We start from the raw sequence: 112164 nt of genomic DNA on the forward strand, positions 1-112164 counted from the left end.
GCAGCATTCCGGCGAGGTGGGGACGGATCTCGTCGACGGCGTCGGGCGCGATGCGGTCGAGGACGATGGCGACGGCGGTCCCCCGCTCGGCGGCAGTGCGCAGCAGGTCCCACGGCACGGCATCGGCATAGCGGGCTGCGGTCGTGACGAACAGCCACAGGTCGGCGGCGGACAGCAGCTGGCCCGCGAGCTCGCGGTTGGCAGCGACCACCGAGTCGATGTCCGGTGCGTCGAGCAGGGCCATGCCGGACGGCAGCGTCGCGGAGGCGACGAGGCGAACCGTCCCCGGCGCGGACTCCTCGCCGGGGCCACCGGTGACGCGAGCCAGGCTGGGGAGGATGCGCTGGTCCGAGAACCACTTGCGGTCCTCGGGGTGGTGCACGAGCACGGGGCTCGTCGTCGTGGGGCGGAGCACGCCGGAGCGGCTGACCGGGGCTCCCACGATGGAATTCACGAGGGTTGACTTGCCGGCACCGGTCGATCCGCCGACGACCGCGAGCAGCGGAGCGTCGATGGAGCGAAGGCGCGGGAGGACGTAGTCGTCGAGCTGTTGGATGAGTTCGCGGCGCACGGTGATGCCATGTGCCTGGCCAGGAGTACTCAGCGGAAGGACGGAGGACTCGACGGCGTCGCGCAGTCCGGTCACGGCCTCGACAAGGACACTCGCCTCGGTCGTTTCGGATGTGGTCACGTGCTCAGCCTAACGAAATGGCGAGATGCCGCGAGCCGACGTGCCGACGCCCCCACCTGCGTTGTTGTCCTTTGTTGGTCCACACGAGCCATGCGGAGGCGGGACATTAGACTGCTGAGTCACTGGCCCCCGTGGCGCAACGGATAGCGCAGCGGCCTTCTAATCCGCAGGCTGCAGGTTCGAGTCCTGCCGGGGGCACCAAACGTCTTCGATGCGCGGAGCGCATCGTGACGGTTGGTGCCACGGCAGAAGCAACAGGCGCTCGAACGCAGTGAGAGCGCCGACGGGGGCACCTCGTTTCGGCAACAATCACTCGAAACCTCTGGGCTCGAGGCTGTCGGCACGGCGGGCATCGGCGTGGACAGCGAGGGCGGACTCATCGGCTACCTCGCCGTGTGTGATCAACGCATCGACGGCGCGACGCTCTACTACGACGATGGCAGCGCGAAGACGCCAGAGGCCCGGGAGGTCAAAGTTGGAGAGTGGGCATCGGCCAGTTTGAAGCCCGGCGAGGTGTACTTCTTCGATCACCCTGATGTTGACCGCAACCAAGACGTATACGTCACGGGATCACCCGACGAGTTCCGAAAAGCAGCTTGCCGACCCTGAGCGACTCAGTCACCTGGCGACAGGCCGAACCAGCGTGCGAGGTGTTGGTCCAGGTCCTGCTGACCGTCGCCGACCCAGGCGACGTGGCCGTCGGGACGGAGCAGGATGCACGGCGCCTCCAGCCCGACAGTGCGATCACCGAGATAGTCGACTCGATCTGACCAGCCACCCACAACCAAGTGGCCAGTGCGATCCAGCAAGAGACCTCGCCCGCCATGCAGCAGGTCATAGAGCCGACCCCCTCCGACATCAACGTCGGGCAGGCGCCGACCGAGCAGGTCGGGCCCTTCACCGAAGTCGTAGCGGATGTCGATCGCGGTGATCTTCCCGATGAGATGACGGTTCACGTCGTTGAAGCCCATCAGCTCGGTGAGCAGCCGACGCACCGCCTGGGGACCGGGCTCGCTGGACTGCAGTTCCATCTGCGCACGGGTGTTGTCCAGGACGTCCTCGGCAACGGGACGGCGTTCGGCTTCATAGGTGTCGAGGAGAGCCCCGGGTGCCCATCCTCGAACCTGCGCCGCCAGCTTCCAGCCAAGGTTGAACGCGTCCTGGATGCCCAGGTTGAGCCCCTGTCCCCCAGTGGGCGGATGGATGTGGGCCGCGTCCCCGGCCAAGAGCACGCGCCCGACCCGATAGGTCTCGGCCAGCCGCGTGGCATCACCGAAGCGGGACATCCAGCGCGGCGAGTGCACGCCGAAATCGGTACCGGCGAAGGCCCGCAACTGTTGCTGGAAGTCCCCGAGAGTGGGCGGCTCCTCACGATCCTCACTCACCCCGGCAGCGGGCACGACGACCTGATGAATCCCCTCGCCAAGGGGCTTGAGCCAGAACTGCTTGGTGGACCGACCGACCTCCGCCATCTTCGCCGCAATCTCCTCGGGCGGCGCTCCCACCTCCATCTCGCCCATCAATGTCTCGGTCCGCGCGGGCTCGCCGGGGAAGCCGACGCCGAGCAGTTTCCGCACCGTGCTTCGGCCACCATCACACCCGACGAGAAAAGACGCGCGCACCCGTTCGCCATCGGACAGGTCGACGGTCACCCCCTCGCTGTCCTGCTCCAGCCCAACCACGGCGCTCCCCCGTCGCACCTCCGCCCCCACCTCGATGGCACGTTCCGAGAGCAGACGAACAAGGACGGAGTGCTGCATACCCAGCAGGTAGGCGTGCGCGGAGTCCAGCCCCTCGGGCGGAGGGTGGGCGATGGCTGCGAAGAAGCCGCCGGCCGGACGCTGCCGTCCGTGTGGGAGCAGGCGCTCAAGAAGTCCGCGCATCGCCATGAGCTCGAGGCTGCGAATGTGCAGTCCGACGATGCGGACGAACGACGCGGGCTCGATCTCCCTCTCCAGAACGAGAACCCGCACATCGTGGAGCCGCAGCTCGGCGGCCAGCATCGCCCCGGTCGGTCCACACCCGGCGATGACCACGTCAAACATGGGCGAATCCATGGCTCTCACCTCCTCAGCACGGCACGGTCACCCGCAAGGTACAAGGTCGAGCCAGCTCTGGCGCGTCAGTTTCCCTGGCCATCGGACACGACGGTCGTCCACCGGACTCGGGTGACATGATCGGGTCATGTCCGTCGTGATCCGCGCCACACAGGTGATCGACGACCCGCGACTGCTCGACCTCCTCGACGCGGGCGAGCGCGAGCGCGCTGATCGCCGCACCGACCCACACCCCTTCATCACGGCTCACGCCCTCCTCCGGCGTCTGGTCGCCGATGAGACCGGCGCGGACCCGAGGTCGATTGACTTCCAGAAGCGGTGCGCCACGTGCGGCACCGACCGCCATGGCAAGCCCCACATCGTCGGAATGCGCGACATCCACGTGTCCGTGTCCTACGGCGAGCGCATGGCCGTGGCCGCCGTGACCAACATGGGCGAGGTCGGCGTCGACGTCGAGGACCTCGAGTCCGCCGACTTCGACGGGTTCAGCTCCGTGACGCTCGACCCCAGCGAGGCCGCCCTCATCGAGAACCTGCGAGGCGACGAACTCCTCGGAGCACGCGCTCAGCTGTGGTCCCGCAAGGAAGCCATTCTCAAGGCGACAGGTCACGGTCTCGTCGTCGACCCGAGCCAGGTCCTCGTCTCGGCCTACGACGCGCCGGCCGAGCTGCTCGAGTGGAAGGCCGCCCAACACCTGCCCGGCCCGATGCGGGTCGCCGATCTCGACGTCGACCACACCGAGCACCGAGCCGCCGTGGCGGTCCTCACGACCCAACCGCTCACGGTCCGGCTTCAGCGGGGCTGAGTGCCTGACGCAGTGCGTCGCAGGGCCAGCTCGGCGAGCAGTGCCGCCATGTCCGGAATGACGGAGTCGGCGTATGCCGCCCGCGGAGAATGGTTGTCGTCGGCGCTCGTGTGGTCGTCCGTGACACAGGCCCCGATGTTGAGGTAGGCGCCGGGCACCTCCTCGAGGACGAACGACATGTCCTCCGCCCCCGCCTCGGGCGTGATCATGTCGGCCCAGCGGTCGGCACCGAAGAGGTCCACGACCGTGGCCTGGGCAAACCGGAACTCGTCGGGGTCGTTGACCGTGACGGGATACCCGCCACCGATGTCGACGGTCACCGAGAGGCGATGCGCCGCAGCGACGTGTTCGGCAACGTTGCGGATCTCCTCGTGCGCCTTCGCGCGGTGCTCGGGCGAGAACGTCCGCAGAGTCGCCTCGATGACGGCGTCGTCAGGGATGACGTTGTTGACCGTCCCCGAGCTGATCCGACCGACCGTCACGACCACCGGGTCGAAGGCGTCGAAGCGTCGCGTCACCATCGTCTGCAGGGCGAGCACGATCTCGCACGCGACGGGCACGGGGTCGAGCGCGTGCTGTGGCTGCGAACCGTGACCGCCCTTGCCCTGCACCGTGATCACGACTTCGTCGGCCGCGGCCATCTGTGGCCCCGGCCGACCGAACCACACACCTCGCGGATGCTCTGCGGCATACACATGAATGGCGAATGCCGCGTCGACCCGTCGGCCGGCAACGTCCAGGAGTCCTTCGCGCAGCATGGGTTCGGCCCCTCCGGGGCCTTCTTCGCCCGGCTGGAACATGAACACCACATCGCCAGCGAGCTCGTCTCGGAGCTCGTGGAGGATGCGGGCCGCGCCGACCAGTCCAGCGACGTGCAGGTCGTGCCCGCACGCGTGCATCAGCCCGTCGCGCTCGGACGAGAACTCGACGCCTGTGGCCTCGGTGACGGGCAGGCCGTCCATGTCGCCGCGGAGCAACACGACCGGGCGCTCCGCCCCGTCGCCTGCCCCACCGCGGCCACGCAGCACCCCCACGACACTGCTCAGGCTCTGGCCCAGCGTGATTTCGAGGTCGAGCCCGTCGAGCGCGTCAAGAACCGCCTGCTGGGTGCGCGGCAGGTCGTTGCCGAGCTCGGGGTTGCGGTGCAGGTCATGACGCAGCTCGATGAGGCCGGGCGCGAAGGTCTGCGAGAGGTCGAGGACTGCGGGGCGCTCTCCCATCACAGGACCTGGCCGGCGAACTCGCGCCGACGGCTGACGAGGTCGGCGAGGAGCTTGCGCTCGTCCTCGAGGGCCTGGGCGTCAGCGGCCGAGTGGTACATGCGTCGGCGCAGGAGCGCCAGCTCGCTCGCCGTGTCCTGGAAGTCCTCCATCGATCGCAGGGCAGGTCGGCCACCGTTGGCGCGGGCCCACTGCCGTGCCTCACGACGGCGCGGCATGGACGCGAGCATGGAGACCTCTGCCGGTGAGAGCCACCCGGCGTCGGAGTAAGCGTGGAGGAACTGCCCGATGAGGCGCCCCTCCCGACGACGGACCCAGACGACGAAGCCGAGGAAGGCCAGGAAGAGCGGAACCTCGACGACGAGATAGACCGCGAACAGGCCGTTGCCGCCGCTCACGGCGGCAAGGTTCCAGACCGCGTGCGCGATGACCGCAATGGCGTAGCCCGTCAGCGGAGCGAGCCACCGCACCCACCCCTTGCGCGACGTCGCCGCGATCCCGATGCCGATCCCGGTGCAGATCGTGAACATGGGGTGAGCGAACGGCGAGAGCAGGCAGCGACCGATGAAGGTAGCCGTCAGCCCGTCCTGGCCATGCTCGGCCCAGGCGATCGCGAGGTACTGAATGTTCTCGGTGAACGCGAAACCGGCAGCCGTGACACCGGCATACACCATGCCGTCCGTGACCCCGTCGAACTCGCGACGGGCAAAGCGCCAGACCAGCAGGATGAGCAGGCCCTTGGCTGCCTCCTCCACGACGGGGGCGACGAACACGGCTGTGAGAGCGAGGGATTCGTCGTCGGGGATCGACCCCCAGAGGACGAGTTGGCCAGCCGTGTTCAGCGTCATCGCGATGAGGACGGCGATGAGGGCACCCCAGAGGAAGGCCATGACGAGGTAGCGCGTGGGCTCGGCCTCGAAGCGGTCGAGCCACATGAAGGTCGGGACGACGATGCCGAGTGGGATGGCCGCGACGACGAGACCGAGCAGTGTGGCGCTCACTCCGGCGGCAGCGCCGATGGCCACGGCGACGGCCAGGGCGGCGAGTCCGAAGCCGAGGATCGCGATCCCGAGGAGCACCCATCGACGCAGCAGCGAACGGCCGCGATGCGCTCCCGCGCGCTGGCCCCCCGGCTGCGGCAGCTCGGGTGATTGGACGGCGATGGCCTGCTCCCCACTCATGCTGTTGACCCTAGTCCAGCGCAATAGGGTGGAGGCCATGTCCACATCGCCCGACCGAGCCCACACCGACCGCATCGTCTGGATCGACTGCGAGATGACAGGGCTCTCACTCGAGAACGACGCCCTCGTCGAGGTGGCCGCGCTCGTGACCGACTTCGAGCTCAACATCCTGGGCGACGGCGTTGATGTCGTCATCAAGCCCACCGACGAGGCGCTTGAGCAGATGGGTGACTTCGTCCGCGAGATGCACACGTCCTCGGGGCTCATCAACGAGTTCGCCGACGGTGTGACGATCGAGGAGGCCCAGCAGAGGGTCCTCGACTACGTCCGCGAGTGGGTCCCCGAGCCGCGCAAGGCTCCCCTGGGTGGCAACACGGTGGCGACCGACCGTGGCTTCCTCGCGCGCGACATGCCCGCGCTCGAGGAGCACCTGCACTACCGGATCATCGACGTCTCCTCGATCAAGGAGCTGTCCCGTCGTTGGTACCCGCGCGCCTACTTCGCGGCACCCGACAAGAACGGCGGGCACCGTGCCCTGGCCGACATCCGTGAGTCCATCGCGGAGCTGCGCTACTACCGCGCCGCGGTCTTCGTCGACCCTCCCGGGCGACCGACCGACGAGCTGCGAACCATCGCGGCGAGCCACGTCGTCGACCACTCCGTGCCGGTGTCGGGCGCACCCCTCGGGTCCGGTCCAAAGCACTCCTGAGGAACAGGTACGATGGTTCGCGCTGCCTCGGCACCACGAGTTTGTATGCCGTGCAGTTCCTGGTGGGTATAGCTCAGCTGGTAGAGCGCCGCCTTGTGGTGGCGGATGTCGCGGGTTCAAGTCCCGTTACTCACCCCGTTCGAAAGCCCCTGCACCGCAGGGGCTTTCGTCATGTTCAGGCGCGGTGTGCAAGATGGGTGTCATGCGAACGACGACTCGTGGACTCCTGCTCCTGCTCCTCACCGGCTTCTTGGCGGTGGGTGCCGGAGTGATGCCGGCGAGCGCCCACTCGCGCCTGATCTCGATCACGCCGGCCGACGGAGCGTCGCTCCCCGCCTCCCCCACAGAGGTCGTCCTCACCTTCAACGAGCCGATCGACCCGCAGTTCGTCACGGTGCGCATCACGGACAGTGAGGGCGGCAACGTCGTCGGGCAGGACGCCACGGCCAAGGGCACCAAGGTGACTCTCGCGGTCAGCGATCCCATCGCCGCAGGGACCTACAGCGTGCTCTATCGGGTCGTCAGCGCGGACTCCCACCCGATCTCGGGCTCGACGAAGTTCACGGTCGCGGGCGACCCCCAGGCCCCGCCGGCCACAACCGGCACGACGTCCGGCACGGCGTCCGGCGCGGCCACCCCCACCCCCACTGCCAGCTCGTCGGTCGCCAGCCCGCCGGCGGCCTCCGCGGCCACCGGCGACAACGCAGCAGCGCCCGCGGACGAGGAGTCCGGCGGCACGCCGATCTGGGTCTGGTTCATCGTCTTCGCGGCGCTGGTCGCGGCCATCGGAGCCACCTTCTACGCCGTCAGGCGCGACGAGTCCCAGTCCTGAGCACCGGTGGCACGAGGCGCTGCCCACCGGCTTGCACACCTTTTCGACAGCCCGATTTCGCGAGTGGGCCAGCGTCCTGCTAATGTCTTTCCTCGCGCGCCAATAGCTCAATTGGCAGAGCAGCTGACTCTTAATCAGCGGGTTCGGGGTTCAAGTCCCTGTTGGCGCACAAAACAGCAGGCCAGGACCTTACGGTCCTGGCCTGCTGGCGTAGAGCCCCCGTTTTATCCCCTGTTTTTGGGCTCTTCCTTGTTCCCCATGGCCTGCTCGAGGGCCGCCGCCGCACCCGGATTCTTCGTCCCACGACTCATGTAGACGTCCTGGGTCATCGAGGGTCGAGCGTGGCCGAGTTGATCAGCGATCGCCCGTGCCGACTGACCCGCCTCGTCGAGGATCGTCGCCGTCGTTTTGCGGAAGTTGTGGGACGTGATCCACGACAGCGCGTCACCCTCGACCGGCTCGGCTGCCACCTCGGCGAGGTCGAGAATCGGCTGACGCTGTCGATGGGGGACGGCGTAGGCGTCCAAGACCGTCAACACGTTGGCCCGAGGGAGACGAATGCGTCCGTGCTCGGCAAGGCCCACACGGGTGCGGGGCCAGTTCAGTTGAGCGGCCGCCTCGCGCTGGGTGAGGCCGGCTGAACTGCGCGCAGCCGCGAGCTGCTTGCCGAGGTCGACCCGTGCCTGACTGCCCACCGGTGAGCGCGCGTTCCGGAGGTCGCGGCGCACGTTGCTGGGGTCCCGGTGACCACCCAGGGCGTCGCAGAAGACAGGCTCGCTGTCGCGAATCCCTTGGGCTGCACGTGCCATGAGCATCGCGAGGCAAGACTCGGGCAGATGGAGCACGCGCTCCCGACACGCTGCACTAGGGGCCCCGCGGTGGAATCCTGAGAGCCGTCTCCAAGGATCTCGGGAAATCCTATTGAGGAGCCAATACGATTCATCTCATGCAACTGCGCCGCTTGCCCATCGTTCTCATTCTCGCCACGACCGCTCTTGCAGCCTGCTCGGCAAGCCCTACCCCGACTGCGTCAGGCGCAGCCTCCGGTTCAAAGTCGGCCGCGGCGCCGACCGAAGTTCGGGCAGCACCAACAGAATCAACGCCGGCTGCGACCGCCGCGAAGATCCCCGCCCCGCCGGACAACACCGCGTTTGTCGATCCTGCTGACGGCGCAGCCGTCGCCTCTATCAACGGTCACGTCATCCAAGGCTTCAAGACGACCACGTGCATGTACGGCCGAAAATCCCAAACAATCGCTGTCCGCGCAGAGGCGCCCGACCATTACGAGATCGACTTTGCCGCCTACGCTTCCGGCGAACTCCTGCTGTTTCACGTCGGCCAGCAGGGGCCAGACCTTGGAGACCGCGCTTGGTACGTGGGCCGCGGCGATGGAGTCCCCCTCACCGCGAAGCTCGACGGCAAGTTGGTGCGAGTGACCGGGTCGTCGACGGGTTCCGCTGGAGATGTCCCCACATGGGCAACCGCGAGGCCGATTCGGGTGGAGGTGGCGGTCGCGTGCCCTGGGGCGGACCTGAACAAATGGCCTGCGCTTCCTCCTCCGAACGACTAGCCGAGAAGGCCCGCCCCTGCTGGCCTCGTCTGATGCTCCGTCCGCGCTACTCCCGCCCGGGGCGCTGGTGAGGCCGCTCGAGTCCTCAGGGCTCAAAGGCGTGCGGCCCGGAAGCGCGGTCGTCTGACTTTGCGGTCACCGGTTAATGACCCGGTTTTGGACGAGAAGGGGCGCGCGAGGAGGCGTCACGACGAGAGGTGCGCGGACGGCATACACGCAGTTCAGCGGGTATTTTCGGGCACTGACGGACAAGGGCGCGAAACGTACGTTGAGACTCAGCGGGTTCGGGGTTCAAGTCCCTGTTGGCGCACCAGAGAACGACGAAGGCCCCGGAGGATGACTCCGGGCCTTCGTCGTTCGTGGCTCTGGCTGGATCTCACTCAGAGGTCGATCGACGCCATGCTGGTCTCGTCGTGCCGCTCCCCCGCTGCGGGCCGAAGTGAGTTCAGTCGGTCCACCTGGTCGCGAGAGAGTTCTATGCCGTCGGCAGCAATGTTCTCCTCGACGCGGGAGACTCTGCGCGTGCCCGGGATCGGGGCGATGTCGTCGCCCCGCGTCAGGAGCCACGCGAGAGCGGTCTGTGCCGGAGTCGCCCCGACTTCTGCTCCGATCGCTTTCACTTCGTCGACGATGCCGAGGTTGCGTTCGAAGTTTTCGCCCGTGAATCGCGGGTTCGTCTTGCGCCAGTCGTCCTCAGCGAAGTCCTCGACCGAGCGGATCTGACCGGTCAACAGTCCGTGTCCAAGCGGCGAGTACGGCACGAAGCCGATGCCGAGTTCGCGAAGCAACGGGAGGATCTCGGCCTCCACGTCGCGCGTCCACAACGAGTACTCGGTCTGCAGCGCCGTGACGGGCTGCACGGCGTGCGCCCGGCGAATGGTCGCCGGGGAGGCCTCGGACAGGCCGAAGTGCAGCACCTTGCCGTCGGCGATGAGTTCCGCCACGGCTCCTGCGGTCTCCTCGATCGGGGTGTTCCGATCGACGCGGTGTTGGTAGTAGAGGTCGATGTGATCCGTGCCGAGCCGCTTGAGAGAGCCCTCGACGGCCGCCTTCACGTTGACGGCGCTGCTATCGACCACACCCGGACCGCCACCGGAATGAGACACGAGGCCGAACTTGGTGGCGATCTTCACCTGGTCCCTTCGGCCCTTGAGTGCCTGACCGACCAGCTCCTCGCTGAGGAATGGTCCATAGATCTCGGCGGTGTCGAGGTGGGTGACACCGAGGTCGAGCGCCCGGTGGATCGTCCGAACGGACTCGGCGTTGTCGAGCGCTCCCTCACTCGTGTACATCCCTGCCATGGTCATCGTGCCGAGTCCGATCCGAGAGACTTCCAGGCCCCCGAGAAGCGCGGTCTTCATGTCGTTGTGCCTTCCAGTGGTGCGAGCGCCATCCCTTTCTGGGTTGGCCACTCGTCCAGAGAAGCAGTCCTGCTCGAGCTGCGGGAGGCCCTGACGTAGGGGTCACTGTCAGGCACTCCTACGGGTTCCATTCCGCTCCTACAGTGGACGGATGACCTCCACCGAGCCGAGACCGCGCGACGCCGTGAGGGCGGAGATCCGCGAGTTTCTGAGTTCCCGTCGCGCGAAGATCACTCCGGAGCAGGCGGGGCTACCGACGTACGGCGCGAATCGGCGACGCGTCCCTGGCCTGCGCCGCGAGGAGGCCGCCCTCCTTGTCGGCGTTTCCCCTCAGTACTACATCCGGCTCGAGCGTGGCGACGCGATCGGCATCTCGCCGAGCGTCATCGACGGCATCGCCCATGCCCTCAGGCTCGATGAAGCCGAGCGCACACATCTACTCGACCTCCTTCGCACCGCTGGCGGATCCGCCTCCCCCGGCCCCTCTCGGGGGCGTCGACCCGGAGCCACCCGACCCCTACGTCCGACCCTTCACCGGCTCCTCGACTCGATGCCCGACGTGCCGGCCGTCGTCCTGTCAGCCCGACTGGACGTCGTGTCGATGAACCCACTCGGAAGGGCGCTGTTCTCGCCCGTCCAGGACGATGGGAGCCAGGTCAACAACGCGCGCATGGTGTTCCTCGACCCCAGAGCGACTGCGTTCTTCCGCGAGTGGGACATGGTCGCCAACGACACCGTTGCCCTGCTCCGCGCCGAGGTGGGGCGCAATCCCTACGACCGTGATCTCTCGGACCTCGTCGGGGAGCTCAGCACGCGCAGCGAGGACTTCCGCGTGCGCTGGGCAGCCCACGACGTGCGGATCCACAACACCGGGGTGAAGAAGATCCACCACGAGCTCGTCGGCGATCTCGATCTCCCCTTCGAGTCCCTTCCGATCGACGCCGAGTCGAACCTCAGCCTGGTCGCTTATCTGCCCGAGCCCGGTTCGGCGACCGCAGGGGCCCTGGCCCTGCTCGCCAGCTGGGCGGCCAGCAGCCATCAGACCGCATCGGACCAGACCTGACGATGAGGGCCTCCGACCGGCGAACGCCGGCCAGAGGCCCTCGACCACTCGTGCCATCGGCACTTGGGCCTAGGTCGTCGGTCCCGGCGTCCCGAGGGCGAACGGGATCGTCGTGGCGTTCCCGAGGGTGTCGAACACGACGAGGGTGTTCTCACCCGCGACAGCACCGAACGCACCCGCAGTGACGAAGTTCAGGTCCGACCACGCGTTGTCGGTCAGATCCTTCGCCACGCCATTGAGAGTGAGCCGATCCACCTTGCTGCCATCGGACAGCTTGAACGACACCTTCACGTAGGTGCCAGCACTACCAACGGTGAAGCCCTCGCCATCCTTGACGGTCACGGTCGGCCCCGTCGTGTCGAGCACGAACCGGACCGTGGTCGGGTTCCCGGCGACGTCGAACAGCACGAGGGTGTTCGCACCCTCCACGGCACCGAATGCACCCGGCTTGACGAAGTTCAGGTCCGACCAGACGTTGTCGGTCAGGTCCTTCGCCTTGCCATTGAGGGTGAGCCGGTCGACCTTGCCTGTGTCATGCAGCTTGAAGGACACCTTGGCGTACCGACCGTCACGCCCAGTCGTGAACTCGTCACCGTCCTTGACCGTCACGGTCGGCGCTGTGGTGTCTGCCGGTGACGTCGTCACGGTGAGGTCCCGCAGGCGGCCGAAGTTGTCGAACGACCCGAAGCCCACCCGACCCGCAGCGAAGGTGGTGTCCTTCGCCGTGAGCAGCGGCGCCGCGTGCCCGTCCATGTAGACGGCGACGTCACCACTGTCGGCGCAACGCACCAGCCGGACGCCGTGCCACTCCTCGTCCGTCACTGCGGGTGGGGCGCCCACCTTGCCGTCCCACTGGTCGTCGATGCGCTCACGGTCCTTCCCGTTGACCTTGAAGATGCCGTTGTGCGCATAGATCGTGTTGTCCTGCGACAGGTGCGCGTAGTAGTACTCCGTGTCCGACTTCCAGCCGAACACGAGGATGACGTCACGGTTGTTCACCGTCGCCGGCTCATCGAGACGCACCTGGGCGCTGAGATCGAAAGAGCCGAGCTCGGCACCCTGGGTCAGAACGGCATACTCAAAGGGACGGCGAATGCCGTCTGCCGGGTCTGTCCCGGCAGACGTCTGGATGATCTGGTCTCCGGGGAAGTCCCACTTCGCGGGCGTCTTCGGAGCCCAGTTGTCACCGGCCATGAGGTCGGTGACGGTCGTCCCGGACGGAGCGCACGACGGCGGCGTCGGAGGCTTCGTCGGGGTGGCGTGGAAGTGCGCGTACTGGGCACTGACCTGCTCCGGCGTCGCCACCGTGTCGAGGAACATGAGGTCGTCCATCCGACCGTTGAACGGGTTCGCCTCACGCGTGTCCTGCGGGAAGCTGCCACCGATCTTGTAGCCCCGCGGATTCGTCGCCGACGTCGAGCCGGAGCCCCACGGGTTGGTTGCCGTGTAGCGGCCCGCGAGAGGCTTGCCGTTGCGATAGAGCTTCATCTCGCCTGCCGCGAAGTCGAAGCTCGCCGTGAGGTGCACCCACTCGTCACTCGCCAGGATCTCGTCCCACGGCATGTCGGCAGCGAAGGTCCATGACCCGGCCCCGTCGACGCGCCGACCGAGGGCGACGAGCTTGAGCTCGTTGCCGACGGTGATGATTTCGAGGAGGGCCCGGACCGCGTGTCCGTCGGAATCGCCGGTGAGTATGCCGGCCAGCCCGATCGCGTTGTATCGGTCGTCCGGGTTGGTCGTACCGGAGTTGAGCGCAGCCACGCTGTCACCCGTGCGCTTGAACCAACCCATGACGGTGGCCTTGTCGGTCCCGGCAAAGGCGTCGAGCGTGTCGACACCCTTGGCGTTGTAGACGCCCGCCTTCCAGTCGTCGTTGGATGCCGTGGTCGGACTCATCTGCTGCGTCTGGAGGGCCTCTCCTGCACCCGAGTAGGCCCGGTCGGCGACGCGCATCTCCACTCCGCCGTTGACCAACTGGATCTGCGTGCCCGACGTGCCCTGGTCCGCCTCGAACGTCGGCGCACCCGGGGCTGGGTGGTCAAAGTCGTAGTGCGACACCAGGTTTGGTGCGAGCTCGGGCAGGACGACCGGCGACTTGGGCGGCACGCGGTGGGCACCGGTGACCTTCCAGATCTTCCCGTTCGCCTTGGCGATGAGATACAGCTCGCCGGCGGCGTCCGAGCCGAAGCGCAGGTCGACTCGCGTGTCGCCGACCAGGTCCTGGAAGGTCGTCTCCTTGCCGTCCTTGAACACGCGCAACTGCTCGATGGCAGCGAGGTCGTCGATGCTGCCGGTGTTGCGCACCATCTCGTCGGCCTTGGTGGACAACACCCAGCCACGGACCAGGTCGGTGAAGAGGTACTGACCCTTGAGTGTCGGGATGCTGCCGCGATAGACGAAGCCACCGTTGTTGGCCACTCCCGCGTCACCGGTCTGCCCGGGGTCGCGGTTGTGGTCGTAGGCCGCGACGGGATAGGTGAAGCCGTTCTTGGCATCGTCGGCCGGCAACGGATAGATCTGACGGTTCTCGGCGACGAACGGGCCCTCACGGAAGGACCAGCCGAAGTTGTCCCCCGGCTCGACCGCGTAGATGGACTCGACCTGCCACTCACCGATGTGCCCGAGATACATCGTGTGGTCCCCGGCTGGATCCCAGCTGATGCGGTGCGGGTCACGCATGCCAATGGCATACAGCTCGGGCAGGGCGCCCGCGGTGCTCAGGAAGGGGTTGTCCGCGGGGATGCCGTACTTCCCGTTGGCGCTGTTGGTGCCGAGCGGGTTGATCCGCATGATCGTGCCCTGCGGAGTGGCCACGTTCTGCGGATTGCCGTTGCCCACACCGTTTCCACCGTCTCCGGCGAGGATGTAGAGGTTGCCGTAGTCGGCGTCACCGGGCTTCACAGTGGGGTTGAACGAGATCTGCTGCACGGTGTGCACGCGACCGTTGAAGGGCACGCGCATGACCTCGCGGCTGGTCCCCGCAAAGACGGGCGCCGACGGATCGGTGGCCTTCCACTCCGTGACGACACTGTGGAAGCCCGTGCTGCCGTAGGCCGGGAAGTCCGGCGTGTCCTCGGTCAGAGCAGTGCCCGCCTCCGTGTGGACGGTGTAGAACAAGCCGTTGCGGGCGAAGTCCGGGTGGAACTCTGCAGCACCCAGGCCCGTCCCCAGACCGGCGCTGTTGTGGAAGTTGTCGATGAAGGCCTGGCGCACATCGAGGTAGGGCACATAGGCCCCCGTCCCCTTGTTGACGGTGTAGAGCATGCCGTTGTTGTCAGGCACCATGAGCCGACCCGACCCGTCCGGGATCTCGTCGAGGTGCGTAATCCGGTTGTGCCGCACCAATCTCTGGTCCTGCGTCGCCGGAGTCGTGTGCGATTCCGGCAGCTGGGCGAGTTCCTTGACGTCGATCCCCAGAGTCGAGAGCTTGGGGTCCGGGAGCGGGTTGAGCAGGGGCTCCTGGACATCGTCGGCTGCCGCGCAGTCGCCGGGGTTCCCGGTCGCGATGGCGAGGTTCTCACCCGCGGTGTCGATGGCGACGTCGTCGAGCATGAGCTGGGCGTCGCTCTTGGCCCCGTTGATCCAGAAGAACCGGTCGAGCGCCGTGGTCACGCCCTGGCGGAAGCCGAACTGCTGCTCCGTCCCTGCAGGCAGCCGTGTCCGCTCCTTGTAGGGGCCTCCCTGGCTGTAGACCGCGACCTTGTCGGTGGCGTTGTCGGCCACGATCCAGACGCACTGCCACGAGTTCGCGGACCACGTTCCGGCAGGACTGAACTTGCCGCCGTCACGTGCGAGAAGGGTGTCGTTGCTCTGGTTGTTCACATAGGCGCGGCTCTGCGCGTAGTCCGTCGGCTGGTCGACATCCGTGACGCCGAAGGACGTGTCGACGGTGCCCATGCGCAACATGCGGAAGAAGAGCGTTCCGGTGGTGCCCTCGGCGATCCCCGGCACGGCGCGCGAGGCGCGCTGGGCTCCTCCCACCATCTCGAGCACCTGGTTGTTGCCATTGAGCGGATCAGCGATCACGCGGGCAGCAGAGGACGCCGACCAACCGTCCTGACCGTTGAGTGCGGTGCGTTCGTACTGCTCGAAATCGAGCTTCTGCGTGAACTCCTGTGCGGCCTGGGTCTCCGCGGCCACCGGGCTCGCGAAGAGGAAGGTGGTGCCCACGACTGCGGTTGTCGCGACCACGGCCAGCCATCGCGATGGTCGCGGACGGGCGGCTTTGCGTTGCCGCACAGGGGTTCTGGGCGAATGGGGATTGGGCGCGCGCATCTGGATACCTCTCAACGTCGTTGTCGATCAGGTTCTGCCACATATTTGAGCCAGCACTTTGGGAAGCGCTTTCCGCATAGTAGGGGTGCTTCTCTGATGTGGCAAGGGATGGCCCGGACACCCCGCAGGACAAGTTCGATCGCCCTGCGCACAGTCGCCGCCGGAGAGGCGGTCCGACGAGGCGAGAACTCAGAGGTGGTTCATCGCGATGACGCGACCGAGCCCTTCGAGGAGGGCGTCGGCATCCGTCATGCAACGCTGCACGTCGCTCTCGACGTCCAGGAGGGCATAGCTCGCAGCGATGCCCATCGCAGTCAACTGGGCGTCATCGAGCTCGCGCCGTCCACAGACGGCGACGACCTCACATCCCGCCGACGACGACGCGGCAGCGATGCCGGCCGGCGCCTTGCCCGACATCGTCTGCTCGTCGAGCGACCCCTCCCCCGTGATCACCAGGCGGGCCGTCCGCAACTGATCCGCGAAGCCGACGAGCTCGAGAACGAGGTCGATGCCCGGTCGGAGCCGTGCCCCCAGAGCCATGAGCGCATAGCCCACGCCACCCGCGGCGCCGGCGCCCGGCGCCAGGCGGACGTCGGTCCCCGTGGCCGAATCCAGACGATCTGCCCAGCAATGGAGGTTGGCCTCGACGACTGGCAGCTCATCCGGGGCAAGCCCCTTCTGCGGGCCGTAGACCGCAGACGCTCCCCGCGGTCCCAGCAAGGGGTTGTCGACGTCACACGCGAGCAGCAGCTCCGCCTCGCCCAGAGCGGGGTGCATCGTCGTGAGGTCGATGTCGGCGATCTGGTCGAGGTGCGCCCCGGGGTCACTGATCTCGTCCCCGACTCGGTCCAACAGCCGAGCCCCCAGCCCGACGAGCAGTCCGGCGCCACCATCCGTGCTGGCGCTTCCACCGATGCCGAGGACGATCCGTCGACAGCCGGCATCGAGCGCTGCGGCGATCACTTCGCCCGTGCCACGCGTGGTGGCCCTCCATGGTGCGAGCTCGCGTCCCGGGAGCAGCGCCAGGCCCGAGACGTGCGCCAGCTCGATGACGGCCTGATCGGCCTTTCGTGCGTATGCCGTGTGCACCGGTTCCCCGGTGGGTCCCGTCGCGCTGAGCGGCACCCGCTCGAACCCGGCGGCTTCTGCGGCCGCCAAGGTTCCGTCGCCGCCGTCGGCGACGGGGACGACTCTGACGTCGAGCTCACCGTCGGCGGTCAGGAGTCCGCGCCGGACGGCAGCCCCCACGCCGGACGAGGTGAGCGACCCCTTGAACTTGTCCGAGGCGATGAGGACCGAGCCGACCCGCGGCGACCTGTCAGGCATCGATCGCGGTGCTGGCCCGCAACCGGACCTGGGCGGGGATGTGGATGTTCTGCGAACCCGTGGCGGTTCCCAGGGCGAGCTCCGCCGCCGCGACTCCGATCCCGCGCATGTCCAGACCCACGGTGGTCAGGGTCGGCGTGACGTCGAGCAGGGTGGGGATGTCGTCGAATCCGGCGATGGACACGTCGCCGGGCACCGAGAGGCCGAGCTCTCGACAGGCAGCGAGGGCGCCGAGCGCCATGACGTCGGAGACGGCAAAGAGGCAGATGGGCGAGGGACCGCCCCGCTGCAGAGCCGCAAGGCCAGCCTCGTACCCGCCGGATCGCGAGAAGTCGCCCGTGGCCGACCACACGACACGTTCGGCTCCGACCTCGCGCCGGAACGCGTCGGCTCGGTCGACAGAGGTGCGCAACCAGCGCGGCCCCTCAAGGACGGCGAAGCGCTCGTGACCGGCCTCCATGAGGGCCTGGGCGAGACGCCGAGCACCACCCCTGTTGTCGGGAACGACCGCCGAGAAGTCCTCGAAGGGCTGACCGATGAACGCCAGCCGGCCGCCGTTGCGCTCGTACATCCGACACGCAGCGACGAGGTCTCGCTGGGCGCTGTCCGAACTGCGACGACGGGATCCGGCCAGAATGATCGCCTGCGTGCGATGCGCTGCGAGGCTGCGGACGGCGGCGGTCTCCAGTTCGGGATCCCGCCCAGTGCTCGCGAGGAGCGTCTGCTTGCCGAGCGGTTGAGCCACGGACTGCACTCCGCCGGCAATCATCGAGAAATACGGGTCCGAGATGTCGTGCACGACGAGGCCGACGAGATCACTCGACGAGCGGGCGAGCGCCTGGGCCTGGGCGTGAGGCACGTAGCCCAAGAGCTCCGCAGCGGCCCGCACCTTGGCGACGACGTCCGGTCGCGGGTGCCGGTCGGACCCGTTGAGGACCCGCGAAGCGGTCGCCAGGGAGACGCCAGCACTGCCGGCAACCTCTTGCAGAGTCGTCGCCATCGCCGGCGCCCCTTCCTTCGTCGAATGTTCAGGCCCAGTGTGCGGTGTCGACCACGCCTCGCCGGTGATTTCCCGGCTTCGCAGGTGGTTGACACGTCTTCGGGCAGACCCTACCGTAGCGGAAAGCGCTCTCCGCAACGATGCGGAGTGACCCCGAGGCACCGCAGGAGTTCCGCCCATGTCGACGACTTCCACCGTTGGACGCCCCGTGCGATCCACGCCGAGGAAGAGCCCCTCACCCGGAGAGTCCCTGGTCGGGGCCTATGGCCGACCGGCCGCCTTTGTCGCGGCGATTCTCGTCCTGTGGTGGCTCCTGACGTCTGTCACATCGAGCCTTCCCACCTACCTCGTTCCCTCGCCGGGTGACACGTGGTCGGCATTCGCGGACAACGCGGGCTACTTCGCCACCCACACCTGGGTGACCCTGGTGGAGACGGTCATCGGCTTCGTCGTTGCGGTCATCGTGGGCCTGCTGGTGGCCATCGCGATGATCTATTCCACCTCCTTCGAGCGCACGCTCTACCCCCTGGTTCTCTTTGCCCAGGTCGTCCCCAAGATCGCGATCGCCCCCCTCTTCGTGGTCTGGCTCGGCTTCGGGATGACTCCCAAGATCGTCGTCGCCGTCCTGATGGCGTTCTTCCCGATCGTGATCTCAGGGCTGGCCGGCCTGAAGTCCGTCGACCCGGAGATCCTCGAGCTGACCTCCACCATGGGAGCCAATCCCCTCAAGGTGTTCGCGAAGATCCGTTTCCCGGCCTCACTCCCCCAGTTGTTCTCCGGGCTCAAGGTGGCCGCCACCCTCGCCGTCACGGGGGCAGTCGTCGGCGAGTTCGTCGGATCGAACTCCGGCTTGGGCTACGTGATCCTCCAGGCCAACGGCAACGTCGACACCGCCTCGCTCTTCGTCGCGCTCATCATCATGTCCCTGCTCGGCGTCGCTCTGTTCGGTCTCCTCCAGATCGCCGAGCGATTCGTCATCCCCTGGCACTCCTCACGCCGATCCCACGGTGGCTCCACCGTTCAGCTCTGACGTCCCTGACCCTCACCCCTTGGAAGGACCCCACATGATCTCTCGAAACCGACTGGCCCTCACCGCAGCCGTGGCAGGCATGGCACTCGCGCTCTCGGCCTGCGGCAACAGCGGCGCCGACGACTCCGCCAGCTCAGGTGGTGCCGACGGCGAGAAGTCCGTGAGCCTGATGCTCAACTGGTATCCCTATGGCGAACACGCCCCCTTCTACTACGGCGTCGAACAGGGCATCTTCAAGAAGCACGGGATCAACCTGACCATCAAGGCCGGCCAGGGTTCGACCAAGACGGTGCAGGCCGTCGGCAGCGGCCAGGTCGACTTCGGCTGGGCCGACACCCCTGCCGTCCTCGCCAACATCGACAAGGGCGTCAAGGTCAAGAGCGTCGGTGTCTTCCTGCAGACGACTCCGTCCTCGGTCCAGGTCTACAAGGACTCGGGTGTCACGACCCCCGCGGACCTCAAGGGCAAGACGATCGCTGTCTCGGCCGGTGACGCCCCGACCACGATGTTCCCGACCTATCTCAAGATGGCAGGCGTCAACGAGTCGGACGTCAAGACGCAGAACCTCGACCCGGCCGGGAAGATCGCAGCGGTCCTGACCAACAAGGTCGACGGCCTCATCGGGTTCGCCCACGACCAGGGTCCGACGATCGCCTCGAAGAGCGGCAAGGAGATGACCTACCTCCGCTACTCGGACGTCGGCCTCAACTACTTCAGCACCGGACTCATCGCGCCCGACGGGACCATCGAGAAGGACCCCGAGCTCGTCAAGAAGCTTGTGGCGGCCACCAGCGAGGCGTTCGCCGCAGCCGAGAAGGACCCCGAGGCTGCGGTCAAGACGATGTCGGGCAAGGACCCGCAGATGCCCAAGGACGACGTCCTCCTCGAGCAGTGGAAGCAGACGACCGAACTCCTCCACACGGACGCGACGACGGGCAAGGCACCCGGTCTCAACGCCACCTCCGACTGGGACTCGACCATCAAGCTTCTCGCCGGGGCCGGCCTCATCAAGGAAGCCAAGCCCGCGGACACCTACTTCAACAGTGCTGCTCAGCCGCAAGGGTGAGGGAGGAACACGTGACCGCCGTGACAGAACATCCCACCTCCGTGAAGTCGACCACGGATCCCACCGTCCATGTCCAGGACCTCCACGTCCGCTTCGCCTCCTCCAGGGGTGAAGTCACCGCAGTCGAACACATCGACCTCACGGTCGCCCCAGGTGAGTTCGTCACCATCGCGGGCCCATCCGGCTGCGGCAAGTCCACCCTGCTCAAGGTCATCAGCGGCCTGACCAAGCCGTCGCGCGGGGTCGTCGAGCTCAACGGCGCGCCGGTCACCGGGCCACGACAGGACATCGGCTACGTCTTCCAGCGTGCCGCGCTCCTGGAGTGGCGTGACGTCGAGGGCAACATCCTCATCCAGGCCGAGATGCGAGGCATGCCGCGCGCCAAGGCACGTGAGCGAGCCGCCGAACTCATCGAGATGACGGGCCTCTCGGGCTTCGAGAAGGCGCTCCCCCACGAGCTCTCCGGCGGCATGCAGCAACGCGTGTCCCTGTGTCGGGCGCTGCTGCACGAACCCCAGGTCCTGCTCATGGACGAACCGTTCGGGGCACTCGACGCGCTCACCCGCGAGCGCATGAACGTCGAGCTCCGACGCATCTGGGAGAGCACCGGCACCACGGTCATGCTCGTGACCCACTCCGTCCCCGAGGCCGTCTACCTCGCCGACCGGGTCGTCGTCATGAGTCCCCGTCCGGGCCGCGTGCTGGAGGTGCTCGACGTCGACCTGCCGCGGCACCGGGTCTATGGCGACACCATGGCCAGCCCCGTCTTCCAGGAGCTGACCACCCACGTGCGCTCCCTGCTTCGCACCACCGGTGAAGCCGACTGACCCACGCCACCTGAGCAGGTCGACGGCCGCACGGCCCACCGGCCCACACCACCGACCGCCACTCATGTCTTGCCACTCACGAACAGGAACCCCGATGCCCGACACCCCGAAGACCCTGCGCATCGCCATGAACGGCGTCACCGGACGCATGGGCTATCGACAGCACCTCGTCCGCTCGATCCTCGCCCTGCGTGACGAAGGGCTGACCCTGGCCGATGGCAGCATCGTCCAGATCGAACCCGTCCTCCTGGGCCGCAATGCCGAGAAGCTGTCCCAGCTCGCCGCACGTCACAACGTCCCCGACTGGAGCACCGACATCGATGCCGTCCTCGCCGACGACACGGTCGACGTCTACTTCGACGCCCAGGTGACCTCCCGCCGCGCCCCGGCAGTCCGGGCCGCGATCGCTGCGGGCAAGCACGTCTACATGGAGAAGCCCACGGCCGAGACCTTGGAGGAGGCCATCGCTCTCGCTCATCTCGGAGCGAAGTCGGACCTCACGATCGGGGTGGTTCACGACAAGCTCTACCTCCCCGGTCTCGTCAAGCTCCGTCGGCTCGTGGACGAGGGCTTCTTCGGACGGATCCTCTCTCTGCGTGGCGAATTCGGCTACTGGGTGTTCGACGGCGAGCACCAGACCGCTCAGCGCCCCAGCTGGAACTACCGCTCCGAGGACGGTGGCGGTATCACGGTCGACATGTTCTGCCACTGGAACTACGTACTCGAGGGCATCCTCGGTCGGGTCGAGTCCGTCACCGCCAGGACGACCACCCACCTTCCCGAAAGGTGGGACGAGACCGGCGCGAGGTACGACGCAACGGCGGACGACGCGGCATACGGAATCTTTGACATCGAGGGCGGCATCATCGCCCAGATCAACTCCTCGTGGACCGTCCGGGTGCACCGCGACGAGCTCGTCGAGTTCCAGGTCGACGGCACCCACGGATCGGCCGTGGCCGGACTGCGCAACTGCGTCATCCAGCCCGCGAGCGCGAGCCCCAAGCCGGTCTGGAACCCCGACCTCCCGAGCGGTGAGCCGTTCCGCGAGCAATGGATTCCGGTGCCGGACAACGACGACCTCGAGAACGGGTTCAAGTTGCAGTGGGTCGAGTTCCTGCGGGACGTCGTGGCCGGGCGTCCGCACCGGTTCGATCTGCTCAGCGCCGCCCGGGGTGTGCAGCTGGCCGAGCTGGGGCTGCGGTCCTCGGACGAGGGTCGGCGTCTCCCCGTTCCGGAGATCAGCCTGTGAGCCCGGCCCTCCACCTCCCGGACGGTGCCGCGCACGAACTCGCGCCTCCGCGCGAGTGGGTGAAGCCGAGCCGTCCGTTCACCTCACGCATTGCGTATGCCGCGGCGCACGTCGTCCCGCGCGTCGAGGGGGAGAACGTCGCGGGTGCTCCGGCTGACCTCGACTGGGAGTCCACGCTCGCCATCCGTCGCGAGCTGTGGTCGTGGGGTCTGGGGGTGGCCGAAGCCATGGACACGGCCCAACGCGGGATGGGTCTCGACTGGCCCGCCGCGCAGGAGCTGATCCGCCGCTCGGCTGCGGTCGCCGCGGAGGTGGGCGGACTCATCGCGGCCGGCGCGGGAACAGACCAGCTCGACATCGCCGCGCTCGTCGCCAGCCCCGAGACGGGCCTCGACACGGTCATCGGCGCCTATCGGGAGCAGGTCACCGTCGTCGAGGACGCCGGAGCAAAGGTCATCGTCATGGCCTCGCGCGCCCTGGCCGCCGTCGCGACCACGCCGCAGGACTATCTCGACGTCTATGGCGCGGTGCTCGAGGAGGTGCAGCAGCCGGTCATCCTGCACTGGCTCGGCGAGATGTTCGACCCGGCTCTGGCCGGCTACTGGGGCTCGACCGACGTGAACACGGCGACGGGAACCTTCCTTGAGCTCGTGGCCAAGTACGCCGACCGGATCGACGGGGTGAAGGTCTCACTCCTCGACGCCGACCACGAGCGCGACCTCAGGAGCCGCCTGCCCGAGGGAGTCCGTCTCTACACCGGCGACGACTTCAACTACCCCGAGCTCATCTGCCCGGACGCTGACCGACACCACTCCGACGCCCTCCTCGGTGTCTTCGCCGCGATTGCCCCTGCGGCCTCTGCGGCACTGCAGTTGCTGGATGAAGGCGACGTCGACGAGGCGCGCCGGGTCCTCGACTCGACGCGGGCACTCGGGCGCCACATCTTCGCGACCCCGACCTACAACTACAAGGTCGGCATCGCCTTCCTCGCGTGGCTCAACGGGCTGCAGCCCGGCTTCCAGATGGTGGGTGGTCTGGCGAGCAACAGATCCGTCAGCCACCTGACCCAGCTCGTCGTCCTCGCCGACCGGGCAGGCGTGTTGACCGATCCCGACCTCGCCGCCGAGCGCTTCAACGCCTGGAGCCACGTCACGGGGGTGGGCCGAGATGTCTGACGCCGGGTGCCGGCTCTCGCTCAACATCGAGACGACGCACTCCCTGACCCTGGAGCAGGCGGTCGAGGTCGCCGCCGCAGCAGGGCTCGAGGCCATCGGGGTGTGGCGCGATCGCGTCCAGGCCGTGGGCGTCGCGAAGGCGGCGCGTCTGGTGTCCGACGCCGGGCTGCGCGTGTCCTCGTTGTGCCGCGGCGGGTTCCTCACGGCGTCAACGTCCGAGGGAATTCGCGCCGCCCTCGACGACAATCTCAGGGCTCTCGATGAGGCCGCCGCCCTGGGCGCGCCTGAGCTCGTCATGGTGGTCGGCGGACTGCCCGAAGGTGACCGCGACCTCGTGGGGGCGCGGCACCGAGTTGCCGAGCGGATCGCGGAACTTGCGCCCGAGGCGGTGGCGCGCGGCGTTCGGCTCGCGCTCGAACCGCTTCACCCCATGTATGCCGCCGACCGCGCCGTGCTCTCGACGCTCGATCAGGCGCTCGACATGGCGGCGCCGCATCCTGCGGAGGCTGTCGGGGTCGTCGTCGACACCTTCCACATCTACTGGGATCCGAGGGCCGCGTCCGCCATCGCACGAGCCGGGCTGGAGGGCCGCATCTCGTCCTACCAGGTGTGCGACTTCAACCTCCCCATTGCGTCCGACGCCCTCCTCTCTCGCGGGATGATGGGCGACGGTGTCATCGACTTCACCCACTGGACCACTGCTGTCGCAGCGGCCGGCTACACGGGCGACGTGGAGGTCGAGATCTTCAACGCCGACATCTGGGCCCGCCCACCACGGGACGTCGTCGGTCAGATGGTCGAGCGGTACACGACGTTGGTCGCGCCGTTCCTCTGAGGAACGGGCAGGGACGCTTTTCAGACGTCGGGTATGCCGTCGTGTCAGCGCGCGCTGGACCTCACGACCTGCGTCTTCCGAGCGCTCGCGAGCAGGTCGGCCGCGCGCTCGCCGATGACGATGCACGGCGCCTGCGTGTGGCCGCGGATGATCTTCGGCATGATCGAGGCGTCGGCGACGCGCAGCCCCTGGACGCCGCGGACACGCAGCTCCGGGTCGACGACCGAGCCCTCGTCAGAACCCATCCGGGCCGTGCTCGTCGGGTGATAGAGCGTGTGCGAGTGGTTGGCCAGGGACAGCGCGGACCGCTCCTCGCGAGTGACTCCGTCGCCACCCTCGGGCACGAAGTAGTGCGAGCCCGTCACGGCTGAGAGGGCTGGTGTCGCGATGAGGTCGGCACACACACCGAGGCCGGCCATGAGGGCAGCGCGGTCCTTGCCGTCGGGGTCGGTGAGATAAGCCGGCTCGATCTTCGGCTTGGCCAGCGGGTCGGCCGAGACGAGCGTGATCCGGCCGGTGCTCTCGGGCTGGAGCAGGATGGCCCCGACCGTGATCCCGTGACCCGTCGGGGGCACGAGGCCCTCACTCACGAACGGCACCGGCGCAAAGATGATCTCGATGTCGGGCAGGTCAAGGTCGGGCTGCGTGCGCACGAACCCGTAGGCCTCCCCCACGTTCGAGGTGAGCATGCCCTTGCCGCGCGCCAGGAAGTTGACGACCTGCGCCGGCTTCTCGGCGGCGAAGAGCGTGTCCTCGTCGGACTCGATGATGAGGGCTGCGATGAGGTGGTCCTGGAGGTTGGCACCGACCTCGGGTGCGTCGACGACGACCTCGATGCCGAGTGCCGTCAGGTCCGCGGCAGGGCCCACCCCCGAGAGCAGGAGCAGCTGCGGCGTGTTGATGGCCCCGCCCGAGAGCACGATCTCGTGAGTGACGAAGACCTTCTTCGTGGCACCGCCGGAGACGTACTCGACACCGGTCGCCTGAGTTCCCTCGAAGATCACTCGGGTCGCCTGGGCGTCGGTGCGCACCGTGAGGTTGGTCCGCCCCTTGGCCGGCTTGAGGTACGCGTCCGCGGTGCTGAATCGCTTGCCGCGCTTCTGGTTCACCATCGTCTCGCTGAAGCCCTCGGGACGTGCGCTGTTCGGTGACTCCACGGCATACCCGGCTTGTTCGACGGCCTTGAGGAAGGTCGCCGTGTGCGAGCGCGGACTGCGCTGGTGGATGATGCTCACCGCTCCGCCGGAGCCCTGGTCGGGGTCGGTGTTGCCCTCGATGTGCTCGACGCGGCGGAAGTACGGCAGCAGCGCCTGGTAGGACCACTCCGCACCGGCCGCCTCGGCCCACCCGTCGTAGTCGGCGGCATAGCCACGCACCCACATCATCGCGTTGAGCGAGGTCGACCCACCGAGCATCTTGCCGCGGGGCCAGTAGATGCTGCGGTCGCCGAGGTTCTCCTGCGGTTCGGTGTTGTAGTCCCAGTCGAGCGGCGTCCTGAAGAGCTTCGAGAAGGCCGCAGGGATGTGCACTTCCTGCTTCTTGTCGGGCCCTCCGGCCTCGAGGAGGAGCACGCTGATCGCGGGGTCCTCACTGAGGCGGGCGGCGAGCGTGGCGCCGGATGCGCCGGCTCCCACGACGACATAGTCGAACGTCTCGTTGCTGCTCATGACTGTCCTTCAGGGAGTGGGGTCAGAAAAGACAAAGCCGCGCGTATGCCGGAAGGCGGGCTTCCGGCATACGCCGAAAGTCACGCTCGGAAGGCGGAGACGAAGATCCCGGGGAGCTTGGCCCAGGAGGGCTTGGCGGCGAACCGGGTGAGCAGCTGGCCGGTCCGGCGCGCGCTGCGGGCCGAGACGAACCACGGCGGCTTCGGCGAGAGCGAGAGCTCGCCGCCGACGAACGACCGCGGGAAGGGACGGAAGGGGCCGCGCACGATGGTGCGTTCGGTGTCCTGCAGCAGGAACGCGTTGTGGACGATCCCGATCCCGCTCTGGACGTCGTCGATGGTGTGACCGGGGAAGGCGCCCCAGGGTGCACCGGCGGTGAGGAACCCGACGGCGGTCCAGGCGTTGACGGCGATCGTGCCGTACTCCAGTCGGGCCAGCGCCTCGTCGAAGCCGGAGCCGAGCTCCTTGAGCGTTGCCGGTGAGACGAGGACGTTGGCGCCGAGGGTTCCGACGAGCGCGGTGTTCGCGTGGTCGACGGCGGCGTCGACGAAGGCCTGCCCAGTGCCGGGCACGTCGACGATGCCGAGGACCGGCGAGAAGTACTCCGTGGTCTGGATCGCTGCCGCGTCCACGCCGTTGCGGGCGTCGATGAGCAGGCGGCCACCACCCTTGCCGAGGTGGTCTGCCTTTGCGTATGCCGTGCCCGCCGCAGCGACGCGGTCGCCGCTGCCGGGGTACCACGGGACGCGCTCGGGAGCCGCCTCGAGGGCCTTGCGCAGCTCGGAGACGAACGCCTCGCGCTGCGGCCACTCGCTGCTGAGGATGACGACCTGTCCGGCGACGCAGTTGTAGCCACCGTTGTGAAGCCGCTGTGTCGCAACGTGTTGCGCCTGGAACTTCAGGTCGGCGGTGGACCACTCCCCCGGAACGACGATGATCGGCGAGACGCCGCCGAGCTCGCTCGTGATCGGCTTGTCGAGCACCGGCGTGCCGGCCGCGCGTCGAGCAGCGCCGTCCGGTCCGGGTCCCCACACGATGACGTCGTGCGTCACGGCGCTGCCGGTGATGTGGACGTGGGAGATGCCGGGGTGGTTGGCGAGATAGCTGCCCACGTCGCCCGCGCCGGCGACGATGGCGAGGACGCCGAGCTCGATGAGTGGGGCGAACGCGGCCTCGTAGACGGGCAGCAGCTCGTTCATCGTCGGGTTGAGCTTGAGGATGACGACGCGGTTGTGTGCCACGAGTTCGTAGAGCACGTCGAGGGGCGCGATGGAGCTGATGTTGCCGGCACCGAGGACGAGACCCACGCCAGCCGTGTCCTTGGGCGTGAGGGCTCCGAGACCGGCCCGCGCACGGACCTCGGTCCCGGTGATGCCGGGCTTCATCCACACGTCGGCCGTGAAGCCGTTGAGGAGCAGGAACTCGTAGGCACTCGTCGGCAGGACCGGGACCACCACCCGGCCGCCCGGGCCGGTGCCGAACTTGATGCTCTGGACCGGGCTCTTGCCCGCGGCGACTGCCGCCAAGGAGTGCTGGAGGGTCAGGAGGCCCGACATGGTGCAGTACGGACCCGACAGGTACTCCTCGCCGACCAGCGGCGATTCAGGGTCGAGGTTCTTGGCGCGGGCGGCCGCTGCCACCCACTGCTCGGACTGCGACGCAACGGCTGCGTGCACCCGGCCCAGGAGGGCGCCCCGCTCGGCGATACCGAGTCCGGCCCAACGCTGCTCGCCGGCCTGGACGGTGGCAATGGCCGAGTCCAGGGCGGCGCGGACGTCGTCCCCGGGAAGAGGCGGTGCGCTGCTTGCGGGCGTGGCCTGCTCAGTCGTCGTCATTGACACTCCCAGGGGATCTCACCGGTCGATGGCCCTGTGCCGCGACGAGGTGCGGCAACGTTGCCGTGAGACCAGTATCGATTGGTGTCATGCCCTGCGTCCATGGGCCAACGCCCGCAGTTCTGCCCAACCCGTTGTGCCCGGGCACAACGAGCCCTAGCCTTCTCGCATGTCGACGCCAGGAGTTCTCACCAGCCCAGCCGCGCTCAGGACGTCCCGCACCGCTGACGCGACCGGCCTGTTCTCCGAGTTGCGTCGCAGCGTCGACTCCCTCACCGAGGGAGTCCTCGAGCAGATCCTCGGCGCGGAGGACGACTACGCCGAGAGCGCGCTCCCCCGCGAGGTCCTGCATTCCATCGTCGAGGAGAACATCATCGCCATGCTCGATGCGCTGTCGGGGGCAGAGGTCGTGCTCGACGCACCACGGCGGGCGGGTCGCGTGAAGGCCGAGAACGGCATACCCATGGCCAGCCTGCTCCACGCCTATCGGCTGGCCGGCCTCCAGCTGTGGGAGGAGATGCAGGCTCGGGCCGTCGGGCCCGAGAGGGCGGACGAGCTGCTGCGGCACTCGTCGCGCCTCTGGGGACTCGTCGACGCGTTCTCCGGGGAGGCGGCCGGGGCCTACCGCGGGATCATCGAGGAACGGGAGCGCCGCGACGAACAGGCCCGCAGCGTCATGCTCCTGCGGATCCTCGACGGCACCGCGGGCTCGGGCGAGGTGGCCGGACTCCTGCGCGCGCTGGGTCTGCCCGATCGCGCCACCCATGTCGTGGCAGCGGCCGAGCGGCGCAGCACGGGCGAGGACCCGCTGCCGGCTCTGGCCGAACGCTTGCTCAGTGCCGGGATCCCGTCGGCCTGGACGACGTGGCAGGGCGAGGTCGTCGGGTTGCTGGCCTGCCGCGACGCTGCTGGGGTCGAGCGGGCGCAGGACCTGGTCGCGGCGACGGCTCGCTCGCGGGTGGGGTTGAGCAAGCCCTTCACCAGCGTCGCTGCCGCCGCAGCCGCGGTCGAACAGGCCCGGATCGCCATCGCCTGCCTCGACGGGTCGAGCGAAGGGACCCACCGCTACGGCTCGGCACCCCTCGACGTCCTCGTCGTCGCTCAACCGGCGCTGGCGGCCGAGCTGCGCGACGGAGTCCTGGCTGGGCTGCTCGCCCCCGAGGTGCGCGACGGGGACGTCCTCGTCGACACCCTGGAGGCGTGGTTCGCGACGTCCGGATCGTCATCGGCCACGGCCAAGCGGCTCCACTGCCACCGCAACACCGTGCTGCATCGGCTGGGTCGCGTCCACGCCCTGACCGGTCGCTCGACGACAAACCCGGCCGAGGCAGCGGAGCTCTATGTCGCCATTCGAGCTGCGCGCCTGGCCGGGTCCGACCGGGTCTGACCTCTTGTCAGACTGAGAGTGTTCAGCGGCGTCGACGTCCGCGCAGCACCTTGAGGGCGACGATGACGGCGACGACGGCCACCGCTGCGGCCACGCGCTCGACGCGCAGGTCACCCTCGGGCGTCGTGGTCGCGTCGGCGAAGCGGGCCTTGGCCTGCTCGACCTGACGCTTGGCGATCGCGGACGGGGTCGCCTTGGCGGTGAGTTCGTTCAGGGTGCGTGCGAGGCGCGTGCGGCGCTCGGCGATGTCGGCCTCGAGGGCGGAGATGTTGCTCATCGAATCAGTCCTCACTGAGTCCGAGGTCGCGCCGGATCTTGGCGACGTGACCTGTGGCTTTGACGTTGTAGAAGGCGTGCTCGACCTTGCCTGCCTCGTCGATGACGAGGGTGGAGCGGATCACGCCTTGGACGATCTTGCCGTAGAGCTTCTTCTCGCCGAACGCGCCCCATGTCGTCATGACCGATTTGTCGGGGTCCGAGAGCAGGGTGAGCGAGAGGTGCTCCTTGTCGCGGAACTTCGCGAGCTTCTCGGGCTTGTCCGGCGAGATGCCGAGGACGGTGTAGCCGTCGGTCTTGAGCGACTCGAGGGACTCGCTGAAGTCGCAGGCCTGCTTGGTGCACCCGGGCGTCATGGCTGCCGGGTAGAAGTAGACGATGACCTTGCCCCCGCGCAGGTCGGAGAGCGTGACGCTCTCACCGGTGTCGGTGGTCAGGGTGAAGTCCGGGGCAACATCGCCCGGACTGAGTCGCTCAGTCACGCAAATCTCCTCGATGGTCGGCTCTCGCCAAACTATCAGCGAGCCACCGACAACCAGTGCGCGAGGCGGGACTCGAACCCGCACACCCGAAGGCACCAGAACCTAAATCTGACGCGTCTACCTGTTCCGCCACTCGCGCGCGAAGACAGGGTATGCCGTCCGCTCCCCTCCCACAGACAGGCTCACCCCCGCGCCCGTCCCGTTGGGGCAAAGTCAGCGACTTGTTGCGCTTGGGTCAGGAGAGCTTGTCGCGAAGGACGGGGATCATCGCGCGGAAGGCGCGGCCGCGGTGGGAGATCTCGTTCTTCTCGACATCGGTGTACTCGGCCATCGCCCGGGTGTCGCCGTCGGGAACGAAGATCGGGTCATAGCCAAACCCGTTCTCCCCCACCGGTTCCCGGTTGATCGTGCCGGGGACCCGGCCCTCGACGGACTCGATCGTGCCGTCGGGCATCGCGAGCACGGCGGCGCACACGAACGACGCGCTGCGGTGCTCATCGGGCACGTCACCGATCTGCTCGAGCAGGAGCGAGACGTTCGCGCCGTCGCGGGCGGCACGCGGGGCGTCAGCGCCCGCGTGAGAGCCGGACCAGCGAGCCGAGAAGACACCGGGCGAGCCACCGAGGACGTCCACCGCCAGGCCGGAGTCGTCGGCGACACTCGGCAGACCCGTGGCCTTCGCGACGGCGACCGCCTTGAGTCGGGCATTGCCGACGAAGGTCACCTCGCTCTCGACAACATCCGGAGCATCCGGGAAGTCCGAGGCCCCGACGATCTCGAGACCGAGCTCGTCGACCAGTTCCGCAAGGATCTGACGGAGCTCGTGGACCTTGTGCTCGTTCTGGGTCGCGAGGACCAGCTTGGTCATCGCGAGCGCTCCCGCGGAGCCTCATCGAGAGACTTCTTCTGCTCGAGGGTGAGGGTGGCGCAGCCTGCAGCGGCCAGGTCGAGCAGCTCGTTGAGGCGGTCACGGTCGAAGGCCGCATCGGCACCCTCGGCCGTCCCCTGCACCTCGACATAGCGACCGGAGCCGGTCATGACGACGTTCATGTCGGTGTCGGCCGTCGAGTCCTCGGGGTAGTCGAGGTCGAGAACCGGCAGACCACCGACGACGCCGACACTCACGGCGGCGATGGAGTCCAACAAGGGCTGGGCGTTCTTGGCGATGAGGCCCTTGGCACGGGCGTCCTCGATGGCGTCGACGAGGGCCACGTAGGCACCCGTGATCGACGCCGTGCGCGTGCCACCGTCGGCCTGGAGGACGTCACAGTCGACGACGATCGTGTTCTCGCCCAACGCCTTCGTGTCGATGACCGCACGGAGTGCACGACCGATGAGGCGGGAGATCTCGTGGGTGCGGCCGCCGACCTTGCCCTTGCGGGACTCGCGGTCGGAGCGGGTGTTGGTCGAGCGCGGGAGCATCTCGTACTCGGAGGTGACCCAGCCGGTGCCCTTGCCCTTGAGCCAGCGCGGCACGCCTTCGGTGAAGGACGCGGCGCAGAGCACGCGGGTGCGGCCGAACTCGATGAGGACACTGCCCTCGGCATGGTCGAGCCAGTTGCGGGTGATCCGAATCTCGCGGAGGTCCTCGGGGGCGCGTCCGTCATGTCTGGTCTGCTGTGAAGTCACACGAGCAGGCTAGACGTCCGGCCGGCCAGGCGTTCAGCCGAGGTCGTAGACGTCGTCGGGCCGAGCCACCTCGACACCGGGCCAGAACGGCTCGGCCTGCGCACGGCATACCTCTGCGTCGTTCCAGGCGGGCAGGTGCGTCAGCACCAACCGCTTCACTCCCCCGGCCGCCACGGCGGCCTGGGCTGCCCGGCTGGCCGTGAGGTGGACGCCCCGAACCTCGTCGCGACCGTCGACGAACGCCGAGTCCGCGAGGACGAGGTCGGCGCCGGTCATGAGTGGCGTGAGGTTGTCGCAGGAGTCGGTGTCGCCCGTATAGCTGAGGACGACCCCGTCGGCCTCGACCCGGAAGCCGAACGCCTCGACCGGGTGGTTCACGGCATACGGAGTGATGGTCACCGGACCGATGGAGACGGCCACGCTGTCGGACAGCCGGCCGAAGTCGAAGACCTTGTCCATGCCTCCGTCCTCGAGGCCGTGATACATGAGGGCGACCCGTGCCGCTGTCTCGCTCGGTCCCCACACGGGAAGCCGATCCGCCGGGGCGCCTGCCGGCGCGTAGTGGTGCGCGACATAGAGGCCGCAGATGTCTGCGCAGTGGTCCGGGTGAAGGTGGCTGATGAAGACGGCGTCGAGATCGCGCAGGTCGACGTGTCGCTGCAACGGCCCCAGGGCGCCGTTGCCCAGGTCGAACAGGACGTTCCAGGTGCGCTCCCCGTCGTCCACGGACACGAGGTAGCTCGACGCGGCCGAGTTGGGGCCAGCGAACGACCCGCTGCACCCGATGACGGTGACTCTCATGCGACCACCACCGGGAAGCCGACGGTCGAGGTGAAGATGTGGCCGAAGTTCGGCCCGAGGCCGAGGAACCGCAGCGCCAGGCGGCGGAACTCCTCGGGGTCGCCCGTCGTCGTGAAGCCGTGCTCGGGCGCGGGCAGGTGGTCGGGCCGCAGCAGATCTGCGTCGGCGAGCACGCGATAGAGCTCCTTGGCGGTCTCCTCCGCAGACGACACGAGCGTGACGTCGGGCCCCATCACGTACGAGATGACGCCGGCGAGCAGCGGGTAGTGGGTGCAGCCGAGGATGAGCGTGTCGACGTCCTGCTCCTGAAGGGGTGCGAGGTACTCGCGGGCCACGGTCCGCAGCTCCTCGCCCCCGGTGACACCCGACTCGACGAAGTCGACGAAGCGCGGGCACGGTTCGCTCGTCACCGTGAGGTGCGGAGCGGCCGCGAAGGCGTCGAGGTAGGCCCGCGACTGGTGGGTGCCGAGCGTGGAGATGACGCCTATCCGACCCGTGCGGGTGGCCCCGACGGCGCGACGCACCGCTGGCCGGATGACCTCGACGACCGGCACGTCGTAGCGCTCCCGGGCGTCATGAAGCACAGCGGCGCTGGCGGTGTTGCACGCGATGACGAGCGCCTTCACCCCGTGGTTGACGAGGCGGTCGAGGCATTCCAGCGCAAAGGCACGGGTCTCCGCGATGGGCCGCGGACCGTAGGGCGTGCGGGCAGTGTCACCGAGATAGGCCACCGACTCGTGGGGCAGCTGGTCCAGGACGGCTCGCGCCACCGTGAGGCCGCCATAGCCGGAATCGAAGATTCCGATGGGAGAGTCAGGCACCGCCCAAGGTTAAGCGCTCGGGTGGGCGTCCGGCAGCATCGCCGTGGCGAGCGTCTCCTGCAGCCAGGTGAGGAAGTCGTAGACCGACATGGCGTGCCCGCGGGGATCGTCGTCGTCCACATCGGCGAGTTCTTCCTCGAGACGGTCGACGTCAGCGTCCTCGCGCAGGCCGAGTCGTTCTCCGAGGACGAGCCGCACGTCGGTGAGGGCGATGACCATGTCGATGGCGGCGCGCTCGTCGAGCTCGACCCCCGAGCCGGGCGCCCGCAGTGACGTGATGGCCGACTCGAGGTGGCCGGCCTTGCGCTGGCGCAGGCCGTGCTCGGTGAGGCGCCGGAACTCGGCCGAGACCTGGTCATCGGCCCGGTTGCCAGCGGGGAGCAGTCGTTCCAGGGCCGGGTCACGGTCACCGAACGAGCGCGCGTCGGCCGGAACGGGCCGGTCGTCGGCCACCTGGTCCTCGGCCGAGATCGACACGCCCATGCCGAGCCCGCCCAGCCCCGACACGATCGCGGCGAAGTCGTCGTCGTGGTCCGACGCTCCACTGGGGCCTGTTGCGACAGCCTCTTCCGGCTCCGGCGCCACGAGGTCGTGGACCTGCTCCATGAGCCCAGCGACAACCGCACGTTCGACGGCATCGAGCTTCGCGGCATACCGAAGATTTTTGCCCTTGCCCTTGCGGGCGAACGCGCGCGCCATCAGTCGTCCTTCTGCCTGGTTCTCTGGCCCTTACTTGTGAGGGCTTCCGCAAGCCTCATCAGTCATCTTTCTGGAATGTGGCCCACAAGCCATAGCCCTGGAGCGCCTCGGTGTCGATCTCCATCTTTTCGCGCGGTCCGTGCGAGACGACGGCTCGACCCTTGACGTGGACGTCCATCATCAGCTTCTCGGCCTTGGCCCGGTCGTAGCCGAAGTAGCTCTGGAAGACATAGGTCACGTAGGACATGAGGTTGACCGGGTCGTTCCAGACCAGCGTGATCCACGGGAGGTCGGGCGCGACATCGGTCGAGGAGGAGGTGATCTCCTCCTGCACGGGCGCGATGGACACGGACCCACAATAGGGTGCTTCGGGTGAGCCTCTCCTCCCCTGCTCCTGCGCCGTCATCTGCACCTTCGACCGCGCTGCTGACCGACCACTACGAGCTGACGATGGTCCAGGCAGCCCTGCGCTCGGGTGCGGCGTCGCGGCGCTGCGTCTTCGAGACCTTCGCCCGCCGACTGCCGGACGGGCGTCGCTACGGCATCGTCGCTGGAACCGGTCGGCTGCTTGACGCCATCGAACGGTTCCGCTTCGGCGACGCCGAGATCGCAGCCCTGCGGGCCGGCAAGGTCGTCGACGACGAGACTCTCGACTTCCTCGCCGGCTACCGCTTCGAAGGGGACATCTGGGGGTATGCCGAGGGCGACGCCTACTTCCCCGGCTCACCGGTGCTCGTGGTCGAGTCCGACTTCGCTCACGGAGTCGTCCTCGAGACCCTCGTGTTGTCAATCCTCAACCACGACACCGCAATTGCGTCGGCTGCTTCGCGCATGACCGGCGCCGCTGGCACCCGTCCGTGCATCGAGATGGGGTCTCGACGCACCCACGAGGAAGCCGCAGTGGCAGCTGCGCGGGCGGCATACATCGCCGGGTTTGCGACGACCTCGAATCTCGAGGCGGGACGCCGCTGGGGGGTGCCCACAGCGGGAACGGCTGCGCACGCGTTCACGCTGCTGCACGACGACGAGCGTGAGGCGTTCGCCGCGCAGGTGGAGGTGCTCGGCGTGGGAACGACGCTGCTCGTCGACACCTATGACGTGGAGAAGGCCGTCGAGATCGCCATCGAGGTGGCCGGTCCCGAGCTGGGGGCCGTGCGGCTCGACAGTGGGGACCTGCTCGTCCAGGCGCGTGAGGTCCGTGAGCAGCTCGACTCGCTGGGTGCCACGACGACGCGCATCGTCGTGACGTCGGATCTCGACGAGTTCGCGATTGCCGGGCTCGCGGCCGGCCCGGTCGATGCCTATGGGGTGGGGACGCAGCTCGTCACCGGGTCGGGAGCGCCGACGGCCGGCATGGTCTACAAGCTCGTGGCGCGCTCCGACGACTCCGGCGAGATGGTCGGTGTGGCCAAGGCGAGCAAGGACAAGACGTCGGTGGGTGGACGCAAGTACGCGCTGCGGCGACGCAACACCCGTGGCATCGCCGAGGCCGAGATCATTGGCATCGGCGAGCCACCGGTTGACGACGGAGACGACCGGGTGCTGCTGGTCGAATATCTCCGCGGCGGCGAGGTCGTGGGCGGCGAGCACGTGGCGCTGGCGGCGGCTCGTGAGCGTCATGAGGCGTCCGTTGCCGAGCTCCCCCGGTCCGCCCACCAGCTGAGCCGCGGCGAACCCGCGATCCCCACGACCTACCTCTGACGTTCACCCCCTCCGACTTCGTTCTCACAGTGGTCGGGGGCGCCCTGTGCGGTCATGGTTACGGATGATTTACGTGGGCCGCAGGGACCTGAAACACCCCATGGGCAGTGTCTGGCCCCATGGAGACCACCCTCACCGCGGCCCCGGCCGTCACCGCCCCTGACACGCGTCCCGGTCGCTGGATCGAGCACTGGGACCCCGAGGACGCCAGCTTCTGGCAGTCCACCGGCCGCAGCATCGCGCGCCGCAACCTGGCCTTCTCCGTCTTCGCCGAGTTCCTCGGCTTCTGCGTCTGGGCCCTTTGGTCCGTCGTCGTGCCGCTGCTCCCTGCAGCCGGATTCCCCCTGACGCTCAACCAGCAGTTCTGGCTCATTGCCGTCCCGAGCCTCGTCGGCGCGACCATCCGGATCCCCTACACGTTCGCTGTGCCGGCCTTCGGTGGACGCAACTGGACGATCATCTCGTCCTTGTTGTTGTTGCTTCCGGCGTCGGCCCTCGCGTTCATCGTGACGCGGCCGGAGACGCCGTTCGGGGTACTCCTCCTCTGTGCCGCGTTGGCCGGTTTCGGTGGTGGCAACTTCGCGTCGTCGATGACCAACATCTCGTTCTTCTTCCCGGAGGCCGAGAAGGGGAAAGCGCTGGGGCTCAATGCTGCTGGCGGCAACCTCGGCACGGGAATCGTCCAGATGGTCGTCCCCGCGGTGATCGCGATCGGCGCCGGCGTGCACCTCGAACGCGCCGGACTGATCTTCATCCCGTTGGCGATCCTGTCGGCCATCGGCGCCTGGCGCTGGATGGACAACCTCGGCGGCGTCAAGGCCGACTACAAGTCGTTCGCCCTCGCGACGAAGAACCCGCACACGTGGGTCATCTCCTTCCTCTACATCGGAACCTTCGGTTCCTTCATCGGGTATGCCGGTGCCTTCCCGACCCTGCTCAAGACCCAGTTCCCGACGGCACCACTGGGGCTCGCCTTCGTCGGTGCGCTCGTCGGCGCCCTCACCCGCCCACTCGGTGGCATGGTCGCGGACCGCTTGGGTGGCGCCCGCGTGACGATCGCGTCGTTCGTCATCCTCACGGGCGGTGCTCTGGCCGCCATCGAAGGGCTGCAGGCGAAGAGCTTCCCGCTCTTCTTCGGCGCGTTCCTCGTGCTGTTCATCGGCGCGGGCATCGGCAACGGTGCGACGTATCGGATGATCCCCGCGGTGTTCCGGGCTGGCGTATCGGCGGAAGGACTTCCCGCTGCTCGCAAGGCGGCGGCCGGCTGCATCGGCATCGCCGGAGCTGTCGGTGCCTACGGCGGGTTCTTCATCCCGCGCGGTTTCGCGATGGCCAAGGAGACCTACGGGTCGCTCGTCCCAGCGCTCTACGTCTTCGTCGCGGCCTACGTCCTCATGGCCCTGACCGTGTATGCCGTGTACCAGCGTCGCGGTTCCGCGCTCGCCTCGGAGACGATCTGAGTTCTCATGCTCCCTGTCGCCACGCACTGCCCCTACTGCGCTCTGCAGTGCGCCCAGACGCTCACGCCGGACACCACCGGCGTGAGCGTCGCCGGGCGCGACTTCCCCACCAATCGGGGAGGTCTCTGCCAGAAGGGCTGGACCAGCGCGTCGGTGCTGCGTGCGCCGGATCGCCTCACCACTCCCCTGATGCGTGGCGCTTCTGGGGAGCTGGAGCCAACGACGTGGGAGTTTGCGCTCGACCTCATTGCGTTGCGGCTCAGGGTAATTCGCGCCGAGCACGGGGCGGATGCGGTGGCCGTCTTCGGTGGCGGTGGGTTGACCAACGAGAAGGCTTACCAGCTCGGCAAGTTCGCCCGCATCGCCCTGGGGACGGCGAACATCGACTACAACGGACGCTTCTGCATGAGCAGTGCTGCAGCGGCGGCCAACCGTTCGTTGGGGATCGACCGCGGGCTCCCCTTCCCGCTCACCGACCTCGGCGGCGCGCAGGCTGTCCTCCTGCTGGGGAGCAACCTCGCCGAGACGATGCCTCCTGCCGTGGCGCACCTGGCGGGCGCCCGGGCCGCCGGTGGGCTCGTCGTCGTCGACCCGCGCATCAGCGCGACGGCGACTCTCGCCGACAAGGGACAGGGGGTACACCTCCAACCCGTGCCCGGCACGGACCTTGTCGTGCTTCTGGGCCTCCTCCACGTGACGTTCGCCGAGGGACTGGCCGACACGGCATACATCGCTTCTCGCACAGCCGGAGTCGACGACGTCCGCCGGCTCGCCGCGGCCTGGTGGCCCGAGCGGGTCGAGCAGGTCGCCGGGGTGCCGGTGACCCTCCTGCGCGAGACGGCACGCCTGCTGGCTGCGGCCAGCCCGTCACGTGGCGGGTCCGGGGCGTACATCCTCACGGGCCGTGGCGTCGAGCAGTCGTCCCAAGGGACAGCGACCGTCAACGCCGCGATCAACCTCGCGCTGGCGCTGGGTCTGCCCGGTCGGGTCGGCTCGGGCTACGGCGCGATCACCGGGCAGGGCAACGGACAGGGTGGGCGCGAGCACGGGCAGAAGTCGGACCAGCTCCCCGGCTACCGGATGATCGACGACCCGGCAGCACGAGCGCACGTGGCCTCGGTGTGGGGTGTCGACCCGGCGATCATCCCGGGCAAGGGCAAGCCTGCCGTCGAGCTGCTCGACTCGCTCGGTCGGGAGGACGGTCCGCGCGCATTGCTCGTCCACGGGGCCAACGTCCGTGTGTCCGCGCCCAACTCCACCCATGTCGGCGACCGCCTCGATGCCCTCGAGTTGCTGGTCGTCTGCGACGTCGTCCCCTCGGAGACGGCGCAACGTGCTGACGTCGTCCTCCCCGTGCTCCAGTGGGCCGAAGAGGAGGGCACGATGACCTCCCTCGAAGGGCGAATCCTGCGTCGCCGCAGGGCTGTTGACGCGCCGAGCGGGGCGCGGTCCGAACTCTGGCTGTGGCGTGAACTGGCCGACCGGCTCGACGCTCCGGGCACCTGGGACACGGACCCCTCGCTGGTCTTCGACGAGCTGGCACGGGCGAGCGCTGGCGGCCGGGCCGACTACAGCGGCCTCAGCCACGAACGCCTCGACGCCGAGCCTGATCTCTACTGGCCCTGCCCAGCCACCGACGGCGAGCCGCACCCGGGCACCCCACGTCTCTTCCTCGACAACTTCCCCACCCCGGATGGCCGTGCTCGGTTCATCGCCGTCGACGACCACGGCCCGGCCGAGGACGTGCGCTCCGACGCGCCGATCCACCTGGTGACCGGGCGTGTCCTTCAGCACTACCAGTCGGGTGCGCAGACCCGACGCGTCGACGCTCTCGTCGCCGCCTCCCCCGCGGCCTTCGTCGAGATCCACCCGATCCTCGCCGACCTGCACGGCATCGCCGCGGGCGACCTCGTCAGCCTGACGAGTTCGCGCGGCATCGTCATGGCACCGGCTCGCATCACCGACTCGGTGCGACCGGACACGGTCTTCATGCCGTTCCACTGGGCCGGCACCGAGAGCGTCAACCGCGTCACGAACGACGCCACGGACCCCATCTCGGGCATGCCCGAGTTCAAGGTCTGCGCCGTCACCGTGGCCCGCGCAGACCTCTCCCCTACCCCCACGCGCAGCCGACAACTTTCGTCCAATAGGACGCGTTTGGCGCAGTCGGCAACGCCAGCATTCACCACGGAGGTCCTGACATGAGACTGGTCGTCATCGGCAACGGCATGGTCGGATCACGGTTCGTCGAGGACCTGCTGCGGCGCGACACCGGCGGAAAGTACGACGTCACGGTGCTCGGCGCCGAGGGGTGCGAGCCCTACAACCGTGTCCTCCTCAGTGAGGTCGTCGCCGGCCGCTACGACCTCACGTCGCTCACCTTGCCCACGCCTGACCACCCTCGGCTGACTGTGCTCCGCGGCACGACGGCGGCGGCCATCGACCGCCACGACCGAGTCGTCACGACGACCGACGGCAGCCGACACCGCTACGACCAGCTCGTCCTCGCCACCGGCGCCGAGGCGCGCATCCCCCCGCTCGCCGGGCTCGACAACGGCACCGGCACCCTCCCGCTCGGAGTGCACGCACTGCGCAGTACCGACGACGCCCGGGAAATCATTGCGGCCACGCTCAATTCACGTCGCGCGGTCGTTCTCGGGGCCGGCGTCCTCGGGATCGAGGCCGCGAGCGGGCTGGCTCAGCGCGGGTGCGCGGTGACGATCGTCCACCCGGCCGCCGCCCTCATGGAGCGCCAGCTCGACACCTCCGCGAGCAGCGTGCTCGCCAGCGCGATGCCCGAACTGGGGATCCACCCACGGATCGGTGTGGGAGCGGAAGCCGCAGTGGTCGCGAACGGGCGACTCACCGGCATACGCCTCACTGACGGCGACGTCGTCGAGTCCGACCTCCTCCTCGTCGCCACCGGAACGATCACCAACACGGCGATCGCCGCCGAGGCCGGGATCCCCTGCGAGAGAGGGATTCTCGTCGACGACACCGCGAGCACGGCGGATGCCCGGATCTTCGCCATCGGCGACTGTGCCCAACCACCGAGCGGGGCGATGGGTCTCGTCGCCCAGGGCTGGGACCAGGCCCGCGCACTCGCCGACCGACTCACCGGAACCACTGTCCGACGGCGAGGAGCCGACACCACGAGCAGTGACGTCGTGCGGGTCAAGGCTTACGGGCTCGACGTCGTCACCATGGGCGTGTGCGGTGGTTCACGCGCGGACGACCCCGCCCAGCGCACGCTCAGCCTCTCGGATCCTGACGCGGGTCGGCACGTCGAGGTCGTCGTCTCGGGCGACCGGCTCGTCGGCGCCACCTGCGTCGGTGCCGGTCAGGTCGCGGCCGATCTCGTCGCGGCATACACCCGGCGCACACCGGTCCCGAGCGACCCGGCCCGGCTGCTCCTCACGGCCCTGTCTGCCGCGCCGGTGGTGGCAACGACTCCCGATGCACTTCCCGAGGACGCTGCGGTGTGCCGGTGCAACAGCGTCACGAAGGCCGACATTCGCGAAGCCCACGCCTGCGGTGCACGGTCGGTCGACGAGATCGCCACGGCGACCCGAGCGACCACGGGGTGCGGCGGCTGCAAGGACGAGGTCTGCGGTCTGCTCGGCTGGCTGACCGAGCAGACCCCTGCCACCGCCGTCCGCTGAACCCCTCACCGCACTCCGTCCGGGCGTGGAGACACCGTGCGGCCGCCATCATCGCCAACAAGCCGATCGAGCTGCGCACCCGAAGCGAACAAGAGTTCGCCGGCTACCGCGCTGCACTCGACGACCTGTTCGCCGGGGACTGGCGCCCCCTGAACGTCGGCCTGATTCTTCACCTGCACCGGCTGCTGTTCGCAGAAACAATGACCACCGGTGGGAGTTTCAAGGCGAGCGACAGTCTTGTCGTCGATCGGTCTCCCGACGGAGTCCAGGCCGTCCGCTTCAAGCCCGTCCCTGCCGCTCGCACCGAGTATTGCGCCGCCGACCTCATCGACCGCTATGCCGATGCCGTCAAGACGAACCAACACCACCCAGTGCTCCTCGTCGGCCTTTCGTCCTGGATCTGCTCATCATCCACCCGTTCGAAGACGGCAACGGTCGCGTGGCACGCGCCCTGACGAACGCCCTTCTCGCCGAAGCCGGCTATGGAGTGGGCCGCTACGTGTCGCTCGAACAGCTCATCGCCGAAACTGCGGACGACTACTACCGGGCGTTGCTCGACTCAACCCATGACTGGGACGACCACGCCAACGACCCGTGGCCCTGGCTGAAGTACTTCAGCCAGCTCCTCGCTCAGGGCTACGCCCGTTTCGCTGAGGGTGTTGCCGCCGATAGGTCTGGAGGCACGAAAGCGGAACGCGTCCGCGAGCACGTCTTGCGGCATGGTGCGACTGTCTTTGCGATCTCCGATGTCAGAGCCGCGCTACCCGGGATCAGTGATCCGACCATCCGACTCGTCCTCAATGAGCTGAAGGACGAAGGGCTCGTCAGGCCGCAGGGCACAGGGCGCTCCGCCGTGTGGCTGCGTGTGGCCACGTAGGCCGCTCCCGCTCGCCGTGGCCGAATTGGCGTGCGGTTGTGGGTAACGTCCCCTCATGACTGAAGCGTGGAGCGTCCTTGACGACGAACGAAGGGTCAGTGGAGCCGCAGCAGCGGCCCTCGTGACCGCGAACGTCGACGACAGCCAGCTGACGACCTGCTTTCGCAGCGACCTCGGCCGGCTTCTGGTGGTCGTGTCGAACGGCACCCGTTCGATGGTCGTGCTGATGAAGGGTGAGGGCGACCCCGGGGAGCACGCCGTGTCGCCCGACGCGGCCGGCTCCAGCGACGGGTACGTGCTCGAGAACGGACAAGAGGACTCGTACGAGAACGCAGACACTGTTCCTGTGGCTGACGCGCTCGAAGCAGTGCGTTCCATCATCGATTCCGGCCGACCGCCGGGCGGATCATCGTGGAGCGTCGATCGCTGAGGGCTCAGCAGTCTTCCACGATCATGACCATCACTCGATGGGCCTCGTCGCGAAACTCCCCGAGGTCGAACGTGGCCACTCCCTGCCGGCCAGCGGTTGCGGCACCTCGAACGCCTCTCCACCCAGAAATTCCGGGTGTGCGTCATCGCAGGGCTGGCGATGCGACGGCTGGGGCATGCCCCAAGTATTCAGGGCGCGGCCGTCGCATCGGGGATGGTCAGCACGTGCTTCCACCGAAGCGACCGTGGCAGTAGCGTTGGTGCACGGCGTTCGGCCGGTTTGCATCCAAGGAGGTTGCGATGGCTGTTCCTTCACCCGTGGCTCCGCCGCGGCTTCGCATGATGAGTCCTCTGGACCTTGACGAGCACCCCACGCGTGCTGTGCGTGACCACGTGGTCGCGCTCGCAGGGTTGGTCCTCTTCTGCGCGGTGGTGTTGCTCATGGGCCGTTGACCGCTGACTGAGGAACTCCGCGAGAACTGGCCCTGTCAGCCCGCTTGAGCGGGCCCTTCGAGGCGCTCGACGCGCTCGCGGGCGACGTCATAGGCCTCGTCGAGCGCGTGGTGCAGAAAGGTGATGAGGTCGGGCACTTCATCGGCTGAAAGCCGGAAGGTGCTGATGCACACGTTGTTTCGCCACAGCGAGAGGACGACGACCTGCTGCTCCTGGTGCCAAGTCGCGCGAAGCGAGCGGCCATCACCGCGCACGTCGGGCAGGACCATCCCAGTTCGAGTCGTGCGCTCCAGGGCCATGTGTCATTGTGACCCCGCCCATCACAATCCACCAGACCCATTCCCGCCCCTCGGCTGGGGCGACACGTGCGCCCGTTCCCACCGTCGCCCCCCGGAGGGTGGCGGCATACTCGCTGCATGACCCAGCCAGTGCTGCTCGGCGCCTCACGGTCCATCATCGACGGTTCGGCCGAGTGGCCGATCCACGGCCTGCGTCATCGTGCCGAGGGCCAGACCAGCGGTTGGTACGTGTGGTCCGGCGAACTCTCGGACGCAGACGACTTCTTCCAGCCGTGGCACCACGAACACTTCCTCGAGCAATGGCCCGAGCTTGCCCACCTGCTCGACCTCCCGCCCGGATCTCGGTTCCTCGTCGCCCCGGGGCACGAAGACCACTGGGAGGACCCCGCACTGCTCGACGTCTGACCTGTTCACCGGCAGGAGCCTGCTGGGTGAGGGACGGATCAGACCGCTGGGGCCCGAGCAACGTCGTAGGGGTCCCAGTCGAGCCTCCAGAAGGCCTCCAACCCGTTCTCCGAGATGAACTCCCGCTCGACCGCGTACGTCGGGTACATGCCCACGACCACGATCGGGAGATCGTCGCCGACGTCGACTGTTGCGTCGTCCGGTCCGAAGGCCAGAGGATCAAACACGACGAAGCCATCGAGGGAAGAGCCAGTAGCCACGGGCTCCCCGAAGTTGATCGTGTCGCCGTAGCCGAACGGACAGTCGTGCCGCAGCTGCTCGGCGAGGTAGGCGATGGCGAGAACCCATGCTGGATCATCCGACCGCACGCTGATCGACAGCTCCGGACGGCCCAGACGCCACGACTCCTGACGCGTCAGGGACAACCCGTAGGTCACCCCCAGGAGCAGCCCGTCTTCCGGCATGTCCCGATAGCCGATTGCCGTCAGGCCCTTGTGCCCCGACGCCGTCGCCTCGATCGGCCAGAACTGCGGCTCAACACCCCCGCTCAGTCCGTCGAGGTGCGCGAGGAACCTCTCCACCCGTGTGCTCACGCCTTCATCCTGCCGCCTCCGAAGGGCACGGCGTTCCAAAAACCCTCCCGAGCAGGGACCAACTTCACCGCAGCCACGGCGTCCGTGTGAGGACCGTTTTACGCAGGGGAAACAGTTGAACCACCGTCCCGAAACGGCGCGTCCATAACGTCGGCGACATGCTTCAGGCACCGGACACCAAACAGCTCGTCGTCGTCGGCGGCGGCATGGTCGCGCGTCGACTCATTGACGCCCTCCGCTCCCGCGATGAGTCCGGGCAGTGGGCGGTGACCCTGCTCTGTGAGGAGCCGCGTGCCCCCTACGACCGCGTCGCCCTGACGTCCTACTTCACCGGACGCCACCCGGAGGAGCTCGCCCTCGGTGGCCAGGAGATCTGGGACGACCCGCTCGTCACCCTCAAGCGCGGCGTCAAGGCCGACAGCATCGACCGCGAGGGACGGACGGTCACCACCAACGGTGGCGCCGTCCTCCCCTACGACGCTCTCGTCCTGGCCACCGGTTCGTATGCCGCGGTGCCGCCCGTGCCGGGCAAGGACCTTCGCGGTGCGTTCGTCTATCGCACCATCGACGACGTCGCCGACCTACGCGCCTATGTGGAGAAGCGCCGCGAGGAGCTCGACCGCCCAGTGCGCGGCGCCGTCGTCGGTGGCGGACTGCTGGGGCTCGAGGCCGCGGGAGCCCTCCAGGCACTCGAGGTCGAGTCCACCGTCGTCGAGTTCGCACCTCGCCTCATGCCGCTGCAGGTCGACGAGGGCGGAGGCGAAGGACTCAAGCGCCTCATCGAGGGCCTTGGCGTCAGCGTGCGCACGTCCACCGCCACCTCCAAGATCGTCGGCGACCGCGGGACCGTCTCCCGCATGGAGTTCGCCGATGGGCCGGCCCTCGACGTCGACGTCGTCATCTTCGCCGTGGGCGTCCGACCCCGTGACGAACTGGCTCGTGAATCCGGTCTCGAGGTCGGTGAGCGCGGTGGCGTCATCGTCGACGACGCCTGTGCCACAGCCGATCCCGCGATCTGGGCCATCGGCGAGGTCGCCAACATCGGCGGTCGCTGTCTCGGCCTGGTCGCCCCCGGCTACACGATGGCCGAGATCGTCGCCGACCGCCTCCTCGGCGGCGAGGGCACCTTCCCTGGCGCCGACCTGTCGACCAAGCTCAAGCTGCTCGGCGTGGACGTGGCCAGCTTTGGTGACGCCTTCGCGCAGGAGCCGGGCAACCTCGAGGTCGTCATCTCCGACCCCGTCGGCGGCGTCTACAAGAAGCTCGTCATGTCCGATGACGCCCGCACCTTGCGTGGCGGCATCCTCGTCGGCGACGCCAGTGCATATGCCGCGCTCCGCCCGATGGTGGGCCGTGAGCTGGGAGGTGATCCTGCGGCATACCTTCTCCCCGAAGGAGCGTCAGCGGCACCGATGGGAGAACTTCCCGAGGACGCGACGGTCTGTTCGTGCAACAACGTCACCGCGGGCGCGATCCGGTGCTCGGTGACCGAGGGCGACTGCACCGACCTCGCCGGCGTCAAGGCGTGCACCCTGGCTGGCACGAGCTGCGGCTCCTGCCTCCCCCTCGTGAAGAAGATCGTCACCACCGAGCTGGAGAAGTCCGGCATCGAGGTGAGCAAGGCGCTGTGCGAGCACTTCGACCTCTCGCGTGCCCAGCTCTTCGATGTCGTCCGCATCCAGGAGCTCGCGACCTTCAGCGACATCATCGCCACCCATGGACGCGGCCGCGGCTGCGACATTTGCAAGCCCGTCATCGGCTCGATCCTCGCCTCACTCGGCACCGGCCACATCCTCGAGGGCGAGCGAGCAACGTTGCAGGACACCAACGATCACGTCATGGCCAACCTCCAGAAGGACGGTTCCTACTCGGTCGTGCCACGCATTCCCGGCGGCGAGATCACCCCAGAGGGGCTCATCGTCATCGGCGAGGTGGCCAAGGACTTCGGCCTCTACACGAAGATCACCGGTGGCCAGCGCATTGACCTCTTCGGGGCCCGCATCGACCAGCTCCCCAAGATCTGGACGCGCCTCGTCGATGCCGGTTTCGAGTCGGGTCACGCCTACGGCAAGTCGCTGCGCACCGTGAAGTCCTGCGTCGGCTCGACCTGGTGCCGCTACGGCGTGCAGGACTCCGTTGGCCTCGCGATCGCCCTCGAACTGCGCTACCGCGGGCTGCGTTCGCCGCACAAGATCAAGCTCGGCGTCTCGGGCTGTGCGCGCGAGTGCGCCGAGGCGCGCGGCAAGGACGTCGGCATCATCGCCACCGACAACGGGTGGAACCTCTACGTCGGCGGCAACGGCGGCTTCACGCCCAAGCACGCGCAGCTCCTTGCCGAGGACCTCGACACCGAGACCCTCGTCCAGGCCATCGACCGCTTCCTCATGTTCTATGTCCGCACGGCCGACCGACTCCAGCGCACGGCCGCCTGGGTCGACGACTACGAGGGTGGCCTCGACGCCATTCGCGCGGTCGTCCTCGACGACTCATTGGGCATCGCCGCCGACCTCGACGCCGCGATGGTGACGCACGTCGACGGCTACGAGGACGAGTGGGCCGCCGCCCTCGCCGACCCCGAGAAGCTGCGCCGCTTCGGCTCCTTCGTCAACGCGCCCGACCACGCCGACGACTCGCTCGCCTACGTCGCCGAGCGCGGCCAGGCCCGACCCGCCACCCCGGATGAGCGCACCAGCGGCGTACTCATCGCCGGGACGACCCTGGAGGTCCGCCGATGACCATCGACGCCGCAACGCACGAGATCACCCTCGCGATCCCCGCGTGGATTGCCGTGTGCCGCCTCGACGACCTCGCGCCGGAACGGGGGTCGGCCGCCCTCGTGGGCGGTGAGCAGGTTGCGCTCTTCCGCACCCATTCAGATGACGTGTATGCCGTCCAGCAGCTCGATCCGTTCTCCGGCGCCTTTGTGATGTCTCGCGGAATCGTGGGGACGCGAGGTGACGCACCGACGGTCGCGTCGCCGATGTACAAGCAGGTCTTCGACCTGCGCACCGGCGAGTGCCTCGATGCCGTGGGCAAGGAGCCGCAGTCGCTGCGGTCCTGGCCGGCGGAGGTGCGCGACGGTGTCGTCCACGTGGCCCGTCCGCAGTCCGACGAGGAGCTGTCGACATGACCACCCTCATCGGTGTCGACCTGGTGGGCCGCTCAGTTCTTGTTGCGGGCGGAGGGCCTGTCGCCGCGACGAAGGCGGCTGCACTGGTTGCTGACGGAGCCCTGGTCCACGTCGTCACGCCGATCGTCTGCGAGGCCATGCTCGACGTCGTGGACGATTCCGCGGTGACGTGGAGCCAGCGCGAGGTGGCGCTCGCTGACGTGGACGGCACGTGGTTCGTCGTTGCGGCCACCGCTGACTCGTCCGTGGACCGCGGTCTGTGTGAGCGGGCCACCGCTGCACGGGTTTTCAGTGTCTGCGCGGGCGCGTCCGAACACGGCACGGCGCGCAATCCTGCGGTCACCGACCACGCCGGGGTTCGGGTGGGCGTCGTGTCGACCGGCCGACCGGACCCCGCTCGAGTCGTCGCCGTCCGCAACGCCTTGGCCGTCCACCTCGAGACAGCCGACCTTGACCTGCGCGCCCGCCGTCGTCAGTCGGCGACGAAGGGGCGGGTCGTGCTCGTCGGAGGCGGCCCCGGCGCCATGGACCTCATCACCGTTCGAGGGCGTCGGGCTCTCGCCGAGGCGGACGTCGTCGTCACGGACCGGCTGGGCCCGATCGAACTGCTGCGGAACCTCCCGGTGAGCGTCGAGATCATCGATGTCGGCAAGACCGCTGGCCACCACCCCGTCACCCAGTCCGAGATCAACCGCATCCTCGTGGAGCAGGCCCAGCTCGGGCGCACCGTCGTGCGCCTCAAGGGAGGGGACCCGTTCCTCTACGGCCGCGGCGGCGAAGAAGTCCTGGCCTGCCGCGAAGCCGGGGTGGCCGTCGAAGTCGTCCCCGGCGTGAGTTCAGCGCTGAGCGCTCCCGGTGCGGCCGGCATACCCCTCACGCACCGTGGAACGGTCGGAGCCGTGCACATCGTGCACGGCCACGAACGGATCGACACCCACGCGCTGTCTTCGGCTGCCACGGAGGCGGCCACGCTCGTCGTCCTCATGGGAGTCCGGCTGCTCGCCGACCACGTGCGCGACCTCGTTGCCCACGGCGCACCGGCAGACCTGCCCGTCGCGGTCATCGAGGATGCGACGACTGCGCGTCAGCGGGTCACGACGGCTGCCCTGAGCGAGATCGTCCGGGTCGCTGCCGACGCCGAGGTGCGCGCTCCGGCCGTCATCGTCGTGGGCCGGGTCGCGGACCCCGCGCTCCTCGCCCCCCTCGGTCGGGCAGGCTGACCGCGTGACCGCTGCCAGAACTCCCCCGACCCTGAGTCAGGTCATGACCGGGTGCGTCGTCCTCGTGACGGCGGATCGGCGCTCGGGCGAACTCTCCTCGGCGCTCGTCCGTCGCGGTGCGACAGTTCGTCACGCTCCCGCCCTGACCATCGTTCCGCACGAGCACGACGACGAGCTGCTCGTCGCCACCAAGGAACTCATCGCCCTCCCGCCGGACGTCGTCGTCGTCACCACGGGCATCGGGCTGCGCGGCTGGATCGAGGCTGCTGATGCGGCTGGTCTCGCCGACGACCTGCTCGTGGTGCTCGCTCGTGCCCGGATCATCGCCCGTGGTCCCAAGGCACGCGGTGCCATCCAGGCCGCCGGACTCACCGCCGACTGGGTTGCCGAGTCCGAGACGTCGGCCGAGATCCTCGAGCTGCTGCTCGATGAGGGCGTCACGGGTTTGCGCATCGCGGTGCAACACCACGGAGCGGGTGCCGACGGACTCGACACCGAGCTCGCCGCCGCCGGAGCCGATGTCGCCAGCCTCGTCGTCTATCGGTGGGGGCCGACGCCCGACCCTGCGGCGCTGGCGCAGTCGGTGCGCGATGCGGCTGCGGGTGAGATCGACGCCGTGGTCTTCACCTCGGCGCCGGGGGCTCACGCCTGGCTGGCGGCAGCCGACGCCGAGGGCGTCACCGACGGGATCGCGGCCCGCTGCGCCTCCGGCTGCCTCGTTGCAGCCGCTGTCGGACCCGTGACCGCAATTCCACTGCAGGACAGAGGGATTGAGCCGATCGTTCCGGACCGCGGACGCCTCGGCGCCTTGGTGCGTCGACTCGTCCACCACTACGAGGTGGCGCAGTCCTCGGCGGTCCTCACGACCGCGGGTCACCTGCAGGTCCGTCGCACCGTGGCCCTGCTCGACGGGCACGTCCTGCCGTTGTCACCCAGCGGCCTCGAGGTGTTGCGACTCCTCGCCGACGCCAAGGGTGACGTCGTCTCGCGGGCGGACGTGCTGGCCGTGCTGCCGGGCGACTCCACCGATCCGCATGCCGCCGAGGTCGCGATCGGCCGACTGCGCGACGCCGGCGGACGCACCCTTGTCCAGACCGTCGTCAAGCGCGGCTACCGCCTCGGCCTTGGGTAGGCCGCGCCGACCCTCAGGTGATCTGGAGTTTGGGGCCTTAAGCACTGGTCACGGCGACAACCGTCTTGCCGTCCGCGAGAAGGGAGTCGAGGAGCCCGTCGACGACGTATCCCACGCGCTCTCCAAGTGAGCCGCCGGCCGACGCTCGCCGAAGCGCCGGACCGTGCAGGCGAGGATCTCGCCGCGTCATTCGTTGGGCTCAAGTCGGCCCGCTCCTGAGCTCCCGGAGGCTCGTCGCTCCTGCCACGGCAGGAACTCTGGCAGGTCCCTGCTCACCTTCCCCGTGAACTGGGGCGTGCGCCGCTCGAGGAAGGACATCACGCCCTCGATCGCATCGGGGTTGGCCGAGCAGCTGGCGATGAGGTGGGAGTCGAGGTCGAAGGCGGCCTCGGGAGAGGCGAGCGGGCTCATCCGGTAGAGCGCCTGACGGATGACGGCCGTCGACACCGGCGCCGTCATCGAGACGAGTTCGGCGGCCAGCTCGTGTGCGCGGGCAAGGACCTGATCGGGCTCGACGACCTCGGTGACGAGGCCGGACGCGAGGGCCTCGTCAGCCTTGATGAGACGGCCCGAGATCATCCAGTCGAGGGCCTTGCCCATGCCGACGAGGCGGGGCAGGAACCACGTGGACCCGCCCTCCGGATAGATGCCACGACGCGAGAAGACGAAGCCGAACCGGCTGTCGGTGGAGGCGATCCGGAAATCGGCGGGCAGGGTCATCGTCGAACCCACTCCCACTGCAGCGCCGCGCAGGGCCGCGATGACCGGCTTCTCGAGATAGAAGAGGGGACGCGTGACGCGGGTCGCCGGCTCGATCCAGGCGTTGGACCCCTCGTCGATCCCGTCGGCCTCCGTCACGTTGAGGCTCCCGCTGGTGAGGTCGGCCCCGACACAGAAGTTCTCCCCTACCCCGGTGAGGATGACGACGCGGACGTCGTCGTCTGCTCCCGCGCGCTTCACGGCATCGGCCAACTCGTCCGCCATGGTGAGGGTGTAGCCGTTGCGCGCCTCCAGACGGTTGAGAGTCACCGTGGCCACGTGATCGCGCACGTCGTAGGCGATCTGGGTGTACATCTGGGTGTCGGTCATGGGTCCTCTTCATCGAGACGGGTGTCAGAGCACCACCTTCTCTTGGGACGCGACAACCATCAATAGCCCCCAACTAGGGTGGGAACGTGCGGCCACGGATCGTCGGCGAGACCGACTTGCTCGAACAGCTCCTCGAAGCGTTTGCCGACCTCGGGTTCGATGGCACGTCGGTGCGCGCCCTTTGTCGGCACCTCGGAGTGAGCCACAACCTCGTCCACCAGCGCTACCAGTCCAAGGACGCCGCGTGGTTCGCGGCCGTGGACCATGGCTTCGGGCGCCTCACCTCCAGTCTTGACGAACCGATCGACTCCGCGGAGCCGTTCCAGACCATGCGCACGATCATGTTGCGCTTCATGGACGCGACGATCGAGCAGCCGGCCCTGGCTCGGATCATCCAGCAGGAGGCCGCGCACCCGGGCCCGCGCTTTGACTACATGTTCGACAAGTACATCAGCGGCGTGCAGCTGCGGGTCAACGAAGCTGTCGGCACGGTCCAGGAGGCAGGCCTCATCCGCCCTGGGCCGGTGACCACTGTGTGGTTCTTCGCCGTCATCTGGGGACTTGGCGGACTTGCCGCCAACCAGAAATTGGCCGGCGAGGTCGGCAGGGAGGGCGAAGACCCCTTCGAGGCGACTCGCCTCGCGGTCGAGATCTTCCTCGACGGTCTCCGCCCTCCGCGCCCCTCTGCCTGACGTCAGCCGGTCGTCGACGGGCCTCGCAGGAAGACCTGCATGCTGCCACCGACTTGGAGGTCGACCGTCGTGCACTTGGCCTTCGCATCCACGACGGCGCTGGTCGGCCAGTGGTGCAGGGCTCCGAGCGCCTGCTTGGTGATGGCTTCGGCCTCGGGCAATGACAGGCACTTCTCGGAGATGCCGACGCGAAGGGCATCGGCCACGTCATGCATGCCGCCGTCACCCGCGTCCGACGGCACGGAGGTCGAGCTCGGCGTCGGCATCGGACCGTTGGACGGACTCGAGATGCCGTCAGGACTGCCCATGATCAGAACCTCACCCGTCGGAGGGTCGTAATCCATTGAGGCGCATTTCGCACCGGGCTCGAAGGCCTGCTGGTTGACCTTCACCCCCGTGAGCCCCAGCCGAGCCAACTCAGTCGTGACAAAGGCCGCTGCCTCCTTCTCACCGAAGCATTTGCTGTTGCCACCGTCCACATAGTCCCCAAGCGAGGCCCTCAGGATCATCCGCTGATCCGCATCGGCTTCCACCTCTGGTGCGGCCCCCGCGTCCGTCGGAACCTTGTCCCGTGGAGTCACGTAGGTCTTGCCGCCGTACGTGAATACGACCGGATCCGTGATTGATGGCTGGCCAACAAGCGCCTGGTACTTCTGGCAGTCGGCGATCGGATCCGCGGACAGGACCGGCCCACCAGATGTCACCTTGGCGACGTCGGGCGATTGCGGATCCACCCAGGTTGTGAGGCAGTTGACACCTCCATCGTCGCCTCCGCCTGCGTACCATTTGTCGTAACCGGCGTATGCCGCTCCGCCGCCGACGAGGGCGACCGCCAGTCCCCCTGCGGCCAGCGCTCGCCTCCCCCGCCGAGCGGTCTTGCCCTGTGCGTCTCGTGTCGTCATGGTGATCCCCTCTCGCAGGGCCCTGAAGGCCCGCTCGTCAGTGCGGGTGAGGTCGGCCAGCCCCGCGGGGTCGGCAGCGCGCAGGGCCCGCATGACGTCTGAGCCCCTCCGCTCCACGTCGTTTCCCTTGGTGGTCATCGCGCCTCCTCTGCACTCATACGCACTGGTGTGCGTACATCAAGGACATGTCCGGATGTCGTATTACGTTGCACTGCAGGTGAATTCACTTCTCGGTCAGGCTCTTCAGGAAGCTCGTCCATGAGCTTCTCGAGCCGCTTGCGGGCGCGGTGCAGCCGCACCCGCACGGTCGCGCGACTCAGCCCCATCGCGACCGCGATCTCGTCGCGCGCCAGCTCCTCCCACGCGACGAGGCGCAACAGCTCCTGGTCGTCCTCGGGCAGGCCTCGCATGGCGCGGACGACCGGCGCCTCTTCAACCAGCTCGAACACCGGCACGACCTCTTCGACGAGGTGATTTCTCAGCCGATCCGCCAGGGCGACGCGACGTCGCTCACCGCGGTGGTGGTTGGCCAGCACCCTCCGCGCCACCCCGAACAACCACGGCCGAGCCTCATCCCCCGCCGGTACGTCGTCGAGCCGACGCCACGCCACGAGGTAGGTCTCCGCGACCACATCGGCAGCCTCGCTGGGATCGGCAACCCGGCGCACGGCATACGCAAGCAGTGGTAGTCGGGTGCGCTCGAAGAGCGCGGTGAACCGCTCCTCCGGTGATGCCATCTCTCCCCCATCGTCAGGTGCTCCTACCCACCACGTGTCCGGCACCCGGCGCAGCGTTACACCCTCCCCCGCAACCCAGATGTAACGCAGGGTGACGGCCACCGCAACCGGGCTCCGCCATGATGACTCATGGCCGCAGACCGACACCGCGACACCGTGAGGGTGCTCGACTTCCCCACGCCACAACGCCACGTCCTCGTGGTGGGAGGCGGGGTGGTGGCTGCCGCTCGCGTCGACGCCCTCGCCCAGAGCTCGCACGCCGTCACCGTCATTGCGGCGACCCTGTGCGACGACATGTTCGACCTGTTGGCGGAGCGACGGATCACGTGGGAGAACCGCGCCCCACGCCCGAGCGACCTCGACCGGGTCTGGCTGGTCCACGCCGCAACGGGCGACGCCGCGCTCGACGCCCAAGTGCGCGGGTGGGTCGAGGCGCGGCGTCAGTGGCGGCTGCTCAGCGGCGGGCGCCACTCCAGCTGAGGTGGTACTTGCCGTCGTCGCACGCCAGGCCGCCCTCGCCGAGGTCGAGCGGACGGAACGTGTCGACCATGACCGCCAGCTCGTCGAAGTACTCCGCACCGATCGACGCCTCCGCGGCGCCCGGCTGCGGGCCGTGGGCGTGACCACCCGGGTGCAGTGAGATCGAGCCCTGCCCGATGCCCGAACCCTTGCGAGCCTCGTAGTCGCCGTCGACGTAGAACATGACCTCGTCCGAGTCGACGTTGGAGTGGTAGTACGGCACGGGGATGGACAGCGGGTGGTAGTCGACCTTGCGCGGCACGAAGTTGCAGACGACGAAGTTCCAGCCCTCGAAGACCTGGTGCACGGGCGGCGGCTGGTGCACGCGACCGGTGATGGGTTCGTAGTCGCTCACGTTGAAGACATACGGGTAGAGGCAGCCGTCCCAACCGACGACATCGAGCGGGTGGAACGGGAGCGTGTGAACGGTCCCCACGATGCCGCCACTGCTCGCCGGCCCCGAGCCGCGGTGCTTGATGTAGACCTCGGTCTCGGCACCTTCCTTCTCGCCGATGTCCTCGGCCAGCAGCGGGCCGTCGGGCGTGCGCAGGTCCCGCTCGCAATAGGGGCTGTGCTCGAGGAGCTGGCCGTACTTGCTGAGGTAGCGCTTCGGCGGCGCGATGTGGCTGTTGCCCTCGATCGCGTAGGCGCGCAGCGGGTTCTTGGCCGACCCCTTGGGGATCCAGCGGTGCGTCGTCGCCCTGGGGATGATGATGTAGTCGCCCTGGGTGAGCTCGAAGGCGCCAAAGATCGTCTCGACCCGGGCCGCGCCGCGCTCGATGTAGACGCACTCGTCGCCAATGCCGTTGCGGTACCACGGGCTCGTGGCGCCGGCCACGGCATACGAGATCCGCACGTCACCGTTGCCGAGCAGGAGCCGCCGACCCGTGACGACGTCGGTCTTCTTGATCGTCTTGGCATCGGGAAAAAGCGCGTGCGGCTGCAGGTGCAGCGGCTTGAGGGGATGGTTCGGCGTCGTGGACAGGTCACCGATCTCCCACACCCGCGCATCGACGATCGTCGACGGGATGTTGCGGTGATAGAGCAGGGACGAATCCGACGAGAAACCCTCCTCGCCCATGAGCTCCTCGTAGTACAACTCCCCGCTCCTGCCACGCCCGGCCGGTCGCCGGTGCTGCGTGTGCCGCTTGGGCGGGATGTTGCCCATCGACTGGTAGTGCGCCACTTGATCTCCACCTCACTGTGAAAAAAAGAGTCGAATTCCGCGGTCGTTCGGTCGGTGAGGACAGCCTAGTAGCGTGTCCGGCATGTCAACGGCGCCCACCGCCCTGCTCGCAGGGCTCATCGACGATGCCGCCGTCTTCCCCCCGGGGAACGCGCCGCTCGACATCGCCGTCGCGCGCCACCGTGGTCACCGCAGATCGGCGTATGCCGCCCTCATCGGTCCGTTGCTCGTGCCGGCTTCCGATGTGGAGAGCCTCACGGGCGAGGCCCGTTCGGGCACGTCCGGGCCACTCCAGGTGTCACTGATCGCGCGACCCGGCGTGGACCCGTCGGTGGTCGTGAGCGCGATCCAGCGGCTGTCCTCCGAAAGTGCCGTGACGGCAGTGGGCGCGGAGCTCGGGTGGTTCCCCGGGTGGCGCAATCTCCCCGTGGACCGCCTGCCGCTCACCCTCGAGATCCCTCGTGGCGCCGACCGGGACCGCGCACTGGAGGACATCCGCGCGGGCATGGACGAGGGCGGGCACCTCGTCCAGGCGAAGTTCCGCACGGGCGCCACCCCCTCGTGGGCCTGGCCCGACGAGGCCGAGCTCGCCGCCTTCATCCACGACAGCGCACGCCTCGGCGTCCCCTTCAAGCTCACGGGTGGACTGCATCACGCCGTGCGCGCTGAACACGACGGCGAGCCGCAGCACGGTTTGCTCAACGTCCTGCTCGCGGTGCACTCCGCCACCCACGACGGTGCGCTGGTGGCGGTTGAAGCCCTTCTGGCACAGCGCGATTCGCAGCTGCTCGCCAATGCCGTCCTCAACCTCGACGACGCGGACGCGACCCGCCTGCGCAGTCTCTTCACGGCATACGGCTGCTGTGAAGTCACCGACCCGATCGGTGAGCTCGAGACGCTTGGCCTTCTTGATCTGGACCCCAATGAGGAGAACCCTTCATGACCTGGCTCGACCTGCCCGCCGACCACCCCTTCGGCATCACCAACCTTCCCTACGGCATCTTCTCGACCGGTGACGCCGCGCCACGGGTGGGCACTCGCATCGGGGACCACGTCCTCGATCTCGGAGCCTGTGCCGAGCAGGCCGGCATGGAGTCGTATGCCGTGTGGCAGGAGCCGAGCCTCAACGCCTTCCTCGCGCTGGGCCGCCCGGCCTGGTCAGCGGCCCGTGAATGGATCGTCGACGTCCTGACCAACCCGGCCCGGCGCGACTGCGTCGAGCCGCACCTCGTCGCGGTCGATGACGTGACGATGCACCTGCCGATCGAGGTGGCGGACTACGTCGACTTCTATGCCAGTGAGCACCACGCCACCAACGTCGGGCGCCTCTTCCGGCCGGACTCGGAGCCGCTGACGCCGAACTGGAAGCACCTGCCGATTGGCTACCACGGACGCTCCGGGACGGTCGTCGTCTCAGGGACCGATGTCATCCGGCCGACCGGTCAGCGCAAGCCTCCGACGGAGCCGACTCCGGTCTTCGGGCCGAGTGTCCGGCTCGACATCGAGGCCGAGCTCGGCTTCATCGTCGGCGGCGCCACCGAGTTGGGTTCGCCTGTCTCCGTTGCTGATGCAGACGATCACCTCTTCGGCGTCGTGCTGCTCAACGACTGGAGCGCCCGCGACCTGCAGGCGTGGGAGTACGTCCCCCTCGGCCCCTTCCTCGGCAAGTCGTTCGCGACCACTATCGCGCCGTGGGTCATCACGACAGAGGCGCTGCGGGCTGCGCGTGTTCCGCTGCCGGGCCAGACCGAGCCCACTCCCCTGCCCTATCTCCGGGGCGAGGCGACGGACGACGGCGCGAGCACGGCCTACGGGCTCGACATCACCTATGAGGTCGAGTGGAACGGCACGGTGGTGTCCCGCCCGACCTTCCGCTCGATGTACTGGTCACCCACCCAGATGGTGGCCCACATGACGGTGAACGGCGCGACCCTGCGCGACGGCGACCTGTTCGGTTCGGGGACGATCTCAGGGCCGAACGAGGACGAGCGGGGTTCCTTCCTCGAGCTCTCCTGGGGCGGTCAGAACCCGGTGACCCTGGACGACGGCTCGACTCGCACGTTCCTCGAGGACGGCGACACGGTCATCCTGCGGGCGACGGCCCCGGGCCCGGACGGCACCACGATTTCGCTCGGCGAGTGCGTCGGGACGATCCGCCCCGCCCGCTGACCCACGCAGCCAATTTTTCGGCCACCCTCTCCGGCTTCAGAACGGGATGATGTCCGGTCGCGGCGGTGGCGTCGGCGGTGCGTCGAAGACGAAGGTGATCCTGGGTCGTTGCTTCGTGGGTAGGCCGTGTCCGGCGTCGAGGTCGATGTGGGGTCGTGGTCCGGACAGGAGGGTGCCGTCGAACGCACGGACGCAGGGTCGTGCGTGGAGGGGTTTGCGGGTGTCCGCGTCGAGGAGGGCGTAGAGCTCTTCCTCGAAGGTGGTGGGGAACTCGACGGGCTGGCCGGGTGAGGCAGACGTCTTCGAGTCACGTTGCGTGTGTCCGGCGGTGATGAGGTGGAGGTGGTCCACGGGCCAGGTGGTGCGTTGCAGCCCGGTGGGGTCGGTCCAGGTGACGGTGCTGTCGGGGTGGAGCTTCACGGTCCAGCCGTCGCGTTGCTTGATCTGGTGGTGGCGCCGGCACAACGCCATGAGGTTGGTCGGGGAGGTGGGACCGGCCGGCCAGGGTCGGACGTGGTCGAGGTCGCACTGGCGTGAGGGCACACCGCAACCGGGGAAGCGACAGGATCCGTCGCGCAACCGGATGAGTCGGGCCATGCCGTCAGGGACCCGGTAGGACTGGCTGAAGTCTTCGAGGTCCTGGCCGCAGCGTTCGGCTTTGCGGCGAGCGTGCCGGGCTCGGCCCTGACCACGCGCGAAGGCGGCCGGGACGTCACCGTGCACGAGCGCACCGGTGTCGTTGTCGCAGGTGAGGTCACGGTCGGGGTTCGAGGTGCCAGCAGCGTCGAGCCATCCACGGGGGACGAACGTGGTCCCACCCTGCCCGAGCCCACCGACCTCGACGAGGTCCTCGGCCGCACCGCTCGCCCCAGTGGGCGCAGCCGCCTCCCATGATGAGGCGGTCTCGTCAGCAGGGGCGGCCTCGTCAGCAGTGGTGGTCTCGTCAGCAGGGGTGGTCTCGTCGGCGGTGGTGTCGGTGGGTCGCGCTTCGTCGTCGGCGGCGCGGGTGGCGTGAACGATGACCCTGACGTCGGAGTGTTCGAGGATGAGTTCCATCATCGCGTCAGACCGAGCCATCTCCAGGTTGCTGGCTTTCTTGTCGCGCACCAGCTGACGGGCGCGTTCCGTGACGGCAGCCCAAGCACCCCTCGCGTCTTCGACGCGGAAGTCCCCACGCCAGTGATCGGTGCCGTGCTCCCCGGTGCGGCGGGTCAACCCACGCCGGGCCCGCTCGTCCTCAGCTTCTTGGGCGACCGCATCCGGGTCGACCTGCGCCGCGGTGCGCGCCAACAACCGGCGCAGCGGCCCGGTCGTCAGTTGCCCCCACACGTCCTTGACCCGCTCCACAACCTCAGCCGCGGACTCCGCCGACAAGAACTCCGTCTCCTCGGTCACGACCCGGGCACGCTGCTCATCCAAATCACCCGACGCCATCGCATCCACCACCGCCGGGGTACGCGTCAGCTGACGGATCGCGTCCAGGATCCGGTTCGTCGCCATGTGCACCGAGCACCCCAACCGGGGTGCCGCGAGCTCGGGACCGTCCTGACGTTGGTGCCCCAACCCGTGATGGACCTCCACCGAGGTGCCGTCCTCCTGGCGGTGGAAGTCACGCGCGGACAGGTGCGCCAGAGCAACCGCCTGACGGGCCGACGCCACGTCCTTCTCACGTTGGGCGAGCTCGATGACGTCCAGGAGCTCCTCGGAACTCAACTCATGTGCGGAAGCACGCAACGCGGCATACCGGCCCTCAAGGGCGGCGGTCGCGGCGGTGCTTTCCATGACCTGATTTTACTCGAACGTGAGTTCTAGAGTCAAGGAATTCGGGCTACGCTCTGGGCTGAATTCCGCACTCGCACAACCGAATTCGATGTTCGGACTCGACAGGGCAGCGGATTCAGCGCTGGACCTTGCCCTTGACGACGATCGTCCTGGCGACCTTGTCGTGGATCGCCTGGTTCTTGTCGTCCGCCAGCGGCCAGACGAGGTCCGCCACCAGAGCAACGGTGCCGAGCAGTGACACATACGGCAGGTTGCCCATCGCCTGGACCGCTGCCTGGAAGCCGGCCCGTCGGAGGGCGGTGTCGATGTCGAGAGGGCCGGGACGGTCGAGACGCCGCACGCTGATGCCGACGGTCAACTTGCCGGGCGTCGCCGACCAGCGCACGAGGCAGAAGACCTGGTACACGAGGAACAGGATGAGCTGCACGGCAAGGAAAGCGACGAGGTACCCCAGGCGCACGTCGGTCAACGCGGCGTTCATCGCCTCGATGTCACCGGAGGTCATGGCCTTGTCGAACCCGTCCATGGCCGGCTCGACGGCCCGCCAGAGCAGCACGCCGCCGAAGACGAGGGCCAGGACGCCGACGATGATCGCGTCAAGGATGTAGGCCACGACTCGCAGCCCATACGACGCGAGAACGGGCTGGCCAGGCACTCCGGAGAGTCCGGTACGCCCGGACTGCCCAAGCCAAGTGGACCTGGGTTCGGGCGGCCCGGTCTGCGAGTGCGGCTGCGGTCCCCAGCCCGCGGGGCGCTCCTGCGGGCCCGACGACGGCGGCACCACGGGTGGGCCCTGGTGCGGGCGCTTGCGCAGCGGAGTCGTGTTCTTGGTCCAGAGGATGCCGTCGAAATAACGCAGCTCTTCGGGGTTGTCAGGGTTCTCGTACCACCCGGCGCTGCTCGGCGTGCTCATGCTCCGCAGGATGTCACACCGACCTGCCCGCCCCCGCATCGCCGGCGTGCGGGCGAGCGGGCATCACTCGGGTCAGCCGAGCGCGCGCTCGAAGGTGACGAGCACTCCCTCCGTGCCTCCGGGACCGATGCGTCCCTTGACCTCGACCGCGGTGATGGCCTTGCACTGCCATCCCTTGGAGGCCCACTCGTTGAGGATGGACTCGAGCTTTCCGGCGGACATCTTGCCCCCCATGAGCCCTTCGCGGACCTGGACAACCTTGTACTCATATCCCATGAAGACGAGCGTATGCCGCAGAGCTGGGCTCCGCGGCATACGTTGCGTTTCTTCGTGGTCGAGTCAGGCCGCGACGCTCCCGCGGTAGGTGCGGACCGCGAAGGCGTAGGCGACGACGAGGATGCCGACGCACCAGGCAAGGGCGACCCAGACGTCGTTGCCGACGGGCTGTTCGGCGAAGAGCCGGCGGAGGACATCCACGATGGTCGTGATGGGCTGGTTCTCGGCGAACGCGCGCACCGGTCCGGGCATCGAGGCGGTGGGCACGAAGGCCGAGCTGATGAACGGCAGGAAGAGCAGCGGGTAGGCGAACGCACTCGCGCCGTCGATCGTCTTGGCCGTGAGTCCGGGGATGACCGCCACCCAGGTGAGGGCCAGGGTCAGCAGGACGAGGATGCCGAGGATCGCGAGCCACGCGAGCGGCCCTGCGCCAGAACGGAATCCCATCGCCAGGCCGACGAGCACGACGATGACCAACGAGATGAGGTTGGCGACCAGCGACGTGAGGACGTGCGCCCAGAGGACCGACGAACGCGCGATGGGCATCGACCTGAATCGCTCGACGATGCCGCCCTGCATGTCCATGAAGAGGCGGAACGCCGTGTAGGAGATCCCCGAGGCGATGGTGATGACGAGGATGCCCGGCAGGAGGTAGCTGACGTAGGACTTCGTGCCGGTCTGGATGGCCCCGCCCAGGACGTAGACGAAGAGCAGCATCATGGCGATCGGCATGATCAACGTGGTGATGATCGTGTCGGGGCTGCGGGCGATGTGACGCAGGGACCGGCGCAGCAGGACGGTCGTGTCACTGAAGAAGTGGCTCGCGGTTGCCGACGCGGGGGCGACGGCGGTCGGGGCGGTGGCGGTGGTCATCGGTGTCTCCTCAGTTCTTCTTGGCGCCGACGACCGCGAGGAAGGCATCCTCGAGACTCGGCTGCTTCTCGACGTACTCGACCTCTGCCGGTGGCAGCAGGGCCTTGAGCTCGGCCAACGTCCCGTCGACGATGATCCGGCCCTCGTGGAGGATGGCAATGCGGTTGGCGAGGTGCTCGGCCTCGTCGAGGTACTGCGTCGTGAGCAGGACCGTGGTGCCCAGGGCGGCCACTTCCTTGATGGCGTCCCACACCTCGAGGCGCCCCTCGGGGTCGAGGCCCGTCGTCGGCTCGTCGAGGAAGATGGTGCGCGGGTCACCGATGAGGCTCATCGCGATGTCGAGGCGGCGCTGCATGCCACCGGAGTAGGTCGCCACGCGGCGACCCCCGGCTTCGGTGAGGGAGAACCGATGCAACATGCTGTCGGCGATGGCGGCCGGGTGTGCGAGGTGCCGCAGCTGGGCGACCATGATGAGGTTCTCGCGACCGGTGAGCATCCCGTCCACGGCGGCGAACTGCCCGGTGAGGCTGATCGCGGCCCGGACCGCTGCGGCGTCCGCCACGACGTCGAGGCCGTGAACGCTGGCCTCACCCGTGTCGGCCTTCAAGAGCGTGGAGAGGATCCGCACCAGCGTGGTCTTGCCGGCGCCGTTGCTGCCGAGCAGGGCGACGATGCTGCCCTGCTCGATCTCGAGGTCGACGCCGCGGAGGACCTCGAGCTCGCCGTAGGACTTGCGCAGCCCCGCGACGGCGATGGCCGGGGCGGCCTGGGTGGCAGTGGCGATGGTCATGACAGTGCCTTCCTGATCGTGATGTTGCCGTACTTGGTGACGGCCGCGATGGTCGCCGTGCGAGCCGCGTCCTCGGGACGACCCGCCGTCGGGGACAGCTCGCTGCGAACGTGGCCGTGGTCGGAGGCGACCTCGAGCCGGGCCGCCGTCCCGTCGAGGACGCCGACGTCGATGGAGCCGTAGCCCGTGGCGAGGGTGAGTTCGCCTTCGGTGATCGAGTCGACTCGCATCTGGCCGTAGGACGTCCGCGCGTCGAGACGGCCCGAGCTGCGACCCACCGAGATGTCACCGGTGCTTGCTCGCAGGGTGGCGCGACCGCCGCTCTCCCCCAGGCTGACGTTGCCTGCGCTGGTGCTCAGGTCGGCCTCGACGGTGGCGCGGCGGACGTCGACGTTGCCCGCTGAGGTGCGCAGCTGAGCGCGGGCAGTCTCGTCGGCGCGCACGTTGCCGGCCGACGTCTTGAGCGTGCATTCGCCGAGGCGGCCGGTGGCCTCGATGTCGCCGGCGGCGGTCTCGGCGTCGAGGTGGGATCCGCTGGGCAGCTCGATGAGCACCTCGACCGACGACGGGCGCCAGACGAGGCTGATCCCTCGGTCGCGCGGCGCGGTGACGTCGAGCACCCCGTCGACGAACGTGACGCTGGTGCGCTCGGCGGCGTCGACGTCGCCGGCTCGGTCGGGTCGCGAGGGAAGCACGGTGACGACCGTGTGCTCCGTGTCGGAGGCAATGGCGCGCAGTCCGCCGGCATGCAGGCGGACCCGGGCTCGGATCGGTGTGGGTGTGTCGAAGGTGGTCACGAGGGTCTCCTGAACGTGGTCGGTGAAGGTCATGGCGGGGGTCACTGGGCCCAGCCGGACAGCCGCTGGCCGCCCTTGGACGTCGTCACCGGACCGCCGGTGGCGCCGGGCAGGGGCGCGGTGGGAGCGCCCGGGCGGACGGCGAGGGTGAGGGTGCGGACGAGGAAGGCGTTGACCGACAGGCCCTGCTGCTCGGCAGCGGCTTCGATGTCGGCCTTGAGGCGGTCGGAGGGGCGGAAGGTGATGCGGGAGGTTCCGCCCTCGTCCCCCTCCTCCGCAGAGGTCGATGAAACGACAGGTGACGTCACGGGTGACGCCACTGCTGGGGCCTGCTCAGCCAGACCCGACACGACGAAGGCGAGTCCGCGCCCCGCGAGCCGGACATCCACGGAGGCCGGCGTGAGGGCGAGGGTGATCTCGGCGGCGGCGTCAACAACCGCCTCCTGCAACGTCAGTCGGACGGCTGAGTCCAGTGGAGCAGCGAGTCGTTCGGCAACGGCTTCGGCCTCGGGGCCACCGGCGGCGGCCGCCACGGCGAGCTGCTGCTGCAGCGAGTCGACATATCGAGTGAGTTCCATGACGTCATGGTGACACCACTGTGACGTCACTGTCAACACCCATGACGCCACACATCACACCCTCGTCGTGCCCACCACGGACGGCGAGCGCCAGCGAGTTGTCCGTGGTGGGCACGAAGAGGAAGTGGGCACACGAAAAAGCGAGGGTGTGCCGGGTGCTGAGCACCCGGCATACCCTCGCCGTTTTGTGTGTGGAGCGGTTGCCTCAGAGGTTGCCGCGGGCGTCCTGCTCGCGCTCGATGGACTCGAAGAGGGCCTTGAAGTTGCCCTTGCCGAAGCCGAGCGAGCCGTGCCGCTCGATGATCTCGAAGAAGACCGTCGGGCGGTCGCCGAGAGGCTTGGTGAAGATCTGCAGGAGGTAGCCGTCCTCGTCGCGGTCGACGAGGATCTTGCGCGACTTGAGCTCTTCGATCGGGACGCGGACCTCACCGATGCGGGCGCGCATCTCGGGGTCGTCGTAGTAGGCATCGGGGGTGTCGAGGAACTCCACGCCCTCCTTGCGGAGCTCGTCGACGCTGCGCAGGATGTCGTTCGTCGCGACGGCGAGGTGCTGTGCGCCCGGACCCTGGTAGAAGTCGAGGTACTCGTCGATCTGGCTGCGCTTCTTGGCGATCGCCGGCTCGTTGAGCGGGAACTTCACGCGGTGGTTGCCATTGGCGACGACCTTGGACATGAGCGCGGAGTAGTCGGTGGCGATGTCGTCGCCGACGAACTCGGCCATGTTCACGAAGCCCATGACGCGGTTGTAGAACGACACCCACTCGTCCATCTTGCCGAGCTCGACGTTGCCGACGATGTGGTCGAGCGCCTGGAAGAGACGCTTCGGGGCGCCGTCGCGCTTGACGAAGGACGAGCTGCGGGCGACGTAGCCCGGGAGGTAGGGACCGGAGTAGGTCTGACCGTCCACGGTGCGCTGCACGAGCGTGTGGCGGGTCTCGCCATAGGTCGCGATCGCACCGATGCGCACGGAGCCGAACTCGTCGGACACCGTCTCGGCCTCCTGCACGACGCGGGCGCCGGCGGCCTTGGCCTGGGCGATGCACTTGTCGACGTCGGGCACCTCGAGGGAGATGTCGACGACGCCGTCACCGTGCTTGGTGTGGTGCGCGATGAGCGGGCTGTCGGGGCTGACCGCGCCCTTGAGGACGAAGCGGATCGAGCCGGACTTGAGGACGAACGCCTTGTGGTCGCGGTTGCCGTTCTCCGGGCCCGAGTAGCCGACGAGCTCCATGCCCCACGTGCCCTGGTAGTAGGCGGCGGCCTGGGTCGCGTTGCCGACGACGAAGACGATCGCGTCCCAGCCGGTGACGGGGAACGGGTCCTTGCTCTCGTCGTACTCGACGAGGCCGACGAGCTGCTTGAGCTGCTCGAGGTTGAGGTTGGCCTCGCGCTCCTGCGGGGTGAGGTCGAGCGGAGTGGGCTGCGACGCTGTGTCCGTGGTCGGGTTCGTGATCGTGGTGTCGGTCATGGTTGCAGGGTGTCTGACCCACGCAGGATGTGCAACGGTATGCCGCCGCGCTGCACAGTCTGCGCATGATGTTGCCTTTGCATGGGCATGGGGTCGACACTGTGCCCATGATCCGACCCGACGGCATCGACGCCTTGGACGCGCGACTCATCGCGCTCTTCACCGAGAACCCCACGGTGGGAGTGCTGGGCGCCTCCCGTCGTCTGGGCGTCGCCCGAGGCACGGTGCAGGCCAGACTCGATCGCCTCCAGGGCCGCGGGATCATCTCGGCGATGGGCCCGCAGGTCGACCCGAAGGCTCTCGGCTACCCGGTGACGGCCTTTTGCACCCTGGAGATCCGCCAGCGTCAGGGCCACGCGCCCGTCGTCGCCCACTTGGCGGCCATCCCCGAGGTGCTCGAGATCCACTCCACGACTGGGGTGGGCGATCTCATCGTCCGGGTCGTCGCGCGTGACAACGCCGACCTCGGCCGGGTCATCGACGAGATCATCGACGACGTCCACGTGCTGCGGGCCAACACGTCCATGTGCCTCGTGACCCACCTCGACCACCGCACCGGTCCCCTCGTCGAGGCGTCGGCCCAGCGCAGCTCCGACTGAGCAGGCAGGCACCGATCCGGGCTCCCAGCGGTCAGACCGGGAACGCGTTGCCGAGCAGGAACGCTGCCCAGATCGAGCCGACAATGAGCACGCCACCCACGATCGACTGTGCAGTGCCACGCGAGTTCTGGGTCCGGTGACGCGCGAGCCCACCGATGACCACCAGGGCGATGCCGCCGAGGTTCATCGGCGCCGCGACGAGCCAGGCCCACTGGCCGGTGACGAACGCACCCACGGTGAATGCCAGGCCGAGGACGAGGCCCACCGCAACCAGAAGGATCTGGCCGATCCTGATCCTGAGCTCGAGGTAGGAGTCGAGCAGGCTCACCAGGTGCCGAACTCGGTGCTCGGCGTGGTGCCACGACCATCCTCTGGCGACACCGGTTGGCGGCCGTCCTGGACTGCCTCCGCTGGCACTGGCCAGTCCGGCATACGCACCGGAGGTGCTTCAAAGTCAGCCTGGGTCGACAGTCGCTCGAAGCCTTCGTCGAACTCGGGGTCCTTGTCGCGCTCCTGGTCGATCACCCGCTGAATCCCGACCCCGATGCTGTCGCGATAGTCGACGGCGCTGGCGTGCTCGTCGCGACCCGACATGACCTCCGCCCACGTCGTCTCATCGCGGTCGATCCGACGCTGCAGCACCTGACGGCTGGAGCCCAGCGCTCCCGAGCGTGCTTCCTTCTCCTCCTCCTCGCGGTCCGCGCGCGTCTCGTCGGCCTCCGCCGCAAGCTCTGCTCGGGCCCGCTCGATCACCTCGGCCGCCGAAGCGACTCCGGCCATCACTTCGGCGATCTCGGCCTCCTGCCGGCGCAGCTGGGCCTGGGCCTCGAACAGCGCGTCCTCGTCCTCGCGATGCCCCGCCACTAGAAGCCAGCTCCGGCCGTGTCGTTGACGTGCCCGCCCGCGTCTGCCTGGGCCTTGGCCGCCATGAGGTTGAAGGACATGGTGAGTGCGGTGAGCACCCCCTCCATGGCTGCGCAGGCCGCGGCCAGGGCGGGAATGAGCTTGGAGAGGCTCTTGATGAGGTCAATGGCCTCGCCCACGAGACGAATGGCTCGCCGCACGCCGGCGCCTCCCGTGAGCACCTCCTTGGCGAGCTTCGCGACGCTCAGCGTCAGCACCCACTCCTCGATGAGGCCCAACAGGCTGCACACCGAGCTCACGACCTGCGAGGTGGCCTGGAGCATGTTGCCCAGCTGACGACTCATGAGGGCACAGGCGGTTCCCTGCCGGGTGTGGGCCGACGCGTGCTTGAGAAGCGTGCTGTGTGCCCGGTGCGCTGCGGGAGCGACCCAGGCGTCGTCCACGGCTCCGGCGATCGTGGAGTAGTTCGTGCCGACGCACTTGAGGGCCAGACCGGTGTTGTACCAGTTGGACTTCATCTCATCGACGCCGTTGAAGTCACCGGCAACGGGAGACATGATCTTCTCGATCAGGGACCAGTGGCAGATCTTCTTGATGGCCCAGTCGATGGTTTGCAGGATCGGACCGCAGTTGCCCTTGGCGTTCTCGATCATCTGCCCATAGGCCTCGCTGTCCTCGGCCGCGACCAGGAGGTCGGCCGGATTCTGCAGCGTGATGGTGGTCATCGCTTGCCCCCGTTCTCGAAGTCGTCGTAGTCGCCCGCGTCGTCGTTCGCGTCGTTGATGTCGCCCGCCGAGCCAAACAGTTCCTGGACGTCGTCGGCCACGTTGATCGGCGCCAAGGGGTTGACGGCTCCGTGACTCCGGCGCGGGTTGTCGCCTCGGTGCTTGTAGGTCTCGTTCTGGTGCTTCTCGTACTCGCGGTCACCCTTGTCGGTCACGTCGTCCGTCGCCGTGGCCCCGTACTTCCCGACCTCGACGATCGGCAGGCCCGTCGAGGGGTCCGTCCCGCTGATGCTCGGCAGGTCGACCTTGACCTCGATGCCCTTCAGGCGCGTCGATGACTCGACGTCGTCGTGCCGGTACTGCTTGAGGTTGGCACCGATCGTCTGAGCGATACCTCCAGCGCTGAGGACTCCCTTGGCGAGGCTGGCATCGACCTGCCCGTAGGCCTCGCGGTAGTCACCCTCGAAGAGGTCCAGGAAGCCCGTGAAGGCACCGAAGTTCGAGCAGTTGTCGGTGACGAACGTGTGCGCCTTCGCCAGGTACTGCTTGTTCATGCGCACAGCCTCTTGAAGGCCCTTGACGCCTTCGATGTTGACCTCGATGCTCACGAGGCCACCCCCCTTCTCGTCGCCGGATGCGTTGGGGCAACCGTAGGTCGCCCGGCGACATCGCGCGATGGGGAGCAGTCCCCGTCCACGCCCTGCTCAGCGACGACCGACGAACCAGAGCCTCAGCTTGTCGATGCGAACGGCCACCTGCTCGGACGTGGCCGCGGCGAGTTCCGGTCCGCCACAGGCCCTTCGGAGTTCCATGTGCACGTTGGCGTGCGGCGCCCCGCTCTTCTTGGCGTATGCCGCGACGAGCTTGTTGAGTTCCTTGCGTTGCGCTGCGAGCGCACGGTGGGCCGAGATCGGCACCTCCGAGGCCCGGGGCTTGCGCCCGGTCGCGTTGGACTGCTTGGCCTGACGTTCGTGCAACAGCGCGGACACCTGGTCGGGCTCGAGCAGACCGGGTAGCCCGAGGTAGTCCTGCTCCTCGTCGGACCCGACGTCGGCGTGCAGGCCGAACTGCTGGGCGTCGAAGAGCACGTGGTCGAAGTGGGCGTCGGACTCGAGCGCCTCGAAGCTCTCCTCCTCCAACCCCATCGTCTTGTCGGTGCGGTTGGCGGCCGCGATGAGGCTCTCCTCCTCGGCCCACATGGACGCCTCGGCCTCGGGGTCGCTCTTGCGGTTGAGGGCGTGGTCGCGCTCGAGCTCCATCGACGCGGCGTGCTCGAGGATCGTGGGCACCGACGGCAGGAAGACCGATGCGGTCTCCCCGCGCTTGCGGGCGCGCACGAACCGCCCGACCGCCTGCGCGAAGAAGAGCGGCGTGGACGTCGACGTGGCATAGACGCCGACGCAGAGCCGGGGCACGTCGACGCCTTCGGACACCATGCGCACGGCGACCATCCAGCGTTGGTTGCCCGCGGCATACTCCTCGATCCGCTGGCTCGACCCGACATCGTCGGAGAGGACGACCGTGGTCTTCTCCCCCGTGATCGAGTGCAGGATCTTGGCGTAGGCGCGGGCCGTCGTCTGGTTTGTCGCGATGACGAGACCACCGGCGTCGGGCACGTGGCGACGGACCTCGGTGAGGCGCTTGTCGGCCGCGGCGAGGACCGACGGCACCCACTCCCCCTTGGGGTCCAGCGCGGTGCGCCAGGCATGGGCAGTCTGGTCCTTGGTGAGCGGCTCGCCGAGGCGGGCGGCGATCTCGTCACCGGCCTTGGTGCGCCAGCGCATCGCGCCGCCGTAGGCGAGGAAGAGCACGGGTCGGACGACAGCGTCACGCAGGGCGGCGGCATACCCGTAGGTGTAGTCGGCCGCGGAGCGGACGATCCCGGCCTCGTCCATCTCGTAGCGGACGAACGGAATGGGGTTGGAGTCGGAGCGGAACGGCGTCCCGGTGAGCGAGAGCCGTCGCGCCGCAGGCGTGAAGGCCACCCGGATCGCGTCACCCCAGCTGCGCGCGTCCCCGCCGTGGTGGATCTCGTCGAGGATGACGAAGGTCGGGGTCGCCTCGGTCCGCCGCTGGTGCAGATCGGGCCGCGCCGCGACCTGGGCGTAGGTCAGGGCGACACCGTCGTACTCGTGGGAGTGCACGGCCGTGGAGTTGGAGAACTTCGGGTCGAGCTGGATGCCGACGCGCGCCGCGGCCTCGGACCACTGGGTCTTGAGGTGCTCGGTCGGTGCGATGACCGTGATCGCCTTGACCTCGCCGCTCTCGAGCAGCTCCGCGGCGATCCGCAGCGCATAGGTCGTCTTGCCGGCACCCGGCGTCGCGACCGCGAGGAAGTCCTTGGCGTCCGCCTCGAGGTAGGCCGTCAGGGCCTCCTGCTGCCAGGCGCGCAACTTCGCGGCGGTACCCCACGCGGCCCGCTCGGGGAAGGCGGGGCTGAGGTGGCTGGCAGCAGAGGTACTCATCGGCTCCGCAAGGGTAACGAGGATTTCGAGACGACATGCCGGGGGTCTGCCTCACGCCCGGGCGCGCCGACGTGTGCTTCGTCGCCCTCGGCGAGCCAGGGCCCCGGACGGCGGGGTTGCGGTGCGCTCAGGACGCTCGGAAGGCCACCCAGGAATTCTGCATCCGTGTGCGCTGGCCTGCGGTGAAGTGGTCCATGCAGGCGTCGTGGCTGTAGTCCATGAAGTTCTTGATGGGGTCGAGGCCGGGCAGAGTGCACGTGTCACGACCGGTCGGACAGCCGCTGGCGGGACTCGCCTCCGCGGGGGTGTCCGTGACGTAGTCGCCGATCCGCGAACACCCGTTCAGGAAGGTGTGGTGCAGGTTGAGCCAGTGACCGACCTCGTGCGTCGCCGTGTCCCCGAGGTTGTACGGCGCTGCGGTCCCGCCGGGCACTGACTGATCGAGCAGGACGACCCCGTCCATCGGGTCGACGATCGTCCGCGGGAAGGTCGCCCAGCCGAGGAGGTCACCGGCGAGCCTCGCGGTGTAGATGTTGAGGTCGGCCTTGCCGCCGACGTGGAGCGCGGTCTTCATGGCGCGCTCGGCCGAGCTGCCGTGATCCAGGCCGGAGTACCAGGTCGCGTTGTCGGTCGTCGTCGTGCTGACGAGCGAGAACGAGAACCCCGAGCCGGCATACGCCTGGTTGAGCACGCTGATCTGGTTGGCGATCTGCGTCGGGCTCAGCGCACCGCTCGACCCGTTCTTGATCGTGTGCCACCGCACCTTGATCACCGTGGGGGTGAACGCGGCGGCCCCGGTGACCGTCTTGGCCGCCGTGCCGGTCCGCGAGGTGACGCCCTTGGCGGCGAGTGCCTTGGTGAAGGTGGTTTCGAGCCGGGTCGCCTGCGCCGGGGTGAGCTCGTGCGGGTCCTTCGCGCGAGCTGAACGCCCGACCGTGAAAGCGTCCGCGACCTTCGGGGCCAAGCACTGCACGGCGGGTGCATCGGCTGAAGTCGGTTGCGCCACAGCCCCGCTGGGGCCGAGGCCAACCGCGGCCGCACACAGGGCCAGACCCGCGATGAGCGCCGCCGGGCGGAGCAGACGAGCAGACATGACACGTTCCCTTCAGGACGCCGGCGCCCCCGTCGGCCCCGCGATGTGCCAAAACCTACCCGTCTCCGGACAGCCGTGAGGGCCCGTCGGGAGACGGGCCCTCACCTGCTGCCTCGATGAGGCCGAGCGATCAGCCGCGGAAGGCGACCCAGGCGCTCTGCATGCGCGTGATCTGGCCTGCGGTGAAGTGATCCATGCAGGAGTCGATCGTGTAGTCCATGAAGTTCTTGATCGGGTCCAGGCCGGGCAGGGTGCACGTGTCGCGACCCGTCGGGCAACCGGACGCGGGGCTGGCCTCGGCCGCGGTGTCGGTGACGTAGTCACCAGCAGTGTCCGAGCAGCCGCCCTGGAACGTGTGGTAGAGGTTCAGCCAGTGGCCGATCTCGTGGGTGGCCGTGTCGCCCAGGTTGTAGGACGTGGCCGAGCCCCCGGGCAGGCTCTCGTCGAGGATGACGACGCCGTCCATGGAGTCGACGCGCTTCTTGGGGAAGGTGGCCCAGCCGAGCAGACCGCCAGCAAGGTTGGCGCTGTAGATGTTGAGGTCACCGTTGTCGCCCGTGCGCAGCGCGCTCTTCATGTTGCGCTCGGCGGTGGTGCCGTAGTCGAGTCCGTTGTACCAAGTGGCGTTGTTGGTCGTCGTCGTCCCCTTGAGGGCGAACGAGAAACCCGAGCCGGAGTATGCCGCGTTGAGGACGCTGATCTGGGCGTTGATCTCGCTGGCGGTCAGGACGCCCTTGGAACCGTCGGTGATCGTGTGCCAGTAGACGTCGATCACGGCCGGGGTGAAGGCCCCACCGCCGCCCGGCTTCCTGGCCTCGCCCGAGGCGTTGCGCTCGAGACCCTTCGCCGCGAGTGCCTTGGCGAGCTGGGCCTCCATGGCCTTGGCCTGCGCGGTCGTGACGTCGTGCGGGTCGCGGGCCCGAGAGGTGCCCCGAGCGCCCATGGCCTGGTCGGCGTGCACATCGGTGGCGCACTCGGCCTTGACGCTGCTCTCACCGGCGGTCTGGATGGCTGACGCGCTCGACATCCCCAGGCCGAGGCTGGCAGCCGACAGGATCGAGGCCGCGAGGATGGCGACGGAACGCAATGGACGAACAGACATGTGGTGTCCCTTTCGGTTTGCACAAACCCCTGTGAGGTCTGGATCTTCCGAACCTAGCGAGGCCGTCGTGCTCGCGGATACCAAAGGCGTCCCATGACTCGGTCAAGGTTTGGCAAAGTGGACGAAGGGCTACTCGCCGCCGTCCTGGGGCTTGCGCAGGCCTTCGTAGATCTCTTTGCACTCGGGGCAGACCGGAAACTTCTTGGGGTCGCGACCGGGGACCCAGACCTTGCCGCACAGCGCCGTCACCGGTTCGCCGGACAGGGCGGACTCGAGGATCTTCTCCTTGCGCACGTAGTGCGAGAAGCGCTCGTGGTCACCAGGCTCCGCGACCTGAGGGATCGTCTCTTCGCGCTCGAGCACGGCCGTCTGCGTCGACGGGCCGGACGGCTGCTGCTGGGGGGCGTTGGGGTCGCTCATGGGCGTCAGTGGGTCACTCACGCCACCCAGACTACGTCGGGTTGCTCCGGGTTCAGGTGAGCTCGGGCTCGGCTGGGCGCAGGTTCAGTTGAGTTCGGGGTCCGACGGGTAGTAGGCCACGAACGCGAGCTCTCCCCTCTGGCGGCGCAGCACCGATTCCCAGAGGTGGTCGGGGTCGCCGGTGAGCAGGTCGCCGGACTGGGAGTCCACGACGAACCATGACCCACGACGCAGCTCGCCCTCGAGCTGCCCGCTGGACCACCCGGCATATCCGGCAAAGATCCGGAGCCCGCCAACCTCGGGCATGACGAGTGTCGGAGGGGTGTCGAGGTCGACGATGGCGACCGATCCGAAGAGCCGCTTGCTCCCGGGAGGTGGTTCGGCCCCACCGCGGAAGGTGATCAACCCGAGGGCGGAGTCCAGCTGGACCGGACCGCCCTGGAAGAGCGTCTGCGGCGAGGAGATGTGTTCGCCCCAACCGGGGAGGACGGAATCGACGTCGGCGCCCAAGGGCTTGTTGAGAACAACCCCTTGAGCGCCGTTGACGTCGTGTTGGAGCACGAGGATCACACTGCGGTGAAACACCCCGTCATCGAGTTGCGGGGTGGAGACGAGAAGTCGTCCCGTCGTGCTGTCAGCGTCCACGGTTCCATTCTGCACGGCCACCCGCGCGGCTGCCCGCACCGCGACGTTCGCCACCGCGAGGAGCGCCTGAGCCGCCACCAGAACCGTTGCGCGAGGCTCCCTGGAAGCGACGCGGCGGGCCACCGGGGCGACGGCCACGCTGCTCCTTGGCCTCGAGCAGCGGCATCCAGACGTGGTCCGCCACGGGGACGCCGGAGGGCATGCGACCACCGGCAGCGGCGACGTGCTGGTCACCCGGGATGACGCGGATCGGCGCGACGTCGAGCCCAGCGGCCTCGGCGAGACGTTCCATGGTCCGCTTCTGGTGCGGGAGGGCGAAGGTCACGACGGTGCCCTTCTCCCCTGCGCGGGCCGTGCGGCCGGCGCGGTGCAGGTAGTCCTTGTGGTCCGCGGGCGGGTCGGCCTGGAGGACGAGACCGATGTCGTCGACGTGGATGCCGCGGGCGGCGACGTCGGTGGCGACGAGCACGGGCAGCGATCCGTCACGAAAGGCACCGAGTGCGCGGTTGCGCAGGTTCTGCGACAGACCACCGTGGATGGCCGCCGCGAGGACGCCCTTCTCACGGAGCTCGCGAGCGATGCGGTCGGCGCCGAGCTGGGTGCGCACGAAGACCACCGTGCGACCGTCGCGTGCAGCGAGCTCGGCCGTGAGCTGCTTCTTGTTGTTGGGGTCGATGAGCATGATGTGGTGGCTCATCGTCGTGACGCTGGCCTGCGCGTCCTCGGTCGAGTGCGTGACCGGGTCGCTGAGGTAGCGGTCGACGAGCTTGTCGATGCCCTTGTCGAGCGTCGCCGAGAAGAGCAGTCGCTGACCACCAGCGGGAATCTTGTCCATGATCGCGGTGACCTCGGGCATGAAGCCCATGTCGGCCATGTGGTCGGCCTCGTCGAGGATGACGACCTGGACGTCGTCGAGCTCGCAGGCGCCGCGCTCGATGAGGTCGTTGAGACGACCGGGCGTGGCAACGAGGATGTCGATGCCGCTCTTGAGGGCCCTGACCTGGGGCTCGTAGGACAGGCCACCGGCGACGAGCTTGTGACGCAGCCCGGTGACGTGCACGAGCGGCTCGAGGGCGTCGCTCACCTGCATGGCGAGCTCACGCGTCGGCACCATGATGAGTGCACGCGGGCGCTTGGGTGCCGGGCGGGTTCCGTCGACGAGACGGGTGATGGTCGGCAGGCCGAACGCGAGCGTCTTGCCCGAGCCGGTCTGGCCGCGCCCGAGGACGTCGCGACCCGCGAGGGCGTCGGGGATCGTGGCTTCCTGGATCGGGAACGGCGAGGTGATGCCGTCACGGGCGAGGCGCTCGACGAGACGTGCGTCGACACCGAGCTTGGCGAAGCCGTTCTCGTCAGTGACCTCGGCGGGGCCGGTGCCCTTCTTGGACTCGTACTTCACCCAGGTGTCGGCCTGAGCGCGCTCGGCCTCGGCCTCTTCGAAGGTGCGCTGCTCGGGCAGGTCGTTGCGTCGCTCGTCGAAGTGACGGCCTTCGTGGCGGTCACGACGCACGGGGTCGGCGACGCGGCGCGCGGGGGTGTCGCTGTCGCGACGGAACGGCGGGCGGCCGTCGCGGCGCTCGCCGTAGGAGGTGGTGGGGCGGCTACTGCGCTCGCTACGGTCATCGCGACGGGGGCCTGCGTATCCGAGGCGCGCGTTGCGCTCGCCGCGCTGAGGGCCGCCGTATGCCGGACGGTCACCGCGGTCGGGGCGGTCACCACGGTCGTCACGGCGGGGAGCGGAGGTGCCACGGTCGTCGCGACCCTGGTAGCCACCGCGCGAGTCGGGGCGAGAGTCGCGACCCTGGTAGCCACCGCGCGAGTCGGAGCGGTCGTCACGACGCTGGCCGAAGGCGGGGCGCTCACCACGGCTGTCACCGCGCGAGTCGGGGCGAGAGTCGCGACCCTGGTAGCCACCGCGCGAGTCGGAGCGGTCGTCACGACGCTGGCCGAAGGCGGGGCGCTCACCACGGCTGTCACCGCGCGAGTCGGGACGAGTGTCGCGACCCTGGTAGCCACCGCGCGAGTCCGAACGGCTGTCGCGACCCTGGTAACCGCCACGTGAGTCGGAACGGTCGTCACGACGCGGACCCGAGGAGGCGCGGTCGTCGCGACGCTCCGGACGGTCACTGCGCTCGGGACGGGCGCCTCGGTCCTCGCGGTCCCACCGGGGGCTGCGCTCGGCGCGGGGCGCCTTGGTGCGGGGGCCTTCGGGCTGACCGCGGTGGGTCTTCTTGGGACCCTTGGACTGCGCCGCGGACTTCTGCGACGAGGTCCAACGCGGCTTCTTGCCGCCTGAGGAAATCTTCTTGGGCATGCTGAATCACTCGATCCGAGTCGATGGTGTGGGCGTATACGGCCCTCCACGCGACGTCTGTGTCAACGAGATTCAACGGGCTGGAACGCGGGCGCCGGAAGTGGCGCAAGGGTCCATCCTACCAGCGTTCGCCCTTATCACTGTTCAGCACGGCGTGGGCGGCGATGGCTCCGATCGTCACCCCGACGAGATCGGCGACGACGTCCCAGGGGTCCCCCGAACGGTTCGGCAGCAGGGTCCACTGGATGAGCTCGCTCACCGGGGCATGCAGTGCCAGGACGGCGATCACGGGGACGCGCGGCAGTCCGGCCAGCAACGCGAAGAACACGGGCAAGGCGAACATCGCGCCGTGGACCAGCTTGTCGAAGTTCGGGAACGGCGAGATGCCACCACCGGACGGCGAATAGAGCAGGACCAGCTGGAGCACGACGGCCACGAGGACCGGGGCGTACGACCAGAGGCGGGAGCGACCGTCCCTCACGCCGTCGCGGGACTGGGCGCCGAGACGGAAGCGTCTGACTCCTTGTCCACCGGAACAGCCCCAGCCGCTGCGAGCGCCGCCTTGGACACGGCGGCCGCCACGACGCCGGCGACGTCGGGGTGGAAGACGCTCGGAATGATGTAGGTCGCGTTGCGCTCCTCGTCCTTGACCACGGCGGCAAGCGCGTCCGCGGCGGCGAGGAGCACCTCGGGCGTGAGCACCTTGGACCCGGAGTCGAGCAGCCCGCGGAACACGCCGGGGAATACGAGGACGTTGTTGATCTGGTTCGAGAAGTCGGAGCGACCCGTGGCGACGACGGCCGCGTGCTTGGACGCCTCGATCGGGTCGACTTCGGGCGTCGGGTTGGCCATCGCGAAGACGACGGCGTCGTCGGCCATCGTCGCGATGTCGTCACCGGTGAGGATGTTGGGTGCCGAGACGCCGAGGAAGACGTCGGCGCCGGCGAGGGCCTCGACCAGAGTCCCCGAGAGTCCCTGCGGGTTGGTGTGCTCGGCGATCCACGCCTGGTTGGGGTGATCACCCGACAGCACGTCCTCGCGCTGGGTGTGGATCACGCCGTACATGTCGGCGACCACGACGTTGCGCAGACCGGCATACAGAAGAAGCTTGAGGATCGCGGTGCCGGCAGCGCCAGCGCCACTCATGACGAGCGTGACCTCTTCGAGCTTCTTGCCGACGACCGCGAGCGCGTTGCGCATGGCGGCGAGGCACACGATCGCCGTGCCGTGCTGGTCGTCGTGGAAGACGGGGATATCGAGCTCTTCGCGCAGGCGGGCCTCGATCTCGAAGCAGCGGGGCGCTGAGATGTCCTCGAGGTTGATGCCGGCGAAGACCGGCGAGATCGCCTTGACCGCGGTGATGATCTCTTCGGTGTCCGTGGTGTCGAGGCAGATCGGGAAGGCGTCGATGTCGGCGAAGCGCTTGAACAGCGCGGCCTTGCCCTCCATGACCGGAAGCGCAGCCAAGGGGCCGATGTCGCCCAGCCCCAGGACTGCTGTGCCATCGGTGACCACGGCGACGGTGTTGCGCTTGATCGTCAGGCGGCGCGCGTCCTCGGGGTTCGCGGCGATCGCGAGGCAGACGCGCGCGACCCCCGGGGTGTAGATGAGCGACAGGTCGTCGCGGTTGCGGATCGGGACCTTGGACTCGATGCTCAGCTTGCCGCCGAGGTGCATGAGGAAGGTGCGGTCCGAGACCTTGCCGATCTCGACGCCCTCGACGGTGCGCATGCGCTCGACGATCTCGTCGGCGTGGCCCGGGTCGCGGGTCATGAGGGTGACGTCGACGCGGATGCGTTCGTGGCCGGACGCCGTGACGTCGAGGCCGGTCACCACTCCCCCGGCCTGCTCCACGACGCTGGTGAGCTCGCTGACCGCGGTGGCTCGCGCGGGGACGATCAGTCGGACAGTGACGGAGTTCGCGGCAGACGGCAAGGCAGGCATGAACACGATTCAACCTGCTACTGACGAGTTCCGCCGCATTGTGTTCATAGAGCACCGGCGTGGCGAAGGCGCCGACCCCGAGCACGCACCGGACCTACAGTTGCCCCCATGACCGAACACGTCGAAGTCACCGGCCGCGGAGCGAGCCACGTCGTCCCCGACCTCGTCATCGTGAGGGCGCGATTGCAGTCGGATGCCAAGGACGTTGCCTCCGCTCTGACGGAGTCCTCGAACCGCACCGCGGCGGCGCTGCAGGCCGCCTCCGACCACGGCATCGAGGCGCGGGACCGCCGCACCGACGACGTCGGGATCCATCCGCGTCACGACCAGAACGGCCGCAAGGTCATCGGCTACACGGCATACCAGGCGTTCCGACTCACGGTCCGCGACCGTGACCGCGTCGGCGATCTCCTCCAGGCCCTGGCCGGGGCCGCAGGCGACGCGCTCGCCGTCGACGGGATCGAGATGGCCGCCGACCAGACCGAGGCGGCGGTGTCCGCGGCACGCGATGCGGCCTTCGAGGACGCGCGTACTCGCGCCACCCAGTTCGCGCACCTGGCCGGCACCGAGCTCGGCAAGGTCATCCGCATTCGTGAAGGCAGGGTCGACGACCAGATGCCGCGCCCGATGTTTGCCCGCTCGGCCGACTTCGCCGGTTCCATGCCCATCGAGGGTGGCACCCAGGCGATCTCCACCACCGTCACGGTCCGCTGGGAACTGGCGTGAGCTGGGTCGATGCCCTCGGCTGGTTCGGGTCGGCGCTCCTCGTCTTCTCGCTCCTGCAGGCGCGCATCCTGCGACTGCGGCTCCTCAACACGATCGCGTGCGTCATCCTCATCGTCTTCAACGCCATCCTCGGCATCTGGCCGATGGTGGCCATGAACATCGTGCTCTCCGCCATCAACCTCTGGTTCATCGCCAAGATGCTGCGCGAGAAGAACGACCCCAACGCCTTCACCGTCATCGAGGTGGAGGAGGACGACGCCTACCTGCAGCACTTCCTCGAGGTCCAGCACAGCGACATCGCGAAGTTCAACCCCGGTTTCAGCGGGGTCACCGAGTCGGCCGAGCGCTTCGCCTACCTCGTCCTCCACGGCAACGAAACCGTCGGCGTCGTCGTCGTGCGCGATGCCGGTGATGGCGTCGGTCAGGTCGAGCTCGACTACGTGACCGTGCGCTACCGCGACTTCACCCCCGGCGAGTTCGTCTGGCGCCACAGCGGCCTCTTCGCCGGTCACGGCTGGCGCACGATTCGCACCCCCGACGCCATGGTGGGCGCCTACTACGAGAAGTTGGGCTTCCACCGGGACGGCGAGGCGTGGGCGCTCGACATCGCCGGAGTCACGCGACGCTCGAACGAGAGCGACGCCGTCGATCCAGCGTGATCATCACCCGATGACCGGTGATGACGCTCGCCAACCAGGCGAGCCCGATGGCCCAGCCCGCGATGACGTCGGTGAGCCAGTGGTGACCGAGGAAGACGCGTGACAACCCCATCGCGACGATGAGGATGCCGAGCGTCACGACGGCCAGGACGCGCCACCGCTTGCGGTGCGCCCAGACGACGATCAGGTATGCCGTGAGTCCCAGGACCACGGTCGCGTTCAGGGTGTGCCCCGAAGGGAAGCTTGCCGAGCTCTCGAACGGAGGCACCGCGAGCGCCTGCGGCGGTCGGGCGCGGCCCGTCAGCTCCTTGCCGCTCACGGTGATGACGAGGGAACCCAGACTCGCGATCGCCATGAGGATGAGCGGCGTCCAGCGTCGCCACGCGAGCGCGATGGCGACAGCCACGACAACGGCGATGACCGGCATCCCCACCTTGCCGCCGAGGTCGGTGAAGTCCGTGGCGAGCTGTGCGGTCAGGGGTGTGCGGGCACGCACGGCGGCGTCGAGGACCGGCTGGTCGATCAGCGCGATGCCGTCCCTGTCCATGACGTCCTCGTAGACCTCGGCGGAGGCCCCGGTGAATCCCCAGACGAGGGCGAGGCCGATCCCGACCGTCAGGACGAGGGCGACGTTGCTGGCCGACCAGCGCACGACCCGGGCGATGACCTCGGCGACGTGCACGAGCCAACCGGCCACGAGTCGGCCTGCGGCAGAACGCCATTGGGCCAGGTCACGGGTCCCGACCTGCTCGTCCTCGCGAGGTGGGGTGCGCTGGGAGTCTGCGGACGGCATACGCGATCGTCACACATCGGGCCGGATCGTCAGCATGCGGACACACGAACACCCGGTGCGACCAGCGTTGCTGACCGACCGGGTGTCGATGATGGTGGGATGACCACGGTGGTGGAGGTGGCGGGAATCGAACCCGCGTCCACTGACGGGAAACCAAGACTTCTCCGGGTGCAGTGCGCTGTGGATTTTCTCGGCCCCAGGGCTCGCGCGCACACGTTCCCTGACAGGCCCAGTCGGATTAAGTCCCACGCCACCCCCCGACAAGAGTGACGCAGCCAGTTCTCTAGATGGCGCCAGGCACTGAGTCGAGATCTAGCTCAGGCTGACGGACTTCGGAGCTCGCTCAGGCGGCGAGGGCGAAGTCGGTGCGCTTGGAGTTGGCACCTATTGGTTTGCACGGATCGTTAACGAGATAACCGTGCATCCTCGACCCGCTTCCCTTGACCTGCCGATCAATGTCGAAACCGATCACCCCCGTGAGGGGGCTCATCCCACGCTGTTCAGTTGTGTCTTCGAACTGTACCTGCCAACGCGTGGCGGCCTCGAATCATTTCCGCGCTGTGCTGATCCCCTGTGTCCTGCCAAACGCGGGCTAGAACACGCGTGTGGCAGGACATAGCGCTCAGATCTGCATGGCAGTTCAGACGAGGGCTGCCTTGATGGCCTGCGTCAAGGACGTCGTCGGGCGGCCGATGAGGCGCGACAGATCACCGGTCTCGACGAGCAGGCCACCCTGCTTGAGGCCGTCGTCGCTCGAGGCGAGCACGTTGGCGTAGCCCTCGGGCAGGCCGGCCCCGACGAGGGCGGCGCTGTAGTCGGCCACGGACAGGTCCTGGTAGGCGACGGGGGCGTTGGCTGCGGCGGAGAGTTCGGCGGCGTACTCCCCCAGCGTGAAGGCGTTGTCGGAGCCCAGCTCGTAGACCTTGCCGACCTGGTCGTCGGCCGTGATGACCGCGGCTGCGGCCTCGGCGTAGTCGGCGCGAGTGGCCGCGCTGACGCGCCCCTCGCCCGCCGCGCCCAGGACGACGCCGTGCTCGAGCTGCACCGGGATCTGCGCGGTGTAGTTCTCGAGGTACCAGGAGTTGCGCAGGAGGGCAGTGGGCAGACCTGCTGCTGCGAGCGCCTCCTCGGTGACCTTGTGCTCGGCCGCGAGGGCGAGCGGTGAGGTGTCGGCGCGGACGATGCTCGTGTAGGCGACGAGCTCGACGTCCGCGCGCACGGCGGCGTCGATGACGTTCTGGTGCTGGGCGACGCGCTGGCCGACCTCGGAGCCGGAGATGAAGAGGACGCGGTCCACGCCAGCGAGGGCGGCGTCGAGGGACGCCGGGTCCTCGAAGGTGCCGACGCGGACCTGCACGCCACGGTCGGCGAGGTCGGCGGCCTTGGCCGGGTCGCGCACGAGGGCCACGACGTCACCGGGCGCCGTGCCGCGGGCCAGGAGGGAGTCGATGGCGAGTCGGCCGAGCTGTCCGGTGGCGCCGGTGACGAGGATCGTGGTCATGGTGGTGGGGCCTTTCGAGGTGAACCAAAGGAACGGTGACACCTCATCGAACGAGCGAGCGGACGGCATACTTCCCAAGAGTTAGTACCCACTTTGAAGTAAGGTACGCACATGAAAGTAAGCCCGTCGTTGCGTGAGTTCTTTCCCGACGCCGTCTTCGCCGCGGGCTGCCCGAGCCGCACCGTCCTCGACCACGTCATGAGCAAGTGGGGGCTGCTCGTCCTCCTCGCCCTCGGCGACGGCGAGCCGCTGCGCTGGAGCGAGCTGCGTCGCCGCGCCGAGGGCGTCAGCGAGAAGATGCTTGCTCAGACACTGCGCACCCTCGTCGCCGACGGCTTCGTGCTGCGCGACGCACGCCCGGTCGTGCCGCCGCACGTCGAGTACTCCCTGACGCCGCGCGGACTCGAGCTCGCCGCCCTGCTCAACCCGCTCATGGTGTGGGTCGTGCAGAACGCGCCCGACATTCTCAACTCGGGGTCAGACGCCGCCGCCTCCTGAGGTTCGATTTCGTGCCCCGTACGGACATGAGGAGCGCAGCGACGAGTGTCCGTTTCGGGCACGAAGTCGTTTACGCGGCGCGAGCGGCGCTCTGCTCCGCCGGGTCCTCGGCGAGCAGGAAGCGCTGCAGCGCAGCCAGGTCGTCGGTGTTGAGGACGTCGACGTCGGCCGCGACGAGCTCGCGCCACACGGCCTCACGGTTGGGCAGCGCGAGGTCCGGCGTCTCCCAGAAGCGCACCTGCTGACCGTTGGCGTGCGCCGTGGCGACGATCTCGTGGAGCTTGGCGCGTTCGGCCGCAGGCATCTCGCCGACCCCGCGCCAGGTGAAGAACTTCGTCCAGTTGTCGCTGATGAGCGGCACGAGACTCGCCGGCAGCGGCCCGCCGAGATCGCTCATCCGACCGTCATAGAACGAGAACCGCGTCGTTGCTGCCCGCATCGCGGCCAGGTCGCGGTTGCCAGAAATGACCGCCGTGACCGCGCGCTCGTGGACACGTCCCTGACGGGACGCAGAAAACAACTGCGGGTATGCCGCGAGCTGCCTTTCGATGACCGGCCAGGCTGCGGTGCCCTCGCTCTTGACGTCGATGAGGAGGCGGAAGTCGGCCCGCCACCGCGGATGGATCGCGCCACCGTTCGCGCGGAACCGCTGCGCGAGGGGGGCGAGGTACTCGGCTTTGAGTGTGCGGTTGAGGTCGGGGCCGTCGTGACCGAGGTAGAGCTCACCGTCGACGAGCCAGACGTCCGCCTCGGCGGAGGTGAAGCCGTGGTCGAGGGCGTCGAGGAGCGGGCGGTCGTGCTCGTAGTCGTTGTGGGCGTGGGCCCGCTCCAAGGGCTGCACGCTCGAGCGCGGGGCCTGGGCCACGACACTTCTCGGCGGTGCGTCAGCCGCAGTCGTGGCGGTCGCGGAAGCGGCCGGTGAGGCGAGGAAACCGGCGCCGAGCAGGGCGGCAAGGAGGACGGCAGGGCGAGGGAACGGCATACGTGACATGTCCTTCACCTTGCCCCTGTCCGGTGAACCGCGCGCGTCGAGAACGCGAACACGTCCGGACTGTGAGCAGACCGTCTCACCACGTGAGCGGTCACTACGATCGGTCGAAAGTGTTTCGCACCACATCTGGAGGTACGCCGTGTTCCGCAAGGTCCTCGTTGCCAACCGAGGTGAGATCGCCGTGCGCGCCTTCCGCGCCGCCACCGAGCTCGGCGCCAAGACGGTCGCCGTCTTCCCCCATGAGGACCGCAACTCCGAGCATCGTCTCAAGGCTGACGAGTCGTACCAGATCGGCGAGGAGGGCCACCCGGTCCGGGCCTACCTTGACCACGAGAACATCGTGCGGGTTGCGGTCGAGTGCGGTGCCGACGCGATCTACCCCGGCTACGGGTTTCTCTCCGAGAACCCGCTGCTCGCCGAAGAAGCGGCAGCCCACGGCATCACCTTCATCGGCCCGCCACCCGAGGTCCTCCACCTCACCGGCAACAAGTCCAAGGCCATCGCCGCTGCCCGCGAGGCCGGCCTCCCGACCCTGCACGGATCCGAGGCCGGGACCGACCTCGACGTGCTCGAGGCCGCTGCCGCGGACTTCAGCTTCCCGCTCTTCGTCAAGGCGGTCTCCGGTGGTGGCGGTCGCGGCATGCGTCGCGTTGACGACGCAGCCCACCTGCGCGACGCCCTCGAGGCCGCGCAGCGCGAGGCCGACGCGGCGTTCGGCGACCCAACCCTCTACATCGAGGAAGCCGTCATCGACCCGCGGCACATCGAGGTCCAGATCCTCAGCGACGGCACCGGCACGATCGACGACGACAAGGGAATCCTCCACCTCTTCGAGCGTGACTGCTCGGTGCAGCGTCGCCACCAGAAGGTCGTCGAGATCGCACCGGCGCCCAACCTCGACCCCGCCACCCGTGAGCAGATGTGCGCCGATGCGGTGCGCTTCGCGCGAGGCATCGGCTACGTCAACGCCGGCACCGTCGAGTTCCTCCTCGGCAAGGACGGGCGCTACGTCTTCATCGAGATGAACCCGCGCATCCAGGTCGAGCACACCGTCACCGAAGAGGTGACCGACATCGACCTCGTCGTCTCGCAGATGCGCATCGCGTCCGGCGAGACCTTCGAGGACCTCGAGCTGCGCCAGGAGGACATCGTCGTGCGCGGGTTCGCGCTGCAGTGCCGGATCACGACCGAGGACCCGTCCAACGGGTTCCGTCCCGACGCAGGCACGATCACCGTCTATCGCTCGGCTGGCGGCGGCGGCGTACGCCTCGACGGTGGCACGGTCTTCGTCGGCGCCAAGGTCTCGGCCCACTTCGACTCGATGCTCGTCAAGCTCACCTGTCGCGGACGGTCGTTCCCCATGGCTGTGCGCCGAGCGCGAAGAGCGCTGGCGGAGTTCCGAATTCGCGGCGTCTCCACCAACATCCGCTTCCTCGAGGGTGTCCTCGCGGACCCCGTGTTCCAGGCCGGCGAGGCCACGACATCATTCATCGACGAGCGCCCCGAGCTGCTCACGGCCCGCACCCCCGCCGACCGTGGCACCAAGCTGCTGACCTATCTCGCCGACCTCACGGTCAACCAGCCGAACGGTCCGGCTCGCACGACCCTGCGGCCGCGCACCAAGCTGCCCGTCCTCGACCTCGACGCACCCGTGCCGCCCGGCTCGCGCGATCTGCTCCAGCGTGTCGGGCCGGCGCAGTTCGCCCGGCAGCTGCGTGAGCGCACCGACGTCGCCGTCACGGACACGACCTTCCGCGACGCGCACCAGTCCCTGCTCGCGACCCGCATGCGCACCCGCGACCTGCTCCACGTCGCCGGCCACGTCTCGCGGCTCACGCCCGAGCTGCTGTCGATGGAGGCCTGGGGCGGAGCGACCTACGACGTGGGCCTGCGCTTCCTCAGCGAGGACCCGTGGGAGCGGCTCGCCCTCCTGCGCGAGGCCATGCCCAACATCCCGTTGCAGATGCTCCTGCGCGGTCGCAACACCGTGGGCTACACGCCCTATCCGACCAAGGTCACCGACGTCTTCGTCCAGGAGGCGGCCCGCACGGGACTCGACATCTTCCGGATCTTCGACTCGCTCAACGACGTGAGCCAGATGCGTCCGGCCGTCGAGGCCGTCCTCGCCACCGACACGGCCGTGGCCGAGGTCGCGCTCTGCTACACCGGCAACCTCAGTGACCCTGCCGAGAAGCTCTACACACTCGACTACTACCTGCGCCTGGCCGAGCAGATCGTCGACACGGGCGCACACGTGCTGGCGATCAAGGACATGGCGGGACTCCTGCGCGCCCCAGCTGCCCGCACGCTCGTCACCGCCCTGCGCGAGCGGTTCGACCTACCCGTCCACCTCCACACCCACGACACGGCTGGAGGCCAGATCGGCACCCTGCTCGCGGCCATCGATGCCGGCGTGGACGCGGTCGACGCCGCGTGCGCCGCGATGGCCGGGACGACGAGCCAGCCCTCACTGTCTGCCCTCGTCGCCGCCACGGACGGCACGGAGCGTCCGACCGGGCTCGACATCGACAACGTCTTCGCGCTCGAGCCCTACTGGGAGGCCGTGCGTCACCTCTACGCCCCCTTCGAGTCCGGACTGCCCTCCCCCACCGGGCGCGTCTACTTCCACGAGATCCCCGGTGGCCAGCTCTCGAACCTGCGCCAACAGGCCATCGCCCTAGGGCTCGGCGACCGCTTCGAGGACATCGAAGACATGTATGCCGCGGCCAACCGGATCCTCGGCAACCTCGTCAAGGTCACCCCGAGCAGCAAGGTCGTCGGCGACCTCGCCCTCGCTCTCGTCGGGGCAAGTGCGGACCCGGACGACTTCGAGAGCAACCCCACGAAGTACGACATTCCCGACTCCGTCATCGGCTTCCTCGAGGGTGAGCTCGGTGACCCACCCGGCGGCTGGCCCGAGCCGTTCCGGACCAAGGCCCTGCAGGGTCGCAAGGGCAAGCCACGCGTCACCGAGCTGACACCCGAGCAGGACGAGGCGCTCGACGAGAGCCCACGCGCTGCGCTCAACGAGCTGCTCTTCCCGGGACCGACGAAGGACTACCTGTTGTCGCGTGAGCGCTACGGCGACCTGTCCGTCCTCGGCACGGTCGAGTTCCTCCACGGGCTCGACCAGGACCGCGAGTACGAGGTCGAGATCGAGGCCGGCAAGCGCCTCCTTCTCGGGGTGTCCTCGATCGGTGACGCCGACGCCAAGGGCATGCGCACCGTCATGTGCACCCTCAACGGCCAGTTCCGGCCGATCACGGTGCGTGACAACGCCATTCAGGTGGACGTCAAGACCGCCGAGAAGGCCGAGGCGGGCAACTCCACCCACATCCCCGCACCCTTCGCCGGTGTCGTCACGCCGGTGGTCGCCGAGGGTGACTCCGTCGAGGTGGGCGCCGTCGTCGCGACGATCGAGGCGATGAAGATGGAGGCCAACATCACCGCCCCCATCGCGGGAACAGTGGAGCGTCTGGCCATCGGCAGTCATCAACAGGTCGAGGGTGGGGACCTCCTTCTCGTCCTGAAGGGTTAGCCTGAAGGAGCATCGAATCGTCAAGAAGCGGCGTTTGCTCGATGCAGATCACCATCCGCACAACCAAGGAGATTCACCATGGGTATCGGAGACAAGATCGAGAACATGAAGGACAAGGTCGTCGGCGAGGGCAAGGAGCAGGTCGGTGACGTCACCGACAACGAGCGCCTCGAAGCCGAGGGCAAGGCCCAGCAGACCGAGGGTGACCTCAAGCAGGCTGGCGAGAAGGTCAAGGACGCGTTCAAGAACTGACGCGTCACATCAGCGAAGGCCGGTCACCCTCATGGGTGGCCGGCCTTCGTCGTCTGCGCATGCTCAGCCGAGCGCGTCGAGCAGGGCCCGGGTGAAGGCGGGGATGTCATCAGGGTTGCGGCTGGTGATGAGGTTGGCGTCGATGACGACCTCCTCGTCCTGCCAGGTCGCCCCGGCGTTGCGCAGGTCGGTCTGGAGGCTTGGCCACGAGGCGAGGGTTCGCCCCTGGACGACTCCTGCCTCGATCAGGGTCCACGGTGCGTGGCAGATGGCCGCAACGGGCTTGCCCGACTCGACGAACGCCTTGACGAAGGCCACAGCGTCCGCGTCGCCGCGCAGGGCGTCCGGGTTGGCCACGCCTCCGGGCAGGACCAGGGCGTCGTAGTCGTCGACCGAGGCCTCCTTCACGAGGCCGTCCACCGGACGGGTCTCGGCCTTGTCGAGGTGGTCGTAGGTCTGCACGGTGCCGGACTCGGTGCTCAGCAGGGTGGCCGAGTGGCCGGCCTCGGTCACCGTGTCCCAGGGGTCGGTGAGCTCGACTCGCTCGATGCCCTCGGGTGCGGTCAGGAATGCGATCTTCTTGGTCATGCCCTCCAGACCATCACAGTGACAGGAGCGCCGACCACACCCCTGCGGGTGGAATCTCGAGCATCACCATGGGCGCGTTTGCGACGAAGGAGCAACTGAGCGTGCATGGTGATGCTCGAGATTCCAACGGGCCACGTGATCGACGCGCGGCTACCAGGAGCCGCCGCCACCGCCTCCGCCACCACCACCGGAGAACCCGCCACCACCGGAGAAGCCTCCGCCGCCGAGCCCTGAACCTCCGGACGAGCCGGGCGTGGAGACGAAGGTGCCAGCGGCCTGGGTGGAGAACGAGTCCATGCTCGAGGCGACGTGACCGAAGTTCCAGCCCGTCATGGAGCCGACGTACCAGGTGGGTGCCCCGATGACGTGACCAGCCGCAGCTGCGGCCGACGCGACGTCCTCGAAGACCTTGGCCCACCGGTCGGCGAGGCCGAAGACGATGGCGTACGGCAGGAACGTGGAGAAGACGTCCTGCGCCTCCTCCCACTTGATCTGGTTGGCCTCGGCCGTGGCGATGTATTGCTCGAAGCCCTTGGACTGGGCGAGGACGGCGCTGCCCTCGGCCGTGCGTGAGGCCATCCGACGACCCAGCGTCTGGACGATGAGGCCGGCGACGACGAGGCCGATGCCGAAGACCCAGCCCATGCCGACGAGGCTGGCGCCGCCGAGTCCACCGAGAGCGGACGTCAGGAAGAAGAGGGAGAGCCCACCCAGGACGAGCAGAAGCATCCCGAAGCCCTTCCACACGGCTCGTTGCGCGTCCGGCGACCGGCGGAACCAGTGCCGTTGCACGGCTTCGGTGTACATCGTTCCCTGGACCTGCTTGAGGGTGCCGGCGAAGGTGTTCTTGAGGGCGGACAGCCTGGTCTCGTTGCCCGCGGAGAAGACACCGTCGAGGAGCTGCTGCTCATAGGGCGCCAGCGCGACGGCGCCGGTCGGCGGAGTGGTCCGGGTGAGGAGCCAGTCGTCGCTGCGGAAGCGTCCGCGTTCTTCGTTGGTCAGGGTGAGGTGGCCACGCACGGCGAGGTCGATGAGGGTGGCCGTGACGTCGACGACGTCGGCCTTCTCGTCCATGATCGTGCCGACCATGCCCGGTTGGACTCCCGCGGGCGGTGTGAACTGCACCGCGATCGTGGGTGCACTCCCCCGCACGACGGGGGCGCTCTCACCGGCGCCGGGGGTCAGGCCTGGCGTCAGTCCGGCATAGACCTCGTCGCGCCCACGCGTCCACACGAGCAGTCCCATGAGGCCACCGGCGAGCAGCGGGATGAGCACGCCACCACCGGCGAGGGCCGCGCCGAGGTACTTCGACTGGTCGGCGCTCAGCGACGGGCCAGGGTCGCCGTAGCCGCCGCCGAACCCGCCGTCGGACTCGGTCTCGCGCAGGTCGGGGGTGAGGTCACCGAAGGCCGTGCGCGGCCACGAGACGACGATCGTCGCTCCCTGACCCGGCTCGATGTCGGGGACGGTGAACTTCGACGTCGCCCCTGCAGTGCCGGTGCAGATCGTGTCCTCGTGCAGCGCGCCGTAGTAGCAGGCGACCTTCGTCGCGGGCACGGGTCCGGTGACATCCGCGCTGACGTTGCGGTAGACGTACTCGTTCGAGGGGTCGATGTGGTTGTAGTAGAGCTCGGCCGTCCCGTCACCGATGTCGTTGATGACGTTGCCGAGGGTGTAGGTGAGGACGTAGTCCTGCACACCTTCGACGGTCTCGTCGGCGCTGCCGATGCGCACCTGCTCATAGGCGCCGAAGTCCGAGATGTCGGTGTCGGTGGGCGCGCCCGTCGGTGAGGTGACCTTGACGTCGGACAGCTCGTAGTGGCGGTACTGCGTCGTCGACTCCTGGTAGCCGGCGCGCGTCTGGATCGTGCGATAGATGCCGTGGCGCTCCTCCCCCTGCGGGAAGTCCCAGCGAATGCGCTGGGCGACCTTCATCGAACCGTCCGCCTGCACGGCATACGTGACGTTGAAACTGGTGGCGTCGTCGTCCATCGGGACGAAGCCGACGAGGGAGGCGGGCGCGTCAGCCGAGGGCAACGCGAGAGCCGCACCGACCGGCATACCCAGGACAAGGACCGCAGCGGCCCCGAAAGCTGCCATCCAGAACCGAAGCCGACCCGTCACGGACTACCCCCTGTTTGCGCCGAGCTCGCGCTCGGTCTCACGACGATCCTGACGCTCACGCAACGCGTGGCGCTTGTCGTACTCCTTCTTGCCCTTGGCGATCGCGATCTCGACCTTGGCCCGCCCGTCCTTGAAGTACAGCTGCAGGGGGACGATCGTGTGGCCGCTCTCGCGAGTCTTGTGCATGATGCGGTCGAGCTCCTTGCGGTTGAGCAGGAGCTTGCGACGGCGGCGCGGCGTGTGGTTGGTCCACGACCCCGACAGGTATTCGGGGATGTGGACGCCCTCGAGGAAGAGCTCGTCACCGGTGAAGCTCGCCCAGCCGTCGACGAGGGTCGCGCGCCCCATGCGCAACGCCTTGACCTCGGTGCCCATGAGCACGAGGCCGGCCTCGAAGGTGTCCTCGATGAGGTAGTCGTGGCGGGCCTTCTTGTTGCTGGCGATGAGCTTGCGCCCATCGTCTTCCTTCTTCTTCGCGGTCTTGACCACGGCAGTCACCTCCTCGTCGGCATGAGTTCCACAGGCTACGTCAGCGTATGCCGTGTGCGCGCCTGCGTTTGCCCCGCCCAGTTCTCGACTCAGAGGTAGTTGCGGGGGTCGACGAAGTTGCCGTCCTCGTAGACCTCGAAGTGGATGTGGCAGCCGTTGGAGTTGCCCGTGGAGCCTTCGTAGCCGACGACCGTGCCCCGCTTGACCCGACCGGAGCGGACCTTGATCCGCTCCATGTGGTTGTAGGTCGTCGTGAGGGCGACACCGTTGAGGACGCCGTGGTCAACGATCACGCGGTTGCCGTAGCCGGGGTTGTAGCCGGACTCGATGATGACTCCGTCGGCAGCAGCGTGGACCGGAGTGCCACACGGCGCGGCGTAGTCACGACCGCTGTGCAGCTTCCAGATGTGCTGGATCGGGTGGAAGCGCATGCCGTACTCGGAGCTGATCCAGCCGAGCGTCGTGGGTGGGCTGAGCGGACCGCCGTTGGAGGTGGAGCCGCCGCCGGAGCTCCCGCCCGAGCTGCTGCCCGAGTGGTTGGCCTGGTTGCGCTTGGCGCGAGCGGCGGCGTCAGCCTTGGCCTTGGCGTTGGCGGCGGCGCGGACCCGGGCCCGGGCCAGGGCTGCGGCGGCGCGCGCCTTGATGACGGCGCTGAGTCGGTTGGACTCGACCTGCATCTGCTGGAGCCTGGCAGTCTCGGCGATCGACTGGGCCTTGACGACCGTGGCCTGACGCGCCTGCTGCGCCGCGAGGGCATCGAGCGCGGTCTTGGCCGCCGTGGCCTTGTCGCGTGCCGCGTTGGCCGCGGCGAGCGAGGCCTCGGCCTTGCGCTTGGCCTTCTCGGAGTCGGCCCGCATGGCGGAGAGGCGGTCCTCCTGCGCGGTCTGGCTGGCCTTGGCGGTCGCGAGCGCCACCATCGACTGGCCCTGGAGGTCCATGACGGTGCCGATGAGGGCGATGCGGTCGGCGAACTGCTGCGGAGTCGTCGACGTCATCGCCATGTCGAACTCGCCGAAGCCCTGCTCCTGGTAGATCTGCGCGGCGAACTGGGCGACCTCGCCACGGCTCTCGCGGATGTGCCTCGTGGTGGCGGACAGCTCGTCCTCGGCCTTGGTCTCGTTGGCCTGTGCGACCTCGAGCTCCTGGGCGGCCATGGCGTTGGCGGTCTCTGCTCGTGCTGCCGCTCCCTGCGCCTGGTCGAGCGCGGCCTGGGCGCCGGGAAGCTTGGCCTGAGTCCCCTGAAGGGCCGTGAACGCGGCAGCCAACGTCGAGTTGGTCTCGCTGAGGTCCTCACGGAGCTGGTCGATCTGGGAGTCGACCTTGCGCTTCTGCTGGTTGGGATCCGGGTCGGCCCCCGGCATCGCCGACGACGGAGCCACAAGAGCAAGGGAGCACACGAGCGCCGCCGTGACGCCGACGTACCGGCGCAAGGAAGCTGATCGGGGCGCAGGGGTTCGCCACATAGTCACCATTGGTAACACGAGTCACTCCCAAATGGAACCTCCCGTGCCGGAAAGTTCTGGATTGTCAGTCACTCCCTTGCGGCAGCAAGGACCTAGCAGGGCACATCATTCTCGCGGAAGCGCGAGCGTCGCGCAGGGGAATGGGGGTCGCGGAGCTCGTCAGACGCGCAGGTAGCGACGCAGGGTCACCACGCTCGTGAGCACCGCGATGACGATGACGCCACCGAACAGCCACGGCGTGAAGTACCAGACGTCGCTCGCCCCGATGAGGGCCTTGTTGAGGACGACCTGGTTGAAACCGAGGTTGAAGATCAGGCGCAGCCCGAGCCACAACATGCCCACGGCGAGCGCCACGCCAATCGCGGCGACGACGAGCATCTCGATGATGAAGGGCATGCGGATGGTCCAGTTCGAGGCACCCACGAGCCGCATGATCCCGATCTCGCGTCTTCGGATGAAAGCCGCCTGGCGGATCGTCGTCGCCATGAGGAGCGTGGCGCAGATGACCATGAGGCCGGCGAGGAAGACGGAGAAGATGGTGATCCAGTTGATGATCTGGAAGAAGCGTTTGAGGACCTTCTCCTGGTCCTGGACGCTCGCGACACCTGGGGCGCGTTCGAACTGGCTCGTGACGACGGCGAACTTCGTCGGGTCCTTGAGCTGGACCCGGAAGCTCTGCGGGATGTCACCCAGCTGGACGTTGCCGGTGATCGGGCTGTTGCGGAACTGCTCCTTGAAGCGTTCGAAGGCGTCGGCCTCCGACTCGTGGAAGACCTGCTTGACCTCGGGCATGGCCTTGAGCTGGTTCTCGATGCTCACCTGCTGAGCCTCGGTCGCCGGCTGCCCCTGACAGTTGGGCTGGGAGGAGTTCTCGGCACACAGGTAGATCGAGACCTGGATCCGGTCGTACCAGTAGCCCTTCATGGTGTCGGCCTGACGCTGCGCGAGCAGCCCCATGCCGAGGAGGAACATCGACACCATCGTCACGAGAATGACGGACAGGGCCATGGAGAGGTTGCGGCGCAGGCCGGACCAGACCTCGCCCGCGATGAAACCGGCCTTCACTTGTCCCCCTCCGGAGCGAGATAGGTGGCGTCCTCGGCGTCGCGCACGACCACTCCGTCCTCGAGCTGGACGACGCGTCGACGCATCTGGTTGACCGTGTCGGCGTCGTGCGTGGCCATGACGACGGTCGTGCCCGAACGGTTGATCCGGTCGAGCAGGTGGACGATGTCGAGGCTGATCTTGGGGTCGAGGTTTCCCGTGGGCTCGTCACACAGGAGGATCTGCGGCTTGTTGACGACCGCTCGGGCGATGGCGACTCGCTGCTGCTCACCACCGGAGAGCTGGTGCGGAAGGCGCTTGCCCTTGCCCTCGAGCCCGACCATCTCGAGGGTCTCGGGGACGAGCTGGCGGATCGCCGAGGTCGGCTTGCCGATGACCTGCAGCGCGAACGCGACGTTCTGGTCGACGGTCTTGCCCGGCAGGAGGCGGAAGTCCTGGAAGACCGCACCGATCCCCCGGCGGAAGCGCGGGACCTTGCGGGCCGACAGGGTGCCGAGGTCCAGGCCGGCGACGAGGACCGTGCCGGCGGTCGCCTTCTCCTCGCGCAGGGCGAGTCGGAGCATCGTGGACTTGCCGGACCCCGAGGGGCCGACGACGAAGACGAACTCGCCGCGCTCGACGTTGACGTTCACGTCGGTGAGCGCAGGGCGGGTCGACCTCGGATAGACCTTGGAGACGTTGTCGAAGCGAATCATGCGCTGGGGTCAGGCCTCACGGCTCGGGGGAAGGATGCCTGTCGAGCATAGGTTCCGCGCCTGTGGGTGGGGCGCAACCCCACGTTGGACGGCGTGCCCGCGCAATGAAGTTGCTTGACGCAACCAACAGGGTGTCTAATAGTTGACATGGTCAAGCAATTGAACGACGACGCCTTCGAGGCGTTCAGCACGAGCCTCTTCCGGCTCACGCGTTCGTTGCGGTCGACCTCGCACCTCTGGGTGCAGCTGCCGGGCAACCTCAAGCGCACGGACGTCACGATCCTCACCGTGCTCTCCGACCACGGCGACTGCCGCCCCGGCTTCATCGCGGACCAGCTCAACGTCGGCGCATCGGTCGTGAGCCGCCAGCTCGTCACCCTGGCCGCTGACGGCCTCGTCGTGCGACGCAAGGACCCCGACGACGGCCGAGCCGAGCGGATCACGCTCTCAGCGCAAGGCAAGGAGCGACTCGTCGCCCTGCGCACGGCATACGTGCGTTCTCTGCGGGAGCAGTTCACCGACTGGGACGACGCCAAGGCCAACGAGGCGGCGGCCCTGCTCCACGAGATCTCCAACCACATCGTTCCGGCGCTCAGTGGCCCGGAGGCACACCACACCAAGGACACCAAGGACACGCATGTCTGACGCCACCACGTTCAAGGAACCCGACCTCAGCCACAAGGAGATCCTGGAGGTCCTCGTCGGACTGCTCTCGATGCTCTTCGTGGCGATGGTCAGCTCCACCATCGTCAGCACGGCCCTGCCGACGATCATCGGCGACCTCAAGGGCAGCCAGACGTCGTACACGTGGGTCGTCACGACGACCCTGCTGGCGATGACGGTGACCAGCCCCATCTGGTCCAAGCTTTCCGACCTGTTCGACAAGAAGCTGCTCGTCCAGATCTCGGGCGTCATCTTCCTGTTCGGCGCACTCGCAGCCGGCTTCGCGCAGAACGTGCCGCAGCTCCTGGCCGCACGTGGCCTCCAGGGCCTCGGCGTCGGCGGCCTGCTGGCCCTGTCGCAGGCCATCATGGGCTCGATCATTCCGCCGCGTGAGCGTGGTCGCTATACCGGCTACATGGCCGCGGTCATGGCCGTCGCCACCGTCTCCGGCCCGCTCCTCGGCGGACTGCTTGTCGACAGCGTCGGCTGGCGCTGGTGCTTCTGGGCCGCCGTGCCCATCTCCCTCGCGGGCCTCGGCATGCTCCAGAAGTTCCTCCACCTCGAGCACGTCCGTCGTGAGGTCCGGATCGACTGGTGGGGCGCGATCCTCATCTCGGTCGCGGCCAGCCTCCCGCTCATCTGGGTCTCGTTCGCCGGCAACCGCTACGACTGGATCTCGCTCGAGACGGCGTACTTCCTCGTCCCCACGGCCTTGGCCGTCATTGCCCTGATCCTCGTCGAGCGCAGCCACCCCGACCCGCTCATCCCCGGCCGGATCCTCCTCGAGAGGACCACCAGCCTGGCCATCATCGGCAGCATCGGGGTCGGCATCGCGCAGTTCGGCACCTCGGTCTTCCTCAGCCAGTTCTTCCAGGTGGCCCAGGGCTTCTCCCCCACCGAGGCCGGCCTGCTCATGCTGCCGCTCATCCTCGGCAGCATGGTCGGCGCCACCGTCTCCGGCCAGCTCATCACTCGCACGGGCGTGTGGAAGCCCTACATGCTCGGCGGGACGGTCCTGCTCATCCTCGGCCTCGGCCTCATGGGCTTCACCGACCACACGACGGCCATCTGGCACCTGTCGATCTACATGGTCCTCATGGGCATCGGCCAGGGCACGCTCATGCAGAACCTCGTGCTCGTCGTCCAGAACACCGTCGACATCAACGAGATCGGCACTGCCAGTGGGGTCGTGAGCTTCTTCCGCTCGCTCGGTGGCACCGTCGGCATCGCCGTGCTCGGAGCCATCCTCGCCACCCGCGTCGGCAACCACATCACGACCGGAATGCAGGAGCAGGGCATCCCCGTGCCTGCCGGAGGCAGCAGTGGCGGCGGCACCCTCGACCTCGACAAGCTCCGCGAGCCCATCCTGTCGATCGTGCGGCACGCCTATGGCGACAGCACCGGCTACATCTTCGTGATCGCCGCCGTCGTGACCGTGGCGACCCTGATCGCGGTCGCGCTCATGCCACAGACGGAGCTGCGGACCACCGTGGCCAAGCACGACGAGAAGGACCCGCTCGGCCTCGAGCAGCCCATCGACTGACGGATCGGGCCGCGACTTCGTGCCCTTCCTGGACTCGCGAGGGTAGCGAGCGTGTCCGGGAAGGGCACGAAGTCGTTTCGGTCAGAGGGTGCAGGTGTTGAGCAGGTCCCCGGACGTCGGGCGCGGCACGGTCGCATCGGCTGGCGGCGCGGTGCCGTCCTCGACCCAGGCGGTCAGCGCGGAGAATCCCGCACGTGCGCAGGGCAGCAGCGGGCGGAGCTTGTCCGGGAACGCCGGGACCAGCGCGTCCGTGTGGGTGCCGTCGACGATGCGGTAGTAGCGGTGGCTCGCACCCGCTCCGGCGTCGTCGATGAGCCCGTCGTAGACGTCGGAGTCCGTGGCGATCGGCAGCAGCGTGTCCATGTCACCGTGCACCGTGATCATCGGCTTGCCGATCCTCCCGGTGAGCTCCACCGAGCGCATGGCCTCCTTGACGGCGGCCGGACGACTCGCGTAGTCGTAGTCGGCATCGCACTGCGGAGTCCCACTGGCGCAGTACGGAGTTCCCGCCTGGGTCGCGCCATCGAAGGTCGGGTCGAACTCCTCGCGATAGATCCGCTGCGTGAGGTCCCAGTAGACGGTGTTGTGGAACGGCCAGAGGAACTCGCTGCCGGGTGCGAACCCCGCGCCGATCATCGCCGCGTGCGCCTCGGGACTGGCGGTCGCGGCATACGCGGGGTAGTTCTTGAGTGCAGTGGGCAGGTAGGTGAGCAGGTTCGGGCCGTCTGCTCGCAGCAGAGTGCCCTCCCAGTCGAGGCCGCCGTCGTAGAGGTCGGGCCGGTTCTCCAACTGCCAGCGGACGAGGTAGCCGCCGTTGGAGAGTCCCGCCATCCACGTGTGCTGCGGCGACTTGGCGCGAACCTGCTTGACAACGCGCTTGGCCGCGAGCGTGAGCTGCGTGACGCGTGAATTCCATTCGCGCACACTGCCACCCGGCTCAGAGCCGTCGTCATAGAACTTCAGCCCCATGTTGCCCTTGTCGGTGCTGGCGAACGCATACCCCTGTGCGAGAACCCAATCCGACCAGACGAAGTCATTGGCGTACTGGGTGCGGTTGCCCGGCGCGCCCGTGATGACGAGGCCGCCGTTCCAGTTGTCGGGGATGCGCAGGACGAACTGGCTGTCGTGGTTCCACCCGTTGTTGACATTCGTCGTCGACCTGTCCGGGAAGTACCCATCCACCTGTATGCCGGGCACTCCCGTCGGGTTGACCGTGCCGGGTGTGTGCAGGCCGGCGAAGTCGGCGGCGACGCTGTGACCGGAGGGGATGGTACCTGCGGTCGTGAGGTCGTCGAGGCAGGACACCTTCTGCTTCTCGGCGCCCGGGACGGCGATCTTGGACTGGCGGGCACAGTGGCCACCACCGGGCTTGTCGGCAGTGGCGGCGGGCGCCGCTGCCACGAGAGCGGCGGAGGCGGCGAGGGCGGTCAGGGTCGCGAGGACCGTGCGAGGAGACGTCATTGTCGGGCGCATGGCGTTGAGCATCCTCGCGCGCGCAGCCGCGGCCCATGTGCCGCGAACCCACTCCCCCGCGCGGCGTGTGTGCTGCTGCGTTGGCTCAGTCGGTGAGGACGAAGACCTCGCGCAGGGTGCGGGTCACGAGGTCAGCAGCCGCCCTGGCGTCCGAGAGGGACAGGTAGGCCGACGCGGGGACGTCGTCGGGGAACCAGCGGCTCCAGATGCGCGCCTCGATCGGGTCGTTGCCGGGGCGGCGCCAGCCGAGGGCGTCGATCCGGTCCTCGTCCTCCGTGGCCAGGAGGTAGTCACCGCCGAAGTTCTCGCTGCCGATGAGCTCGGCGACGGCATGCTCCTCGTCGCGACGGATCCGCACCCAGGGCGACGTGTCCTCCATCGAGGCCGGGATCAGCCCGAAGATCCGGCTCTGGCGGAGCATGTGCGGGCGGGTCACCCCCGGGATCGAGACGAGGACGTCCTCCTCCGGCCCCAGAGAGCGGATCCGGGCTGCGAGGCTTGCCGACCACGCAGCCCAGTCCTCGGGTCCACGCGCGGGCAACTCAACGGCATACGTCATCGTTTGTCTCGAATCTCAGTGTCCCGCAGGGGAACTCACTCGGCAGCCTTGCGCTCGGCGATCTGCCAGCGGATGCCGGCCTCGATGAAGCCGTCGATGTCGCCGTCGAAGACGGCGGTCGGGTTGCCGGTCTCGAACTCGGTGCGCAGGTCCTTGACCATCTGGTACGGGTTGAGCACGTAGGAGCGCATTTGGTCGCCCCAGCTCGCCTTGACGTCGCCGGCCATCTCCTTCTTGACGGCGGCCTCCTCGGCACGCTTGAGCAGGAGGAGTCGCGACTGCATGACGCGCAGGGCGGCGGCGCGGTTCTGGATCTGCGACTTCTCGTTCTGCATCGACACGACGGTGCCCGTGGGGATGTGCGTCATGCGGACGGCGGAGTCGGTGGTGTTGACCGACTGACCCCCCGGGCCCGAGGAGCGGAAGACGTCGATCTTGAGGTCGTTCTCGGGGATCTCGATCGAGTCGGTGCCCTCGATGAGCGGGATGACCTCGACGGCGACGAAGCTGGTCTGGCGGCGGCCCTGGTTGTCGAACGGGCTGATCCGGACGAGGCGGTGCGTGCCGCCCTCGACGGAGAGGTTGCCGAAGGCGTAGGGGACGTTGACCTCGAAGGTCGCGGACTTGATGCCGGCCTCCTCGGCGTAGGACGTGTCCATGACCTTCGTCGGGTAGCCGTGGCGCTCGGCCCAGCGCAGATACATGCGCATGAGCATCTCGGCGAAGTCCGCGGCGTCGACACCACCGGCGCCGGCGCGGATCGTGACGACGGCGGAGCGCTCGTCCCACTCGCCGCTGAGCAGGGTGCGGACCTCGAGCTCGCCGACCGCCTTCTTGACGATCTTGAGCTCCTTCTCGGCCTCGAGGAGGGTCTCGGCGTCGTTCTCCTCCTGGCCCATCTCGACGAGGGCCTCGAGGTCATCGACCTTGGTGTCCATGCCGGTGACGCGGTCGTACTCGGCCTTGGCGCGAGAGAGCAGCGAGGTCACGGCCTGCGCCTTCTCCTGGTCGTCCCAGAGGTCGGGCGCTGCCACCTGCTCCTCGAGGTCGGCGATCGTCGCCTCGAGCGCGGTCAGGTCGGTGACGTCACGCACGGACGTCATCGTCGTGCGGAGGTCTTTGATCTCTTGCTGGAAGTCGGTTGCCACAAGAACCAAGACTACGTGCCCGTATGCCGCGCGCTCACCGTGCGCTGGCTGCGCGCCGCTCGTCCGTGTGGTCCCGGACGCCGGGCAGGCGCGGATCGAGCTTCATCGCACCCCAGGTGAGGGCCAGCAGGAGGACGGCGACACCGGCGCAGGCGAGCAGGGCCCGCGGGTAGCCGTGCAGGCCGACGTCGAGGAACGGGTAGGGGTACCAGTCGACGATGGCTCCGCGCACGAGCGTGTAGACCAGCCACCCGATCGGGTAGATGAGCGAGGGCACCAGCAGGCTCGCCTCGACCTTGTCGCGCGGGCCGAAGACGGCCCAACCGATGACGGCCACGAGCGGGACGACGACGTGGAGCAGCTTGTCCGCGAGGTAGTCGGCGCCGCTGAGGTCAAGGAGCGGGCGCAGGAAGAACCAGTGGATGAGTCCGGTGACGGCGATCCCGACGATGGCGTTGAGGCGCAGGACCTTCCACCACCGTGGCGCCGCCGTCTGCCCGAGCACCAGCGTCGTCGTGGTGATCGCCACAAGCAGGTTGGTGAGGATGGTGAAGTAGGAGATGAAGCGAATGAGCCTGGTGCCCAGTGCCGGCGGGTTGACCTCGTCGAGGACGACTCCCCCGCGGACGACAAGGACCAACTGGAGCAGCAGGGCAGCCCAGGTCAGAACTGCGGTGAAGGTGTGCCACGGCTTGGCCAGTCGCTGGGTGTCCACCGCAACATCATGGCCTGCCACCGAGGTTCGCGTGGGGACCTCGGGGACTTCATCCACCGGCGTTCGTTGACACCTCCATCGCACGAGCGAAGACCTGTGTCAGATCGCGCATGCTGCAGGCGGCCTGGGCGTGTGGGGGCGCCACCGCGGAACGGCTTCCCAAGCCATGATGCGCATCGGGCCGCCAGCGGCGGATACCAACGTTGTGGGGGTCGTGGCGGGAGGTGACTGGCTGACGTTCGTTCAGACCGATGATCTGGACGACTGGGAACTCGCCCACGGCGTGATCCTCAACCCCGATGGCAATCTCGTCCTTGAGCGCGGCGGCCGGGGCCGTGAGCTGCGTGGCTACTCGACGTCCGCGCGAGCGCGTGACACGACATTGACCCGGACGCCGTCGCCGAGCATCCACCCGATGAAGGGCACCTCGGCGACGCAGGACATGTGGACGACGGCCAGCTCACCGTCCGGCGTGCCCGTCTCACCGCTCAGTCCCCACTCCGCCATACCGGCAGGCATGGGACGACTTGCAACATAGGCGCCTGCAGTGTCGCGGACCGTGGCGTTGCTCAGGGGAACCGCCTCCCCGACACCACCTCCGTAGGCCGAGTCGTCGAGGGCGTTGGCCGCGGCCAGCGCCGCACCATCAGCGACATCGAGCAGCTTCATGCGGGACAAGTGGATGGACGTGACGGCGATGACACCGGTGATGAGCAGGATGCAGATCATCGTGAAGACGAGGATGAGGAGCATGACCCGACCTTCTTCATCACGCTGAAGCGGCCTCTGCCACAGGCGCTTTCGCAAGGGGGTCACTCGCCGGGTCACGGCGCGCCTCGGAAGCGGTCGACGGTCGAGAGGTGGCTCGCGGAGAGTGGGATCTCAAGGGGGACGACGTCTCGGGCGAACGCCGGAATGAGTGGCAGGGGCACCGTGACCCGGGCCGTGGTCTCGATGCGGGCACCGGGAGTCAGGCACGGAGACGTGGAACAGGAGACCTCGAGCGATCCCATCCCGCTGAAGCCTTGGTCAATGAAGGCGATGTCGGCCGCGGCCCTGGCCCGACTGGTGGCGTCCTGCCCGGTCGTGGTCGTCACATAGGCGCGGCCCGCTTCGCGTGCGGCCGTGGTCACGGCATACGAGCCCGCCTGAATCCTCGCGAGTGCCATGACGAGATAGACGAGGGGAACGAGCATGAGGACGCCGAGGAAGATGAACTCGATGATGGCGCTCCCCTCCTCGCTGCGCGCTCGGGCCAGGCGATCACGCCAGGTGAGGTTGCTCATCGCGACGCCCCTCACTGTCTCTCCAGAAACGCGCGTCCGGTGACATCCAGCTGCCCGTCGGGGCCGAGGAGCCCGATGACGGGGAAGGGTGCGCGGACGCGGACCTCGACGACCTGCACTCCCCCGACGACTCCCGTCCCAACCGTCACGTTGTCCGCATACTCGTCGGCCAGCGATGACTCGATGAGTTCGCGCGCCCGGACGGCGCCCATCCCCGGGTCGGCATCGGCCCGGGCACCCAGGCGCGCACCCTCGCTCGCACAGGAGATGAGGGTGTTGCGGATGTGAAGGACGAGCCCGAGCTGGAAGACCGCCATGAAGAGGAACACGACAAGCCCCGAGACCATGACGAACTCCGCCACGGCCGACCCGCGCTCGTCCCGACGGACGAGCGCGCCCATCTCAGCGGCCTGAGACCTTGCTGATGGCTCTCGTGAACAGGTTCTGCAGCTGGGTGTCAGCCACCGTCCAGATCGCGGCAACGAGTCCGGCAGTCATGAGGGTGATGAGGACCCACCCCGGGACGTCACCACGCTCGCGTCGGCGTCCTGCGTGGTCGATGACGTCCATGGCCGCGAACTGCGCTCGGACGAGGGATCGGTGGATGGTTTGCATGGTGCTGCCTTTCAGTGGTGTCACATCGTGAAGTTGAGGAAGGAAAAGCCGGGGAAGATGGCGAAGAGGACCGTGATGGGAAGCACCAGAAAGACGACCGGAATCATCATGGCGATCTCTTTCTTGCCCCCGGCCTCCATGATCGCCCGGCGCCCTTCCTCCCGCACGTCCTGCGCCTGGGCTCGCAGGACGTCCGCGAGGGGGGTGCCGCGTTCGACCGCGATGACGATGCCGTCGACAAATCGGGTGAGGCTCATGAGGCCGGTTCGGTCGGCGAGGCCGTGCAGTGCTACGGGAAGACTGGCGCCGGCGCGGGCGTCGCCGAGGCAACGACGGAGCTCGTCGGAGAGCTCCCCCCGGGAAAGCCGGCAGACTCGTTCAAGTGCACCAACGGCCCCTTCACCGGCCCCGACCGCCAGGGCCAGGAGCTCAGCGACTGTCGGAAACTCGGCAAGCATCCGCTCCTCGCGCTGGTTGGCGCGACGGCTGAGGAAGACGTCGGCAGCCACGACACCCGACGCGATCCCGATGGCGGTGAGGAGGACGACGAGGACCGGGCTCGAGCCGCGGGTGACGGCGGAGAGAGTGCCCACTGCCAACATGCCGAGGCCGCCACCCACTCCCCAGATGACCTGCTGCGCCCGGAACTTGTCGACATCGGGCGCCAAACCCGCTCGCAGGAGCCTGCGGCGCACCGAGGCCGTGCCGCCCATGACCCGCTCGACGTGCCCGGACAGCTCACCGACGATCGGCGCGAAGAGCGTCCCGATGGCACCTCTGGTCTGGGCATTCGCGGCAAGCAGGTTCGAAGGCCGCGGGGTGTCGCGAAGATAGGGCAGCACCCGGTCTGCCAGGCCCGCCTGCCGATGACGCGGCAGGCCGAACCACGCCAGGAGCAGCCCGACTCCGGTGAGAAAACCGAGGATGGCGCCCGAACGTGCGAGGTCGTTCATCGCAGCACCCGCTCGTCCTCGGGGAGGCGTCCGATGCGAACCATGACCCAGTAGGCAACTGCGGTCATGACTGCGCCAAAGAACAGGATGAGCGCCCCTGTTCCCGTCGAGTAGGCCTGCACCGACTCCGGTCTCGTCGACAGCATGGCGAGGACGATCCACGGCGCGGCCACAGCGAGCCGGGCCGCGTTGACCGTCCAGGATTGGCGGGTCTCGAGTTCGGACCGCGTCCGCGAGTCCTCGCGCAGGAACACTGACAGCGTCCTGAGGAGCCGACCGAGATCGCTCCCACCGACCTCACGCGCGATTCGCAGCGACTCGATGAGCCGGTCGGCGACGGGGTCGCTCAGCCGCTCCTTGAGCCGGTCGAGGCAGTCGTGGAAGCGCCCGGTGATGCGGTAGTCCTGCGCGAACGCCTGGAAGGCCGGCCGCAGTTCCTCGGGACCTCGCAGGCCGAGCTGCGCGACCGCCTCAGGAAGGGACATACCTGCGCGCACGGCGGAGGTGATGTTGTCGACGGCGTCGGGCCACAGGTCACGCAAACGGTTGCGCCGCTGGCGCGCTCGCATCCGCACCAAGGCATAGGGACCCCATGCGGCCATGAGGCCGAAACAGAGGCTGATCGCGGGAACGCCGACGACGGCATACACGAACAGAAACACGAGGAGGAAGGCTGCCGTGCACCCGACGAGGAGAGCGCGAGGCGTCACCGTGGGATAACCGGCCTGGACGAGCTCGTCCCTGAGGCGGCGGATCAGCTTGGGCGACTCGGACTCTCGGTCAGGGTCCTCCTCGCGCACCCAGAAGCTCCACCAGATGCAGAAGAGCCCGGTGCCGAAGAGGAGGCCGAGGACGACCCCTGTCACGCGGGCTCCTGGGCGAGCAGGGCCGGGAGGTCATATCCCGCCCGTTCGAAGCGGTCACGGTGCGGCGGGTAGCCGTCGGCGCGCACCAGTTGGCCGCCGCGCTGGACGAAGAGGTCGGCGATCTCGATGATGTCGCCCTCGACCCGTCCGGGGACCGCAGCGATCTCTCGGATGCGACGGGTGCCGTCCCGTTCGAGGGCGGCATGGATGACGATGTCGATCGACCCGGCAACGGTGGGGACGACGAACCGACTGCCGACGTTCTCCCCGGCGAGCAGTGGGAGCGTGCACATCTTCGTGATGGCCTCGCGGGCACTGTTGGCGTGAATGGTGCACATGCCCGGCAATCCGCTGTTGAGGGCGATGAGCAGGTCGAGACTCTCGGCCTGACGGACCTCGCCGACGATGATTCGCGAGGGCCTCATGCGCAGCGCCTCCTTGACGAGCCGGCGCAGCGGCACTTCCCCGGTGCCCTCGAGCGACGGCTGGCGGCACTGCATCGAGGCCACGTCGCGCATGGGGATCTTGAGTTCGAAGACCTCTTCGCAGGTGACGACCCGCTCGCGCGCAGGGATGGCCGACGCGAGGCAGTTGAGCATGGTGGTCTTGCCCGCCTGCGTTCCTCCGGCGACGAGAACGTTGAGTCCCGACGCCACAGCGGCGTCGAGGAAGGTTGCGGCCTGACGCGTCACCGTCCCCAGGCGAACGAGGTCGTCGAGGCTGTCGGCCTTGACGATGAATTTTCTGATGTTGACGTGCCAGTGCTCGCGGGTGATGTCGGGGATGACGACGTGGAGTCGGGATCCGTCGTGGAGGACGGCGTCGACAAAGGGGCTGGAGAGATCCACCCGCCGACCCGATGACTTGAGCATCCGCTCGACGAGGTCGCGCACCTCGTCCCCGGTGAGGAGAGTGGTCGTCAGTTCGGCCACTCCACCGCGAGCAACGAAGACGCGGGTCGGCTCATTGATCCAGATCTCTTCGATCGTCGGGTCATCGAAGTACTTCTGCAGCGGACCGAAGCCGGCGACGGTGTCCCACACGGACTTCTCGGCCTCGGCCACGTCGACGAGGACCGGCATACCACCATGCATCGACCGCTGGTCATAGTCGGCAACGGCGTCGCGAACCAGCCGCTGCACAGCCTTGGGATCGCGCGCGGGGTCCAGTCCGGAGCGACGGATGAGCTCCCGGACCTCGGTCTCAACAGTGCGCACGGCGTCCAACGGGACCCCTCCCCCTCAATGCTCGCGCTCGCCCTGACTGGCTTGCGCGTCGATGTGAATCTCTTTCGTCGCTGTCCCTGCACAGCCATGAAAGCAAGTTTTGCGACGACGGCCGTGGAGTTGTCCACAGGCCTTGACCAACGTGTTGACCACAGGGTAACCAGAGTGGCGCCACCTCGCCCGTCGAGCAGATCTGAGGCCTGGGCCACGCCCCTGCCTCTCAATCGCCCGGTTGCTCTCGCCGCCACCTCGATGCTCTGACAGGATCAGCGCGTGCTCAGAGTGATGGTGCGGGGTGGGGGCGTTCAACCGACGGTGCTCGGTTCGGGCGAGACCCTTCTTGTGGGGCGTGCGCCGGGCGCCGAGCTCGCCAACGCCGATGCGGAGGCCCAGCTGCGCACGACCGCCCTCGACCTGCCCGACGTGGCACCGCACGTCTCCCGCGTCGTGGCCGAGGTCGTCGTGGGTGAGGAAGTCGTGCGGTTGCGCTGGCACGGCTCGACCGAGGCCCAGCTGTCCAGCCTCTTCGACGCCCCTGGGGGCGCCCGCCGCGTCGCCCTCGGCACCGGGATGTCCGCTCTGCTCGACGAGGGCGAGAACCAGCTGCTCCTGCTGCGCGGCCTCGCCGATCCCGCCGGCGGCTTCAGCGACCTCACCCTCGAGATCGACATCGCGCAGGTGGGCGACGAGGAGCAACCCCCTCCCCCTGCGCGCGTGCACGATCCGGACTCGACCGCCACTGCACCCGCGCCGCGACTCGAGCGCTGGACCAAGGAGTGGTTCGTCGCCCTCGCCCTCGCGGAGCCGTGGCTCACCGGACTCGACGACTACCCCCGCCCCCCGTCCAACCGCGAGATCTATGAGCGCGTCCGCGAGTGGCACGGCTATGCCTGGAACCTCGAACGCCCACAACGCGTCGACGAGTCCATCCGCTCCGTTGCCGCGCTCGCCTTCGGGGCCGGCGACAACCCGTTCACCATCTCCGCCGGTCGGGTTCAGAACGTCCGGTATGCCGTCGGGTTGCGTGCCGCCGAGACCCGTCTCGTCACTGCCGCGGACCTGGCAGAGGTCAACGCCAAGGCTTCGGGACGTTCGGCCAAAAAGTAGCGAACTGTCCGTCCAGTGCCGCAGCGTCGTTGAGCCTTCCCTGAGGCCTACGCCTCTACTCCACAATGTTCCCGTGCCTCGAGGACGGCCTGGCCGATGGTCAGGGCGTCACTGGACGCTTCGAGATGAGTCGTCCAGCTGTCCCTCGTGGCGCCGAAGGAGAGACTGTGGGTCGTGGACGCCTGGACCTTCAGACGGGAGTCGCGGCGGCGGACGGTCACTGCGTTCGGCTTCTTCCGCATCATGTCGTCAAAGCCCTTCAGTCCGAAGGCAACGGCGACCGGCGACCCCTCGGTATCGCGCGTAATGACAGGTGCCTTGAAGTCCTGCTCCGACTGGCCCAGCCCCCGGAGGACGGCCTCGCCCAATTCCTCCGCGTCAGCGGCCGCCTCCAACGTTGTGGTCCACCCATTGGCGATGCCTAGAGCGCCCTCATACGAGTACGACTCGATGCCAATACGGTCGCCTAGGAAGACGACGTAAACAGCTTGAATGATCAAAGTTCGACTACCTTCACGATGACGGGTGCCTCATCTGGGTGGAGACGTGAACTCGCTTGCTCGCTCTATCGCCCTATCAAGCACCTCCTTCTGTGCAGTGGTTGCAGACCCCTCCGGGATGACGAACTCCAAGGTTCGCGCCTGCAGGAAGGTGCTATCGATATCAACACCCTGTCGTGCTGAAGCCTCAAAGTTCGTGACGGAGTCGAGGTAGCGATTCAATCTACGTTCAACCGCCCTAGGTGATTCGACGTATGAGGGCGCCGAGAGATCCATCGACTTCACAGATGTGGCCACACGCCCGTCGAATCGGTCGAAAACACGGAAGGCATATGGGAGGTTCCCGGCACGGATGGCCTCCACGATGTAGCCGCGGTCGAAAGGCCGCACCCGCCACATCTCATTGACGCTGCTCACGGAATGCTTGGCAATCAACTGCTCTGCGCGCACGAGTCCAAGCTCGGCAGCCCGCTTCATCGTCATGCCCGCCTTGCCCTCAGGCCCCGCCGCGTTCATGAGGATCTCCCGGCCCAGAAGGACACCCGCCCCAACCGATACCGAAGACGGATCCATCCCGTTCTGCCAAGCCCAGGTGTTAGTGGCTGACTTCCACGTCTCCTGTGTCACGGGACTGTTCGGCGCCCCCGACATCATCACATCACCCACGCCGATGAGGAGGCCAGCACCGAACTCGCGCTGAAGGTTGGGGTCGCGGTTCAACATCGCCAACGTGAACCAGGTATTCGAATCACTCAAGGTGTCCCAGTTCGACCCAATCAGCAGAGCACCCGGCGAAAACCCTGTGGCGAATTGGACCCCGCGCTGCCAAGCCGACTCACGTGGCGGAGAGGCGTCCGTCAAGGCCCGGGCAGCAGCGTCTCCAGCGGCCTTCACCTCTCCCCTGGCGACCTCAAGGACCCTGGCCGCCCTCTCCATCTCGGAGCCCCCGGCCCCGGTGTTCGGCTCGATGTAGACACGAACCCCCTCAGCCCGCATCTTGACGCGGAGCTTGCGAGCACTGTCCAGTGCGGCAGTCCGCTTTTCCACCCCCGTGTCGTACAGCGTGCGGGCAAACTCGGCCGACTCACGGGCCCCGACCAAGGCAGTGCGATAAGTGTCTAGGGCAGTAGCCGCCGCGCTGAACGCGTCGTCCGCAGCTCGCCACCTTCCCGTCTGCTTGAGTCGAGCGCTGTGCCAGGCCTGAAAAGCCGAGCCGGTCCACAGCGGCTCGACCGTGGCCAGTCCATGGTCAATGAGACGACATGCGGCACCCCAGGTGTCCATCACCTCGGCCGCTGTGAACAGCGTGCCAACCTCGCCGGAGATCAACTGTGCAGGGGACTTGCCCGCTGCCAGATCCGTTCGAGCGCTCACCGCCCGGCCCCCAGAATGTCCTCGGCGGCCGAATCATCCGCATCGGCGTAGGTGCGGGCGCAGAGTCGGAGGCCGTCTGCCTTCTCAGAGTTCTGCTCCGCCAAACCCTCCATCTCCGCGCTCCACGTCTCCCCGAATGCCCCAAGGGCGTGGTCCAGACTCGAGGACCCAGTGGTTTGAAGGTCCCCCAACTCCGAGAGCGCCTCACTCTTCGCGGCCGCCTCCAGCCCATCGATGGCTGCAGCGGATGCCCGGATGGTTTCTACGTCGACCTTGAAATCGAGATTTCCCATAGTTCCCCCTGAACTCGGCCTTCGACCTCACGACGGTCTGCCGACAGCCCCGCGAACGGAAGGTAAGAGTTTGGTCAGGATCGGCTTTACGCAGCCTTTACCCACTCGTCGCAGTCCTCTTCTCCGCTCTGGCCCGCGCTGCACACCCGACCATCACCTCTCTCGGCCGGGTTCAGAACGTCCGGTATGCCGTCGGGTTGCATGCCGCTGAGACCCGTCTCGTCACTGCCGCGGACCTGGCCGAGGTCAACGCAAAGGCGAGCGCACGGCATACGTCGAGGTAGTGAATTGCGCTGTGCCACAGCGTAATTGAGCGATACGAGCGTATTGCAGCCTGAACTAGGTGGAAGTTTCCACCCCTCTGGGCACAGACAGCGACACCTTTCGCTGCCTACCTTCTCCATCAACACCACTTGGGGTGAAGGAGAGGGCAATGAACTACGACCGCAGCAAGTTCTACGGGATGGACCCGGACGAGGCCGAGCACGGTTCGCGCCGGATGAACGAGGGGGCCGAGCAGGTGCGCGGCATCGTCGGCCAGGTGTCGGCATTGCTCGACTCCGTCGTCTGGCAGGGCGCTGACTCCCAGCGCTTCATGGGCGACTGGGACGGCAGCCTGCGACCCGAGCTCAACCGGGCCATGGACAACCTCCAGGGCAACGCCGACGAGCTCGCCCGTCGCGCCCAGATGCAGCGCCAGGCGAGTTCCTGATGTCCGGCTTCCAAGGTGCAGATGTCGACGGGCTCGACACCACCGCCAGCCGGATGCTCCAGGCCGCGCAGGCCTGCACGACCATCGCCACGGCTCTCGCGGCTCTCGCCACGGCCCTCGAGGCGATGTCGTGGACCGGCTTCGCCGCAGCGTTCGCGGCCTACCTTCGCGGGGTCGTCATCCCCTGGGTGAAGGCGACCGGTGCGGCGCTGCAGGCCTTCGGCAAGCTGCTCGAGCTCACGAGCAGCGACCAGAAGGCCACCAGTGGCGACACCCCCGTCATCACGACCGGCAGCGGTGGCTACACCTCCCCGCAGATGCCCCAGGTGTCGTGTGGCGACGGACCGCAGGTCGCCAGCATCACCATCAACATCACCAACGGTCAGATGGGCCAGGGCTCCGGTGTGCAGGTCGACCGGCCGGCCCTGCCTGGCTCCATCCCGGGCTCGGTCGTCAACCCCGGCGGCGGCTCGTCGGGCAGTGGCGCAGGCGCACCCGTTCCCAGCGCTCCGACACCGACCCCGATCCCGACCGGGTCAGGGTCGTCGGGCCAAGGATCGGGCTCGGTGGTCGGCCCCGGCACCATCGGCGGGTCAGCCATTCCGAGCGGCAGCGTCGGCGCTGCCTCGGGTGGTTCGGCTCCGGTCTCCGGCGCCGGGTCGACGGGGGGCGGCGGAGCCAGCGGAGGCTGGAGCGGAAACCTCGGGGTGTCGAGCCGACCGGACGGTGGCATCGACGTCGAGGGCAGCTTCCGCGGCACCATCGGCGGCGACCCTGCGTCGACCAGCACGCCAGTCGTCCCCGGCCAGGGCCACAGCTCCATCGACAGCGGCGTCACGACGGGCAAGACCCCCGGCGGAGCGCCGGGCGGGCTCAACGCCGGCCTGCTCGCGGCGCCCCTCGGCCTTGCCGGGTTGGGCGCAGCGCTCCTGGGCGCCAAGGGTGCCGGGGCCAGCGGAGCCACCGAACCGACCGGCGCGGGGACGAGCCCCGCGGCTGGCGGAACGTCCACTCCCGCGGGCACATCCCCCGCACCCACCCCGGCCCCAGCGACCGGTAGCGGCAGCCTCGACGACGAGTCGGGGTGGCGCGTGCTCGCCACCGCCGGCGCTGACGGGCAGCTCGCCCTCTCGCTCGTCGCGGACACCGACCAGGTGCCGTCGGCGCTCGACCTCGGCGGCGCGGCGGGACAGACCCCCAAGATCCTCGGCTGGCTCGACGGTGACGGCGACTACGGGTTCGTGGCCGACGACCTCGTCTTCACGACGCCCGCCGGTGAGGTCACGATCGACCACCTCACGCTCGAGGGCAGCCTCGCCGACGAACCGACCAGCGCAGCCGCTGTCCGTGGCTGGTGGGCGACCGCGCTCGCCGAGGGCACCGCCAGCACGACACCCGCACCAGTGCCCCTGCCCGCACCTGCGCTCACGCCTGCACTCGCCACCACTGCCAAGGAGTCCTGATGACTGTCACCGCCGCCTACCCGAGCATGCTCCTGCCGGCTCCCCCGCCCTTCACGATCGACGTGCCCGAAGGCTTCATCGCGCACGCGGCACCGCGGGCCCTTGCGATGCTGCGCCGGGCGGACGCTCAGGACGCGTCCACCCACCACGTCACGGTGAGCTCGGACCTCGTCCAGGCCGGAGCCACTCCTCGCGACCTGCTCGACACCCTGCTCGGTCGTCACGACGATGCGACCACTGTCGAGGAGCCGCACTTGGTGAACGGCATCGCCAGCAGCGTCATCGCGAGAACCGTTGCGGGACAACCGGTTCAGCAGAGCGTGAACGTTCACGTCATGCCCACCCGGTATGCCGGCGACGTCACCACCGCGCTGACCGTCGTGGCCACGTGGCCGCAGGACGACACCGAAGCGGGCGCCAGCGTCCGCGCCATCCAGGACTCGTTCAGCGTCACCGGCGTCTGAACGCGCACCACCGAGATTCACCACCCAGCACCACCACTTCCAGCACCACTCACATCCAGCACCACCCACACGAAAGAGAGAACACCATGTCCGCAAACATCCAGGGAATGGACACCGAGGCCGCTTTCAACCTCGTGCGCCTCATGACGAACGACGCCGACCAGATCGACACCCTCTCGCGCGGCCTCACCGTCACCCTGCAGAACACCACGTGGTTCGGCAACGACGCCAACACCTTCCGTGGCGACTGGGACGGCCAGTACGTGCCGACCCTGCAGCAGATCACCAACGCGCTGCGGGAGAACGCCACGACGCTGCAGCGTCAGGCCGAGGACCAGGTCGCGGCCTCCAGCTGACCCCCTCGGCGGGCGGCAGGGAACTCCCCTGCCGCCCGCCCCTGCGTCCCGAGACAGCACTCCTGAAGCACCATCGATCCCTCCGAGGAGACAGCAAATGTGGCGACTGAGCATCGTGCCGGCACCGGACAGCGGCTACGCCCCGTGCGACGTGGTCATCCACGCCGGACCGGAAGCCACCGTCGCCGATCTGGCGCGGGCCCTCGGACGCCACCTCGGCCACGACCGGCTCAGCACACCGCTGCTCGCGCCCACCACCGACGACCGACCGTGGCCTGCAAGCGCCGCACTCACCTCCTGCGGGTTGCGCCACGGCGCCGTCGTCCCCGTCGCCACCGTCGGCAAGGACTGGCTCGACCGACCGTCGCTGCGCCGGACGCCCACCGCCACCGCCCGGGTCGTCGCCGGGCCCGACGCCGGGCTCGAGGTGGCCGTCGAGGGCCAGTCCTTCACCGTCGGTCGATCCGCGTCGAGCACGGTCAGGCTGACCGACCCCCTCGTCTCCCGCGAGCACGCACGCGTCGTGCTCGACCCCCTGCCCGTCGTCACGGACGAGGGCTCAGCCCACGGGACGGCCGTCGGCGGGCGACCCGTCCGCCGCGCCGAGACCGCGCAGTGGGGCGAGCCGATCACGGTGGGAGACACCACGATCGTCCTCGACCGCGGAGAAGGCACCGGGGCCGCCGAAGTCTCCGTCGTCCGCCCGCCCCGCCTCGGCGACCACGTCGAGGAAGCGGAAGTGGACCTTCCCACGCCTCCGCAGACTCCACGGCCCCGGCAGATGCCGTGGACCATGGTGCTCATGCCGGTCGTCCTCGGCGCAGCAATGTTCGCGACCACCCGGAGCCGCTTCGCCCTGATGTACATCGCGGTGTGGCCGGTGATGATGCTCTCCACCCACGTCATGCAGAGCCGCCAGCAGAAGAAGGAGCACGCGGCCGAGGTCGCTGCCTGGCGCGAAGAGGTCGCGGACGTGATGTCCGGGCTCGACGAGTCCGCCGCCAGCCAGCGCCAGCAGCTCTCGCTCGACGAGCCGCGACCCGACGAGCTGCGTGGCCTCGTCGTCGCCGGCGACCAGCGCCTCTGGCAGCGCCAGCGCCGCCACGATGACCACCTGTCGATCGCCACCGGCCTCGGCCCGGTTCCCGCCCTGCGGAAGGCCAAACCCACCACAAGCGGTGACCGCGTCCTGCGCCAGGAGGTCAACACCGCCGCCACCGAGCGAGGCCTCCTTCTCGACCTCCCCGTCCGCATCCCCCTCGCGGAGCACGCCTGCGTCGCCGTGGTTGCGGCCGACTCGCAGGTCCGTCACGCCGCCCTGCGCGCCCTGCTCACCCGGCTCGCCGTCACCCACTCCCCCGCCGACGTCGCCATCGCAGCCGTCCTGTCCCCGGCCAACCGCCACGTCGAGACCTGGCTGCGCTGGCTGCCCCACACCGGTCGACGCATCGACGGCCTGCCGCCGGTGGCCATCGGCGCCGGCGAAGGCGTCACCCTGCTCCAACAGGCCGTGGTCGACACGTCGTTCGCCGGCGACCTCGTCATCGTCATCGACGAGGAGTCAGGCGTCCCTGTGCGCACCGTGGAGTCCCTCGTCGCCCAAGTGCAGGCGAACGCCGACGACGGAACGGGCGGGGCGGCATACGGCAAAACTCCCCGACCACGCATCCACGTCCTGTGGATCGGAAGCAGTGCTCGCCTGGCACCCCCGTCGAGCGGAATCGTCGTGACCCTCGATGACGACGCGTCGGTCTCGTTGAGTGATCGTGGAGGCAGCACGCCCCTCACCGCAGTTGACGGGCTAGACCTCGCCACAACGTGGCACATCGCCCGCAGCCTCAATGCCTGCCGCGACGACGCGGCCCTCGTGCCACCGGAATTCGCGATCCCCGAGCTGGTGCGACTCACCGACCTCGGCGGCGACCTGCGCGACCCCGGCGACGTCGAGGGTGTGCTCGCGAGGTGGGTCGCCGGCCGTGGCCTGCGCGCCCAACTGGGCGCCGGTGCCGATGGTGTGGTGACGATCGACCTGCGCGAGGACGGCCCGCACGGACTCGTGGCCGGCACCACCGGCTCGGGCAAGAGTGAGCTGTTGCAGAGCCTCATCTGCTCGCTCGCGATCAACAACCCACCGAGCCGGATCACCTTCCTGCTCGTGGACTACAAGGGTGGCGCGGCCTTTCGCGAGTGTGCCGACCTGCCGCACAGCGTCGGCTACATCACCGACCTCACGCCGGCCCTCGTGCAACGCGCGCTCGTCTCGCTGCACGCCGAGCTCACGACGCGCGAGCACCTGCTCGAGCGGTACGGCGCCAAGGACCTCGTCGCTCTCGAGCGCAGCCACCCCGACGTCGCGCCGCCCGCCATGTTGATCTGCATCGACGAGTTCGCGGCCCTCACGACGGAGGTGCCCGAGTTCGTCGACGGCATGGTGAGCATCGCCCAACGCGGCCGGTCGCTCGGGATGCACATGATCCTGGCGACGCAGCGCCCCGCGGGTGTGGTCACGCCCCAGATCAAGGCCAACACCGACCTCCGCATCGCCCTGCGCATCGCGTCCGACGACGACTCGCACGACGTCATCGACGCCCCGGACGCCGCGCGCCTGTCGCGTCGCACGCCCGGACGCGCGTGGGTCAAGCGCACCGGGCACGGCACGACCGAGCTGGTGCAGGTGGCCTTCGCCGGGGCCCGCGAGCGGCTGCGCGCTGCGCAGGAGCCGGTGCAGGTCGAGGCCTTCACCGCTGCCTCGACAACGGCGACCGAGGCACCCCTGGGCACCACGAGTGAGGCGACCGATCTCCACCCGCGCTCGGACCTCGACCGTCTCGTCACGACGATCGGCGACGCCTTCGCCCGCAGCGGCGTGCCTGCCCCACGCAAGCCGTGGCTGCCGGCGCTCACGGCCGACGTGCAGCTCGACGCCACGGCCGGCGTGAGCCTCACGACCGTCGACGGCATCGTCGGGGTGGAGCCGCACGACGGATCCGTCGTCGTGGGGCTGGTGGACCGGCCCTCCGACCAGACCCAGCTGCCGCTCGTCGTCGACTACGCCAAGGACGGGCACCTGCTGATCTTCGGTTCGTCGGGGTCGGGCAAGACGGAGGCACTGCGCACGATCGCCGTGAGCGCCACGGCCGGCACCCCCACGGACTCGGCGCCGCCCTACGTCTATGCGCTCGACTGCGGCGGCGGCGGACTCTCCGTCCTCACGGGCCTGCCGAGCGTGGGTTCGGTCGTCCAGGAGCAGAACCTCGACCGGTGCCTGCGGATGATCCGGATGGTGCACCGCAC

General features: G+C 68.3%; 112 protein-coding genes, 4 tRNA genes, 1 other RNA gene and 1 pseudogene (2 of these 118 only partly in view). 47 read left to right on the top strand and 71 right to left on the bottom strand.

Translation table 11 applies throughout. The annotated features are described in order from the left end of the window. On the bottom strand, nucleotides 1-691 hold the 5' portion of the coding sequence (locus tag JNB_RS06010; protein ID WP_009775530.1) for a GTPase domain-containing protein. The gene continues 1025 nt to the left of window position 1, outside the view; only the first 691 of its 1716 coding nucleotides appear in the window; the start codon lies at nucleotides 689-691; its stop codon lies off the left edge, out of view. A 125-nt stretch (nucleotides 692-816) separates the two neighbouring features. On the opposite strand from JNB_RS06010, the gene JNB_RS06015 reads away from it, so the two are divergent. Together JNB_RS06015 and JNB_RS06020 are read left to right on the top strand one after the other, a co-directional pair. Next, nucleotides 817-892 (top strand) — tRNA-Arg (locus JNB_RS06015). Nucleotides 893-928: 36 nt separating this feature from the next. Further along, on the top strand, nucleotides 929-1300 hold the full coding sequence (locus JNB_RS06020; protein WP_009775531.1) for a hypothetical protein: 372 nt from the start codon (nucleotides 929-931) through the stop codon (nucleotides 1298-1300). Nucleotides 1301-1305: 5 nt separating this feature from the next. On the opposite strand, the gene JNB_RS06025 is transcribed toward JNB_RS06020, so the two are convergent. Beyond that, a complete protein-coding gene (locus JNB_RS06025) occupies nucleotides 1306-2736 on the bottom strand; it encodes an FAD-dependent monooxygenase (protein ID WP_009775532.1) in 1431 nt (476 codons plus the stop codon). Nucleotides 2737-2875: 139 nt separating this feature from the next. Between JNB_RS06025 and JNB_RS06030 the strand changes: the two genes are divergently transcribed. Continuing rightward, entirely contained in the window at nucleotides 2876-3553 is a 678-nt protein-coding gene (locus JNB_RS06030; protein WP_009775533.1) for a 4'-phosphopantetheinyl transferase superfamily protein, read from the top strand. On the opposite strand, the gene JNB_RS06035 is transcribed toward JNB_RS06030, so the two are convergent. Together JNB_RS06035 and JNB_RS06040 are read right to left on the bottom strand one after the other, a co-directional pair. Further along, nucleotides 3541-4773 carry a M20 family metallopeptidase gene (locus JNB_RS06035; protein WP_009775534.1) on the bottom strand — a complete coding sequence of 411 codons (1233 nt, stop codon included), beginning with the start codon at nucleotides 4771-4773 and terminating at the stop codon, nucleotides 3541-3543. The two genes, JNB_RS06030 and JNB_RS06035, sit on opposite strands and share 13 nt — an antisense overlap. After that, the gene (locus JNB_RS06040) at nucleotides 4773-5954 is read right to left on the bottom strand and encodes a PrsW family intramembrane metalloprotease (RefSeq protein WP_009775535.1); all 1182 of its coding nucleotides are present in this window, start codon (nucleotides 5952-5954) and stop codon (nucleotides 4773-4775) included. Before JNB_RS06040 ends, JNB_RS06035 begins: the two co-directional genes overlap by 1 nt. A gap of 37 nt (nucleotides 5955-5991) precedes the next feature. Here JNB_RS06040 and orn point away from each other — a divergent pair, with 37 nt between their 5' ends. From orn to JNB_RS06060, 4 genes are all read left to right on the top strand, one after another. Next, nucleotides 5992-6663 (top strand): oligoribonuclease, encoded by a 672-nt coding sequence (gene orn, locus JNB_RS06045; RefSeq protein WP_050766585.1) that lies wholly within the window; start codon nucleotides 5992-5994, stop codon nucleotides 6661-6663. Between the two features lie 62 nt (nucleotides 6664-6725). Further along, nucleotides 6726-6798, top strand: a tRNA-His gene (locus JNB_RS06050). Between the two features lie 67 nt (nucleotides 6799-6865). Beyond that, a complete protein-coding gene (locus JNB_RS06055) occupies nucleotides 6866-7495 on the top strand; it encodes a copper resistance CopC family protein (protein WP_040884302.1) in 630 nt (209 codons plus the stop codon). A 96-nt stretch (nucleotides 7496-7591) separates the two neighbouring features. Beyond that, nucleotides 7592-7664: transfer RNA gene (locus tag JNB_RS06060), tRNA-Lys, on the top strand. Nucleotides 7665-7719: 55 nt separating this feature from the next. Here JNB_RS06060 and JNB_RS21850 read toward each other — a convergent pair. Then, nucleotides 7720-8310 (bottom strand): helix-turn-helix domain-containing protein, encoded by a 591-nt coding sequence (locus tag JNB_RS21850; RefSeq protein ID WP_009775538.1) that lies wholly within the window; start codon nucleotides 8308-8310, stop codon nucleotides 7720-7722. Between the two features lie 131 nt (nucleotides 8311-8441). Here JNB_RS21850 and JNB_RS21280 point away from each other — a divergent pair, with 131 nt between their 5' ends. After that, nucleotides 8442-9065 carry a hypothetical protein gene (locus tag JNB_RS21280; protein ID WP_148232334.1) on the top strand — a complete coding sequence of 208 codons (624 nt, stop codon included), beginning with the start codon at nucleotides 8442-8444 and terminating at the stop codon, nucleotides 9063-9065. 380 nt (nucleotides 9066-9445) lie between these two features. On the opposite strand, the gene JNB_RS06075 is transcribed toward JNB_RS21280, so the two are convergent. Next, nucleotides 9446-10426, bottom strand: coding sequence for an aldo/keto reductase (locus tag JNB_RS06075; RefSeq protein ID WP_009775539.1), 981 nt, complete (start codon nucleotides 10424-10426; stop codon nucleotides 9446-9448). A gap of 151 nt (nucleotides 10427-10577) precedes the next feature. Here JNB_RS06075 and JNB_RS06080 point away from each other — a divergent pair, with 151 nt between their 5' ends. Further along, the gene (locus JNB_RS06080; protein WP_009775540.1) at nucleotides 10578-11489 is read left to right on the top strand and encodes a helix-turn-helix transcriptional regulator; all 912 of its coding nucleotides are present in this window, start codon (nucleotides 10578-10580) and stop codon (nucleotides 11487-11489) included. A 69-nt stretch (nucleotides 11490-11558) separates the two neighbouring features. Here the strand turns inward: JNB_RS06080 and JNB_RS06085 are convergent, their stop codons facing one another. The 3 genes from JNB_RS06085 to JNB_RS06095 all read right to left on the bottom strand — a co-directional run bounded on the left by JNB_RS06085 (nucleotide 11559) and on the right by JNB_RS06095 (nucleotide 18090). Continuing rightward, entirely contained in the window at nucleotides 11559-15659 is a 4101-nt protein-coding gene (locus tag JNB_RS06085) for a PQQ-dependent sugar dehydrogenase (RefSeq protein WP_237700623.1), read from the bottom strand. Nucleotides 15660-15953: 294 nt separating this feature from the next. Next, nucleotides 15954-17090, bottom strand: a complete 1137-nt coding sequence (locus tag JNB_RS06090) for a glycerate kinase (RefSeq protein ID WP_009775542.1) — start codon at nucleotides 17088-17090, stop codon at nucleotides 15954-15956. Continuing rightward, on the bottom strand, nucleotides 17083-18090 hold the full coding sequence (locus tag JNB_RS06095; protein ID WP_009775543.1) for a LacI family DNA-binding transcriptional regulator: 1008 nt from the start codon (nucleotides 18088-18090) through the stop codon (nucleotides 17083-17085). The genes JNB_RS06090 and JNB_RS06095 overlap by 8 nt, the downstream gene beginning before the upstream one ends. Before the next feature lie 178 nt (nucleotides 18091-18268). Here JNB_RS06095 and JNB_RS06100 point away from each other — a divergent pair, with 178 nt between their 5' ends. The 6 genes from JNB_RS06100 (at nucleotide 18269) to JNB_RS06125 (ending at nucleotide 24272) form a co-directional block, all read left to right on the top strand. Continuing rightward, entirely contained in the window at nucleotides 18269-19120 is an 852-nt protein-coding gene (locus JNB_RS06100; protein ID WP_009775544.1) for an ABC transporter permease, read from the top strand. Nucleotides 19121-19154: 34 nt separating this feature from the next. Then, on the top strand, nucleotides 19155-20186 hold the full coding sequence (locus JNB_RS06105; RefSeq protein WP_009775545.1) for an ABC transporter substrate-binding protein: 1032 nt from the start codon (nucleotides 19155-19157) through the stop codon (nucleotides 20184-20186). A gap of 11 nt (nucleotides 20187-20197) precedes the next feature. Next, entirely contained in the window at nucleotides 20198-21013 is an 816-nt protein-coding gene (locus tag JNB_RS06110; protein WP_009775546.1) for an ABC transporter ATP-binding protein, read from the top strand. A 94-nt stretch (nucleotides 21014-21107) separates the two neighbouring features. Further along, nucleotides 21108-22262 (top strand): Gfo/Idh/MocA family protein, encoded by a 1155-nt coding sequence (locus JNB_RS06115; protein WP_009775547.1) that lies wholly within the window; start codon nucleotides 21108-21110, stop codon nucleotides 22260-22262. Continuing rightward, complete coding sequence (locus JNB_RS06120; protein ID WP_009775548.1) at nucleotides 22259-23437, top strand: dihydrodipicolinate synthase family protein; 1179 nt, start codon at nucleotides 22259-22261, stop codon at nucleotides 23435-23437. Before JNB_RS06115 ends, JNB_RS06120 begins: the two co-directional genes overlap by 4 nt. Further along, entirely contained in the window at nucleotides 23430-24272 is an 843-nt protein-coding gene (locus JNB_RS06125; protein ID WP_009775549.1) for a sugar phosphate isomerase/epimerase, read from the top strand. The genes JNB_RS06120 and JNB_RS06125 overlap by 8 nt, the downstream gene beginning before the upstream one ends. 44 nt (nucleotides 24273-24316) lie before the next feature. On the opposite strand, the gene JNB_RS06130 is transcribed toward JNB_RS06125, so the two are convergent. Both JNB_RS06130 and JNB_RS06135 read right to left on the bottom strand, forming a co-directional pair. Further along, a complete protein-coding gene (locus tag JNB_RS06130; protein WP_009775550.1) occupies nucleotides 24317-25939 on the bottom strand; it encodes a GMC family oxidoreductase in 1623 nt (540 codons plus the stop codon). 80 nt (nucleotides 25940-26019) lie between these two features. Next, nucleotides 26020-27774, bottom strand: a complete 1755-nt coding sequence (locus JNB_RS06135) for an aldehyde dehydrogenase family protein (protein WP_009775551.1) — start codon at nucleotides 27772-27774, stop codon at nucleotides 26020-26022. 169 nt (nucleotides 27775-27943) lie between these two features. On the opposite strand from JNB_RS06135, the gene JNB_RS06140 reads away from it, so the two are divergent. Then, nucleotides 27944-29161: a CdaR family transcriptional regulator gene (locus JNB_RS06140; RefSeq protein ID WP_009775552.1), complete on the top strand. Its 1218-nt coding sequence runs from the start codon at nucleotides 27944-27946 to the stop codon at nucleotides 29159-29161. A 22-nt stretch (nucleotides 29162-29183) separates the two neighbouring features. Here the strand turns inward: JNB_RS06140 and JNB_RS06145 are convergent, their stop codons facing one another. The 9 genes from JNB_RS06145 to clpS form a co-directional block, all read right to left on the bottom strand. Next, the gene (locus JNB_RS06145; protein WP_009775553.1) at nucleotides 29184-29438 is read right to left on the bottom strand and encodes a DUF3618 domain-containing protein; all 255 of its coding nucleotides are present in this window, start codon (nucleotides 29436-29438) and stop codon (nucleotides 29184-29186) included. Nucleotides 29439-29442: 4 nt separating this feature from the next. Continuing rightward, the gene (gene bcp / locus JNB_RS06150; RefSeq protein WP_009775554.1) at nucleotides 29443-29919 is read right to left on the bottom strand and encodes a thioredoxin-dependent thiol peroxidase; all 477 of its coding nucleotides are present in this window, start codon (nucleotides 29917-29919) and stop codon (nucleotides 29443-29445) included. Nucleotides 29920-29976: 57 nt separating this feature from the next. Next, nucleotides 29977-30058: transfer RNA gene (locus tag JNB_RS06155), tRNA-Leu, on the bottom strand. 96 nt (nucleotides 30059-30154) lie between these two features. Next, nucleotides 30155-30787, bottom strand: coding sequence for an RdgB/HAM1 family non-canonical purine NTP pyrophosphatase (rdgB, locus tag JNB_RS06160; protein WP_009775555.1), 633 nt, complete (start codon nucleotides 30785-30787; stop codon nucleotides 30155-30157). After that, entirely contained in the window at nucleotides 30784-31548 is a 765-nt protein-coding gene (rph, locus tag JNB_RS06165) for a ribonuclease PH (RefSeq protein WP_009775556.1), read from the bottom strand. The genes rdgB and rph overlap by 4 nt, the downstream gene beginning before the upstream one ends. A 33-nt stretch (nucleotides 31549-31581) precedes the next feature. Next, on the bottom strand, nucleotides 31582-32349 hold the full coding sequence (locus tag JNB_RS06170) for an MBL fold metallo-hydrolase (protein ID WP_009775557.1): 768 nt from the start codon (nucleotides 32347-32349) through the stop codon (nucleotides 31582-31584). Next, nucleotides 32346-33170 carry a glutamate racemase gene (gene murI / locus JNB_RS06175; protein WP_009775558.1) on the bottom strand — a complete coding sequence of 275 codons (825 nt, stop codon included), beginning with the start codon at nucleotides 33168-33170 and terminating at the stop codon, nucleotides 32346-32348. The genes JNB_RS06170 and murI overlap by 4 nt, the downstream gene beginning before the upstream one ends. A 9-nt stretch (nucleotides 33171-33179) precedes the next feature. Then, nucleotides 33180-33869 carry a DUF2017 family protein gene (locus JNB_RS06180; RefSeq protein WP_009775559.1) on the bottom strand — a complete coding sequence of 230 codons (690 nt, stop codon included), beginning with the start codon at nucleotides 33867-33869 and terminating at the stop codon, nucleotides 33180-33182. A gap of 58 nt (nucleotides 33870-33927) precedes the next feature. Continuing rightward, entirely contained in the window at nucleotides 33928-34218 is a 291-nt protein-coding gene (gene clpS, locus JNB_RS06185; protein WP_009775560.1) for an ATP-dependent Clp protease adapter ClpS, read from the bottom strand. Nucleotides 34219-34319: 101 nt separating this feature from the next. Between clpS and JNB_RS06190 the strand changes: the two genes are divergently transcribed. From JNB_RS06190 to JNB_RS06205, 4 genes are all read left to right on the top strand, one after another. Continuing rightward, nucleotides 34320-35570, top strand: coding sequence for a nicotinate phosphoribosyltransferase (locus JNB_RS06190; RefSeq protein WP_148232575.1), 1251 nt, complete (start codon nucleotides 34320-34322; stop codon nucleotides 35568-35570). A gap of 119 nt (nucleotides 35571-35689) precedes the next feature. Then, entirely contained in the window at nucleotides 35690-37030 is a 1341-nt protein-coding gene (locus JNB_RS06195) for an MFS transporter (protein WP_009775562.1), read from the top strand. 6 nt (nucleotides 37031-37036) lie between these two features. Further along, entirely contained in the window at nucleotides 37037-39235 is a 2199-nt protein-coding gene (locus tag JNB_RS06200) for a molybdopterin oxidoreductase family protein (protein ID WP_009775563.1), read from the top strand. Next, the gene (locus JNB_RS06205) at nucleotides 39232-40692 is read left to right on the top strand and encodes an FAD-dependent oxidoreductase (protein WP_009775564.1); all 1461 of its coding nucleotides are present in this window, start codon (nucleotides 39232-39234) and stop codon (nucleotides 40690-40692) included. Before JNB_RS06200 ends, JNB_RS06205 begins: the two co-directional genes overlap by 4 nt. 5 nt (nucleotides 40693-40697) lie before the next feature. Here JNB_RS06205 and JNB_RS21855 read toward each other — a convergent pair whose 3' ends face one another. After that, nucleotides 40698-41060, bottom strand: a complete 363-nt coding sequence (locus JNB_RS21855; protein ID WP_192808026.1) for a hypothetical protein — start codon at nucleotides 41058-41060, stop codon at nucleotides 40698-40700. Here JNB_RS21855 and JNB_RS21860 point away from each other — a divergent pair. From JNB_RS21860 to JNB_RS21460, 4 genes and pseudogenes are all read left to right on the top strand, one after another. Then, nucleotides 41003-41131, top strand: a pseudogene (locus tag JNB_RS21860) (hypothetical protein); the annotation flags it as partial. The gene JNB_RS21855 and the pseudogene JNB_RS21860 sit on opposite strands and share 58 nt — an antisense overlap. Next, on the top strand, nucleotides 41132-41569 hold the full coding sequence (locus JNB_RS21865) for a Fic family protein (protein WP_009775566.1): 438 nt from the start codon (nucleotides 41132-41134) through the stop codon (nucleotides 41567-41569). It begins immediately after the preceding pseudogene. Nucleotides 41570-41624: 55 nt separating this feature from the next. After that, entirely contained in the window at nucleotides 41625-41999 is a 375-nt protein-coding gene (locus JNB_RS06220) for a hypothetical protein (protein WP_009775567.1), read from the top strand. 299 nt (nucleotides 42000-42298) lie between these two features. Beyond that, nucleotides 42299-42451: a hypothetical protein gene (locus tag JNB_RS21460; protein ID WP_158306124.1), complete on the top strand. Its 153-nt coding sequence runs from the start codon at nucleotides 42299-42301 to the stop codon at nucleotides 42449-42451. A gap of 35 nt (nucleotides 42452-42486) precedes the next feature. On the opposite strand, the gene JNB_RS06225 is transcribed toward JNB_RS21460, so the two are convergent. Continuing rightward, the gene (locus tag JNB_RS06225) at nucleotides 42487-42750 is read right to left on the bottom strand and encodes a hypothetical protein (RefSeq protein WP_148232335.1); all 264 of its coding nucleotides are present in this window, start codon (nucleotides 42748-42750) and stop codon (nucleotides 42487-42489) included. A 117-nt stretch (nucleotides 42751-42867) separates the two neighbouring features. Here JNB_RS06225 and JNB_RS06230 point away from each other — a divergent pair, with 117 nt between their 5' ends. Next, nucleotides 42868-43155, top strand: a complete 288-nt coding sequence (locus tag JNB_RS06230; protein ID WP_009775571.1) for a hypothetical protein — start codon at nucleotides 42868-42870, stop codon at nucleotides 43153-43155. Nucleotides 43156-43193: 38 nt separating this feature from the next. Here JNB_RS06230 and JNB_RS06235 read toward each other — a convergent pair whose 3' ends face one another. After that, on the bottom strand, nucleotides 43194-43748 hold the full coding sequence (locus JNB_RS06235; protein ID WP_040883627.1) for a suppressor of fused domain protein: 555 nt from the start codon (nucleotides 43746-43748) through the stop codon (nucleotides 43194-43196). 158 nt (nucleotides 43749-43906) lie between these two features. Between JNB_RS06235 and nirB the strand changes: the two genes are divergently transcribed. The 4 genes from nirB to JNB_RS06255 are packed head-to-tail and all read left to right on the top strand — an operon-like array spanning nucleotide 43907 to nucleotide 49230. Beyond that, a complete protein-coding gene (nirB, locus tag JNB_RS06240; protein ID WP_009775573.1) occupies nucleotides 43907-46483 on the top strand; it encodes a nitrite reductase large subunit NirB in 2577 nt (858 codons plus the stop codon). Next, nucleotides 46480-46878: a nitrite reductase small subunit NirD gene (gene nirD / locus JNB_RS06245; protein WP_009775574.1), complete on the top strand. Its 399-nt coding sequence runs from the start codon at nucleotides 46480-46482 to the stop codon at nucleotides 46876-46878. The genes nirB and nirD overlap by 4 nt, the downstream gene beginning before the upstream one ends. Continuing rightward, nucleotides 46875-48098, top strand: coding sequence for a uroporphyrinogen-III C-methyltransferase (gene cobA / locus JNB_RS06250; protein WP_009775575.1), 1224 nt, complete (start codon nucleotides 46875-46877; stop codon nucleotides 48096-48098). Before nirD ends, cobA begins: the two co-directional genes overlap by 4 nt. Nucleotides 48099-48141: 43 nt before the next feature. Beyond that, on the top strand, nucleotides 48142-49230 hold the full coding sequence (locus tag JNB_RS06255; RefSeq protein WP_009775576.1) for a uroporphyrinogen-III synthase: 1089 nt from the start codon (nucleotides 48142-48144) through the stop codon (nucleotides 49228-49230). A gap of 186 nt (nucleotides 49231-49416) precedes the next feature. Here JNB_RS06255 and JNB_RS06260 read toward each other — a convergent pair whose 3' ends face one another. Further along, nucleotides 49417-50319, bottom strand: a complete 903-nt coding sequence (locus JNB_RS06260; RefSeq protein ID WP_009775578.1) for an enoyl-CoA hydratase-related protein — start codon at nucleotides 50317-50319, stop codon at nucleotides 49417-49419. 86 nt (nucleotides 50320-50405) lie between these two features. On the opposite strand from JNB_RS06260, the gene JNB_RS06265 reads away from it, so the two are divergent. Next, on the top strand, nucleotides 50406-51011 hold the full coding sequence (locus JNB_RS06265) for a TetR/AcrR family transcriptional regulator (RefSeq protein ID WP_009775579.1): 606 nt from the start codon (nucleotides 50406-50408) through the stop codon (nucleotides 51009-51011). 2 nt (nucleotides 51012-51013) lie between these two features. Here JNB_RS06265 and JNB_RS06270 read toward each other — a convergent pair whose 3' ends face one another. Together JNB_RS06270 and JNB_RS20885 are read right to left on the bottom strand one after the other, a co-directional pair. Beyond that, the gene (locus JNB_RS06270; RefSeq protein WP_009775580.1) at nucleotides 51014-52051 is read right to left on the bottom strand and encodes a hypothetical protein; all 1038 of its coding nucleotides are present in this window, start codon (nucleotides 52049-52051) and stop codon (nucleotides 51014-51016) included. Further along, a complete protein-coding gene (locus JNB_RS20885) occupies nucleotides 52048-52650 on the bottom strand; it encodes an RNA polymerase sigma factor (protein ID WP_009775581.1) in 603 nt (200 codons plus the stop codon). Before JNB_RS20885 ends, JNB_RS06270 begins: the two co-directional genes overlap by 4 nt. Before the next feature lie 129 nt (nucleotides 52651-52779). On the opposite strand from JNB_RS20885, the gene JNB_RS06280 reads away from it, so the two are divergent. After that, nucleotides 52780-53130, top strand: coding sequence for an NAD(P)-dependent oxidoreductase (locus tag JNB_RS06280; protein WP_009775582.1), 351 nt, complete (start codon nucleotides 52780-52782; stop codon nucleotides 53128-53130). Here JNB_RS06280 and JNB_RS06285 read toward each other — a convergent pair. Beyond that, on the bottom strand, nucleotides 53105-54355 hold the full coding sequence (locus tag JNB_RS06285; protein WP_009775583.1) for a homogentisate 1,2-dioxygenase: 1251 nt from the start codon (nucleotides 54353-54355) through the stop codon (nucleotides 53105-53107). The genes JNB_RS06280 and JNB_RS06285 overlap by 26 nt on opposite strands. Nucleotides 54356-54437: 82 nt before the next feature. Here JNB_RS06285 and JNB_RS06290 point away from each other — a divergent pair, with 82 nt between their 5' ends. After that, the gene (locus JNB_RS06290; RefSeq protein WP_009775584.1) at nucleotides 54438-55298 is read left to right on the top strand and encodes a hypothetical protein; all 861 of its coding nucleotides are present in this window, start codon (nucleotides 54438-54440) and stop codon (nucleotides 55296-55298) included. Then, nucleotides 55295-56524, top strand: coding sequence for a fumarylacetoacetase (fahA, locus tag JNB_RS06295; RefSeq protein WP_009775585.1), 1230 nt, complete (start codon nucleotides 55295-55297; stop codon nucleotides 56522-56524). Before JNB_RS06290 ends, fahA begins: the two co-directional genes overlap by 4 nt. Nucleotides 56525-56560: 36 nt before the next feature. On the opposite strand, the gene JNB_RS06300 is transcribed toward fahA, so the two are convergent. The 8 genes from JNB_RS06300 to hppD form a co-directional block, all read right to left on the bottom strand. Next, nucleotides 56561-58306, bottom strand: a complete 1746-nt coding sequence (locus tag JNB_RS06300; protein ID WP_009775586.1) for an HNH endonuclease signature motif containing protein — start codon at nucleotides 58304-58306, stop codon at nucleotides 56561-56563. A 115-nt stretch (nucleotides 58307-58421) separates the two neighbouring features. After that, on the bottom strand, nucleotides 58422-59219 hold the full coding sequence (locus JNB_RS06305; RefSeq protein WP_009775587.1) for an RDD family protein: 798 nt from the start codon (nucleotides 59217-59219) through the stop codon (nucleotides 58422-58424). A 72-nt stretch (nucleotides 59220-59291) separates the two neighbouring features. Continuing rightward, a complete protein-coding gene (locus JNB_RS06310) occupies nucleotides 59292-59495 on the bottom strand; it encodes a DUF4177 domain-containing protein (RefSeq protein WP_009775588.1) in 204 nt (67 codons plus the stop codon). A 63-nt stretch (nucleotides 59496-59558) separates the two neighbouring features. Continuing rightward, complete coding sequence (locus JNB_RS06315; protein WP_009775589.1) at nucleotides 59559-60368, bottom strand: ABC transporter permease; 810 nt, start codon at nucleotides 60366-60368, stop codon at nucleotides 59559-59561. 10 nt (nucleotides 60369-60378) lie between these two features. Continuing rightward, the gene (locus JNB_RS06320; protein ID WP_009775590.1) at nucleotides 60379-61158 is read right to left on the bottom strand and encodes an ABC transporter ATP-binding protein; all 780 of its coding nucleotides are present in this window, start codon (nucleotides 61156-61158) and stop codon (nucleotides 60379-60381) included. After that, entirely contained in the window at nucleotides 61155-61955 is an 801-nt protein-coding gene (locus JNB_RS06325) for a DUF4097 family beta strand repeat-containing protein (protein WP_040884312.1), read from the bottom strand. The genes JNB_RS06320 and JNB_RS06325 overlap by 4 nt, the downstream gene beginning before the upstream one ends. 41 nt (nucleotides 61956-61996) lie before the next feature. Continuing rightward, nucleotides 61997-62533: a hypothetical protein gene (locus tag JNB_RS06330; RefSeq protein ID WP_009775592.1), complete on the bottom strand. Its 537-nt coding sequence runs from the start codon at nucleotides 62531-62533 to the stop codon at nucleotides 61997-61999. 205 nt (nucleotides 62534-62738) lie between these two features. Next, nucleotides 62739-64001: a 4-hydroxyphenylpyruvate dioxygenase gene (hppD, locus tag JNB_RS06335; protein ID WP_009775594.1), complete on the bottom strand. Its 1263-nt coding sequence runs from the start codon at nucleotides 63999-64001 to the stop codon at nucleotides 62739-62741. A 107-nt stretch (nucleotides 64002-64108) separates the two neighbouring features. On the opposite strand from hppD, the gene JNB_RS06340 reads away from it, so the two are divergent. Further along, complete coding sequence (locus JNB_RS06340; RefSeq protein WP_009775595.1) at nucleotides 64109-64600, top strand: Lrp/AsnC family transcriptional regulator; 492 nt, start codon at nucleotides 64109-64111, stop codon at nucleotides 64598-64600. A 31-nt stretch (nucleotides 64601-64631) separates the two neighbouring features. On the opposite strand, the gene JNB_RS06345 is transcribed toward JNB_RS06340, so the two are convergent. The 12 genes from JNB_RS06345 to JNB_RS06400 all read right to left on the bottom strand — a co-directional run bounded on the left by JNB_RS06345 (nucleotide 64632) and on the right by JNB_RS06400 (nucleotide 76172). Then, entirely contained in the window at nucleotides 64632-64928 is a 297-nt protein-coding gene (locus JNB_RS06345) for a hypothetical protein (RefSeq protein ID WP_009775596.1), read from the bottom strand. Next, complete coding sequence (locus tag JNB_RS06350) at nucleotides 64925-65464, bottom strand: hypothetical protein (RefSeq protein ID WP_009775597.1); 540 nt, start codon at nucleotides 65462-65464, stop codon at nucleotides 64925-64927. Before JNB_RS06350 ends, JNB_RS06345 begins: the two co-directional genes overlap by 4 nt. Beyond that, nucleotides 65464-66189 (bottom strand): hypothetical protein, encoded by a 726-nt coding sequence (locus JNB_RS06355; RefSeq protein ID WP_009775598.1) that lies wholly within the window; start codon nucleotides 66187-66189, stop codon nucleotides 65464-65466. The genes JNB_RS06350 and JNB_RS06355 overlap by 1 nt, the downstream gene beginning before the upstream one ends. Continuing rightward, complete coding sequence (locus JNB_RS06360) at nucleotides 66186-66797, bottom strand: hypothetical protein (protein WP_009775599.1); 612 nt, start codon at nucleotides 66795-66797, stop codon at nucleotides 66186-66188. The genes JNB_RS06355 and JNB_RS06360 overlap by 4 nt, the downstream gene beginning before the upstream one ends. A 96-nt stretch (nucleotides 66798-66893) precedes the next feature. After that, complete coding sequence (locus JNB_RS06365) at nucleotides 66894-68654, bottom strand: DEAD/DEAH box helicase (RefSeq protein WP_009775600.1); 1761 nt, start codon at nucleotides 68652-68654, stop codon at nucleotides 66894-66896. A gap of 127 nt (nucleotides 68655-68781) precedes the next feature. Next, nucleotides 68782-69747: a zinc metalloprotease gene (locus JNB_RS06370; RefSeq protein ID WP_009775601.1), complete on the bottom strand. Its 966-nt coding sequence runs from the start codon at nucleotides 69745-69747 to the stop codon at nucleotides 68782-68784. 130 nt (nucleotides 69748-69877) lie between these two features. Continuing rightward, nucleotides 69878-70849, bottom strand: coding sequence for a zinc metalloprotease (locus JNB_RS06375; RefSeq protein ID WP_040883629.1), 972 nt, complete (start codon nucleotides 70847-70849; stop codon nucleotides 69878-69880). Between the two features lie 129 nt (nucleotides 70850-70978). Beyond that, nucleotides 70979-71269: a DUF3039 domain-containing protein gene (locus JNB_RS06380; RefSeq protein ID WP_009775603.1), complete on the bottom strand. Its 291-nt coding sequence runs from the start codon at nucleotides 71267-71269 to the stop codon at nucleotides 70979-70981. 84 nt (nucleotides 71270-71353) lie between these two features. Continuing rightward, the gene (locus JNB_RS06385; RefSeq protein WP_040884313.1) at nucleotides 71354-71914 is read right to left on the bottom strand and encodes a YqgE/AlgH family protein; all 561 of its coding nucleotides are present in this window, start codon (nucleotides 71912-71914) and stop codon (nucleotides 71354-71356) included. Then, nucleotides 71904-74228 (bottom strand): DEAD/DEAH box helicase, encoded by a 2325-nt coding sequence (locus JNB_RS06390; RefSeq protein ID WP_009775605.1) that lies wholly within the window; start codon nucleotides 74226-74228, stop codon nucleotides 71904-71906. Before JNB_RS06390 ends, JNB_RS06385 begins: the two co-directional genes overlap by 11 nt. 118 nt (nucleotides 74229-74346) lie before the next feature. Beyond that, nucleotides 74347-74709 (bottom strand): hypothetical protein, encoded by a 363-nt coding sequence (locus JNB_RS06395; RefSeq protein WP_009775606.1) that lies wholly within the window; start codon nucleotides 74707-74709, stop codon nucleotides 74347-74349. Next, a complete protein-coding gene (locus tag JNB_RS06400; RefSeq protein ID WP_040884315.1) occupies nucleotides 74706-76172 on the bottom strand; it encodes an NAD-dependent malic enzyme in 1467 nt (488 codons plus the stop codon). Before JNB_RS06400 ends, JNB_RS06395 begins: the two co-directional genes overlap by 4 nt. A gap of 108 nt (nucleotides 76173-76280) precedes the next feature. On the opposite strand from JNB_RS06400, the gene JNB_RS06405 reads away from it, so the two are divergent. Both JNB_RS06405 and JNB_RS06410 read left to right on the top strand, forming a co-directional pair. Then, on the top strand, nucleotides 76281-76898 hold the full coding sequence (locus JNB_RS06405; protein ID WP_009775608.1) for an SIMPL domain-containing protein: 618 nt from the start codon (nucleotides 76281-76283) through the stop codon (nucleotides 76896-76898). Continuing rightward, on the top strand, nucleotides 76895-77557 hold the full coding sequence (locus JNB_RS06410) for a hypothetical protein (protein WP_009775609.1): 663 nt from the start codon (nucleotides 76895-76897) through the stop codon (nucleotides 77555-77557). The genes JNB_RS06405 and JNB_RS06410 overlap by 4 nt, the downstream gene beginning before the upstream one ends. Here the strand turns inward: JNB_RS06410 and JNB_RS06415 are convergent. From JNB_RS06415 to JNB_RS06420, 3 genes are all read right to left on the bottom strand, one after another. Next, nucleotides 77514-78350 carry a phosphatase PAP2 family protein gene (locus JNB_RS06415; RefSeq protein ID WP_009775610.1) on the bottom strand — a complete coding sequence of 279 codons (837 nt, stop codon included), beginning with the start codon at nucleotides 78348-78350 and terminating at the stop codon, nucleotides 77514-77516. The two genes, JNB_RS06410 and JNB_RS06415, sit on opposite strands and share 44 nt — an antisense overlap. Before the next feature lie 109 nt (nucleotides 78351-78459). After that, nucleotides 78460-78826, bottom strand: a transfer-messenger RNA (tmRNA) gene (gene ssrA, locus JNB_RS20890). A gap of 164 nt (nucleotides 78827-78990) precedes the next feature. Further along, the gene (locus JNB_RS06420; protein ID WP_040884318.1) at nucleotides 78991-79851 is read right to left on the bottom strand and encodes an SDR family oxidoreductase; all 861 of its coding nucleotides are present in this window, start codon (nucleotides 79849-79851) and stop codon (nucleotides 78991-78993) included. Nucleotides 79852-79962: 111 nt separating this feature from the next. On the opposite strand from JNB_RS06420, the gene JNB_RS06425 reads away from it, so the two are divergent. Next, nucleotides 79963-80349 (top strand): helix-turn-helix domain-containing protein, encoded by a 387-nt coding sequence (locus tag JNB_RS06425; protein WP_040883630.1) that lies wholly within the window; start codon nucleotides 79963-79965, stop codon nucleotides 80347-80349. Nucleotides 80350-80419: 70 nt separating this feature from the next. On the opposite strand, the gene JNB_RS06430 is transcribed toward JNB_RS06425, so the two are convergent. After that, nucleotides 80420-81340, bottom strand: a complete 921-nt coding sequence (locus JNB_RS06430; RefSeq protein ID WP_237700624.1) for a phosphatidylinositol-specific phospholipase C/glycerophosphodiester phosphodiesterase family protein — start codon at nucleotides 81338-81340, stop codon at nucleotides 80420-80422. 139 nt (nucleotides 81341-81479) lie between these two features. On the opposite strand from JNB_RS06430, the gene JNB_RS06435 reads away from it, so the two are divergent. After that, a complete protein-coding gene (locus JNB_RS06435; RefSeq protein ID WP_009775614.1) occupies nucleotides 81480-84878 on the top strand; it encodes a pyruvate carboxylase in 3399 nt (1132 codons plus the stop codon). A gap of 78 nt (nucleotides 84879-84956) precedes the next feature. Continuing rightward, nucleotides 84957-85130, top strand: a complete 174-nt coding sequence (locus JNB_RS06440; protein WP_009775615.1) for a CsbD family protein — start codon at nucleotides 84957-84959, stop codon at nucleotides 85128-85130. Between the two features lie 63 nt (nucleotides 85131-85193). Here the strand turns inward: JNB_RS06440 and JNB_RS06445 are convergent, their stop codons facing one another. From JNB_RS06445 to ftsE, 6 genes are all read right to left on the bottom strand, one after another. Beyond that, nucleotides 85194-85718 carry a type 1 glutamine amidotransferase domain-containing protein gene (locus JNB_RS06445; RefSeq protein WP_009775616.1) on the bottom strand — a complete coding sequence of 175 codons (525 nt, stop codon included), beginning with the start codon at nucleotides 85716-85718 and terminating at the stop codon, nucleotides 85194-85196. 150 nt (nucleotides 85719-85868) lie between these two features. Next, nucleotides 85869-87818: a DUF2207 domain-containing protein gene (locus tag JNB_RS06450; RefSeq protein ID WP_040883631.1), complete on the bottom strand. Its 1950-nt coding sequence runs from the start codon at nucleotides 87816-87818 to the stop codon at nucleotides 85869-85871. 27 nt (nucleotides 87819-87845) lie between these two features. Next, entirely contained in the window at nucleotides 87846-88340 is a 495-nt protein-coding gene (smpB, locus tag JNB_RS06455) for an SsrA-binding protein SmpB (protein ID WP_009775618.1), read from the bottom strand. Nucleotides 88341-88420: 80 nt separating this feature from the next. Continuing rightward, nucleotides 88421-89761 carry a M23 family metallopeptidase gene (locus JNB_RS06460; protein ID WP_148232337.1) on the bottom strand — a complete coding sequence of 447 codons (1341 nt, stop codon included), beginning with the start codon at nucleotides 89759-89761 and terminating at the stop codon, nucleotides 88421-88423. Nucleotides 89762-89953: 192 nt separating this feature from the next. Then, the gene (gene ftsX / locus JNB_RS06465) at nucleotides 89954-90859 is read right to left on the bottom strand and encodes a permease-like cell division protein FtsX (RefSeq protein ID WP_009775620.1); all 906 of its coding nucleotides are present in this window, start codon (nucleotides 90857-90859) and stop codon (nucleotides 89954-89956) included. Further along, entirely contained in the window at nucleotides 90856-91554 is a 699-nt protein-coding gene (ftsE, locus tag JNB_RS06470) for a cell division ATP-binding protein FtsE (RefSeq protein ID WP_009775621.1), read from the bottom strand. Before ftsE ends, ftsX begins: the two co-directional genes overlap by 4 nt. Before the next feature lie 147 nt (nucleotides 91555-91701). On the opposite strand from ftsE, the gene JNB_RS20340 reads away from it, so the two are divergent. Further along, entirely contained in the window at nucleotides 91702-92199 is a 498-nt protein-coding gene (locus tag JNB_RS20340; RefSeq protein ID WP_009775623.1) for a MarR family winged helix-turn-helix transcriptional regulator, read from the top strand. Continuing rightward, on the top strand, nucleotides 92192-93760 hold the full coding sequence (locus tag JNB_RS06480) for an MFS transporter (protein WP_009775624.1): 1569 nt from the start codon (nucleotides 92192-92194) through the stop codon (nucleotides 93758-93760). The genes JNB_RS20340 and JNB_RS06480 overlap by 8 nt, the downstream gene beginning before the upstream one ends. A gap of 81 nt (nucleotides 93761-93841) precedes the next feature. Here JNB_RS06480 and JNB_RS06485 read toward each other — a convergent pair whose 3' ends face one another. From JNB_RS06485 to JNB_RS06535, 11 genes are all read right to left on the bottom strand, one after another. After that, a complete protein-coding gene (locus tag JNB_RS06485; RefSeq protein WP_050766680.1) occupies nucleotides 93842-95233 on the bottom strand; it encodes a 3-hydroxybutyrate oligomer hydrolase family protein in 1392 nt (463 codons plus the stop codon). Nucleotides 95234-95318: 85 nt separating this feature from the next. Beyond that, the gene (locus JNB_RS06490) at nucleotides 95319-95792 is read right to left on the bottom strand and encodes a hypothetical protein (protein ID WP_009775626.1); all 474 of its coding nucleotides are present in this window, start codon (nucleotides 95790-95792) and stop codon (nucleotides 95319-95321) included. 35 nt (nucleotides 95793-95827) lie between these two features. Next, on the bottom strand, nucleotides 95828-96940 hold the full coding sequence (gene prfB / locus JNB_RS06495) for a peptide chain release factor 2 (protein ID WP_009775627.1): 1113 nt from the start codon (nucleotides 96938-96940) through the stop codon (nucleotides 95828-95830). 34 nt (nucleotides 96941-96974) lie between these two features. After that, the gene (locus JNB_RS06500) at nucleotides 96975-97655 is read right to left on the bottom strand and encodes a Pr6Pr family membrane protein (RefSeq protein WP_009775628.1); all 681 of its coding nucleotides are present in this window, start codon (nucleotides 97653-97655) and stop codon (nucleotides 96975-96977) included. 348 nt (nucleotides 97656-98003) lie between these two features. Further along, nucleotides 98004-98408 carry a pilus assembly protein TadG-related protein gene (locus JNB_RS06505; RefSeq protein WP_009775629.1) on the bottom strand — a complete coding sequence of 135 codons (405 nt, stop codon included), beginning with the start codon at nucleotides 98406-98408 and terminating at the stop codon, nucleotides 98004-98006. A 71-nt stretch (nucleotides 98409-98479) separates the two neighbouring features. Then, nucleotides 98480-98941 carry a TadE/TadG family type IV pilus assembly protein gene (locus JNB_RS06510; protein WP_009775630.1) on the bottom strand — a complete coding sequence of 154 codons (462 nt, stop codon included), beginning with the start codon at nucleotides 98939-98941 and terminating at the stop codon, nucleotides 98480-98482. An 11-nt stretch (nucleotides 98942-98952) separates the two neighbouring features. Beyond that, on the bottom strand, nucleotides 98953-99342 hold the full coding sequence (locus JNB_RS06515; protein WP_009775631.1) for a TadE/TadG family type IV pilus assembly protein: 390 nt from the start codon (nucleotides 99340-99342) through the stop codon (nucleotides 98953-98955). A 1-nt stretch (nucleotide 99343) separates the two neighbouring features. After that, a complete protein-coding gene (locus JNB_RS06520; RefSeq protein ID WP_009775632.1) occupies nucleotides 99344-99556 on the bottom strand; it encodes a hypothetical protein in 213 nt (70 codons plus the stop codon). 20 nt (nucleotides 99557-99576) lie between these two features. After that, nucleotides 99577-100509 carry a type II secretion system F family protein gene (locus tag JNB_RS06525; protein ID WP_009775633.1) on the bottom strand — a complete coding sequence of 311 codons (933 nt, stop codon included), beginning with the start codon at nucleotides 100507-100509 and terminating at the stop codon, nucleotides 99577-99579. Next, nucleotides 100506-101375 (bottom strand): type II secretion system F family protein, encoded by an 870-nt coding sequence (locus tag JNB_RS06530; protein WP_009775634.1) that lies wholly within the window; start codon nucleotides 101373-101375, stop codon nucleotides 100506-100508. The genes JNB_RS06525 and JNB_RS06530 overlap by 4 nt, the downstream gene beginning before the upstream one ends. After that, nucleotides 101372-102601 (bottom strand): CpaF family protein, encoded by a 1230-nt coding sequence (locus JNB_RS06535; RefSeq protein WP_009775635.1) that lies wholly within the window; start codon nucleotides 102599-102601, stop codon nucleotides 101372-101374. Before JNB_RS06535 ends, JNB_RS06530 begins: the two co-directional genes overlap by 4 nt. A 273-nt stretch (nucleotides 102602-102874) precedes the next feature. On the opposite strand from JNB_RS06535, the gene JNB_RS06540 reads away from it, so the two are divergent. Next, complete coding sequence (locus JNB_RS06540) at nucleotides 102875-103708, top strand: hypothetical protein (RefSeq protein ID WP_148232338.1); 834 nt, start codon at nucleotides 102875-102877, stop codon at nucleotides 103706-103708. Nucleotides 103709-103755: 47 nt separating this feature from the next. Here JNB_RS06540 and JNB_RS06545 read toward each other — a convergent pair whose 3' ends face one another. Genes JNB_RS06545 through JNB_RS06555 form a run of 3 tightly spaced genes read right to left on the bottom strand, consistent with a single transcriptional unit; the run spans nucleotide 103756 to nucleotide 105875 of the window. Then, nucleotides 103756-104208 carry a hypothetical protein gene (locus tag JNB_RS06545; RefSeq protein ID WP_009775637.1) on the bottom strand — a complete coding sequence of 151 codons (453 nt, stop codon included), beginning with the start codon at nucleotides 104206-104208 and terminating at the stop codon, nucleotides 103756-103758. A gap of 30 nt (nucleotides 104209-104238) precedes the next feature. Further along, on the bottom strand, nucleotides 104239-105582 hold the full coding sequence (locus JNB_RS06550) for a putative T7SS-secreted protein (RefSeq protein WP_009775638.1): 1344 nt from the start codon (nucleotides 105580-105582) through the stop codon (nucleotides 104239-104241). Then, nucleotides 105579-105875: a hypothetical protein gene (locus JNB_RS06555; RefSeq protein ID WP_009775639.1), complete on the bottom strand. Its 297-nt coding sequence runs from the start codon at nucleotides 105873-105875 to the stop codon at nucleotides 105579-105581. Before JNB_RS06555 ends, JNB_RS06550 begins: the two co-directional genes overlap by 4 nt. 433 nt (nucleotides 105876-106308) lie before the next feature. On the opposite strand from JNB_RS06555, the gene JNB_RS06560 reads away from it, so the two are divergent. From JNB_RS06560 to JNB_RS06580, 5 genes are all read left to right on the top strand, one after another. Continuing rightward, the gene (locus JNB_RS06560) at nucleotides 106309-106587 is read left to right on the top strand and encodes a WXG100 family type VII secretion target (RefSeq protein WP_009775641.1); all 279 of its coding nucleotides are present in this window, start codon (nucleotides 106309-106311) and stop codon (nucleotides 106585-106587) included. Further along, nucleotides 106587-108050: a hypothetical protein gene (locus JNB_RS06565; protein ID WP_009775642.1), complete on the top strand. Its 1464-nt coding sequence runs from the start codon at nucleotides 106587-106589 to the stop codon at nucleotides 108048-108050. Before JNB_RS06560 ends, JNB_RS06565 begins: the two co-directional genes overlap by 1 nt. After that, complete coding sequence (locus JNB_RS06570) at nucleotides 108050-108514, top strand: hypothetical protein (RefSeq protein ID WP_009775643.1); 465 nt, start codon at nucleotides 108050-108052, stop codon at nucleotides 108512-108514. The genes JNB_RS06565 and JNB_RS06570 overlap by 1 nt, the downstream gene beginning before the upstream one ends. 86 nt (nucleotides 108515-108600) lie before the next feature. Further along, a complete protein-coding gene (locus JNB_RS06575; RefSeq protein ID WP_148232339.1) occupies nucleotides 108601-108870 on the top strand; it encodes a hypothetical protein in 270 nt (89 codons plus the stop codon). A 97-nt stretch (nucleotides 108871-108967) separates the two neighbouring features. Further along, nucleotides 108968-112164, top strand: partial view of an FtsK/SpoIIIE domain-containing protein gene (locus JNB_RS06580; protein WP_009775645.1) — the 5' portion only. It continues 1222 nt past the right edge of the window; 3197 of the gene's 4419 nt are visible here — the first part of the coding sequence; it begins with the start codon at nucleotides 108968-108970; its stop codon lies beyond the right edge, outside the window.

It is taken from the genome of Janibacter sp. HTCC2649, assembly GCF_000152705.1.
In the GTDB taxonomy this organism is placed as follows: domain Bacteria; phylum Actinomycetota; class Actinomycetes; order Actinomycetales; family Dermatophilaceae; genus Knoellia.

Excerpts from the sequence above, each read along its gene's own strand:
- JNB_RS06025 (WP_009775532.1), bottom strand. The coding sequence starts at position 2,736 with ATGTTTGACGTGGTCATCGCCGGGTGTGGACCGACCGGGGCGATGCTG.
- JNB_RS06145 (WP_009775553.1), bottom strand. The coding sequence starts at position 29,438 with ATGAGCAACATCTCCGCCCTCGAGGCCGACATCGCCGAGCGCCGCACG.
- JNB_RS06355 (WP_009775598.1), bottom strand. The coding sequence starts at position 66,189 with ATGACCACCATCACGCTGCAGAATCCGGCCGACCTCCTGGTCGCGGCC.
- JNB_RS06370 (WP_009775601.1), bottom strand. The coding sequence starts at position 69,747 with ATGTCTGCTCGTCTGCTCCGCCCGGCGGCGCTCATCGCGGGTCTGGCC.
- nirD (WP_009775574.1), top strand. The coding sequence starts at position 46,480 with ATGACCATCGACGCCGCAACGCACGAGATCACCCTCGCGATCCCCGCG.
- JNB_RS06480 (WP_009775624.1), top strand. The coding sequence starts at position 92,192 with ATGTCTGACGCCACCACGTTCAAGGAACCCGACCTCAGCCACAAGGAG.
- JNB_RS06140 (WP_009775552.1), top strand. The coding sequence starts at position 27,944 with ATGTCGACGCCAGGAGTTCTCACCAGCCCAGCCGCGCTCAGGACGTCC.
- JNB_RS06205 (WP_009775564.1), top strand. The coding sequence starts at position 39,232 with ATGAGACTGGTCGTCATCGGCAACGGCATGGTCGGATCACGGTTCGTC.
- JNB_RS21850 (WP_009775538.1), bottom strand. The coding sequence starts at position 8,310 with ATGCTCATGGCACGTGCAGCCCAAGGGATTCGCGACAGCGAGCCTGTC.
- JNB_RS06555 (WP_009775639.1), bottom strand. The coding sequence starts at position 105,875 with ATGGGAAATCTCGATTTCAAGGTCGACGTAGAAACCATCCGGGCATCC.
- JNB_RS06560 (WP_009775641.1), top strand. The coding sequence starts at position 106,309 with ATGAACTACGACCGCAGCAAGTTCTACGGGATGGACCCGGACGAGGCC.
- JNB_RS06075 (WP_009775539.1), bottom strand. The coding sequence starts at position 10,426 with ATGAAGACCGCGCTTCTCGGGGGCCTGGAAGTCTCTCGGATCGGACTC.
- hppD (WP_009775594.1), bottom strand. The coding sequence starts at position 64,001 with ATGACCGACACCACGATCACGAACCCGACCACGGACACAGCGTCGCAG.
- JNB_RS06445 (WP_009775616.1), bottom strand. The coding sequence starts at position 85,718 with ATGACCAAGAAGATCGCATTCCTGACCGCACCCGAGGGCATCGAGCGA.
- JNB_RS06340 (WP_009775595.1), top strand. The coding sequence starts at position 64,109 with ATGATCCGACCCGACGGCATCGACGCCTTGGACGCGCGACTCATCGCG.
- JNB_RS06380 (WP_009775603.1), bottom strand. The coding sequence starts at position 71,269 with ATGAGCGACCCCAACGCCCCCCAGCAGCAGCCGTCCGGCCCGTCGACG.
- JNB_RS06170 (WP_009775557.1), bottom strand. The coding sequence starts at position 32,349 with ATGAGAGTCACCGTCATCGGGTGCAGCGGGTCGTTCGCTGGCCCCAAC.
- JNB_RS06375 (WP_040883629.1), bottom strand. The coding sequence starts at position 70,849 with ATGTCTGTTCGTCCATTGCGTTCCGTCGCCATCCTCGCGGCCTCGATC.
- JNB_RS06315 (WP_009775589.1), bottom strand. The coding sequence starts at position 60,368 with ATGACCACCGCCACCGCCCCGACCGCCGTCGCCCCCGCGTCGGCAACC.
- JNB_RS06525 (WP_009775633.1), bottom strand. The coding sequence starts at position 100,509 with ATGAACGACCTCGCACGTTCGGGCGCCATCCTCGGTTTTCTCACCGGA.
- JNB_RS06415 (WP_009775610.1), bottom strand. The coding sequence starts at position 78,350 with ATGCCGTCCGCAGACTCCCAGCGCACCCCACCTCGCGAGGACGAGCAG.
- JNB_RS06425 (WP_040883630.1), top strand. The coding sequence starts at position 79,963 with ATGAAAGTAAGCCCGTCGTTGCGTGAGTTCTTTCCCGACGCCGTCTTC.
- JNB_RS06180 (WP_009775559.1), bottom strand. The coding sequence starts at position 33,869 with ATGGCGCGCGCGTTCGCCCGCAAGGGCAAGGGCAAAAATCTTCGGTAT.
- JNB_RS21460 (WP_158306124.1), top strand. The coding sequence starts at position 42,299 with ATGGCTGTTCCTTCACCCGTGGCTCCGCCGCGGCTTCGCATGATGAGT.
- JNB_RS21280 (WP_148232334.1), top strand. The coding sequence starts at position 8,442 with ATGCAACTGCGCCGCTTGCCCATCGTTCTCATTCTCGCCACGACCGCT.
- rdgB (WP_009775555.1), bottom strand. The coding sequence starts at position 30,787 with ATGACCAAGCTGGTCCTCGCGACCCAGAACGAGCACAAGGTCCACGAG.
- fahA (WP_009775585.1), top strand. The coding sequence starts at position 55,295 with ATGACCTGGCTCGACCTGCCCGCCGACCACCCCTTCGGCATCACCAAC.
- JNB_RS06190 (WP_148232575.1), top strand. The coding sequence starts at position 34,320 with ATGGTCCAGGCAGCCCTGCGCTCGGGTGCGGCGTCGCGGCGCTGCGTC.
- JNB_RS06200 (WP_009775563.1), top strand. The coding sequence starts at position 37,037 with ATGCTCCCTGTCGCCACGCACTGCCCCTACTGCGCTCTGCAGTGCGCC.
- JNB_RS06490 (WP_009775626.1), bottom strand. The coding sequence starts at position 95,792 with ATGACGTATGCCGTTGAGTTGCCCGCGCGTGGACCCGAGGACTGGGCT.
- JNB_RS06080 (WP_009775540.1), top strand. The coding sequence starts at position 10,578 with ATGACCTCCACCGAGCCGAGACCGCGCGACGCCGTGAGGGCGGAGATC.
- JNB_RS06510 (WP_009775630.1), bottom strand. The coding sequence starts at position 98,941 with ATGAGCAACCTCACCTGGCGTGATCGCCTGGCCCGAGCGCGCAGCGAG.
- JNB_RS06305 (WP_009775587.1), bottom strand. The coding sequence starts at position 59,219 with ATGAGCACGCCGAGCAGCGCCGGGTGGTACGAGAACCCTGACAACCCC.
- JNB_RS06290 (WP_009775584.1), top strand. The coding sequence starts at position 54,438 with ATGTCAACGGCGCCCACCGCCCTGCTCGCAGGGCTCATCGACGATGCC.
- JNB_RS06055 (WP_040884302.1), top strand. The coding sequence starts at position 6,866 with ATGCGAACGACGACTCGTGGACTCCTGCTCCTGCTCCTCACCGGCTTC.
- JNB_RS06115 (WP_009775547.1), top strand. The coding sequence starts at position 21,108 with ATGCCCGACACCCCGAAGACCCTGCGCATCGCCATGAACGGCGTCACC.
- JNB_RS06100 (WP_009775544.1), top strand. The coding sequence starts at position 18,269 with ATGTCGACGACTTCCACCGTTGGACGCCCCGTGCGATCCACGCCGAGG.
- JNB_RS06090 (WP_009775542.1), bottom strand. The coding sequence starts at position 17,090 with ATGCCTGACAGGTCGCCGCGGGTCGGCTCGGTCCTCATCGCCTCGGAC.
- JNB_RS06400 (WP_040884315.1), bottom strand. The coding sequence starts at position 76,172 with ATGCCTGCCTTGCCGTCTGCCGCGAACTCCGTCACTGTCCGACTGATC.
- JNB_RS06125 (WP_009775549.1), top strand. The coding sequence starts at position 23,430 with ATGTCTGACGCCGGGTGCCGGCTCTCGCTCAACATCGAGACGACGCAC.
- JNB_RS06405 (WP_009775608.1), top strand. The coding sequence starts at position 76,281 with ATGACCGAACACGTCGAAGTCACCGGCCGCGGAGCGAGCCACGTCGTC.
- JNB_RS06220 (WP_009775567.1), top strand. The coding sequence starts at position 41,625 with ATGACTGAAGCGTGGAGCGTCCTTGACGACGAACGAAGGGTCAGTGGA.
- orn (WP_050766585.1), top strand. The coding sequence starts at position 5,992 with ATGTCCACATCGCCCGACCGAGCCCACACCGACCGCATCGTCTGGATC.
- JNB_RS06430 (WP_237700624.1), bottom strand. The coding sequence starts at position 81,340 with ATGTCACGTATGCCGTTCCCTCGCCCTGCCGTCCTCCTTGCCGCCCTG.
- JNB_RS06320 (WP_009775590.1), bottom strand. The coding sequence starts at position 61,158 with ATGACCATCGCCACTGCCACCCAGGCCGCCCCGGCCATCGCCGTCGCG.
- JNB_RS06485 (WP_050766680.1), bottom strand. The coding sequence starts at position 95,233 with ATGCGCCCGACAATGACGTCTCCTCGCACGGTCCTCGCGACCCTGACC.
- JNB_RS06230 (WP_009775571.1), top strand. The coding sequence starts at position 42,868 with ATGACCCAGCCAGTGCTGCTCGGCGCCTCACGGTCCATCATCGACGGT.
- JNB_RS06095 (WP_009775543.1), bottom strand. The coding sequence starts at position 18,090 with ATGGCGACGACTCTGCAAGAGGTTGCCGGCAGTGCTGGCGTCTCCCTG.
- JNB_RS06035 (WP_009775534.1), bottom strand. The coding sequence starts at position 4,773 with ATGGGAGAGCGCCCCGCAGTCCTCGACCTCTCGCAGACCTTCGCGCCC.
- ftsE (WP_009775621.1), bottom strand. The coding sequence starts at position 91,554 with ATGATTCGCTTCGACAACGTCTCCAAGGTCTATCCGAGGTCGACCCGC.
- JNB_RS06030 (WP_009775533.1), top strand. The coding sequence starts at position 2,876 with ATGTCCGTCGTGATCCGCGCCACACAGGTGATCGACGACCCGCGACTG.
- JNB_RS06270 (WP_009775580.1), bottom strand. The coding sequence starts at position 52,051 with ATGACCACCAAGGGAAACGACGTGGAGCGGAGGGGCTCAGACGTCATG.
- JNB_RS06300 (WP_009775586.1), bottom strand. The coding sequence starts at position 58,306 with ATGGAAAGCACCGCCGCGACCGCCGCCCTTGAGGGCCGGTATGCCGCG.
- JNB_RS06280 (WP_009775582.1), top strand. The coding sequence starts at position 52,780 with ATGGCCGCAGACCGACACCGCGACACCGTGAGGGTGCTCGACTTCCCC.
- JNB_RS06575 (WP_148232339.1), top strand. The coding sequence starts at position 108,601 with ATGTCCGCAAACATCCAGGGAATGGACACCGAGGCCGCTTTCAACCTC.
- JNB_RS06260 (WP_009775578.1), bottom strand. The coding sequence starts at position 50,319 with ATGACCGACACCCAGATGTACACCCAGATCGCCTACGACGTGCGCGAT.
- JNB_RS06440 (WP_009775615.1), top strand. The coding sequence starts at position 84,957 with ATGGGTATCGGAGACAAGATCGAGAACATGAAGGACAAGGTCGTCGGC.
- JNB_RS06520 (WP_009775632.1), bottom strand. The coding sequence starts at position 99,556 with ATGCAAACCATCCACCGATCCCTCGTCCGAGCGCAGTTCGCGGCCATG.
- JNB_RS06570 (WP_009775643.1), top strand. The coding sequence starts at position 108,050 with ATGACTGTCACCGCCGCCTACCCGAGCATGCTCCTGCCGGCTCCCCCG.
- JNB_RS06365 (WP_009775600.1), bottom strand. The coding sequence starts at position 68,654 with ATGAGTACCTCTGCTGCCAGCCACCTCAGCCCCGCCTTCCCCGAGCGG.
- JNB_RS06515 (WP_009775631.1), bottom strand. The coding sequence starts at position 99,342 with ATGGGCGCGCTCGTCCGTCGGGACGAGCGCGGGTCGGCCGTGGCGGAG.
- JNB_RS06105 (WP_009775545.1), top strand. The coding sequence starts at position 19,155 with ATGATCTCTCGAAACCGACTGGCCCTCACCGCAGCCGTGGCAGGCATG.
- JNB_RS06390 (WP_009775605.1), bottom strand. The coding sequence starts at position 74,228 with ATGCCCAAGAAGATTTCCTCAGGCGGCAAGAAGCCGCGTTGGACCTCG.
- JNB_RS06135 (WP_009775551.1), bottom strand. The coding sequence starts at position 27,774 with ATGACGACGACTGAGCAGGCCACGCCCGCAAGCAGCGCACCGCCTCTT.
- JNB_RS06310 (WP_009775588.1), bottom strand. The coding sequence starts at position 59,495 with ATGGGATATGAGTACAAGGTTGTCCAGGTCCGCGAAGGGCTCATGGGG.
- JNB_RS06255 (WP_009775576.1), top strand. The coding sequence starts at position 48,142 with ATGACCGGGTGCGTCGTCCTCGTGACGGCGGATCGGCGCTCGGGCGAA.
- JNB_RS06420 (WP_040884318.1), bottom strand. The coding sequence starts at position 79,851 with ATGACCACGATCCTCGTCACCGGCGCCACCGGACAGCTCGGCCGACTC.
- JNB_RS06450 (WP_040883631.1), bottom strand. The coding sequence starts at position 87,818 with ATGGCAGCTTTCGGGGCCGCTGCGGTCCTTGTCCTGGGTATGCCGGTC.
- JNB_RS06130 (WP_009775550.1), bottom strand. The coding sequence starts at position 25,939 with ATGAGCAGCAACGAGACGTTCGACTATGTCGTCGTGGGAGCCGGCGCA.
- cobA (WP_009775575.1), top strand. The coding sequence starts at position 46,875 with ATGACCACCCTCATCGGTGTCGACCTGGTGGGCCGCTCAGTTCTTGTT.
- JNB_RS06505 (WP_009775629.1), bottom strand. The coding sequence starts at position 98,408 with ATGCTCCTCATCCTCGTCTTCACGATGATCTGCATCCTGCTCATCACC.
- JNB_RS06195 (WP_009775562.1), top strand. The coding sequence starts at position 35,690 with ATGGAGACCACCCTCACCGCGGCCCCGGCCGTCACCGCCCCTGACACG.
- JNB_RS06330 (WP_009775592.1), bottom strand. The coding sequence starts at position 62,533 with ATGGAACTCACTCGATATGTCGACTCGCTGCAGCAGCAGCTCGCCGTG.
- JNB_RS20340 (WP_009775623.1), top strand. The coding sequence starts at position 91,702 with ATGGTCAAGCAATTGAACGACGACGCCTTCGAGGCGTTCAGCACGAGC.
- JNB_RS06565 (WP_009775642.1), top strand. The coding sequence starts at position 106,587 with ATGTCCGGCTTCCAAGGTGCAGATGTCGACGGGCTCGACACCACCGCC.
- JNB_RS06040 (WP_009775535.1), bottom strand. The coding sequence starts at position 5,954 with ATGAGTGGGGAGCAGGCCATCGCCGTCCAATCACCCGAGCTGCCGCAG.
- JNB_RS20885 (WP_009775581.1), bottom strand. The coding sequence starts at position 52,650 with ATGGCATCACCGGAGGAGCGGTTCACCGCGCTCTTCGAGCGCACCCGA.
- JNB_RS06225 (WP_148232335.1), bottom strand. The coding sequence starts at position 42,750 with ATGGCCCTGGAGCGCACGACTCGAACTGGGATGGTCCTGCCCGACGTG.
- nirB (WP_009775573.1), top strand. The coding sequence starts at position 43,907 with ATGCTTCAGGCACCGGACACCAAACAGCTCGTCGTCGTCGGCGGCGGC.